The organism is Shewanella sp. 125m-1 (assembly GCF_052977065.1).
The window spans coordinates 57,672-173,014 of sequence record NZ_JBRILT010000002.1 but is presented as its reverse complement, the minus strand read 5'-3'; the positions used below and the strand labels follow the sequence as shown (position 1 = coordinate 173,014).

Below are 115,343 nucleotides of genomic sequence, written 5' to 3'. Positions count from 1 at the left end.
TTTCGACTAAGCGGGTTCGGCCATTATCTGGTAAATTGAACAAAAATGGTCTGGGCATAGCCGCATAAAACGCTTCTCCGCTTCTTGAGGCAGATTCAACAGCGGGATCGCCCGTACCTGCAACCTCTGCAACATCATCTGAGCGCAATAACATCCATGCTGTAATAGCGATAATGGTCATTAGCACCATAGCAATTGCGCCGAATAAAATAAGCTTCTTTTTACTGCGAGGCTCAGCGCTATCTTCTAGCTCTAATGTTGCTTCTTCTGCCATTTTTCTTCCCTAACTGGAGTGCAGAGCGACGTCATCACTCTTATCAATATTTTTAAGCCGCTATAGATTACCTGCTTATGCGTAATAATCTATACCTGATGCCGAACTTGTTGATAGATTTGACCTTGCGAGCAACTCTTCTGCTGAAATTTCATCCGTTTCGGCCATACCACTGTCATTTTTGCGGCCGTTACCTTGTTCACCGTCGGTATTTCCACCGCCCCCTTGAGACACTTGGCCATCGGTTAACTGCATCCCTTGCTCTGCCAGCATCTCACGCAGCCTTGGCATTGCTTGCTCAACCAGATCACGAGTTTGATGCTGACTTACTTGAAATTGAACTTGAGTGGTATCACCTTGGACTTGAATGCGCACCATCATATGGCCAAGCTCTGGTGGATCTAGGCGAATTTCAGCATGTTGTACCCCGTTGCTAACCATGGTGATCAGCTGCTGATTCATCATCGGTGAGAAACGCTGGATCATCTGTTGCATTGGCGGTGTTTGTTCAGCACCTTGTTTCAATGACAATTGCAGCTGCGGTATTTCTTGACGCTGCGATCCTGCTTGCTGCTGTAATGATTGCCCCTGCAAACCCTTTAACGCTTTAAGATCCTGAGCTGCGTCAGCACCGGTTAAACTTGCCTCTTGTCCCGTTTGCGATGACATCATTCGCACCGACAATTCAGCCGTTTTAAGTTGTTCGGTTGCAGCCAACTGATTAGTCATCGTTTGGCTGCTGGCATCGGCATTTTTTAGCTGCTCACCACTGGCTTTCTGTAATTGAGATAACCCGGCAAGCTCTTTACCGAAAATGTCGCGAGGCTCATTTTTCGTATTCGCGTCAGCGCTTTTTAGAGCAGAGTGAAGCGCCTCAGGGTCTGTTGCAATATTGGCAAGACCGGCTTTATCAGTCACTCCCGCTTGACTGGCTAGCCCAACCTCTTGCTGTTTTGGCTGCGAATTAGCCCCCAAGTCGAGATTAACATTAGCCGTAACAGCAAACTCCGCTGTTAATTCGCCATTAGCATCTAAAATTTGGCTTTGCTGCAACAGCTTGTGTAACTCTGCGGCAGAAAGCTGAGTTAGCTCTTGCTCTGACAAGCCTGACTTTTGACTCAACGCCGTTAAGATATCGCCTGCAAGTTCGCTCGCTTCAAGCTCACTTGCTAATGTCTCTTCTGAAGTCGCTTCTGATACCACTTGTAGCGGCAAGCTTTCGCCGTTGGCGGCAAGCTGAGCTTCACTACCAAAATTATTTGCAAGATTGATCTGGGCAAACACCTGGCTGACATCATCAGCAGCACTCTCAGCCTTGGCTTGTGCCTGAATGTTGCTTTCTGCTGTAATTTCTAAACTTGAACTCGCACTTGATGATTGCTTATCAACTGCTGAAGAAGCTGACTCTGCCTTAGTGTCAGTCTGTTTACCCGCTTTTTCCAGCGCAGCCGAAAAGCTACCAACTTCAGAATCACCTTCAGAGTTAGCCCTAGGTTTAAGAGATGGCTCCAAAGATTTATTGTTATTTTCAGTGGCCTTTTTACTATGTTCTGAGCCACTGAGTAAAATGTTGTTCATCTGCTGCATTACGTCTCCGTTAGGGTTAACTCATCAAACCGACCTACGAGGGAATATGTCAAAATATCGGCTGAATTGGGGCAGTCAACACAATAGAAAGCAATAATAGTGCCAAAAGCAAACGCAGCCTTTAATCGCTCGTTATTGCAGGGATAACCTAAAAGAGCCAATATTGCTCTATCAACAGTGAAATGAATGCTGTCAAAAAATAAATACTGAGCTCTCTAATTAGGAGATCTTAATTACGAGCGCTTTAACACGAGCTCTGTATCAGGGATAAATGGGATTATTTAGGTGGGTAACTGCTGAGAATTAACGCTGCCGCTTACGGTAAAACTGCTGCGATGCAAATTCATCTACCATTTTTTGTTCGCTGCGTAATTCAGCAAGCTTGGCTTTTTCTGCTTTATTGGCGAGTAACAACTCCACCGCTTTACGCTTTTGCTGTTTCTCTTGCCAATATGCTTGGCGGTGTTGCCTTTGAGTATCGGCATCTTTCACCGTATTGACCTGCTGCACGATTGCCGCATCAATTTGACGTACGAATTGATGAAATTGGTGATAATGGCTGGCGCTAATGCTTTGCCCCTGTTGCTGCTCCATCTGTTTCATATAGTCGAGACGATAATTTTGCAGCGCTTCAAGCTGACTTTGACGCCTTTGCAGCTCAAGTTGCGCCGAGCGAAGCTGCAGTGAAGCCTGCTCTTCGGCATCTTGCGTCAGCTTAAGCACCATATGCAGTGGATCGGGTTTAGTCATGATAGTCTACTCTGTTATTGCCTGAGCACTGATAAGCTAACGTCTGAGTGGCTAACACCTGAATGGCTAAGGTCTTAATGATTGAGGTCTGCTTAAAAGTTAAGCCTGACATTGCGCCCCCAATTGGCTCAGCATTAAGGTGCTACTATCAAACGTTATCGAGTCTTTCATGGTTTGCCTTAAAAACGCGTTCATCGCGGGTTGTAAGCGAATCGCATTATCGATGCGTGGATCGCTACCTTGGCTATAGGCACCAATGGAGATCAAATCTTTGTTTTGCTGATACAGAGAGTAAACCTGTTTAACTTTTCGCATCGCCTCTAAGTGCTCTGGACTGATAACCATAGGTGCGACACGGCTAATTGATGCTTCGATATCGATAGCCGGATAATGTCCTGAGTCGGCTAGGCTGCGTGACAATACGATATGACCATCGAGAATGGCTCTTGACGCATCGGCAATAGGATCTTGCAAATCATCGCCTTCAGTTAATACGGTATAAAACGCAGTAATTGAGCCTTGTTGACCGCCACCATTACCGGCTCGCTCAACCAATTTAGGCAGTTTGGCAAATACCGATGGCGGATAGCCTTTGGTTGCCGGCGGCTCACCCACAGCAAGGGCGATTTCACGTTGTGCTTGCGCATAGCGAGTTAAGCTATCCATTAGTAACAATACGTTATAGCCCAAATCGCGAAAATACTCGGCGATGCGAGTAGAGGTTTCACAAGCGCGAAGACGCATAAGCGGTGACGTATCGGCAGGTGCTGCCACGACAACAGATCGTGCACGTCCCTCTGGGCCTAAAATCTCTTCAATAAACTCTTTTACTTCGCGGCCACGTTCGCCCACTAACCCCACGATGATAATGTCTGCCGTTGTCCCGCGGGTCATCATTCCAAGCAGCACACTTTTACCGACCCCTGAGCCCGCAAACAAGCCCATACGCTGGCCTTTACCCACGGTCAACATGGCGTTAATGGCTCTTACGCCAACATCGAGTGGCTCACTAATGGCACGCCTTGTAAGTGGGTTAATTGCGGCAACATGGCTAGAGGCTCTTTGATCTGTTTTCAAGTTACCTAAGCCGTCGATGGGCTGACCGCTGCCATCGAGTACCCGCCCGAGAAGAGATAGGCCGACGTTTAATCCCGATTGCTCACCAAGTGGAGTCACTTTGGCTCCCGGCAGCACGCCACGCAACTCTTCGATGGGCATGAGGTACAGTAATTGATCGTCAAAACCTATGACCTCGGCAATGAGGCTACCCGCCATGGTTTCGATAGCGCATAGGCTGCCAACTGCAGCGCGGCACCCAGTGGCTTCTAAGGTTAAACCAACCACTCGCACCAGCTGGCCACTCGCTTCAACCACAAATGGATGGATTTTTTGCTGGTGTTGAGCCAGCTTATTGCGTAATTGGTGCTGACGGGTCGGCATGTTCACCTTAATTGCTTCAGTTACTTTAGTTGCTTCAGTTACTTTAGTGGCTTCCAGCAGGCACTTGCTCGCTGTGTTCTGTTATTTGGCTTTGAAGTTCTGCAGCTTGAGTCTGATTGTCTAGCACCGCGGCCTGATTATCTATCACTGCAGCCTGCTCACCTAAGGCTTGTGCCTGTGACGCATCAAGTACTTGCTCGTGAGTCGCGCGGTTAAGCTCTGACGTCATTGAGGCATGATAGTCGGCGTGTTGCTCAGCTTTATGTTGCCTTGCTTTAAGTAACGCTTCTTCTTGCTGCTCTTTCATCTGTAAAAGATCTTGTTGGTGCTTATCAAGGTCAGCAAAAACATGGCCAATACGGGTTTCTACCGTCATATCAATATGACTTCGAACACTGTCAATAATACAGTCACCAGGGCTTAGACTTGGATCGGCTTCTATTTCCCAGCGGTTTCGTTCTAACTGGGCTTGAGTGTATAACTCGCCAATTAAGGCTTCATCGCTTGGAGTGACACGAATATTGACTCTTTGCTCTTTTATCGGCAAAGAATCAACACCTTGGCGTAGTGCCGATAAAATATGCTCAGGGTAAGTCTTAAGCTCATGGCCTATTACAGCCTTGGCGAGCGTCATCGAGGTGGCGAGCAGTTCTTTTTCAATTTCAGTATCTAATAATGCTAATGGCGCTTCGAACTGACTCAGTAGACTTTCAAAACGTTGCAGTTGTTCGGCTGCCGTTTTTAGCCCTTCTTCGTAGCCTTGTTGCTGGCCTTGAGAATAGCCTTCACCATGGCCCTGCTCTAATCCTTGTAAACGCCCTTTTTCAAGGCCTTCACTAAAGCCTTTATCCATCCCCTCACTAAAGCCTTCTTGCTCTGCATGAGCACGAATATCTTCAATCTCACTTAAGGTTGGCGGCAAAATAACTTCTGACTCAATGGGATCGTCAACCTGTATTTGCAAGCTGTTACGACCAAACATATTCAGCGAGGAGGGATTAATTTCTTGCCTAACTTCAGGCAGTTCCCAATGGGAAAATTCGTCAGTCGTATTCACACTGGCGCCTTGAGGCTCTTTAGGTTCTGTCATTATAGAAACTCTTCACCGCCTCCGCCGCCAAGCATGATCTCTCCGCTATCACTCAAACGACGAGCAATAGATAAGATCTCTTTCTGAGCGACTTCAACTTCACTGATCCTGATTGGGCCCATTGCTTCTAGGTCATCTCTAAGTAGCTCGGCTGCGCGTTTAGACATATTACTGAGTAGCTTATCTTTCAGCTGTTCATCTGCACCTTTAAGTGCCTTCATCAATACGTCTTGCTGTACTTCTCGTAGCAATACTTGAATGCCGATATCATCGACATCGCTTAGGTTTTCAAACACAAACATCAAGTCTTGGATCTGCTGCGCCATCTCTTCATCAGATTCGCGCATTGTTTCCATCAAGTGACTTTCAACCCCAGTATCGAGGTAATTCATGATATTGGCTGCCGCCTTCAAGCCGCCCATCTTAGCGGCTTGCGCCCCGCCTTGACCGGCAAACTGTTTCTCCATGATGTCGTTAAGCTCTTGCAGTGCAGCCGGCTGAACCTCTTCAAGGTTAGCAATACGCATCATCAAATCTAAACGGGTATTTTCTGGGAACTGGGCGAAAATCTCAGCCGCTTGATCAGGCTCAAGATAAGATAAAACAATAGTTTGAATTTGCGGGTGCTCATTTTGGATAATGGTGGCAACTTGACGCGCGTCCATCCACTTAAGTGAATCAAGACCTTTGGCGCCACTGCCCATAATAATCTGTTCGATTAGGTTGCCCGCTTTGTCTTCGCCTAATGCTGCTGTTAGCGCCTTACGCACAAACTCTTCGCTATTAAATCCAATCGATGAATACTTTTGAATATCATCTAAAAACAGCTTGTGAACACCAATGACCTTCTCTTGACCAAAGTCTTGCATCGCTGCCATTGCCATGCCGACCTTTTGCACTTGCTTTGGCTCTAGATGCTTTAAAATCGATGCCGCATCACTTTCACTCAGGCTTAGCAGTAAAATGGCGGTCTTCTCGATACCACTTAAGTCACTGGCCTTAAAGCCAGGCGCGGTTTTCGCTTCTACACTAATATCATTTGTCATCTTCAAGTAACCAGTTTTTCACAACTTGTGTCGATAGTTCAGGCTCATTTGCCACCAGTGCGCGGATCGCTTTGATCATATCATCGTCTTTGTGCAGGTTCGGGATCATAATAGAACCGTCATCGGCATAACTGTATTCCGCTTCAGGGCGCTGCAACATGCCTAAGGTATCTGCAGCGTATTGATCTTCAATTTCTGCTAATTCACCACCTACCGATGGCTCATCCGGCATGTTGACGCTATCTGGGTATACTAATTTTTTCAGCATTGGGCGCACTACAGCAAGGATCAATACCAAAACCACTAATGCTCCCAGTACGAGCTTTATCACACGCCAAAACCAAGGTTGCTCCCACAATTGAGGCGCTGGAGCAGCCTCGATAAGCTGATCCATAAATGGCACGGTAACCACTTCAATCACATCACCGCGCTGGGTATTAAAACCGACAGCACCTTCTAGTAAGCGGCGGATATTGGCAAGTTCTTGCTCAGTCCGCGCCACCCGGTTAACACTGCCATCTTCTGCCATTGGCGCATTTTTAAAATCAACAGCCACGGAAACACTGACACGACGTAGTGTGCCAATTTGCTGACGAGTATGGCTAATAGTGGTATCGAGTTCGAAATTACGTGTCGCCTCTTTATGGCTACTACCCGATGTTTGCTTTACCGATTCTGTTGCATTAACTTCTTGAGGAATATCTGATGCCATTGGAGGTTGATTTGATAAGGCGCCAGGGATCCCGCCACTAATGCCGCCATTAGAATTGTTCTCTACAACCATCTCGCTTCTTAATGCTGGTAAGTCTGGATTATAGCGCTTGGCAGTTTGTTCAACCGCGGTGAAATCCATGCTGACATCAACTTGAGATGTGAAGTTCTCAGGACCTAAGATTGGCATCAGAATCGACTCAACTTTATTGCGATATTCTGATTCTTTCTGCTGAACAATTTCAAGCTCACGTCGAGCAATAGCTGATACGCCGTCTTGACTGCCAGAATTAAGTAAGCGGCCGTTAGCATCGGTCACGGTGACTTTATTGGGCTCAAGGTTATGCACCGCAGAAGCCACGATATCGACAATGGAGTCGACTTCTTCTTGAGCTAAACCACTGCGCCTTGTACTCACTACAACCGTTGCACTAGGTTTTGAACGGTTTCTAGCAAATACGTTTTCTTTCGGTAAGGCTAGAATCACTTTTGCGCGGGTCACGCTTTTTAATTCTTCGATGGTACGGGCAAGATTTTGTTCTTGGCTGTGCTTTAAGCGCGCTTGCTCCATACGCTGACTGACGCCAAAGCCACTATCTTTAGATAAGAAATCATCTTTATTCGCAGCACTATCTAAGCCTTCACGACTTAAGATCATCTTTACATCTTGATACTTATCCTCGGGCACTTTAACCACGTCACCCTGGATCTCATATTTCACCTGATTTTTGTCTAAAACATCAAGTACCTGCACCATTTCAGCGGTACTCATCTGCCCTAGGGGGCGATATTCGGGTTCTTGAGCCCAGATCATCACAAAAACAGCTAAGGCTAGACAGATAGCAAGCGCCAAAATCATCGTCACTTGGCGTAACATATCGACGCCACCTAAGGACCCCATTAAGCCAGGCTTATGTTCTTCTTGAACACCAGATGTTTGCGGGTTGGTTGCTAAACCAGAACCTGTACCTACGACCATTTCTGTACTCACTATTGCACCCTGTTTCTACGTAATAACGGCCTAAACAGGCATACTCATAATTTCTTTATAAGCTTCTACGAGCTTATTGCGCACTTGCACGGTTGCTTCAAAAGCAACGCTTGATTTTTCTCTAGCGATCACGGTATCAGATAAAGTGACTGTGGTATCTCCCATATCGAGCCGAGTGGCGAGATTAGCAGCATTTGATTGAAGTTCGCTTACATTTCCAACAGCTTGCGACAGCAGCTGACCAAAATCACTACCTGAAGTATTTTGAACCTGGCGCGCAATGCCCGTTTGAATGCTTGAAGTACCAATTTGACCATTAAGTGACTGCATCTCTTGCAGTAATGAATTCGCACCAATTTGCATACTTAGCTCCCATGTCGTTTTCTTGACGAAAATGTTGATATAGCGAGATAAAGCAAATAGCTTGCCAGTTTGTAAAAAGAAGGGGAAGTGCCAAGAAGGACGCTACGCTGCGAGGACGTGACTGCGTCACTTCGAGAGCGCCACTTCGTGACTTCTAGGGAACGAGAAAAAGCCAAGACGTTAAAAACAGAGACGGGAAAACAATAGACGAACGGCCTGCGGCCTGACGGCACGTGACTGTTTGATTTAATTGAATGTCACTACGGAACGCTTCGCTTACGGAAAAGCCTTAAAAGATTAAAGCGACGGCATAAATGCCGACCTACTTTTAAAGAAGGTGCTAGGAAAGTCAGGTTCTAGGTTAAAGCTGAGACGGCAAACGCGAAGACGAACGGCCTGCGGCCTGACGGCACGTGACTGTTAGATTTAATTGAATGTCACTACGGAACGCTTCGCTTACGGAAAAGCCGATTAAAGCATAAACGATTTAGAGCCGAATAGAGCTGAGACGATAAAGCCGGAAAAGCTTGTACCGTCTCTTCCTAGCCCTTTATTAACGTAGGTCGGGATTTATCCCGACAAACCTTGTGTGTGCCTCCCTAATTGATGGGCTGAAGCCCAACCTACAAAAAATTATTTTATGTGCTCTCATCTCAGCTTGTACCTTCTCAGCTTGTACCTTCTCAGCTTGTACCGTCAGCGCAGCGTTCTGTGAGAGAGCCTGCGCACGTTCCGTCTTCCGTGAGCGAAGCGTTCGTCTTAGCTTTTAAGCAGGTATTTGAATTCCTGAGTCGCGCATTTTTGCCATCTTATAGCGCAGCGTTCTGGCACTGATGCCAAGTTTTTCAGCAACTAACTTTCGACTGCCATTACATTGAGTCAAGGTTTCTAAAATAATCACATGTTCTTGTGCTTTAAGCTCATCACCTAAACCTTCAAGCTCTGCGGGTTTATTAACAACTAAAGGTGTGCTTTCAGGGTTAAAATCTAATTCTACTGAATCGATAATAATGTCTGCTGCCGTTATTTCTTTTGCAGTGCATAGAATCAAGGCTCTTTGAATTACGTTATCAAGCTCTCGCACATTGCCAGGCCAGCGATGAGTCAATAAACGTCGTGATGCGCATTCGCTTAATTCGGGTAACTCACTGTAATTAGCAATCAATGCATGACGTTGCAGTAGATGCCTTGCCAAGGGCAAAATATCGGCTGGACGTTGATTAAGTGAAGGCCAGGTCAGCGGGAATACGTTGATACGATAATACAGATCTTCTCTAAACTCGCCCGATGTTGCCATGGCTTTTAAATCACGATTAGAAGTAGCAAGCACCCGAACATCAAGCTTTATCGTTTTACGCCCGCCTAAACGTTCAACTTCGCGCTCTTGTAGTACACGCAACAGTTTTGCCTGCAGCCCCACCTCCATCTCAGAGATCTCATCGAGTAATAAGGTGCCACCTTGTGCTTGCTCAAACTTACCTGGACACGCTTGATAGGCGCCAGTAAACGCTCCTTTCTCGTAGCCGAACAGGGTAGCCTCGAGCATATTTTCAGGGATTGCTGCGCAGTTAATCGCCACGAATGGCTGCTCGGCGCGTTGACTATTTTGATGAATATATCGAGCCAACACCTCTTTACCACAGCCACTTGGTCCCATAATCATCACAGATGCATCAGAGGCCGCTACGCGCTGCGCCAGAGCCAATAACGCCAAGCTCTTTTCATCAGCCACAATCGGTGTGCCTTCAGCAGCCTTTGCCGGCATATAGCGAGAAACTTGATTAACTAATACTTCGGCAGAAAACGGCTTTGATAAATAATCCACCGCACCCAACTTCATTGCATTAACAGCATTATCGATAGTTGCATAAGCCGTCATTAACAATACTGGAACTTTAGGATGGTGCTGCTGTAAGTAATTAAGCAGACCTATCCCACCGACGCCTTCCATCTGCACGTCACTAATAACCATATCAAAGCGTTGGCTTTTTAAGGTCAAAATGGCTTCTTCGGCACTGCCAACATCGACGCAATCATAATGAGCTAGCATCAAGGTATCGAGTAACGCTTCGCGCAGTGATGCGTCATCTTCTACCAGTAACAACTTACCTTCAGACATGCTGGCTCTCTCCTAGTACTTGCTCATTTTTGATGGTTGTCAGCAATGGAAACTTCAATGAAGCTGTGCAGCCATTGCCCGGGTGGCAACTAAACTGCATCTTTCCACCATGGTTACTCACTACCGACTGCACCACGGCTAAACCTAAACCTGTACCTTGAGATTTGGTAGTAAAAAAAGGTTCTAATACCTTTTGTTGCATAGCCGCATCCAGCCCCTTGCCATTGTCGATGACATCAAGGTGTAGAGCCGTATTAGTATCAAATGCATGTAACGTGATTTGGTTTGCGCCCGCTTCGATACTGTTCATCACTAGATTATTGATTGCTGAACACAAAGCGGCATCATTGGCTCTAATTTTTTGCTTTGATTCATTATTAAAAACCAACTTACAGGCCTTTTGCTCTGCGATTGGCTGGCAATTACTCAACACGTTATCAACCACTTCTTCAATAACAATAATATTATCAAGTTCTTGCTGACGTCCTTTTGCCATTAACAGCATATCGTTGACCTGATGCTCTAACTCATTAAGTCTATCGACAAGCTTACCTTGAAAGCGCTTTCTAGCATCATCAGATATCTTGGTGCTTGCAAGATTAGAGGCATACAGCAGTGCTGCACTTAACGGCGTTCTGACTTGGTGAGCAAGAGTTGCCACCATTTTACCTAACGCTGATAACCGTTGTAGATGGGACAGGTTTTTTTGCAGCAATCGCGTTTCAGTTAGATCCGTTAACACAATTAACTGCCCAGGCTCTGGTGTTAGCGGAGTAATAGCAAGCTTAACTCTACGACCGTTTCGTAAAGAAACCTCATGGCCATCATCATCTTGGGGTGAAAAAGCGCGATTTATTATTTGTAGCCAACGTAAACCTTCAAGCGGGCTACCGAGCAGTTCTATCGCGACGGGATTTGCATCGGTGACCATACCATCGCCATTTATAATCACCACGCCTGAAGGCATCGCCTGCAGAATATGATCCAAGCGATTTGACATATTCGCGGCCTGCTGCACATCAACCAGCTGTGGACGCTTTACAGCATTGACATCAACAACATGTGCTTTGCCAACGGCATCAGTCGCATTAGCTGTATCGATTTGTGGTTTTGGAATAGCGGACATGGTGGCCCCGTCAAAAAAACTGCATTTGAATGGGGTGAAGCAGGAAGTGTGCCAGTTGTTTAAAGCTAAGAAGGACGCTGCGCTGCGAGGACGTGACTATTGACTTTAATTGAATGCTACTGCGAGAGCGTCACTTCGTGACTTCTAGGTTCTAGGTTAAAGCTGAGACGGGCATGCAGAGACGAACAGCCTCAGGCCTCACGGCACGTGGCAGCTTGATTAAATTGAATGCCACTACGGAACGCTTCGCTTACAGAAAAGATTAAAACGGCGGCAATAATTGATATACAAAACCGAAAAACCGCGATGAGCCATAAAAAAGCCAGAAGACTCATCTTCTGGCTTATTCAAAAAAGTAGGTAAATATCGAAAGTTCACTTTGATTCAAACCATCTTAGCGTGATAAACAGTCTTTGCTTGTGTTTTTCCTAGAAGCGAAGCGCTCTAGCAGGACGAAGTCCGTCCTCGAAGTGAGCCTGCGAACGTTCCGTCTTCCGTGAGCGAAGCGTTCGTCTTAGCTTGAACCGGCTTTTATCAATCTTTACCCATACCGTATTTACGCATTTTCTCAACTAGCGTAGTACGACGAATACCGAGCATTTCTGCTGCGCGGGCAACCACGTTGTCTTGTTGATCTAGCGCTTGCCTGATCATATCAATTTCAAGCTCAGCCAAAAGATCTTTCAGATTAACGCCTTCCGGGGGTAATTCACTTGGAAAACGGGTTTCTGGAATGTCGATTGGCTCTTCATCATTAAAAATTGACGCTAAGGCATCGCGCTCAAGCTGCTCTTCACTGATCTCAACGCAATATTCAGGCACATCAATATGACGATACTTAATCGGTAAGTCATTTACATCGACTAATCCACCCGGATAGAGAATGGTTAACCGCTCAACCAGATTAGAAAGTTCACGTACGTTGCCAGACCATGAGTGCTCTTTCAACGACTCAATAGCTCGTTGAGTAAAACGAACTCGACCACGGCCTTCGTTATAAACGCGACTCACCAACTCTTGCAGTAATAGTGGGATATCTTCTTTGCGCTCACACAAAGCTGGCATTTCAATAGGGAAAACATTCAATCTGTAATACAGATCTTCTCTAAATCCGCCCTCTTCAATCATAGTTTCTAAGTTTCTATGAGTGGCAGCGACAACGCGAACATCAGCAGAGATAGACTTACTGCCACCAACACGTTCAAACATCCGTTCTTGCAAAACGCGTAGCAGTTTTACTTGCATCTGCAGGGGCATATCACCAATCTCGTCTAGAAATAACGTGCCTTTTTCAGCCAGTTCGAAACGGCCTTTACGGGCACTAATCGCGCCTGTAAATGAGCCTTTTTCGTGACCAAAAAGTTCACTTTCTAATAACTCGGCAGGGATAGCACCACAGTTGACCGGAATAAACGGGCCATCACGGCGATCGGAGATATAATGAATATTACGGGCTACAACCTCTTTACCCGTACCCGATTGCCCAAGAACTAGAACTGTAGCTTCAGAGCTTGCAACCTGGTTAATAAGGTGACGGACATTAGCAATGCCTTCACTGCGACCGACCAAACTTCTAAATAATTTAGTCTGATTGGCACTTGTTGGGATCTCTGGACGTTTAACTTGTCCATAGACCTGACAGAAATGAAGTAATTCAGTTAATTGCGGATAGTTTAATGGCTCCTCGATGCTTCCAAGAATATTCGACGCTTTCACGTCGCCTCTTTCACCGAGCAATAAAATAGGCTGCCATGGAAGCGCACTAGCCAAAGACTGAGTCAGTTCTTTCGATTGATTTTCAGACGGTAAAACAATCGCACGAAAACGCGTTTGCTTAGTATGCATTTCAAGTTTATCAAAATCGATCAGCTCGACTTGCTCACCTAAAAACTCAAATACACACGACAAGCGATTAATTCGCTCAGACTGGTTACCGATAAGTAGAATTCGTTGATCTGTTTGCATCATTCCGAAGGCCGTTAGGCTTAAATATTTCAGCGCATTAATTATTAGTGTTCGTTGCTTTTCTCAAGCCAATTTTTACAAGCCATTATCTGGCCGGTAGTTATCTAAAATTCATTCTCAAATATCTACCGAATAGAATAGTGTATTATCAGCCCGTTATTAGCAAGCCCCTGATGGATTTTATGAGGAACAGACTAAGTTTTAGGTTAAAAACTCTACTTTATAATCAGTAGTTAGACATATTATTGACAGGTGACAAAAAGGAGTGACGAATCACTCCTATTTAAGCGACATAATTTAGTTTTGCGAAGAGACTTCATGCAGCTCTGTCGGGATCGTATCCCAAGCTTCTTTAATGACCCTTAAAATATCCGTTGCATCATCAATTGCTTTAACGTCGTTATTGATATTGGCTTCAGAAATTCTACGGATCATAAAATCATATAAAGCGCTTAGGTTGCTAGCAACGTCACCTTCAGCCTCCATATTCAAGCTGCTGTTTAACCCTGCGACAATACTTATCGCTTTGCCTAAACTGACACCTTTTAGTTCTAGGTTATTCTGTTCGATGGCATAACGTCCCTGAGCTAAGCGCTCTAACGCTCCGGCAAACATCATCTGGATGACCTTGTGTGGTGAAGCTACAGCAATACTGCTATCTAATGAGACCTTACGATATGATTGAAGCGAACCTCTCATAAATACCTACCTATTTGAACCTATTGTCTTGTAAAGATTGGTTTGTCGTCTGCCCTTACGGAGCACCCCTAATAGAGCTTCCCGATCGGCAAGAACGTTACGTGCCCTTAACCCAAATTCCTGACTACTCTCAGCGAGCTTTTGTATGTAAGATCTGTCTAGCTGCTGTTCATCGCTGACTAACTGAGTAATCAAAGTTTGACGGCTACCAATAGTATCTTGCAATTTAGATACCAAACTGTCACTTTGCTCATCTTCAAACAGCGTATTTTCCAAACTATCTAACAATTGCGATAACGCATCATCCAGTTTTGCTAACTCGATGGCTCGTGTTTCAGTGCTTAAATGTGAGCTTAAATGTGAGCTTAACTGTGAGCTTATCTGTGAATTTAACATCTAGCGACTCTCGCTTTGGTTAGAATAACTATTTTTGTGGCACCATGCCGGGTAACGAATCAAGCCTTGAAAACAGATCATTAGACTGTTGATTTAAACTCGCTACCACTAAATCCATGGCATTAAACTGAGCGAAGAGTCGCTTTTCATATGCAGCCATTTTCATTGCTAATTGCTCGCGACTATCGGTAATGCGTGATATTTGGTTATCTAGGGTTTCATCACGGCTGTCAATCGTACCGCCAGATTGCACATAGGTTTCGACTAATCCATCGAGCCTTGCCGCAAGTCCTGTGTCTTCAGCACTGAACATCTCTCGAATTTGCGGCATATCATTGTCGAGCGCGTTATCTAATATTTTTTCGTCTATCTCAAGCGTACCTTGCTGAGTGGTCTTCACGCCAATATTGGCCAGCATGGTCGCACCCTCAGCGGTATCGAAACTACTGGACAATACGCCCCGCAGTTGACTCTGAATGCTGCGCACCATGGCATCACCTTGCAAAATCCCGGCTGTTTCAGTTTCTGGATCGTAACCCGATAACTCTGAAACTGTGCCCATTAACGCATTATAAGACTCAACAAAGCCTTCGACGCTTTTCTTCACCGAATCGGTATCAGGAGAGATTGTTAGCGTGGTGCTTTTAGCAACATCATCAGCTTTGAGGGTTAAACTGACGCCGGTAATGACGTTCTCGACATCATTACTGCCTGATGTCACTTTCAAACCATCGACATAAAGCACCGCATCTTTAGCCGCACTGAGCTCGGTCATGGTGAAGGTGTCAGCCAAGCCTGTGCCGCCATCGGTATCGGTCGCAGTAACGGTTATGTTATTGGCTGTGCCGGTTTCATCGGAGGTCATGACTAATTGTGGGCCATTGTCACCATTAATAATGGTGGCTGTCACGCCGACGTTGTCTTCAGCATCGTTGATTTTCTGCATCACAGTTTCGAGTGAATCACCCGCTTCGACCGCAACGATAAAATCTTTGCCATCGACACCAAAAGTCAACGAGCCCTCGCCTAATGCTGCCGTTGCATCAGCTACTGCCGCCGAGCCAATTTTTTGACTTTCGGCTAATTGTTCTACTTCAATTTTATAGCTGCCTGAAACGGCGGTCTCATCGGCAGTTGCACTGATAAAATCACTATTTGATAGTTTAACCTTGCGTGCAATAAAGGTATCGGGGTCAGTTAACTTCTCAAGACTGTCTTGAAACTCAGTAAGTGCACTCTTTAGTGAGCCCATACCCGATATTTGCGCGTTAAGCTTGCCCTCATTGGCATCAAACTTGGCAACTTTTGGATCATTTTCGACACCCACTAACGCCGACACAATGCCATTGATATCCATTCCAGAACCAATACCAACCGATGTTAATCCCATGACAACCTCAACTTAACTAAAACTAAACTATGAATACTGACTTATTTGGACTTAAACGTTAATAGTGCTATTAAACCTGAGTAGACATCAACAAGCCATCCATCTCAGCTATTTTTTCATGCAATTTAATGGCCAACTCTAATGCTTCTTCATTGGGGATCTGTCTGATCAGATCGCCCGTATCGATATCAAGTACACTCACCACTTGTTGCCCTAGCGATTCATCAATTTTAAATGCTAAGCCCTTACGCAGCATAGACATCATATCAGACAGCTCTGTCACGACCGATTCCATCTGTACAATCGACTCACCCTGCGAGGAATCTTTCGATTTGTTGCTTTTTTCGGTAGCATTAACCTCTTCTATAAGCGTATCTATAGTAAGGCCGCCAAGCTTATTTTGACTATCTTTATGGGCGTTAAGCGTGATATCAACAGCCATCGCCCCTAGTGCATTGTTAGTTACATTGACATCCATCACATCACTCCTGTGCTTTCATTTCCTTCGAGTTTCATCTCACAGCTACTTTACTAACTGTTATTCAATTAACGCATTACGATTAAACAATAAAGGGAGAGCCGATTCCGACCCTCCCTTTGATATCAGCGATACTGATTGCTAATCCTATTTAAATCCAGAGGCTTTACCCTAGGATTACAATAGTGACAATGCTGCTTGTGGCAACTGGTTAGCCTGTGCAAGCATCGCAGAAGAGGTTTGCGATAGGATCTGCTGCTTAGTCAGCTCTGCAGTTTCTTTAGCAAAATCAACATCTTGAATACGACTACGTGCATCAGACACGTTAGACTGAACATTACTTAAGTTATTAATGGTAAAGTTCATACGGTTTTGAACCGCACCTAAGTCGGCACGTTGACCATCAATACCTGCGATTGCGGCATCAATTACAGCTAACGCATCTTGTGCGCCACCCGCACTAGTAATATCCACGCCTTCAACGTTCGTCATTGATGAGTTGCCCGTAGCAGTTGAAAATACATCAGCATTCGCACCAGCGATTGAGAAATCCTTTCCTTTACCATTGAGCTCAATACTACCTACCGCAATTTGATTGACTGCATCTGCAAGTGTTGTAGCCTCACCAGCATGGTTACCTAAAGCTGCCGCTGCGTCACCAGCAGTATTAGCGATTGATACTGAGATATCATCATCAGAATTCAATACCAGCGACCCATCATCGCTTATTGATGCTGTAACACCAACACCATCCGTTTGATTAATGGCATCGGCCATCTTTTCAACACTTTGGTTTTCTACTACTACAGCTTTACCATTGACGGTTAATGTCGCACCTGCGTCATTTGAAATGCTTGAAAACGTTAACTCATTATTAACAGATGCTTCAACGCCTAATTTACTAGATTCTGCATTGATTGCAGCAGCAATGTCCTTAGAACTATCATTAGCAGAATACGCTATTACAGATGTACTTCCTTCTGAAGTAGACAAACGTAAATCGGTCTCAGCCGTTGTGCCATTATCTGTAGCATGGGTAACAAACTTACCTGTTGCAGTGCCATCTTTGCTGAAATCTTTATTGTAATCGTTAGAGCCTAATGACGATGAACTTGTATTTTTCAATGAAACAGATATTGTTTCATTGGCGTTAGAACCCACTTGAAAGTCTTGTGTGCCATAACTTCCATCTAATAGCTTCTGACCACCGAAAGAAGTGGTTTCAGAGATACGGGTTAATTCAGCATTTAGTGACGTAATTTCTTTTTGCATGGCACCGCGATCTTCAGCAGAGTTTGAACCGTTGGCTGACTGTAAAGATAAGTCTCGCATACGCTGCAAGATGTTAGTCGACTCTTGCATCGCCCCTTCTGCGGTTTGCGCGATAGAGATACCGTCGTTAGCGTTACGCATAGCGACACCGATACCGTTAATCTGGCTGGTCATACGGTTAGAGATCTGCAGACCTGCAGCGTCATCTTTAGCGCTGTTAATACGCAGACCTGATGATAGACGCTCCATCGAAGTTTGAACGTTAGAGTTAGCACTGTTTAGGTTGCCCTGTGCTCGCATTGAAGTCACGTTAGTATTTACTGAAATAGCCATTATTAATTCCCTCTTACCTTACTTAGACTGCACTAAAAACATTTGTTTAATTACAGTGTTTTAATTAATGCCTGTCTTGGTAAAGTCAGGCGAATCATCTTGGTTACAATATCTATAACGGCCAGTTGTTTTTAAGCTTTAGGCTTTTTTTTGATTTTTTTTGATTTTTTTTGATTTTTTTTGATTTTTTTTGATTTTTTAGCAAAATGGATTTAGCGATACACAAACTCAATAGGAATATACAGTTAAGAAGTCTTCACATGTAGGTACTCAGACGCTAGAGCGCTTCGCTGCTAGGACGCGGCTTCGCCCTGCTATATAAGCAAAAGCCACAGCTATTCACCACAGAGTTCACAGAGCGCTTAGCTACACGGAGAAAGGCAGCGACAAGATTAGTCAGCTAAGGTATGAGGTGTTAAGAGATAAAAGGCAGGGATGGACTGTTGCCATACAAATAAAAAAGCAACAGCAAGTACCACTTGGGTCTTGCTGTTGCTTTTACTGTTACGGGTAAGAAGACAAATCTAGCAGGAGCGGAGCGACGCTCTCGCCGTGACGAAGTCACGTCCTAGAGTCTTCTCAGGCCATTCGTCTTTAAACCGTCCTTGCCTTAACCTGTACTGCCTTAACCAACCCAGTATTAACCTAGCAGTGACAAGGCTGTTTGCGGTAACTGATTCGCTTGAGCAAGCATGGCAGAAGAGGTTTGTGACAGAATCTGCTGCTTAGTAAGTTCCGCAGTTTCTTTAGCAAAATCCACATCTTGAATTCGACTACGGGCATCTGTTACATTTGACTGAACATTGCTTAAGTTATTAATGGTAAAGTTCATACGGTTTTGTACCGCACCTAAGTCGGCACGTTGACCATCAATACCTGCGATTGCAGCATCAATTACAGCTAACGCATCTTGTGCGCCACCCGCACTAGTAATATCCACGCCTGCAACGTTCGTCATTGATGAGTTGCCCGTAGCAGTTGAAAATACATCAGCATTCGCACCAGCGATTGAGAAATCCTTTCCTTTACCATTGAGCTCAATACTACCTACCGCAATTTGATTGACTGCATCTGCAAGTGTTGTAGCCTCACCAGCATGGTTACCTAAAGCTGCCGCTGCGTCACCAGCAGTATTAGCGATTGATACTGAGATATCATCATCAGAATTCAATACCAGCGACCCATCATCGCTTATTGATGCTGTAACACCAACACCATCCGTTTGATTAATGGCATCGGCCATCTTTTCAACACTTTGGTTTTCTACTACTACAGCTTTACCATTGACGGTTAATGTCGCACCTGCGTCATTTGAAATGCTTGAAAACGTTAACTCATTATTAACAGATGCTTCAACGCCTAATTTACTAGATTCTGCATTGATTGCAGCAGCAATGTCCTTAGAACTATCATTAGCAGAATACGCTATTACAGATGTACTTCCTTCTGAAGTAGACAAACGTAAATCGGTCTCAGCCGTTGTGCCATTATCTGTAGCATGGGTAACAAACTTACCCGTTGCTGTGCCATCTTTGCTGAAATCTTTATTGTAATCGTTAGAGCCGATGCTATCTGCACTGGTATTCTTTAATGTTATAGAGATAGTCTCGTTGGCGTTAGCTCCCACTTGGAAGTTCTGCGTACCATAATCACCATTAAGTAACTTCTGGCCACCGAAAGAGGTGGTCTCTGCAATACGGGTTAATTCGGCCTGCAATGATGTCATCTCTTTTTGCATAGCGCCGCGGTCTTCAGCTGAGTTTGAACCGTTAGCCGATTGTAGAGACAAGTCACGCATACGCTGTAAGATGTTAGTTGACTCTTGCATCGCACCTTCAGCCGTTTGCGCGATTGAGATACCGTCGTTGGCATTACGCATGGCGACGCCGATACCATTGATCTGGCTGGTCATACGGTTAGAGATCTGCAGACCTGCAGCATCGTCTTTAGCACTGTTAATACGCAAGCCTGAAGATAAACGCTCCATTGAGGTTTGCGTGCTTGAGTTTGCGCTGTTTAGGTTGCTCTGCGCTCGCATTGATGTAACGTTAGTATTAACGCTAATAGCCATGTTATTACCCTCTTGTTAATTGATCGCCAAGAAATAAACTTGGCTAAAATTGTTAATAGTAAAATTGTATCGGTTACTGCTGTTTAAAATGATTTCGACTGTCTTGTCTTGTCTCATCATTAAGCGCTGTGCATTAAGCACGGTAGTAACCAGAGGACGCCAAAGATTGAATTTAAACTTTGGTGTCAAATAATTTAAAAAGACAAACTCTTTAATCTTTTTAATGCTTTTTTCGTGCCAGTTTTACTTAAATGCCGAAAAATAAGTCGATATAAGATAATTCGATAATTGCTAAGACGGTTTAGGCTGAGACTATACAAACAGGGATGATGCAAGCAGAGACGGGTGCTTTAGCAACATACATAGTGCACAGGACGTCCTTCTAATCCCCCGACTCCCACTCCCTAGTTTCTAGATATAGTCAAACAGCGAAGCTGAGCCCACCTTACTAAACACACTCGAAATGGCATTCAATGCCATCTGCTGTTTCTCAAACTCGGTGATGGCTGCGGCGTAATCTAAATCTTCAAGCATTGATAAAGCCGATTGATTCACCAGCTGATCTTCTTTATGCAAATCGGTATAGCTCTCTAAGCTTTTGAGACTATTGCCCGCAACACTGCGGCTAGTTGCCATCAACTCTTGGCCACTATTGACGTTATTTAATAGCTGCGCCATTTCCGACTGACCTTGAGGGCTATTGAGCTTGCCGCCGTCCTCAAGTAGTGAAATAGCACTGTTTAAGGTATCGAAAATATTAGAATTGGACTCTGGCGACATTGAAAATGAATCACCGGCAACCAGTGTCCCTTTAAACTGCAATTCAATGCCGTCAACGGCAACAGGCTGACTTGGGTCAAAATTAGGGATACTGGTCACTACACCCAACGAGTCGGTGACATTAAGTTCAAGTCCACCAACGCCGTTATCAGCGAAAGCAAAGCTGTAATCACCCGCTACAGGTAAAGTGCTATCTGTCACTTTGGCGCTTTCAACACTGAAACTGCCGGTTTGAGACGTCGAATAATTGACGCTGTAATCCCCCATGGCATTGGCTGCATTCATAAAAACGCTATCGCCGGCAATGTTGCTGCCAACCGTTACGCCAGAGGCCACTATGGTGTCTCTGACTCCTGAGTCGCCGCTGTAAACCACTTTGCCATTGTTATCAAAAGCAAATGGGTCACCATCTGTATTGAAACCACCAAACAAACTATTTCCGGATTCATCTTTACTATTGGCAATCGACAGCAACTCTTCTAGGCTGCTGCGCATCTCGTCGGCAATAGCTTGCCGGTCGGTGTCAGTCAAGGTGCCGTTTACTGAACGCAGCATGCCCTCGTGCATACTTGATACTAGCGTTTCAGCGCTGCCTATTTTGCTTTCGCTCACAGCAAGATTACCTGTAGCGTAATCAATATTTTTGAGGAATTGATTGGTTAACGCGCTCTGCTGGTTTAGGTTATTAATCCCAGCGGCTGCAACAGGATCATCACCGGCAGTATTAACCTTTTTACCCGATGCTAATTGCTCTAAAATCTGGCTAGTTGCTGACTGGCCTTTTAAGACATTACTACTGGTTTGATGAAACATTTGCGCGGTAGAAATTCGCATAATCTTAATCCCTGTTACTAACGTCTTAACCCTAGGCGCTTTAAGCGATAAGCCCTGTAGCTAATCTGATTAACTCTTTAAGCGTGCAGCGCTAGCGCAGTGAGCTAAATAATGTGTTGAATATTTCATTGGCGGTGGTCATGATCCGCGCAGATGCTTGATATGACTGCTGAAAACGCATTAGATTTGCCGCCTCTTCGTCAAGATTCACCCCTGATACACTTTGAACCCGTGTATAGGCTTGGTTGTAAATAGCATCTGCTGAGCCCATCGACATTTCAGCCGACTTAGTCTTACTGCCTATATCTAAGGTTGTGTTTTCAAAGACATCAGTCAGCGTGGTTTTTCCGCCGTTCATCAACTTGGCCTCATTAAGCTTTGCCATGTTCACCAGGTTAGTGTTATCACCTTCGGCAAACGACAAATCGAAGCTGAACTTCTCTGCTGTAGCCGCAGTAGAATCAATCTCAAAGGTAAAACCATGTGCGCTGATAGTTGGCGGCGTGTAAGTCGCTGCTGCGCCCAGTGATGTACCATCAACGTCAAACACTTCAAAGGTTGGCGGTACGGCTGACGGGTCGATTTCAAAGGTAAGTTCGGCGCCCGTTACCGGGAAGTTTGCCGCACTTCTATCGTCAATGCTGACTAAACTCACGTGACTATTGCCTGTATTGGCGGCATCAGCAGTAATTTTAGTTCCCGCCGCGGCAATGCCTTTGCCGTCGGTCATCTCGACCGATAGTGACGCTGCAGCACTAGAAGTTGGGCGTATTTCAAAGGTATCACCCGGGGCCAATGCACTCACATCATCAATATTGATACTAAAGCCATCAGCGCTTTTAAGCTGGTTATCTGTTAGCGTTAAGGTGGTTACATTGCCAGTCGTTGAATCTTTAAGTTCATACTCTCCTGCATCTGTAAACTTAAGCTCGTAACTATTGCCCGTTAAGTCGCCGACATCATCAATATTGACACTTAGATTGGCGGTACCGGTATTGCTTGATAGCGCCCCAACGCGACCGAGTTGCATAGATGGGTCGTTAATGTCGGTAAAGATATTGCCACCCACTTGGCCATTTAAGTCAAACCCTTGAGCCTGGGCTTGGTTAAACGCATCGCTCACTCCTAAAGCAAATTGACCCAGCTCCATTTGCGATGGAATTAATGTTTCATCGCGATAATTAACTAGGGCGCCTAACTGACCACCGAGTTTGCTCGCATCAATAATCATGCTCTTGCTACCCGATTGCGCCGTAATTTGCAGCTCATTTGGGTAAGGGTCGCCTTGGGCGGTTCCCATTTGCATCGACATTTCGCCCGAGACCAACATCATCGAACCGCCGAGCATAATGCTCTTGGCTCCAGACTCTAGTGGTACTACGTTGACAGAGGCATACTCACTGAGCTCAAGGATCAACGCATCTTGCTTGTCTAATAACTGCATATCTTGACCTTGAGACTTCATCAGCTCACGGTTGATACTGCCCAGTTCATTACTGATCTCATTGATCCGGTCGGTCACGGCAGAGATCTGGTCGTTGGTTTGGGTCATTTGCCCATCAAGATGACCTTGCATCTGATTAACACTATTAGCTAGCTGATTCGCACTGGTTAACAACGAACCACGCAGACCCATATCACCTGGGATATCAGCCAACGCGTTCATGCTCGCGAAGAAATCATTTAGCCCTTGCGGTACCGCTTTGCCTATTTGCGAAAACAGTTGGTCAAGCTCACTCATCTTGCTAAAGGTAGTTTGTGATTCACTGACCGCAGTAGAGCCAATGCGAAGCTCGCGCGCCGCATAATCGTTGTAGACACGTTTAACGTCTGACACATAAGTGCCTGCGCCATAAAAATCATTGCCCACACGCTGTGAATCCAGTGTCGACTGTGACACTACCTGACGGTTGTAGCCTGCAGTATTGGCATTGGCGATGTTATTACTGGTAATAGCCAGTTGCGACTGCGAAGCCAGTACACCTGTACGAGCAATATTCATTAAATCTAAAGACATGAGTACTGGCTCCCGACTTCAAGAGATTGAACAAGTCTTTTCTTCATTGCTTAACCCCTTGCAAGACATCGTTAAAGTCTCGAGTAATGGTTTTCATGACCTGAATAACCTTATCGGCGTATTTAGGGTCGGTGGCATAGCCTGCATCTTGCAAGGATCGGATAAATGCTTGTGGATTAGCAGCTTGATTCATGGCGTCTTGATAACGCTCACCGTTAGAAACAAATGACACAAAGTCATTAAAGCTCTGACCGATATCGTCATAAACTCTGAAATTAGCGCGCTGCTTAACCGCAATACCTTGCTCATATTCTAGGGTGCTAACCGAGGCTTTCTCGCCTTGCCAACGGTTGTCGGCCTTAATGTTAAACAGGTTATTACTCTGCTGCCCTTGATGGCCTTTTACCATTTTCTGACCCCAGCCCGTTTCTAGCGCTGACTGAGCAATCAAGACTTCAGGTGTGGTACCGAGTGCCTGCGCCGCTTTTTCTGCATGGGGATATAAACGGGCAACAAATTCATCTTGGCTGGTGAAGTTGGCTTGAGATTTATCGGCATTGCTTGCCGCTGACGGCAACACTTTGCCACTCAATACTGCATCTAATGTCTGCGACTGAGCGCTACTTGTTAATGCTTGTGGAGTCGATGACGCTTGAGTCACCGCACTTTGCTCTAGTGAGGCCGAATTCAGACTAACAGAGCTCTGGCGGGCTTGAGTCTGGGCAATAAGCGGTGAAACGGGGCGCGCCATAGCATCAGAGCCTGAAATACCAGAGGCTGGCATCTGTAACATATCAGGCTTATCCATTGTCAGCGCCGCAGCTTTCGAACCGCCATTAATATCGCCACGTAATACCGATGCGGGTGTGAGTGGACTGTTGGCTGGGTCGAGTTGCTGCACCATCAGATCGGCCAAGCCCAACATGCCTTCACCAGAAAGATTGAGCGACATCTGCTGATCATGCATCTGCTCATAGAACTTGGTGTACTGGCTGTTCATTGGGCTGTCAGACTCAAACACAGCATTAGCGTCACGCATGCTTTGCATCAGCATTTGCACGAAGATCCCCTCAAATTGCTGGGCAACTTCTTTTAATGCACTGGTTTCATCTTTTTGGGCTCTGGATCTTAATGAGTCCAAGCCTCCAAGATCCAGAAATTGCGATGCGTTCGACAGCTTCTCCATGACACCTTTCCAATAAAACTGACAATATTTAGATAATTATCAATTCACCATGCAAAGCGCCTGCCATCTTTAACGCTTCGAGTATCGCAAGCACATCTGACGGAGCCGCACCGACTAAGTTAACCGCCCGAACTAGCTCATCTAGCGTGGTTCCAGGGTTAAACATAAACATACGGCTGTCTTCTTCAGCCACATCAACGGTACTGTCGGTGGTGACAACCGTTTGTCCATTTCCAAAGGGATTTGGCTGTGAAACCTGAGTTGCTTCAGCAATCGTCACTGTTAAACCACCATGAGTCACCGCCGCTGGCAATAATTTGACGTTTTGACCCACGACAATCGTACCGGTGCGAGAGTTAACAATCACCTTGGCTGATTCTGCGGCGGGCTCAACTTCAATATTCTCAAGCGTTGCCAAAAAAGATACCCGCTGTGATACATCTCGTGGTGCACTGACTTGCACTGATGCTGCGTCAAGTGGCCTTGCCATGCCAGGGCCTAACAGATCGTTAATCGCATCGGCTAAACGTTTTGCAGTTGAGAAGTCCGCACGGCGCAAGTTAAAGGTTAAATGATCGCCGGTAGAAAATGGCGTTGCTACAGTACGCTCAATAATCGCGCCATTGGGTATACGTCCAACTGTTGGTGTGTTTTGAACAACTTTAGAGCCATCCATCCCTTCGGCGCTAAAACCACTGACAACCATGCTGCCTTGAGCAATGGCATACACATTACCGTCAACCCCTCTTAAGAAGGTTTGCAGTAACATGCCACCACGTAAACTCTTTGCTTCACCTAAACTTGAAACCGTAACATCTAGGGTTTGACCCGGCTTGATAAACGGCGGCATGTCTGCACTGACGGCAACAACCGCGATGTTTTTAATCTTGGGTCTAAAGTTATCAGGCAAGTTAATGCCAAAATTCTTCAACATGGTTTTAAAGGTTTGCTCGGTATAACGGGTCTTTTCCCCCGTACCCGGTAAACCCACCACTAAACCGTAGCCGATTAACTGGTTACTACGCACACCCTGTACGTTTGCAATGTCTTTGATACGCTGGGCATGAACGGGAGCCGTCAATACCAACATGACACATAGCAATGCTAATTTTAATTTCATCATCCTAAATCCTTAGCAATAGGCGCCAATATAGAGCCTAAAACGGCCACCAGCTGCCCATAAAGAACGAGGCTAACCACCCCACTTTTTGTACTTCGGCGAACGTACCCGTTCCGCTGTACTGAATACGAGCATTAGCCACTCTTTGTGAGTCAATCGTATTGTCAGGTCGAATATCTTGCGCGCGAACAATACCGGTAATGCGAACAAACTCGTCACCGTTATTGATGCTTATCCACTTTTCACCACGAATAACCAGGTTACCGTTATTAAGCACCTGCATCACGTTAGCTGAAATACTGCCAGATAAGCTGTTGCTTTGGTCGGCGTCAGATTCGCGCTTGGTATTCATGCTGTCTTTGTAGCGTAAATCGATGGGATTGCCGCCAATGGTCACATTGCCGCCGCCAGCATAAATGGGGTCAAGCGACAGATCTGTGCCTTTAGAGATCTCGTTATTGGCGCTCTTTTTAGCCTGAGTCTGCTCCATCAATAACACGGTAATGATGTCACCCACTTTTAACGCTTTAATATCAGAGTAAAGGCTCGATGCCTGACTATCTTGATACATAGAGCCGGTTGCAGCGATTTTGGTTGGCGGCGCTTCAGGATAAACTGGCGCGTAATAAGGATCATCAGCAATTGGCTTGCCATTGGTCGAATTACAAGCCGATAAAGCCACCATAAAGAAAACAGCCCACAAACGCTTCATAGTCAAAGCCTCTTAAAATATCTTAAAGATTCTGGTTAACGTAAGACAACATCTGGTCAACCGCAGAGATCACCTTTGAGTTCATCTCATAAATACGCTGACTTTCAATCAGGTTTACCAGCTCTTCGGTCACGTTCACGTTTGAGGTTTCAAGCGCCCCCTGACGGATTGCGCCCATACCATCGAGTGAAGCCGTACCTTGAATAGGTGTGCCACTTGCCCCAGTTTCTACGTACAGGTTTTGTCCCATTGGGTCGAGTCCCGACGGATTAATAAAATCGGATATGGCTAATTGACCTACCACTTGGTTTTCGGCATTACCTGGCGTCTTAACAGAGACTTCACCTTCTGCCGAGACGGTAATGCTAGTGGCGCCTTCTGGAATGGTGATAGCAGGCTGGATCACATAACCTGAACCCGGCGTTACGATTTGGCCTGTTTCATCTAAACTAAACTGACCATTGCGGGTATAAGCTGCGGTGCCATCTGGCATCTGCACTTCAAAAAAACCTGGGCCTTCAATCATCAAGTCGAGCGAGTTATCAGTGGTCAACATGTTGCCCTGAGTAAACATCTCTTGAGTTGCGACCACTTTAGTACCGGCGCCAATACTTAAACCATTGGGCAATTTAGTATTCGATGCGCTAATGCCGCCAGCTTGACTGACGTTTTGGTACAGCAAGTCTTCAAATACAGCACGGCTCTTTTTAAACCCGACGGTACTGGCGTTAGCCACGTTATTAGAAATAACTGAAATATCGGTTTGTTGAGCGTCTAAACCAGTCTTACTTATCCATAAAGCGGGATGCATAGTGTCTCTCCTAGCTTATGCGCATTAAGGAAGAGGACGCGCGATCGTTCTCTTCTGCTGTTTTCATCATTTTCACTTGCATCTCAAACTGACGCTGTAGGTCAATCATAGATACCATCTCATGGACGGCATTAACGTTACTGCCTTCCACTGCGCCGCTTAGCAGACCGACGCTTGGATCGGCCTGCGCATTCTCACCCGACATTAAACGGAACAAGCCGTCTTCACCGCGCATTAAATTTTGATTACCCGGGTTGACCAACTTGATGCGAGCAACCTCTTCAATCACCTCGGCTGTGGCACCTGACGGACGAACAGATACAATGCCATCTTGAGAGATTTCGACCTTTTCAATGGGTAGCGGCAATACAATCGGGCCATTGTCGCCTATCACTGCCGTGCCTCTATCATTACGCAGCACACCAGAGTTATCGAAACGCAAGCTGCCTGAACGGGTATACGCTTCACCGCCATTTTCAGCTTGCACAGCAATCCAGCCATCACCTTTGACGGCAATGTCTAAATCACGCCCAGTGGTTTTTATTGGACCGCTAGAAAAATTAGCTGACGGACTTTCTGTCATCGAGAACACGCGCGTAGGTAGACCTTCGCCAAAAGCCTGCATAGAGCGAGCTTGAGCAAGAGAGGCTTTAAAGCCATCTGTATTTGCGTTTGCTAAATTGTTGGCACTGACCGCCAACGAATTCATATTCTGTTTTGCGCCGCTCATCGCGACATAGAGCAATTTGTCCACTTTACACTCCGTCAAACTTCCGTCTAACGAAATTAATAGCAAACATCGTGCCAAGATATATAAAGAAGGACGCTACGCTGCTAGGACGTGACTATTGACTTTAATTGAATGCCACTACGAGAGCGTCGCTACACTCCTTCTAGGTTAAAGCTAAGATGAGAAAAGCTGAGACGGGCATGCAAAGACGAACGGCCTGCGGCCTGACGGCACGTGACTGTTTGATTGAATTGAAGGTCACTACGGAACGCTTCGCTTACGGAAAAGACTTAACAGATTAAACTGACGGCATAAATGCCGACCTACGAAAAAAGAAGGTTCTAGGTTCTAGGAAAGCATAAAGATCAAAGCAATTGCATAAATAAAACCAATGCAAGCTTTTGACTTTTATTGCGTTTTCTCTAGGACCTAGAAGCGTCCTCGAAGTGAGCCTGCGAACGTTCCGTCTTCCGTGAGCGAAGCGTTCGGCTCTTGTGCTTTTCCTCGGTCCTAAAACCAAGAAGGGACCTCGAAGTGAGCCTGCGAGCGCCCTTCTTAGCTTTTTAAAGCTTAGCGGATTTGCAGAACTGTCTGTTGTAGCGTGTTGTTCACTTCAAGCGTTCTTGAGTTGGCCTGGAAGTTACGCTGAGCAGAGATCAAATCAACGAGTTCGGTCGTCAAGTCTACGTTTGACTGTTCAAGTGCCGATGAACGAACACTACCAAAAGTACCACTGTTTGCCTCTCCGGCAAGTGCCGGGCCTGAGTCTAAACTCGCCTTCCAAGAGGTATTACCCGCTTGCGTTAGCCCTTGCTCGTTAGCAAAGCTCACTAAGGCAACACGTGCAAGTGGTACTGTTGAACCATTGCTGTAACTGGCGTTAATTAGGCCGTCAGCGCCTACTTCAACGTTAGTTAAACGCCCTACCGTAGTACCATCTTGAGTTAACTCTGTCACCTCAAATGGCGATGCATACTGAGTTGGGTTATTAAAGTTTAGCGTTAAGGTCTGGCTACCATCAGCGCCAGCGCCTAATACATCTGCACCACCAACACCTAAGGCTTCTGTTTTAATAACTGCTGGGTTGCTGCCGGTATATGCGCCAGTATCGTTAAATGAAATAGCCGCGCCTTTCCACCCCCCTGCGTTTTCAGCATTAGCAGTGCCATCAGCCGTACCGTCACCGTTGGTATCAGTCTTATACTCACCCGCGGCAGGATCTAAATCGACAGGTTTGCCGTCGACTGCATAAAACGCTACCCAGTTACTCTCACCGGTGTGAGCGGCATTAGGAGGACGTACAAAGTATGAGGTTAAAATGTGTGGCTCACCCAGTGAATCATACATGGTCACTGAGGTTGAGTTATTAAATGTATCTGGGTCATCTGGATCGAACGCTGCTGGATCGAGTGTCGCCTCGCCCGCATTTAGGTTCATCTGAATGCCGACGTTATCAGTCTTAACCGGACTACCTGCGGTATCAGGGATCTGTACCGGTTTAGTGGTGGTTAAACTCACCGACGTCGAGTTACCATCTTTATCTACAGGGAAGGTCTGTAAGAAGTTACCTGCTGAGTCAACGATATAGTTATTAGAGTCAAACTTGAAAGCGCCTGCACGAGTAAATGAATGATCTTGTGATCCCGCTTCAGATGAGGTCACAAAGAAGCCACCGCCGTTAATTGCCATATCGAGCGAGTTATTAGTGAATGCCATACTGCCCTGATGGAATTGCTGAGCAACTTGACTCGTTGTGACACCACCACCCACTGCAGTTTTACTGTTGGAAAAAATAGAGTTCGCGTAAACATCGGCAAATTCTGCGCGAGATTCCTTAAAGCCAGTGGTGTTAACGTTTGCAATATTGTTTGCCGTTGTATTTAGATCTTTTTGGGCTGACGAAATACCGCTCAGTGCAATGTTAAATGACATGATTCACCTCAATCCTTGTTTAATTCGGTTTCGAGACATTGGCGCTTTATCTTAAGCCGCAACATCTCGCAAAATGAGTTTCTAGCTATTAGGTTTCAGATACAGCTAACACATCACTGATCTTAATTCCGCCAACGCCACGTAAGTTTAAGATAGCGCCTGTCGCTGCTGTGCCAAGTGAAACGCTAGTAACATGTGCGTAAGTCGATACCGGTAGCTCTTCGCTTGTGCCGTTAACTTTACCGCTGGCTTTGAAGGTATAGTTACCATCAGCTACGGGCTGGCCGTTCTTATCTAAACCATCCCAACTGACATCGATATTGCCACCCGCACTGCCATCGACATTGTAGGTAGTGATTAGCTGACCTTTTTCATCTTCGATACGGACGATGATTGATTCGACAGGTTCCGGCGTACTGATGATGCCTTTCATGTTCGGATCTTCAGCAGAGATATGCGCTGTATCCGACGGGATAAGTACCTTTTGGCCAACAAGGCCTGAGGCCTGTAACGCCTGACTTGAGCTGGTTAACGCATTTAGATTAACAATCTCTTCGTTCAGTTTGCTGATCCCGTCTACCGTTGAGAAAGACGCCATCTGCTGGATCATCTGATCATTTTCAACAGGCTTAAAGGGATCTTGCATCGACAGCTGTTGACTCAATAGCGAGAAGAAATCCTCTTGGGTTAACTCCTGGCTATTGGGTTCAGGAATAGCGCTTTCTTCAGGCAAACGTAAGCCATCAAGAAACGGGTTACCCGTTGATGTCTGCTCAGTGTTAGTCGCCGATGCAGCCGTACTCTGAGTCGCAGCCTGCGCTGTTTGTGGCGAAATAGCATTAGCCTGTTGTGGCTGGCTAGCAGCCGGCTGTGTTGCGGTGAGCGGATTAATAAGGCTCAAAATTTACCTCCAGCTTTCACTGAGTTTATTTGCCCATTTTTAATGTCTGCTGAAGCATCGATTTTGCTGCTTCAGTGACTTGTACGTTCATTTGATAAGAGCGAGAGGCTGAAATCATGTTAGCCATCTCCTCCATTACATTTACATTAGGCTTGTAGATGAAGCCATCGGTGTCCGCCATAGGGTGACCTGGCGAAAACTCTTTATTCAGTGGCATATCACTTTCAACAATCCCTTTAACGGCAACTGACTGCGCTGCACTTTGATGCTGCTGCGCCTTACTCATTTCAGCTTCAAAGATAGGATGACGCGCACGGTAGGTTTCACCCACACTGCTTGATACAGAATCAGCATTGGCAATATTACTCGCCGTGGTGTTAAGTCTGACCGATTGGGCCGACATACCAGAACCTGCAACGTTAAAAATATTAAATAAGCTCATGATTAACTGCCTCTAAGTGCTTTTTTCATACCGGCGAACTTACTGTCAAGAAAACCCAGTGACATTTGATATTCCAGTGCGTTTTGCATAAAAGAAGACTGCTCTTGCTGAATATCAACCGTGTTACCGTCACCTGTATCAGGCTGATTTGGCACTCGGTAGCCCACATGTTGCTGAGTTAATGCCGCCATATCGAAGTGTTTAGTATCGCTTTTAGCCATAGCTAAACCCGATTGCTGAGATTGAGCCGCCCCCATCGCTTTAGAAAAATCGATATCACGGGCTTTATAATTTGGCGTATCAGCATTTGCAATATTTGAAGACAGGATCTCTGCACGCTGGGAGCGAACGCCCAAAGTGTATTGATGAACCCCTAATGCTTTGTCAAAACTAATCGCCATAAAATTGCCTCCTCAGCTCGATAGCTAGAACAAAGCAATAGTTGTGCCAAATTAGAGAGATACTAGAAAGATTAGCTAGGAGACACATTCAACATCGAATGCTAGAGATAAAAAACGCGTCACAAAGACGCGTTAGTAGAAGCAGAATCGAGCAAACAAAGCATTAGCCTCGTTTTTGATAGTAGATCCCAGGGTTACAACGCACCATATCAAATTCATCAGACAGACCCGCTATAGACTCGGACGCGCCTAGAAACAGTATGCCGTTAGGATTTAACGCGGCAGCAAATTGCCGTAGGATTTTCCGCTTTGCCTCTGGTGAAAAATAGATCAACACATTACGGCAAAAAATAATATCGAACTTGCCTAGTAAGGTATAACTTTCTAGCAGGTTATGAGCGCGAAAATTGACTAAGCGCTTAACGTTGTCTTTAACAACCATGTTGCCTGAGGGCAAAGCATCAAAAAACTGACGTTTGCGTTCATCAGACAAACCACGACCTAAGGCAAGATTATCGTATTGCGCATTTTTACAGCGCTCAAGCATAGAGGGTGACAAATCTGTTGCCAGAATACTTGCACTGGCGGGTAAGCTGCCAGGCTTGCGCTGTTGATGCTCTAATATTGTCATGGCTAACGAATACGGCTCTTGACCTGAAGAACAGGCTGCAGACCAGATTTTTACCGGTCGGCCTAAACGACTAAATGTGGGTAAAATCGTACTCGACAATAACTCGAAAGGATAACGGTCGCGAAACCATAAGGTTTCATTTGTCGTCATAGCATCGATAACTTCAGTGCGCAATTGGCGCTCAGTCGGTTTCATCGAATGCTTAACCACGTCTGATAAGGATGGCAAATTATATTTGCCCATAAGAGGTGCTAGTCGGCTACGCACCAGATACTGCTTATTTTCTCCCAACACAATACCGCTGTGCTGTTCTAAGAATAATCTAAATTGATTGTACTCATTCTCAGCAAGAGATTTATTCGCCACTCTAATATCCTAATTCAGTAAAACAAACCACAGTGGTCAATCAACATCGACCACGGGTGAAAACGAACGCAGGTTTATACCTTAGCATCAACACAAACACAAGCAAGCTATGGTTTATGCTGATACTAAATAACGGCAACTAACGGCAACTACAGGCTTAAATGCTTGTTTACCGCTGCGGCTAACTCATCAGGGTTAAACTTAGCGATAAAATCGTTAGCCCCCACCTTTTGCACCATCGCCTGATTAAACACACCGCTTAATGAAGTGTGTAATACCACTTTAATGTTTCTTAGCTTAGGATCATCACGAATTTCTGCGGTTAAGGTATAACCATCCATCTCTGGCATTTCAATGTCAGAAATAATCAATGGGATCTCAGTTGATACGTCATCAAGCTCTGCCGATATCGCCCGCAGTTTATTCAACGCTTCTCTACCGTCTTTGGCTGTATCTATTTGTAAATCGAGCGAAGTGAGCGCGCGAATAATTTGCTTACGAGCGACCGATGAGTCATCAATCACCATAATGTGGTAATGCTTATCACGGTCAATCGTTAAGGCATCATCCAGCTCTTTACTGGTGTTTGTGTTAACGGGTGAAATTTCATCAAGAATTCTCTCAACATCTAAAATCTCAACTAATTCGTTTTCAATTTCAGTCACCGCGGTCAGATAAGAGGATTTGCCCGCCCCTTGTGGTGGCGGCATAATGGCTTCCCAGTTCATATTAATAATTCGCTCAACTGAACTGACCAAGAAGCCCTGCACACTGCGGTTATATTCTGAGATAATAATGAAGCTGTTTTCAATATTCTCGATTGGACGACCACCGGTTGCCGCACTCAAGTCAATCACCGAAATCATCATACCGCGAACATGAGCAACGCCGCGCACCTTGGAGTTCAATTTTGGTAAGTTTGTTAAAGGTGGACACTGCAACACCTCTTTGACTTTAAAAACATTAATACCAAATCGTTGACGTCCATTTAGCTTAAATAACAATAATTCCAGGCGGTTTTGTCCAACCAATTGAGTCCGTTTATTGACTGATTCGAGAATATTCGACATACATTTTTTGCCTTGTACCTACTCATGTAGGCGATATCTATTTCAATTTAATTAGTGTGTGTAAATAGTCGTTATAATTTGGCTACACTCGGTGTATTTCACACAAGGTTTCACGCCATATTTCACACAACCATCACTTTTAGGCACATTAATTGCTTACTTGGAGCTATCCAAGCGAGTACGGCCTTTTCAGTCAAACTAATGACGCCAACCAATCCAAAAGGATAAAGATGACTGCAGTTCAGCACATAACACAATATTGTCGCATATTAGCGAATCAAGCCACTGCATTCATTATGAAAATCTACTTTTGCATCATTTTAGTTGTACTTTTGCCCCCAATGGCGGCAACTGCCACTACAGCTGCCAGTATTCCATCTGTATCGACCATTTCTCAATTAGCTATAGCGGCTATTGAAGAAAAAATTGAAGCGCCTGATAAGGCAAAGATTAATATCAGCCCTCAGAGCCTAGATACGCGTGTCAACTTACCCAACTGCTACTTACCCATCACCGCCGAAATCGCCAGCGATCGTGCTATCCGCCGTAACAATACAGTTAAAATTAGCTGCAACAGTCCAGATTTAAGTTATCCATGGCAGATGTTCTTATCGGTAAGAGTGGAGATCCTGTACCCTGTTGTAGTCGCAAAATCGACCATGGGGCCGGGTGTTCTGTTATCTAGAGACGATATTGCACTCGAATATATTGAGCAAACCACTTTGCGGGGCCAACAGTTTGAAAGTATCTCCGAAGTGATAGGGGCGAGATTAAAACGACGTGTCGCACCGGGGCACCCCATTTTTGCCAACCAACTCTGTATTGTGTGTAAAGGCGATAGCGTGTCGATATATGCGCGCTCTGACAATTTTGAAATTAAAACCGTTGGTGAAGCACTGCATGATGGCAACGTGGGTGATAAAGTTCGCATAAAAAATAGCCACTCCCATAAAAAACTCGATGCTCGCGTCACTGGCGTTGGCCAAGTCGAAGTAAGAATGTAAGAATGTACGAATAGAAGAATGTAAAAAGTCCTAAAGTAACCAGTGATGCTGCCGATAGCATGGGTAAGAAACTCTTTTTTAACTGTTGGATTTCAAAATGGCTATTGATATTAAACAAGTAAACCCTCACGCCAATACGCGAATTAGTACGGGTGCGAGTACCAAAGCAACATCAGCACAAACTGCGCCAACAACACCCACTCCCGCCGCACAGAAAGGCGACTCGGTGTCGATTACCGCACAGGCTCAACAGATCCAAAATGTACAAACTAAGATGGCTGACATGCCAGAAATAGACCAAAAGAAAGTAGACGAAATTAAAGCCGCAATTGCCGAAGGGCGTTACAAAATCGATCCAGATAAGCTTGCAAGTAACATCGCAAACTTTGAAAATGATCTTAAAGATTTAAAGTAAGCGCTATGTGCTAGCTTATGTGCAAAGTAGGACATAACGGGTCAAAGCAGCGAACTCAATAGAGCGAAAATTAACAAGGCCATTATGACAAATTTATCTCAACTCCTTAGCTCACAACACCAAGTGTTGACTGAGCTAAACGCGGTTATTAGCCAAGAAAAACAAGCCTTGCATGCTCAGCAAGCCGATGTTTTGTTGTCGTTAGCCAGCACTAAGGCAAACCTATTGGCTAGCCTTAAACAAAATGATGAGATGATTGCCGTTCAGCCTGATCTAGCCTTATTAAAAACCGATCCTACATTATCTACACAAGTGACCGACACCAAAGTCTTATTAGCCGAGTGCCAACAACTCAATGCTGAAAATGAGTCACTGATTGAATTAAGTTTAGCCAGCTTAAATCGATTCTCACAAGCGCTACAGGTAAGCCGAAATGCGTCGAGCCTAACTTACGATGGCAAAGGAAAAACCTCTAGTATTTCAACGCTTGGAAATAATTTAAAAGCTTAACGGTTTTAAATAAAGGACGCTTCGCTGCGAGGACGTGACTTTGTCTCAATTGAATGTCACTTCGAGAGCGTCGCGTTGCGACTTCTAGATCCTAGGTTAAAGCTAAGACAGGAAACGCGAAGACGAACGGCCTTCGGCCTTACGGCACATGACTGTTTAATTTAATTGAAGGTCACTACAGAACGCTTCGCTTATACAAAAGCAAAGAGCCTAGACATTACAGAGCCCACCGTAACAACTAACATAACGTATCATCGCAATTGTAGCTTGAGCTGTAGCTTGGGCTTTAGCCCATCAAAGCTTACGTATCACTTCAAAACTGACGGCATAAAGGCCGACCTACTTTATAAAGAAGGTACGAGGAAAGGCAGGTACTAGGTTAAAGCTAAGACGGGAAACGCGAAGACGAACGGCCTTCGGCCTTACGGCACGTGACTGTTTAATTTAATTGAAGGTCACTACGGAGCGCTTCGCTTAAGGAAAAGAAAAACGACGGCATTAATGCCGACCTACGAAAAAAGAAGGTTCTAGGTTCTAGGTTCTAGGTTCTAGGTTCTAGGTTCTAGGTTCTAGGTTCTAGGTTCTAGGTTCTAGGTTCTAGCAAAGCATAAAGATCAAAGCAATTGCATAAATAAAACCAATGCAAGCTTTTGACTTTTCTTGCGTTTTTCCTAGGACCTAGAAGCGAAGCGTCCTCGAAGTGAGCCTGCGAACGCCCTGCCCCTTAAAAATACGTAATTTCTTTCACTCGTTGCGAGCGGTGTTGCTGCTGATATAGTGCCCATACTTGCTCAAAATCTAACTCTAGTTCCGTCACATAATGCTCACCAGCAGGATAACTTTTTACTATTTTAGCACCACGAATAACGCCCGATACAGACGCTTGAATTTCATCACTAGATAACATCCAGTCACTCATCTGGCTACTTGCACTCAATTGTTGACCATAAACCTGCTCTGCAAGTTCGCGATACGCCGCAATTTTCGAGGCTTGCATTGCCATTAATACACGCTGAGAATGTTCAGCTGCAGGTTGAGTGTCCAGCGGTGCATAACCGATTGCGCTCAACTTGGGAAAAGAGCGTGGTGCCTCTGTTTCATACTGCACATAGCGGTCTTGTGCCGAGCATGCACAAAGGGTTAACGCGGCACATAAAATAACGGCTTTCATCTATTTATCCCCTACTATTTTCACCGATTGCAGCCCGCCTTGGTTATTGCGATAAAGTAACCCATTTTCTGACACTACCTTTTCTGAAACGCGAATATAACCAGGCATCGCAGCGGCATTAACAAAACCTTGCGCCGCCGATACCACACGGTTATTAGTCACATTGACGATTCGGCTATTAATTGCCACCCCTTGGGTCGATAAACTCATCGTCGAAACCACCACATTCTCAACCGGTAAGTCTGAGGACAATTGCTGCCAATCACGACTCATAATAAACTCACCATCAGCAGTGACCTTAAGGGCATCACTGACATTAATATCAACTAAATTGAACTGATGATCATGTAACGCCGCAATCAAACCTTGTTGATATTGCAAAGCAAGCGCATTGGTCAATGTCATATCTGATACCAATACCGGGGTTGCCACCAGCAATGGCTGATTTGGGCGCAAGCTGTCGTTTTGCCGAACCAGTTCATTGGCCATCTGTTGAGACAAATGATTTATCGCAGCGGTATGCGGCAAACCATAACCGTTAGCCATCTGCTGCTCAGCGGGATTATCGCCCTCGGTGCTTGCACAGCCGAAAGTCAGCAGTAAAGATAGAAAAATAATGGGCTTATACATGTTTAAACTTCCTATCAGACGTTAATCACTACAGCGAGTTGCAGCAATCGTTCCGACCTTATCCGTACGCATAAATGCTATTAAATTCATATCGGCAAAGCAGCCCAAAACTTTATCTATTTTGGCCCTAAACTTCTCAGACCTAGCTCAGTGTCCTCTTCTACACAGCTGTTAATAAAAAATCATCGAGTACTCCTGCTAAAGGATAGCCACAAATCTGCCGATACAGGCACGTTAATTGCTTAACTCATTGCTAAAAGGCAGGTTTGTCAGTTATCCGGCACAAAGCTATGCAAAAAGCTATGTCAAACAAATATGCAGAGTAACTATGCACAATAACCATGCCATCAATTTCTCGAAAACTGGACAGGTAAGATGAAACCAGCGCTATATTCAATCACAGCACTCGTGTGCTTAATGTCATCCGTTGTCACGTTGCCAGCACAAGCCAAGTGGATCACTGCCAGTGGCCAAGCAAAAATTACCGATAACAACGTCACTCAAGCAAGAGAAAACGCCATTCACCAAGCCGTAAGTTATGCCACGTTACAGTCGGGTGCACGCTTTAGTAGCCAACAAACCGTCAGTAACGGCCAATTAATCAATGACACTTTTGCCATGGCACATCAGGCGCAAAGCCAAAATGTTGAACTTATCAGTGAGCGTATTGAAAACAATGAAATCACCGTCAATGTTCGTATCGATATCATTGAACCGCTCAACGACACTTGCCAAAGTAGCCAGCTTAAAGCGGCCATTTTAATCCCCCAGGCATTAATCAAAGACAGAACCCAGCTTAGAGTCGGCAATATTGGTCTGTTCGAGCAAAACCTGTCAGAGCGTTTAGCCTTCACGCTAGAGCAACACTCTAACAGTAGCTTTCCACTGACCCATGCCAATGAGCGTTTAGACATAGACCAAGCTTTAATTGATGTGCGTGGCTATCGCTTACCTAGCTGGTTGAGTGAGATAACAGACAGCCAATATATTCTGCTGCCAGAGATCATCGATATATCAACTGAAGATTTCACCAGTACCCTTGGGCTGTGGGACAACGACCCCATGCGTAATTTTCAAATTCGAGTATCGCTCTTTCATGGTATTAGCGGCGAGAAAGTCTGGAGTCAACAATACAGCCAAGCGGCAGAATGGGAGTTTCAGCGCCAGCAAACGGTTAACTCTAATAGCACCAGTTTCTGGAGTTCTGACTACGGCCAGGTAATTGATCAAATTTTGGCTCAAGTTAGCAATGATTTAGATAACAGCTTAAATTGCCGCCCACTACTCGGTCAGGTGGTATCTAAACAGGCCGATAGGATTATCCTCAACCTAGGCAGACGCCACGGCATTCGAGTCGGTGACACGCTTCAACTAGTATTGCAGCAAAATATGCCCGATAGACTCGATAACATGCGCGCGGTGGCAGGAAAAAGTAAAGCGACCATCACCATAGATCAAGTGACAGAAGAAAGTGCTACAGCGGTATTAGATGGCATCGCCGCATCGCTCAATATTCAAATTAATGACTTGGCGATAAAGCTATAACTGGAGCAGGCTTAAGCCTGCACTAAAATGACTGGCTAACATTACTGGCGTAAATTGCAGGTTAATCACTAAATAAATGGGATTAGCCTGCAAAATGCTCAGCCGCAGAACATTTATTAAGCAACTAAATTTAAAGACTTTTCATCAGCTCTTTTCATCTAGTGTAAAACCAGTATAATCAGCATCGTCTCCCTATAGCTCAACAGGATAGAGCAGTCGCCTCCTAAGCGATCGATCGGGGTTCGAGTCCCTGTGGGGAGACCAGATAAGCCTTTTTACCTAAACTTATCAGCCACTTAAAAATTTAATCAGTTTCTGTGCCGCCTATGTGCCGCCATAGGAACACGGTTTTTTCGAAATTTATTTTTAACCGTTTTTTATAACCTTTTAGAATAACCTCCATTTTACTGCGTTAACCTCTGTTGTAGACTTTTCACGTCATTTCTAATAGTTTTCTTTATACGAGATAACATGGAAGTCGTATTACATGAGCAGTCAAGAATCGGTCAACACCCCGCTCGGCAATTTTAAACCAGAACCAAAACACGATCTCGACACCAAGTTGGAGCAACTCGCTCCTAACATGCCTGAAGCTGAACGGAAACAATTAGCCTCACTGCTCAACTCTCCCGATATTCCAAACCCTGAATCGAAGCAAAAGTTCATAGATAGCTTACAAAAGCTTGAAGCACTTACTCAAACAGACTCACAAGTAAAGGCTCACTTACCCGAGGGAACCAGTGAAGCCACGTTAGCAAAAGAGGTCGCAAAAATTGAGCAAGGCCAATCGATACTCGAAGCTGAACAACAAGAAGCAGCCGATGTATTTAATATCATGTTTGACTCGATGCTTGATTCAGAACCTTGTGACGATATAGAAGAGATTAGAAAATTTGCCAACGCCCCTACACTAGAAGAGGCTTTCCCCCAAGAAGAGCGGTTAGCCTTTTCAACACTAGCGGAAGATATACCGAAAGAAAGCGCCGAACTTATCCATGCTGCAATAGCTTGTCAGTTAGCTGGAATGACTAAACCTGCCAAATTACTATTTAAGTTATTTACTCAACGTCAATTCATTGATAGCAATCAAGGCTACCAAGCCCTTAGAACTGATATAACAAAACATAGAGGTCATATTGAAGCCTCTTCAAAAGCTGGAAAATCTGGTCGAGATAAACGGTTCGAAAAATCAGATAAAGTAAAAGCTTTTGCGATAAAGCGTTATCTCGAAGGAGATTACAAAAACCCACATCAAGCATCACAACTAATCGTCTCTCAAGTAGCAAAATATGGTGAATCAATTGGATACCGCTTTACCAGCGATTATCAAGCACCAAGAACAATCGAAACGTGGTTAAGGAAATATATAAATGATAGAAAAACTCCTAAAAAATGAAGCCATTGTTTTGAAGTGGTTAGTTTTAATAGGTCCTGTCTGTGCATTTAGTTTTGCAGCTTATCAATACTTCGTAGGTCATGAATTAAAATGGCGAGAAATACGTTACCAAGAAGCTAAGCCTGTTTACCAAGAATTATTAGAGCGAACTTCATACCTTTCAAACTCAGTCTACAAGGAAAAAATAGACATCATTGACTTCGAGGAAAAACTGGATGAACTAAACCTGTTTCTTGACAGTGATTTTATGCTTTATAAAGGAGACTATATTCATTTGAGAGCTTCTTTCCTAAATATGAATTATCGCGCCTGTCTAAACGGTTTAAAAGAAAGTTCTGATTTTGTCTGTGATAAAAGTAAGCTAAATGGATTTCAATACAGACTATCTATCTGTGCAAGACTTTCGCTAGACCAAATAAGAAAACACCCTAATTTTGATAGCATGTCTATTCCTTTAAGTTTTGAAGAATTTATAAAAAGTCTTAACGATGCCAAAAATGTCGAAAATACAAAAATGGGCTGTAGGTCTTAAGATCACCTTCACACCCTGTGAAGGTACTTTCACACCCTGTAACGTGAATACACACTAATCATCTGATCATATTGTTGACTCCGACGAATACAAACTAATCGGAGTTAACATGAATACACTTCTTACCCCCTCTCAGGTTTCTGACTTCTTAGGAGTCACTATCGGAACCCTTTCAGTCTGGCGCTGTACTGGCCGCTATCCCCTTAGCTTTATCAAAGTCGGTCGCCGTGTGATGTACCGCCAAAGTGATGTTGAAAGCTTTATCGAAGGGAGGGTTTATGAACACACTCTTTAAGCTCTTATGTTATAGAGTTCTCCCTATGACCTTCATTGTGCAACTTGCATTTATTTCAGGGTCAGTTGAAACCATTAACGTCATATCAAAACCAGCAGTAATAAAACCGTTAACGGGTACAGCAACCAAATTAGAACCAATGTACCCGTTAATGGGTACTGAACTCGTTAACGAAGCTGGTACCGTTAACAAGACTCAGCCCGTTAACGTAACGCAAACTTCGACTAAAAAAGAAGGAGGCAAATAATGGCCGCCTTCACTAAAGAGCAAGTTGAGTTAATAAACTGGTTAGCCCAAGGCCACAGTATTGATGTTTGTATTGAGGTCTGTGCCGATCTTGGAAAAATGACAGGCTATGAAAACTATAACGAGAGCTGTAACGGGCACTTTCAAAAACGAACCCTGTTTAAATTAAAGGCGCGAGGCTTTATTGCTGAATAATCCCATTATGTAATGGGGATACATTGGCAACGAGTAACGCTCAATCAAAAGGGACACACATGGCTTGCCAATAATGGAGGTCGTGTCGATGCCTGAAATTCATGAGCACGACAAAGAGTGGTTAAAAGGGAGGCTTTATGGGCTTCCCTCCCCTCACAAAAAAGCGATACTCCAACAATACAAAAAATGGCCGACAAGACGAGAGGCAAACTTGTCGGTGTTATCGCTTACAAAATCAATCGCGAAGATTCTTGGCAAAGATAGCCGCTTCTATAGCGTCAATGTTGAAGACAAGGATCATAAAGCCAATGCAAAACGCCATGCTCGTAGCTGCGTTAAGATTTCAGCCAACGAGCGCACACAAGGTCTAAAAAGAACCTACCTCGCGATTGTGCATTATATGCAGTGTTATCAAATCTCGCCGCCAAAACTCACAGCGACAATACTCAACAATCTTGAAAATGATACCTTAACGGAGATTGAACACGCCAAAGTGCGTGGCGTGCTGTTACGGGCAAATGATGAGTCTTGGTGGAAACCAAAGCTACGCAAACTACATAACAGACAGATAGAGACTATTTCTCGCTTGCTGAATCAAGTGAATAAACATAAGGGCATTTATGCCAGCAACATAACGGTAGAGGCATTTAAGAAGCAGTGGCAAAGTAATCAGGAATTATTAGAGCGCACTATTGCCACCAATGAAGATGAGTTCAGCATGAGCCTTGCTGAACTTTCAAAGCTCAATGTTTCAAACCCAGCCATACGCAAAGCCGAACTTATGGTTCGTATACGTGGCTTTGAAGACTACGCCAAAGATAAGGGCTATTCAGCCCTCTTTCTTACCATGACAACACCATCTAAGTATCACAGGAGCTATTCAAAATCAGGCGATGCTAATCCCAACTGGAACGGCGCTACGCCACTCGATGCACAAGATTATCTAAATCGTACCTTTCAACGTATACGCGCTTCACTCAATCGAGACAAGATCACTCCGTTTGGTTTCCGCATTGCCGAACCACACCATGACGGGACTCCGCATTGGCATCTATTGCTGTTCATCCCAACTGAGCAGCAACAAACCTTAGTCGATACCTTTGCGCAATATTGCCTAGAGGAAGACGGAGACGAACACGGCGCTAAAGAGCGCCGTTTTAAGGTTGAGTATATTGACCCCAATAAAGGCTCGGCAACGGGCTATGTGGTTAAGTACGTTTCAAAGAACATTGACGGTGAAGGCATAGATCACGACTCATACGGCAAAGAAGCCGTAACCTCAGCAGTTCGCATTAAAGTGTGGGCTTCTTGCTGGGGTATACGTCAGTTTCAGCAAATTGGCGGCGTTGGCGTCACTCAATGGCGAGAGCTTAGAAGATTAACTGCAATCAAAGACAAATCCATGCACTGGGTCGAAGAGATCAGGCAAGCCGCTGACGAGTCCAACTGGAACAAATATACCGAACTTATGGGCGGCGTTTTCTGTAAACGCACAGAGCAATTAATCAGGCCACTCTATGTGCAAAAAAAGAATGATAAAAGTACTCAAGCAGTAAACAGCAACGTTCAGCAAATCAAGCAGCAAACCTACCATACAAATTCCCGCAATCCCCAGAGCGAATCTAAGGTTGATCAACATAGTATTCCCGAAAGTATCCAGCAAACAAACTTAGCCATTTCCGCAATCAATGCCGAAAATAATGCCGAAATTCTTGAAAGCGTTAAATCAAGCAAACCTGCGCCAATTGTAGGCATTGCCGAAACTCATCCCGCAATAAAGACAAGTAACCAGCCTGAAAGCACATGTAAACCTAAGCTAGCAAGCTCATGTATAGAGCGTGAGAGTGACTGTAATATGAAGCGAGCAAGCGCATATACAAAGCTAGAAAGCGATAATAATTTAAAGCTAGAAAGCGCACATAGAGAGTACAAGACAAACCGTTATGGGGATGAGCTTATCACCCAACTCAAAGGCATTGTGTGCCTAGGAGTGGAGATCATTACCCGAGTTCACGAATGGACTTTATTTCAGTCTCCTGCTCCTAAGCTTTTGCCTAACGCTGTTAACTTGGAGTCCTGTCAATAAGTGTACGTAGCAAGTTGAACTCTCAATAGAAAACCTTAGATAAACAGTATATTATTGAATAATGTGAATTTAAGGTAGGTTAGTATGTATTCCAAATTAGCTGAAAAGATCTGTGAAATATTTGCTACAGATCAAGGATACTTTGTAGAGCAGATGGATGATGGTTCGTATCGAAAAAGGTCAGGACTAGTTAATAGTGAGCTTATCGAAACACAATTAAAAAATAGTGCTTCTATCGCTATCTACCAAAGAAATCTAAACCTTACAATAAAATGGATCTGTTTTGACTTCGATATACTTAAATCTAATTTAGAAAATGACTTAAGAAGTAAAGCATCAGATGAGTTAGTAAGAGCAGTAACGGCATTCTGTAATCAACTCGATGAAATAGAACTGCCATACTTATTAGAATTCTCTGGAAACAGAGGATACCATGTATGGATCACATTTAATGAACCGACTAATTACAGGACTGGATATGATATTCAGCAGGAAATATTAGGCAAAACAGCACTAGAGTATGATGAAAATTTAATCGGAATTGATTTATTTCCTCATTCAGCAACCCCATCAGGCGGTGTTGGTTCAGGCGTAAAAATGCCACTATCGAAGCATAAAAAGTCTGGTGTTTATTCTTATTTAATATCTTCCACTGTTGAAATAAAAAATCCAGTAAATCACAAAGAATTATCAATAGAACTAATTAATGATAGTTTAAAAATTCTTAATAGGCATAAACCAACGAACAAATCAAATATAGAAAAAAATTTAGGAGTTTTTTTTGAAGATTATTTCATTGAAAATGATAATCACAATAGAATAAAAAACATTCAAGTACAAAAGAGTGGATTTAGCTTAGATGAATTATTGTCACATTGGAGTGAAAGTGAGATTCTATCAAAGCTTTCATCTAAGATAATTAAAAAAACACCAATAAGCCACAAAGAAAGGATGTTAATAGTAGGAATATTATGCAACGTATACAGCAAGAATAACAAAGAGCTAAGTAACACTCTATTACATGAAATATTCAAAACCACAGAAAACTACAATAAAGAAATAACTACAAAAGCAATTAACTCATTAAGAAACTTTAACTTCCCATCTCAAGATTTAATTGAAAGAATTTTAAAAGTAAAATTTGAAAAAAAACTTTCGATTGAGGATATTATAAAGCTATGCATTCCAAAATATTTAACATATACAGATGCTAGGTTTGATATCTCAACTCAGGATGTTGAAATAACAAGAATAGCAGAAGTTAACTACCTGTTTATGAATGATGAAGTCCAATCAAAAACAATAATTGAAGAGCTAGATAATAAAAACAGCAAAGAGTTATTGAACTATATAATAAACTTTATTTCAGGCTCTAAAGAATATAAATATTATAAACACATTAGAAATGAAAATAAAAAAACAAGAGAACTAATCAGTTTAGGCTCAAATTTAAGAGTAGCCACATCCTGTATCTTGAAGCAAATATCGTATTTCTTAGACATAAAAATAAATAACAACTCTCACGGATACCAAATAAACAAGGGTTTTTCAGGCGGTTACATCTATAAGCCTTGGTTGTACCTGTGGTTGAAATTCATATCAAATATCAATAGTTCCCTAGAAAACCCTTTAGAGCGAAATTATTACATAGTAAAAACAGACATAAAGAGTTTTTATAACAACATTCCTCATGATAATCTTAAGAGATTATTACTTGGCGATGGTAACGAAGACATATCAGCAAAATATGTATCACTAAAAGAAGAAGCAAAAGATAGTTATAAGAAATGCCTAGATGCATTGTTTTTTTTAACAGAAGATATTGTTGGTTCTAAAGTTGGCTTACCTCAAGGACCTGCTTACGCTCGATATTTTGCTGAAATTTACTTAAATGACATAGACAATGAATTCCAAAAAAAGTTAGCAGCAGGAGAAATATCATTATACCAACGATATGTCGATGATATATTCTTTATAACTAAAACAGAAGAGAATGCTAATGCTTTATTAAAAGAACTAGAAGAAAAGTTATCTTTGATGAAACTAGAAATAAATATAGAGAAAACTACAATTTCTAGTATATCGAGATTTCATGATGATTTTGAATCATATAGATCTCAATCAAAATATTCTGTAGATCAAGTATCAAAAAGATTTGTTACATCTAGTGACAAACAAAAAGAAATGGCTGTTGAAGAGTTTGTAAACTTGATACAGTCTGACTCTTGCCAAGATGACTTATCATTTATATTTTCTCATTTAAGTGGAGTAAAGGAACTCACACCATTAAAAAATGAACAGGTTAAACCAGCGATAAAATCAGAAATAGGTAGAGGTAGCTTATTCAAGAATATATTTAACTTCATATTAGAAATGAATGATGGCTGGGAACTAATCTTCGAGATAGATTCTTTCACTCCTCTTCAATCTGAAGTATTAACGAGCTCTATAATTTCAGCTATAGAGATAAATAGAACAAATGGTTCATTGTTAAAAGGCATTATTGAAAAAATTGAAAACAAGTTATCTACTTCTGATATTGTTTTTGAACACTTGGCCTACATGAAAACATTTTTCAACTGTAAAATAACTACAAAAAACATACCACCTAAATACTACATATCTGTTCTTGAGTCCTGTTCTAATACACGAGAAGCCTTTATAGATGATGAATTACTGTCCCACTTAAACACTTCTATAAACGAAATAAAGTCTTTAACAACTTTCATAAAGGTGATTTTCACTATCACCTTCAATGAGCATGTATCTGAAAAACAGATAAATGACATATCGAATCTATTTTATGCAAAATTATCTACAGAAAAAGATGAGGGTCGTCTAGATATTCACAAGGCAAGTGAAATAGAATTTATAGATCCATCGACTGCATACAAGTTTTATTTTTTAATCTGTTTATTCACGATTTCTGATAAAAATAACTCTACTGATTTAGTTGAGTCTATGTGGGAGTTTTGCGTTAACATTTTTAACTCTAACTCAGATGTTAACATTAAGGCACCTTCAGCCAACTGGTTGAACAAATTAGATTTATTGAGTATTGACAACGGAAAAGCAAATTGGGTTATATCATCAATAGTTGATGGTAATTTATTTCGAGGGATAAGCGATGATAATGGTATTTTTGAAAAATATCATAACACTCTATTAGTTTATCTAACACTAGATAACCCCAACAAAGACAACATTGATATTGATGAAAAATTACAAGAGTTAAAAGGACGGTCAGAATTTTATAATTGGTTAATTGATAATCAGCAAGTATCCATATTCCCTCACTCAAATAAAAAGTGGTTTGAAAGAAATATAATTGAAAACGGTGTTATTTGCCTTAAAAAAGAGAATACAGTTTTATTAAGAAAACCTAGTAACTTGTTCATAAACAAAAACGCGTCACCTTTAATTATTGATGATTATTATGAAAACTTAGTTGAACATTCAAATGAAACTCTGATTTCACTTAAAAATAAATTATCAAGAAAAATATTTTCAGAAAAGATAAAATTCCTACTTGAAATAATTAATGAACATAAAAACGTCAGTGTATACCCAAGTATATACTGTGCGGAAAGAGTATTTAATGTAGATAAATCATCAGTTTTTTCAATTGACTTTTGTTATCATTCGAAAATAATATTCGAAGACGAATTTAACAATGTCACCTCATTTGAAAATACAAACGCCAACTTTATAGATTGTTATTTTAAACACATATCTTCTTATGATAAAAATGCCAAGCTAGTTTATGAAAAATACTTAAATAATTTATTAAAGACAATTAACAAAGACACTTTCATAATCAAACTTTACTCACAAATCTGCGACGCCAACTTTGATGAAACAGAGTTTAGTTACGATATAGCATTAGCCGCATCGCTTTACCTTTGCCTCTCAACCATCGAGCCAGCTAAAAGAATTGATATTTTTTCAGAGCAATACGCGAAATTCAATAAAGACTTTTGTGATAAACACATCTTTGCTGTGAATACCTCAATGCATTTAAGCAAAGCAACTCCATGCTCGCTAATTAAAACAATAGTTGAGTCTTTACAGCTTATAATTAATGAGTCATCTGAATCTTTAGCGTTCTTTCTGTATAAAGACTTTATTCACTATCAAAATACGCTGGAGGATATTTTATTTAACAGTGAGCTTGGAAATGCAAACATCACGATCTCTGATTTCGAACTAAACGAAATAAACGGCTCACCTCTATCTAAACGGGTGAAATTAAAATCTATTGATTTCGACTTTGATAACACCAGAATAATTAATCCTACATCACAAGAAATAACACAGTTTGAATTAAAGCACATAAATTTACTTCGTTCTACTGATCACACCTACACTTATGTACATAATAAAACTCTCTATATTTTATCAGTGAACAGTTCAATAAGTTCAATTTTCATTGATATAGAGAAAAGGTATGAAAAAATAATAAATTTGGATGGTTGCATCTCTAGTTACCCTGTATCTTTAAAAGATGAATCAAAGATATCATCATTAAGTAACTTTGATTTAGCCGCTGAGGTAATACAGCATCACAGAGGAATTGAAATATTTGAAGCCGAAAAAATACTAACCGACTGGCTAATAAGGTTACCGCATAAATTTCATCAACCTTTGACTACATTAATTAGTGCACACGAAGTGATGAAATCGTCTGAAATATCAAGCTTCATAGAGAAAATAAAGCAGATGGATGCTAGCGGCAGTAATTTATTCCTTATCAAGAAAGTAGATGATTTTAATGGTACTCATAGAATTCTATTTAAAGACAATGAACTAGGCAGAAACGTGTCCTCTTTCAGTCCTTTATCCATTGATAGCTCTAAAAACGAAGTAACTTTAATTACAGATGTAATTATTTCAGGAAGCCAGATAATAACAGCTTTAAAACACTATTTATCAGGAATAAAACCAGCTAAAAATTCAAATTATTTCGAATGCAGTGATAGTGACCACAAAGCATTACTAGAAACCTTTAAAAAAATAAGGAAAATAAATATTTGCACAGTCCTTTATTCAGAAAAAGCAATTACCAGAATAAAGTCTGAGTTAGTCAAAATCATTAATACCGAAATAAAACTGGAAGTTATACATGGAAGGGATATGTCTCAGAATACCTTTTTTGGAACTACAAGAAAACTATCAGATAAAGATAAAACATTATTAAGAACCATGTTAAAGGATAAAATTTCAATTGAGGCCTTATATGAACACTTATCATACAAAGGTAAGTTGCAAAGTTTTGACGATATAGATTTAGAAGGCATGAACCTTATAACTAGATATTGTTCACTTCCAAAAAAATATTTTAGATTTTTAAATTGTGGATTAAAAACTAATAAGAATTGCAAGCCTTTTAATAGGGTTCTAGAGCTCTCAGACAGATAGTGCATTGTTCTTCAATTTATCAAACAGCTCTCTCCTTTCCTCCTCTGAGAGCTGTTGTATCTCCTTCACTAACCTGTCCACTTTCGACTCCATCACATTCAACCCCATCAGTTCTGCCGTGGTAATGCCAAGTTCCGCCCTCACCTGTTCAATATCCAAGTGGGCATAAGTGCTGGCGGTGATACTAGCTTTTGTTTAAATCCCTATCTATGTCAGGTGTTTATTCCATAAAAGCTTACTTGTCATCTGAATATTGCCACAACGCAAGACACTCCATTTGGGCTATGGTTTGCCGTAATTCATGAATGAACACGGTAGCTTGTTTTATTTACAAACAATATGGCTAAATTTCCGTACTCATAGTAACGTAATGCCATATATTTACAGCAATTATTACTTTCAAAAATTGATCATAAAGGAGTAAATTTTGGAGTATTCAAAAGAGATAGGAGCGATTGTTACAATTATCGCTGGTTTAGCTGGAGTCGTAATGGCATTGCATACCTACTTCTCAAATAAACTAAGCAACAGCATAAAAGAATATGAGATCTATAAAGACGTGAGAGAGTTACTCAGCCAAGGGACTTGTAGTCAAAACATAGCATCAATGCATGTAGCTTTAAGCTGTATAATATCAAGAGAATTGACGCTTGACGAAATCCAGTGGTTTGTTCAAACCCCCACTGCGTTTAGGCATATTAAGGACTATAGCGCACAAGCTAATTACTTAGAGATATCAGACGATAGCTCAGGTTTTTCTTTCAAAGAAAAATATACACACAAAAGGGCTAGGAGGCTTGAAAGAGTTTCCTTATTCGGGCTATACATTGCTTTCGGTGTAATTGCAGCTGTCATTTTTGTATATGGACATTTATCCCCATTGCAAACACCATTATTAATATTTCTCTACGGGTTTGGGGCAATATCAGCTTTTCTAGCATTAGTATTCTTAAAGCTTTTAATCGCATTTTCCGACACTAAGCGCATGATAAATAAAACAATAATTAACAAAGAGATAACGCATAATTTGGAACTCATCAGTTCCCCTAAAAATACAAGCGCTTAAAGCCTACTAAGCAGCTCTCTCTTTTCCTCCTCAGAGAGCTGTTCTATCTCTTTCACCAGCTTATCCACTTTAGACTCAGTCACATTCAATCCCATCAGTTCTGCCGTAGTAATCCCAAGCTCAGCCCTTACCTGCTCAATATCTAAGTGAGCATAAGTACTAGCAGTAATACTGATATCACTGTGACCTAGCAGCTTACTGGTCATTTGAATGTTGCCGCCACGCATGACGCTCCAACTGGCAATGGTTCGCCGCAGATCATGAATAGTGACGTTTTGCTCTTTACTCTCTTTTGTTGAATCATCACTACGCAAACCTGCCCGTGTCGTTATGCGCCACCAAAAGCTGCCCTTACCTGACTTTTCGGTGATGTGCCCTGTAAGACTACGATTAGCAGGGAAAACGTATTTTTCGCCTCGCTCGGCTTGTGCACTTCGGCGTTTAAGAATATCCATCACCTCAACCGTTAATGGCACTGCATGAGGTCTTTTGGCCTTCATTTTACTGGTTGGAATTATCCATACACCGCGCTCATGATCCACTTCGCGCCACTCCATAGCAAATACACAGCTTTTACGTTGACCAGTCAGCAGTAGAAACTTAATCACATCTTGATAGATTTGCTCTTCATGGTTGAGGGCTTCAAGCAGGTTTTTAACTTCAAGCTTGCTCAGCACACGTTCGCGTTTTACATCTGCGAGTTTTTTGATCTTGGCAAAGGGATTCGGTTCTTGCTCGTTAAACATCGACTTCATTAACGACAGGCATTTATTGCGGATTGGTACCGATTTACTAATGAGGATTTTTTTAAGTAGATTATTAGCATCGAGTGGGCTTATATCGCCAACTTGCAGATCGGCTACTCTAGGTTGAAGATGGGCTTTCCAGAGTGATTGAATATCTCGTAGGGATTTTGGTCGCCGTTCATTGGTCTTAACTTTTAGCTTAAACTCGACCTCAAACACATCGAAAAGCTCTTGAACCGTCATAGACAGCTCGCGTTCTAATTCGGCTTCTCGCTTTTGTTCACGCTTAGCCTCGTTAGGGTTAACTCCCTCTGAAAGCTCTACCGCAGTTTGTTTTGCCAGTTTTCTGGCGTTCTCAATAGTGAGGTTAGGAAACTCACCAAAAGTAACTGAAACGTCCCGCCCTAATCGCTTGCGGCGAAAGCGAAAAAACTTGCTGCCTGAGGGCATTATCTCAAGAATGAGCCCTTTTACAGAGTCTCTGTGGTTAGAATCTTGAATTCTATACCTTTTTTCAAGAGGCTCTAACTGCTCGAAAAAACGTTTTGTGAAACTAATTTCTTTATCCATAAAGACTTAACCTCGAATCCTGTGCCGCCTATGTGCCGCCATAGGAGATAACTTTTATCAATTTACAGTAATTTTGATTAAAGTCAAAACTCAAGATAACACCGTAAGATATTGATAAATAAAGATTCGTTAACTTTCATCTATTTTAATTAATGTCGTCAAAGCTTTCCTGTGGGGAGACCATATACACTCATTTGTATATGCAATTCAATAAGCACTACCGTCTTAAACGTTTCAGTATCTAAAATAAAATTTCGCTAGATTAAACAAGCTTAAGCTAAGTCGGTTGTTTACGATGGGGCTTTGAGCATGCACTTTATCTATTCACGTTCTGCTTTACGCGCAGGATCATTTTTCATTTAAGTTTGCTCAAATAATACTGCGCGGCGAATATTATCGCGATGACTAGATTTTCACACAGGCAAAAATAGCGTTGCCTGAAATGCCATCCCAAGGCGTCAGCCTGTCGTAGTCATGTTCAAGGATATGCACTTCAAAGTAAGGCTGCAGTAACTGCTGCAATTGTGCAAATCCGACCGCGACCATAGGGTGTTCATCTTGCCAAGACTGGGTGATATCACCGGTTGTTTTTTGAATGCTGAGTTTAAGCGCCTGTTTTTCACCGTCACCCGAGTAATACCAACCTGAGCTAAACACAAACTGACTGTCTTCATGAGCTGCGCTATGGCTAACCACTGAGCTGTTGTCTATTCGGGTCTTTTTTACGGCGTTAAAACAAAACATACCGCCCGTTGCTAACGCACGATGTACGCTGCTAATGCACTCTTTCAGTTTTTCAATACCATCGCTGTAGTGGATGGAATACAGAAAACAGGTGATCAAGTCTAATGGCTCATCGACCGTGAAATTGGCCATGTCATGACACACAAAATCGGCTTCAGGGCAACGTAGCTTAGCAATATCGAGCATCGGCTGATTGATATCTAGGCCGCTACTTTGAAATCCATTTTCAATAAAATATTGAACATGGGGACCTGTACCACAGGCTAAGTCGAGATGGCGGACGCCTCTATTGCCGAATAATTGATGCAGACGGCGAATGCAGTCACTTTGTGCTTGATAGTTAATATCGGCACACATCAAATCATAATAACCAGACAGGTCGGTGTATAGAGCGTTAGTTTGCGTTGTCAGCAAGGAGGTTTACCGTGAATTTTTTGGGTGGCGCATACTATACTAATTGTCGATATTTGCGAAGCAGATATAAAGGCACATTGTCGACTTGGCTTACAAAATAGTTAATTTTAGCCGAAAGCTTCAGTAATATTGAGGCTTACGTATAGCCTACAACTCACTCACTTCCCCTTTCTACTTAAATATTCATAAGCTGTAATAAAAAAACATTCATGCCGCTGCTATTGCTGTCTCTTGCAAGGTATAATGCCGCCGTTCTCACCTAAAATACCGTTTCAAGAGAGGCTCTGTGGCACATACTTATATTCCATTTGAACAATACAAACGTAAATGGATTTTTAATCATAAAGACCTTCCTGTTACCGATGAAGACAAGGCGCTTATTTTGCCGCTTGATCAGAAGTCATCAATGGAAGTTTGGAATAAGTGGATAAGCAACAAAAGTAGCCGCACAGAACAGTTCACTAAAGGTGACTGGGCAGCTAAAGACACTGCTTGGGTGTTAACCGAACACTGGCAAAGTGCTTGGGATAGTGAAGATCCTGCTTTACCTGAAGGTTTTAGCGAGCATTTTGATTGGGCTGACGACGCCCCCGTATATTTCTGTTACGACAAGTACCAAGTGATTGAAACTCGCTGGGATGTATTTGTGCGTAACTGGAAGTCTTTCCTGTTCTTTGATGATGGTCCACTGCTGATCTCTGCAAAGCAAAAGCAGACAGCACTATTTCACCAAAATGGTCAGTTCCAGTTAGGTTCTCGTGGCTAATTGCCGGCCGTTACCTACCATTTCGAGGTTATTATGAAGTTCATTTCGACCCTATTATTAGCAACCAGTGTGTTGGTTTCATCGTCATTGCAGGCTAAAGAGGTTTCTGGCGTTCAGTTAGATGACTCAATCAATATCGCCAGCCAAACATTGGTGCTCAATGGCGCAGGTGTGCGCAGTAAGTTCTTTATCGACTTGTATGTTGGCAGCTTATATGTGCCAACAGCCCTCGACTCTGCCCAAGCGGTACTTGATGCGCCAAGCGCTGCCGTTCGTCTTAATATCACTTCGGGTATGATCACCGCCGATAAGATGAAAGATGCCATCACCGAAGGTTTTTCTGATGCAACTGACGGCAATACCACGCCAATAGCCGCTCAAATCGAGCAATTTATGGGGCTATTTAGCGCTGAAATTGTTGAAGATGACCAATTTACCTTATTAGCCGATAAAGCTACCGGCGTCACCGCGTACAAAAATGGTCAAGCTCAAGCAACCATTGCGGGTGAAGACTTTCGTCAGGCATTGCTAAAGATCTGGTTAGGTAAAGAGCCTGCCCAGAACAGCTTGAAAGAAGCCATGCTGGGCCAATAGCAGCCACTTGTAGACGATAAATAGTTAAAACTTAAATGTGACATCCAGGGCGGCTGCGCCTTGGTTGTCGATATCCTCAACACTGTTTTGCGGATTGAGCTCTAACTCACCATTAAAGAAATACCCCGCATAGGCATTAACGCTTACAGAGCGCGAGATATCCCAGCCGACTCTTGCAAAGCTTACCCACTCGTCAATTTCTGCAGTATTTTGTTTATCGGCAATTAAGAAACGATTAGTGCGTTTAGATGCCCCAAGGCCGACGTTCCAATCAGATGCCAGCTGATAGCTAAGCTCTAAGCCTGCCGGTCCACTAAAACCTGCTGAGAATGGATTTCCGAGTTTCAAGTTTTCAGTGATCTGCCAGTTAACTGCAATAAACGGTACGGTTCTAACTTCATCAATATCATTCAGATACGCGACCCCAATACCTAATACATTTCCCGAGTCAAAACGATACATACCGGATAACACGGCACCATAACTTTGTGCATTACTCGATGATGCGCTGTCGGCATATGCATACTGCAACTTTGGCGCAAGCATGAACATCCAGTTTTTGTTGGGACGATAAGAGAGAGATAAACTCGCTTTGTAACGTTCAATCTTATCCCAGGTTTGAGTGCTATCTTTTAGACGTGCCGAGCGCCAATCATAATCTAAATTATCATAACCAACACCCGCACCTATCGACCACTGCTTACTGAGGCGCATATTAGCTTTAAAATCAAACATCCACTGGTCACGCTGTAACTCATTACCGTCATCACCAACAGATGCTGTGCCCGTTGTTATCCTTGAAGCACTTAATGTAAAAGGGCTCGGTCGATAAGATGATGGTTTCCCGTTCTCTTTAGCTAATACTGTTGGGGACACAATCAATGTTGATAAGGCAAGTACGCTCACTGCCAGAGGCTTTTTCATATTGCTAACTCCATTAGCTAATCATTATTCAGGCAACATGTAATAACACTAGTTCATTGCAACTCTACCTTACGATAAAGCTTAGCTACAGGATCATTTTGTATCTAATTAATCGTTTATAGCATTCGTTCATAGCATTAGTTCATCACGAGCACTCATCGCAATGGCTCGGTTATTACTAAAGCGGAACGACCCTAATAACAAAGAGCTAAAGCGCCTTGTTATTTATCCTTAACTGACTTTATAAGCCCTTAAGAACATCTCTACCGTCTCGTTAATGTACTGCTCACGTTCGGCAAGTAAATCACTCACGTCTAAGCCAAGATCAAGTCTCATACGTACCTCACCAAAAATCATCAAACAAAGGCGCACCGCGCAATGCTGAGGATGATTGAACTCATACACACCAAGTGTAGAAACCCGTGTTAAATAGTCTCGCAATAAACCTAAAATATGCTTAGGCCCCGCGCTATAGAATAACTGTGAGATCTCTGGGTGCGAGTCAGCTTGTGACACGCAAGCTTTAAAAACGGTGACAGCTTCGGGGCTGGTTATCACCTCGCCAAAGTGTTTGGCAAACAAAGATAAGCTGGCCTCTGGCGTTGATGGATCTGACAACAACTCTTGATTGACCCCATGTACTAGGCACTTAGACTCAATCGATGCAACGAAGAGATCGTCTTTACAGCCAAAATGAGAGTACACCGTTTGTTTCGACACCCCCGCTAACTTAGCCACTTCATCCATGCTGGTATTGGGAAAACCCTGCTCGCAAAAGAGATCTTTTGCAGCCTGCAAGATCTGCTCACGCTTTTGCTCACTTCGACTCAATACTGGTGAATTCATAAAGGGCTTCACTCCTGCGGTAGGCCTTGTTGGTAAATCACTCGTGCTATTTAAGCATAAGATGGACTACCCAGTCCATTTAGCACGCAAATGGACTGGACAGTCTAGTTTTGAATCACTAGACTAGGCAGTCTAGTTTAACCAATTTTTAACCTAATGCACTAAATTGCGTTACCAATACAGGCTGAAAGTAATGAATATCAAAAGAGTTATAACTCGTCGTAAGCTGCTACTTAGCTTAGTTGTAGTCACTCTATTGCCAGCATGCCAGGACTCATCGGTCGAGCAAGCTGCTACGCCAAGTTATCAGTCTGTTAATGCAGAGGTGTTAAATCTCAGTGAGGGCTATGAATTTGTTCAAGAATTTTCAGGTACCATTCGTGCTGGTAACACCACTGGTATAGGTTTTGAACTGGCGGGGAAAATTAATACCTTAGCCGTTGATAGTGGTGACAGAGTCAAACAAGGCCAGCTACTGGCAAAACTCGATACTCGCCTGTTAATGGCTGAAAAAAATGAGTTAGATGCAAGTCTCTCGCAAAACAAAGCTGACGTAGACTTAGCTAAGGCCACATTAGACAGAAGCCTAGGGTTGCAACAACAAGGCTATGTATCAGAGCAGCAGCTTGATGAACTCAAAGGCCAACTGAGCAGTTTACTGGCAGCCAAAAATCGCTTACATGCGTCATTACTTGCTAACCAATTAAAAATTGAAAAGTCAGACTTACTCGCCCCCTTTGATGGCGTTATTAGCAAGCGAAGCCATAACTTAGGTGAGGTCATCGGTGTCGGCAGCCCAGTTTTCACCATCATAGAGCAAAATAATGTTCAGGCGTATGTAGGGGTGCCAGTCGAAATAGCCAATAACTTGGTGGCAGGTCAAGGTGTCGACTTAAGAGTCAGGCAGCAACACTACCCTGCAAGCATTGCTGGTATTGGTGCCGAGCTAAACCCAGTGACTCGCACAGTTGAAGTGAGGCTGACTCTGCCCGCTGACGCTAATGTTATTAACGGTGAGCTAAGTTACTTAAACTACGATAAAACCATCATCAATCAAGGCTATTGGGTGCCGATAAGTGCATTAACCGATGGTGTGCGCGGATTATGGAATATTTATGTCCTGACTCAAACTGATGAACCACTGTTTAGCATCGAACGTCGGGATGTTGAGATCATCTATACCGCTAAAGATAAAGCCTTTATCAATGGCGCGGTTAGCCCTAATGAACAATACGTCTCACAAGGGTTACATAAACTGGTCGCGGGTCAATTGGTCACTCGCCAAACTCAGCTCGTGACGAGGTAACGCAGATGGTTAAGTCATTAGTTGAAAATGGACGCCTAATCAGTCTGATCATAGCCCTGCTGATTGTCGCAGGCTTTGGCGCAATATCTAGCCTGCCACGTATGGAAGATCCTGAGATCACCAACCGCTTTGCATCGGTGATCACTCATTATCCTGGCGCCTCTGCCGAGCGAGTTGAAGCATTAGTTACCGAGGAACTTGAAAGTGAGCTGAGACGGCTTGAAGAGTTAAAGCTGGTGCAGTCCACATCAAGACCCGGGATTTCTGTCATCCAACTTGAATTAAAAGACAGTGTGATTGAAACCGCGCCCGTATGGTCTAGAGCACGAGATTTAATCGCCGATGCCAAAGGCCTGCTGCCCGTTACAGCGCAAAACACCACCTTAGATGACCAACTCGGTTACGCTAATACCGCTATACTCGGTATCGTTTGGCGCGGTGGCGGCGAAGTGCGTACCGATATGCTTAACCGCTACGCTAAAGAATTGCAAAGTCAGCTACGGCTACTCAGTGGCACCGATTTTGTTAACATCTATGGCCAACCAACTGAAGAGATCTTGGTCCAGCTGGACGGTAATAAAGTTAACCAGTTAGCCCTATCAGCGCAGTCTATCGCACAAATTTTACAAAATGCCGATGCCAAGGTGTCAGCTGGTGAAATCAATAACGACAACTTTCGCGCGCTCATCGAAGTCTCCGGTGAACTTGACTCGATTGCACGCATCGGCCAAGTGCCGTTAAAAGTTACCGAGAATGGGCAGATAATCCGTTTAGGTGACATTGCACACATTAGTCGTCAACCCAAAGAACCCGCCAACAGCATTGCGCTAATAGAGCAACAACAAGGCGTGATGGTCGCCGCAAGAATGCTCAGTAACACCCGTGTCGACCTTTGGCTTGAACAAGTTAGGCTGTCAGTTAATGAGTTACAAAGCAGTATTCCTGCCAATATCGAGATTGAGTGGCTATTTGACCAAGAAGGTTACACCACAGATAGACTAAGCGATTTAGTGGGCAGCTTATTATTAGGCTTTGTGATTATCTTAGTGGTGTTGATGCTGACACTCGGACTGAGAAATGCCCTTATAGTCGCATTGTCATTGCCTCTCACCGCGCTTTTCACCTTAGCCTGTATGAAATATATTGGCCTACCAATCCACCAAATGTCGGTCACAGGTCTTGTGGTCGCGCTGGGTATTATGGTCGATAACGCCATTGTGATTGTTGATGCCATCTCTCAGCGCCGCCAAAAAGGCATGGATAGTCTCAGTGCAGTGAAAGAAACCTTGCAGCACCTATGGTTACCTTTAGCTGGCTCAACCATTACCACCATGCTCGCCTTTGCGCCAATTGTGTTAATGCCTGGCGCTGCCGGTGAGTTTGTTGGCGGCATTGCTATCTCGGTCATGTTTGCCTTACTCGGCTCTTTTATTATCTCGCATACGATTATTGCAGGTCTTGCCGGCCGCTTTGGCGCTGATGGCAAAGGCACTCACTGGTATCACCACGGTATTAACTTACCCTTTATGAGCAATGCCTTTAGGCAAACATTGACGCTTGCGTTATCACGCCCTTTGCTAGCAGCTGTGGTCATCGGCGTATTACCCGTGATGGGCTTTATCGCCGCAGGCAAGATGACCGAGCAATTTTTTCCGCCATCTGACAGAGATATGTTTCAAATTGAAGTCTATCTCGCTCCGCAAGCCAGTATTAGCAATACCCGAGCGCAAGTGGCAAAAATCGATGCTAACTTACGCCAAACGGATGGCATAACTCGAATTGATTGGGTCGTCGGCGGCAATGTGCCCTCTTTCTATTACAACCTATTACAGCGCCAGCAAGGGGCGAGTAATTATGCCCAGGCTATGGTAAAAGCCCGAGATTTTGCTACCGCAAATCAGTTGATCCCTCAGCTGCAAATTTCACTCGATAAACAGTATCCAGGCGCACAAATTATTGTGCGTAAGCTCGAGCAAGGTCCACCATTTAATGCCCCTGTAGAGGTGCGTATTTTTGGCCCCAATCTTGACCAGCTTAAGCTACTTGGCGAGCAAGTTCGCAAAGCGTTATCGGATACTCAAGATGTTATCCATACCCGTGCCACCCTAAGTGCTGGGGCGCCCAAAGTCTGGTTCCAGATCAATGAAGACGCCAGCTTAATCAGCGGTCTGTCATTAACCGATATCGCTAAACAGATAGAAATGGCCACCACTGGTATTAAAGGCGGCAGTATTTTGGAGCAAACTGAATCCCTGCCGGTGCGCGTTAGATTGGGTGACAGCACCCGCGAGCAACAAACCAAACTGTCGGCTATCACGCTAGTGTCGGGTCAAGGTACTGGTATCCCGTTATCGGCGATTTCAAGCAGTCAAATTGAGGTGAGCCGCGGCGCGATCCCTAGACGTGATGGCCAGCGAGTCAACGTGATTGAAGCTTACATTACAGCTGGCGTATTACCACAAACTGTAGTGGATAATGTGAATGCTAAACTCGACGCAATTGAGCTGCCTAGTGGCTACCGCCTAGAGCTCGGTGGTGAAAGTGCTAAACGTAATGAGGCGGTAGGCAACTTAATGTCTAATCTGGTCCTTGTGATCACTCTGCTGTTGGCCACGGTAGTATTGTCGTTCAACTCGTTTAGACTCACTGGGATCATTTTATTTAGCGCCATTCAGTCTGCAGGCTTAGGCCTACTCGCGGTATATACATTTGGTTATCCGTTTGGCTTTACAGTGATTATCGGTTTATTAGGTTTAATGGGGCTTGCGATTAATGCGGCTATCGTCATTTTAGCCGAGCTTGAAGAGGTGCCAGCCACGCGAAATGGCGATACCCACTTGATTGTCGAACTTGTCTCCAGCTGTGGCCGCCATATCGGTTCAACGACCATTACAACCATTGGTGGATTCCTGCCGTTAATCATTGCAGGAGGCGGTTTTTGGCCGCCCTTTGCCATTGCGATAGCTGGCGGAACCTTACTGACGACCTTACTTTCATTAGTATGGGTGCCAACAATGTATTACTTGATTATGCGGCCTAAGAAAGTTAAACAGCTAAGCCCAAATGCCCCGCTAGCAAGTGGCGAAGTCAGTCGTTAACGGTTTGTTCCTCGGTATTGAGCATCACTCCCTTACTCACATAAGTAATGGGAGTGGTTATATTAAGAAGAGTACTGCAAGAACGACTCATTCAAGGGCATTCAGACTGATGCGATGAGTATTCAAGTGAGATTAAAAAGAGATTTCAACACTATTCAAACACGATTTAACGGCTATAACATATAGCCGTGTATAAGAAGTCGCTGTGGAAGCATAGCAGTTGAACATCAAAGCTAAGTTAATCTAATACACATCAAAGCTAATCATCAAAGCTAATCATCAAAGCTAATCATCAAAGCTAATCATTAGAGCTAAGTGCACAATTAAGCTAATTTGGAGTGTGCGACTAATATCTGATAGATTTGATCCTTAAGTGCCACCCGCTCCGCCTTTAACGCCATAAAGTGCGCATCACTGGTCGGCACTTCATTTTCTTCAAAACCACGAATTTGATGATCGAGTTGATGATATCGTTTCGCTAACACGCAAAATGCTTTATTGCGGCTCTTAAGCTCAATAATCGCTGACAAGTATTCTGGAAACTCGTGGGTCAGCAAGTGGTTTTCACCCAACATATTTCTCTCCTTATTATGTATTCATTATTATGCAACCAGTAGACATTATCGTCGTTAGCTTAACGCTTAGCTAGCGATCGCAGTTATTTCACATCCTGCTTACTGTAAAGATATCTTTAGCCAATTTGTTATCAATGGTTAACTTATAGACCTGCATCAATTCTTTTTAAAAAGAATTCAATTACATTGACTTAACCCTCAGCAAAAATTGAAACTGTATGAACTATAAGAATTGGCCGATTGCTAAGCAAATTGGCATGCTTGCTTTATTACTCACCGTACTCATTTTTGGCTTTCTTGGCTGCGTTTCCTATTTAACCGCATCAGATGTGTTAAGAGATAAGGGCATTAGCGCGATGCAGGCTCAAACCAAAGGCACTGCAGATTTAATCGAGCTGCAATACGAGAGTCTATTATCGCTCGCCAAGCGTAATGCTGACGTGTTTCGCGCCATGTATCCTGGTAACTTCCATAAACCAGATAAAACGGTCCGAGTCATGGGAGTTGAAACGCCAGCGCTCAGGCATGAAAGGGAGCAAATTAACGCCTCTAAGAGTAAAGTCGACCGCTACTCTAACTTAACTGGCGGCAACGCAACCGTATTTGTTCGCGAAGCTGAGAACTTTATCCGCATCTCGACTTCGTTAAAAAAGTCTGATGGTAAACGGGCATTAGCGACCTACCTTGATAAACAGCATCCTGCTTACAATGCCATGCTAAAGGGCAATGACTATGAAGGTTATGCTCAGCTGTTTGGTAAAGACTACATGACTATCTACCGCCCAATTAAAGATAGTAGTGGCAGCGTAATCGGCATTTTATACATAGGCTTCGATATCAGTGGTTCATTAGCACAATTACGCGGTGCGATTAATAAGCTCCAGTTAGAAGAGTCTGGCCACTATTTGTTAGTACGTAAATTAGACCACACCATAGTCGCTCATCCAAAGCACTCTGCTGGTAGCAAAGTCAACACTGACATCCTTGATGGGATAACCCTAGAGCAAGCTCTAACTCACCTTGGCTCGTGGGAATATACCAATAGTAAGGGAGAAACCGCTTATGCCTATACCATCGATATCCCAGGCTGGAACTGGTCGCTGATTGGGCAAGTGGATGGCGCAGAGCTTAACGAAGAAAGTGTTACCTTACTCAACATTAATATGGGCGTGTCGTTAATCGGCATGATGGTCATTACCTTGCTGTTGTCTTTGGTTCTGGTTCGAGCTCTCAAACCACTTGGAACATTACAAAATCAGCTTGAAAAGCTGGGTTCGGGCGATCTGTCCCAACACTTTGCTGCTAGCGAGGCTAACAGCAAAAATGAGGTAGATTTAATCACTAACAGTACCGCTAAGATGGCGACGAATCTCAGGGAACTTATATTAGCTTTGCAGCAGTCGGTCACCGCACTGCAAACACATTCTAACCACACTCAAGAGACCGCTCGTTTAAATGGTGAAGAAGCACAATCCTTAATGGCACAAACAGACCAAATCGCCACAGCCATCGAAGAGATGTCAGCCTCTGTACGCGATGTTGCTAACCATGCAAATGAAGGTGCGAGCATGAGCCAGCGAGTCGATGATGCAGCCAAAGGTGGGCAAGCCCTTCTTAATGACTTAGTTAATGGCCTACAAAGCCTAAGTAATCAACTGACTGATAGCCACAATAGTGTCGAAGTGGTCAATAAAGAGAGTCAAGCAATCAGCCAAGTTACCGAAGTCATTAACAGCATTGCCGAGCAGACCAACCTGCTTGCACTAAATGCAGCCATTGAAGCGGCGAGAGCGGGTGAGCAAGGTCGAGGTTTTGCCGTCGTCGCCGATGAAGTGCGCACCCTAGCGCAGCGAACTCAAACGTCTATAGCCGAGATAGGAAAAACCATTACTCAGCTGCAGTCTCAAGTGAAACTGACTGCTGGGCAGATGAACCAAAGTAATGAGCTTGGTGATGCCTCTGCCGCTCAAGGTAATGAAGCGATTGTACAGCTTATAGAGATCAACAGCAGCATTGCAGAACTCGCCACAACAGCCAGTAGTATTGCCAGTGCGACAGAGCAACAAAGTGCTGTAGCCGAAGAGATCACTCGCAATCTACATCAAATTACCGAACTTGCTAGAGACGGCGAACAACGCGCTGGAGACAGTGTCGATTCAGCTGAAAGCTTAGCTTCTATTGCCAATGAGATTAATACTAAGATCAGCGTGTTTAAGGCGTAATGTTTCAGCCAAGAGCACAATGACTCATCAATGAAGTCACAAAGGCAGCCGAGAGAGCTGCCTTTTTCTTTGTTCAAACAAGCCAAAGACACATGCTATAGCTCTGATTTTAAATATATTTAACTGATTAACTGCTAGATTTTTTAACTAACAGCGTTCTATAATCCGGCCACATTCATGTATAACAGTGTTGTTTCACAATACTGTTATACAACACAACGACCATTCATATTGAGTACCTATATGTTACGCAACTTTTTCATCGTTTGTTTCATCTTGATTATGGCCGGCTGTGCCAGTCCGCAAATTAATTCGGTCCAGGGTAAGAAATTACTGATCATTGCCGGTGAAGGACTCAATACCACCTATGAAGATAGCCCCGCCGCAAATGGTTTTCTTTTTGAAGTAGGTAAAACCTTTGCCACAGATCTTGGTCATAAACTGGAAGAGTTTGGCTTTGAGTCTTATCTGTTTGTCAGCAAAGACTCGGCGACCTATAAGCAAGAGTATCAACGCGCAGTAAACCGCTTGATGACCGACGAAACCATTGATGGTGTCGCTGAAATAAAAGTGCTGCATACTAAAAATGATAAGGTTAATGAAATTGCAGTTTACGCAACGTATTTCACTACTGATCTGATGGTCAAAGGCTGCGATCTACGCACCTCTAAAAATTGTTATAGCGTCAAAGAGCTAGACAAAATAGGCGATAAAATCTATCAAATTGTCGACCAAAAAACTGAGCAGTTTAATGACACACCCGTATCAGAAATGGTAATGGACACCTCGCTGTTTATCTATCGCGCCGAGCTATAATAATTGACTCATTGACATGTTCTGCCACTAGGCTTCGGCTGAAGCCTAGTAATCCTTTACTTTCCCTTAGCCTGTACCAGCCTTTCTTAGCACCTTCTTTTACCATCTCAGCTTACCCTTAAAAGATTGATGGGCTGAGGCTCAACCTACAATAAACAAGAGTTAGGCTTTACTCCTTACCTACCCAGCTTATACCGTTTTAGCTTGCATCATCTTAGCTAGTATTATCTTAGCTCGTATCATCTTAGCTTTCCGTAAGTGAGCCAGCGAACGTTCCGTCAAGCGTAAGGCCGTAGGCCGCTCCGCTTTCATCGTCTTTGCTTTCACCGTCTCAGCTTTTCCTAGCTCCTAGAACCTGCTTTCCCTAGCACCTGTTTTTACCTTCTTTAAAAACAAAAAGCCCCGCATTAGCGGGGCTCTTACTTAACCATTCAACTGTTTAAAGATTAATCTTCTTTTTCAGCGTCACGGTCCATATTCTCAGTCGTTTCAAGCCATAGAGCATTGATAATACCGAAAGAACAGGCTAACAATACGCCTAAAATCCAAGCAAAATACCACATAATCTAGGCTCCTATTAGTAAAGTGAGGTCTTGTTCTTTTCGATGAAGTCGCGAGATAAACGACCAAACATCTTCAAGTAAGTCCAAACAGTGTAGCTAAGTACAATCGGTACAAAGATGATTGCAGCCCATGTCATCACGGTTAGTGACATCTCACTCGCTGTCGAATCCCACATAGTCAAACTGACGTTTGGCTCTAGTGAAGATGGCATAACGAATGGGAACATTGCTGCGCCACACGTTAGAATAACCGCTGCAATACCTACTGAGCTAAAGAAGAACGCAAAACCTGAACGGTTAATGCGGCTACATAGCAATACTAAAATAGGCATAAGTAGGCCAATCACTGGGAACGCCATAGTCAGTGGATACTTATCGTAGTTCACTAACCAAGCGCCTGCTTCAACAGCAACTGTTTTAAGGGTTGGGTCAGAAACGCCATACGTGTCGATAGCTGAAGTAATCACGTAACCGTCAATACCATTCACTAACCACACACCCGCAGCGCCGAAGAATACGAATAGTGCTACAGATAGCAACTGCGACATCTTAGCAGCGCGTTCGCGTAGCTCGCCTTCTGTCTTCATTTGTAGCCAGGTTGAGCCCTGTAGCATAAACATGCTCACGCTCACTAGGCCAGCTAGAATACCAAAGCCATTTAGTAAACCGAAGAAACCGCCGTGGTATGTCGCACGCAAGTATTCGTCAAAGTTAAACGGAACACCTTGTAGCAAGTTACCAAACGCAACACCGATGATTAGTGGCGGAACAAAACCACCCACAAACAGTGCCCAGTCCCAAGACTTACGCCATCTTGGATCTTCAATCTTTGAACGGTAGTCAAAACCTACAGGGCGTAGGAATAATGCAAACAGTGTTAACATCATTGCCACGTAGAAACCTGAGAAAGACACGCCGTAGACCATAGGCCAAGCTGCGAACAATGCACCACCCGCGGTGATCAACCAAACTTGGTTACCATCCCAATGCGGTGCAATAGAGTTAATCATGATACGGCGATCAGTGTCGTCTTTACCGATAATCGGTAATAAGGCACCCACACCCATATCGAAGCCATCTGTGACAGCGAATCCGATGAAAAGCACACCAATCAGTGCCCACCAGATAAATCTTAACATTTCATAATCAAACATAATCAGATCTCCAGTTTAGGCATCAAGCTTTTCAAAGTGATAGCGACCCGTCTTCAAACAGCTTGGGCCAATACGCGCGAACTTAATCATTAGATAAAGCTCAATCACTAGTAAGATTGAATAAAATAGCGTGATAGAAATAATACTGAACATTAAATCGCCTACAGACAAGCTAGAGGCTGACATAAATGTCGGCAGTACTTCAGAAATCGTCCAAGGTTGACGGCCGTATTCAGCCACAAACCAACCACACTCAATCGCAATCCACGGTAGTGGTAAGCTGTAAAGTGCCGCTTTAAGAACCCATTTCTTCTCTTCGATTTGATGACGCGTGCTCTGCCAAAATGCAGCAGCAAACACTAATAACATCACCATACCGGCACCAACCATGACACGGAAAGACCAGAACATAGGTGCTACGTTTGGAATCGAGTCATTAGCCGCGGCTTTGATTTGCTCTTCTGTTGCGTCAGTCACTTTGTCAGTGTAACGCTTCAGTAGTAAGCCATAACCTAAGTCAACTTTAGCGTCTTCAAATGCCGCTCTAACTTCAGGCGTTTCATTACCGTTACGCAATTGCTCAAGCAGACCGTATGCAACCATACCGTTACGAATACGCACTTCATGCTCTGCAATTAAGTCCTTGATACCCGTTACTTGCTCATCAAGTGAACGAGTGGCAATGATACCCATAGCATAAGGAATTTTGATTGCGTAATCAGTGTGCTGGGTTTCCTGATTAGGGAAACCTACTGCAGTAAAGGCTGCTGGAGCAGGCTCAGTGTGCCACTCAGCTTCAATTGCTGCTAACTTAACACGTTGTACTTCACCCACCTTGTAGCCTGACTCGTCACCAAGAACGATTACAGACAAGATAGATGCCATACCGAAACTTGCAGCAATCGCAAACGAGCGACGTGCAAATGGTAAGTCACGCTTCTTCAAGATGTAGTAAGCACTGATTGCTAGAACGAACATCGCACCGGCTACATAACCTGACGCTACAGTGTGAACAAACTTCACCTGCGCAACTGGGTTAAAGAGTACTTCGCCCCAGCTGGTCATTTCCATACGCATGGTTTCGTAGTTGAATGTGCTACCCACTGGGTTTTGCATCCAGCCGTTAGCCACTAAGATCCACAATGCTGACATGTTAGAACCTAGCGCAACTAACCAGGTTACCGCCAAATGTTGGCGTTTACTGAAACGATCCCAACCGAAGAAGAACATACCGACTAAGGTAGACTCTAGGAAGAACGCCATTAGGCCTTCGATAGCAAGTGGAGCACCAAAGATGTCACCGACGTAGTGCGAATAGTATGACCAGTTAGTTCCGAACTGGAACTCCATCGCCAAACCAGTTGCAACGCCAAGTGCAAAGTTGATACCGAATAACTTACCCCAGAACTTGGTCATATCTTTATAGATTTGCTTATTGGTCATCACATAAAGTGATTCCATAATGGCTAGCAAGAATGCTAACCCCAAGGTCAAGGGAACAAATAGGAAGTGATACATGGCTGTCATCGCAAACTGAAAACGCGACAGCTCAACAACCTCTTCTAAAATCATTTGTGACTCCTTAGGTGGTGCGTCAAATCACTTTCGTTAGATCCCCATCAACGAGAGTGACTGCCTATATAGGAATATTAATGCAGTAAAATAGTTAGGTTTTATAACAAAACCCCAACTTCAACCGCGCTTCGTTGTTTAATTCATAAATTTTGTATTTTAAAGCCAAAAACACTAGCAAGCCCACGCTTGCGATCACATTTTTAATGGCCGTTGTGACTTCCTTCTCGAAAACGCAAATAAAGAATAAACAAATTAGTTAATATCAGTCACTTGCAATACGAAATAAGGTTATCCGCAGTGTTTTTATACCATTCAAAATTGATTCAAATCAATCAAAGCATTCGGTTTCAACGGGTTTTGAGGTGAAGCACACAGTTCCACCATGAAGACCGTTGACAGCATAAAACACTCATGATAGGAGCGATTCAAAAGTGAACAAAGTAGACAGTTTTAGCTAATAAGCAGTTATTTCACACCTAACCTTGCAAAACACCATTCTTTAACAAACCCAGCAACAGTAATCATAGTGCAAATAGGTAATGCAAAAATTGAATTTCTACAGTAAAGCCATTTAAAACAACGCTTTACAAAAAAGCCTGCGGAAATTGATTTCAAGACCTACATTTTCGGATAAGTTTTAATAATGTCAAAGTGTAATTTTTCTCGTTTGATCAAAAATTAGACCTCGCCTAAAATGAGCACCAAGTTAAGGAGACAGTCTGATTAACCCGGTGATGTAGCCCGGTAAAGACTTACTCCGCTTATTATTATCAATCTTGGTGGAGATACCATTATGACAAAATTATTCGAGCGTCTAGTTGTTAGCTATCAGCGTGTTTTCGTTGAACTTTATACTTCTAGAGAGCTATAAACACTGCTTTCTAATGCAAGATTTATCTTGAAGTTTTGTTAGCGCAAAGCGGCCCTCCTTAGTAATAAGGGGGGCTTTTTTATGCTTCACTCATTATTCTCGTACCTCATCGAAAAAAGCCCACTACTTTCAAAGACTACTAATAACCTCTGCTTATCGATAAAGCTGCTCTGACTAGGCCAAAACACATTAAATTAGTATTCCATGATTGACTAAACAACCACTAATCTCTTGTTTAGTCAATCTTGTTTACTAAAACACTTACCCATCAAAAATTTCATATAAAAAAAAGCCCCTAAATATTAGAGGCTTTCTTAGTATCAAATCAGTATTACATCAGCATTGATGCATATTACCCGACTGATTTTCTCACGTTGCGGAACATTCTCATCCAAGGGCTATCTTCGCCCCAAGACTCAGGATGCCATGAGTTAGCAACGGTTCTAAATACGCGCTCGGGATGCGGCATCATAATCGTTACTCGACCGTCAGTTGAGCTCAATGCAGTAATCGCATTTGGTGAGCCATTCGGGTTCTGTGGATACTGAGTTGCAATTTGCCCATTACCATCAACATAACGTAGTGCAATCGTACCCGACGCTTCTGCAGCCGCTAACGCTTCAGGCGATGCAAACTCAGCGCGCCCCTCACCATGTGACACAGCGATAGGCATGCGAGAGCCTTCCATACCTTGGAAGAACAAAGATGGACTCTTTTGCACTTCAACTAGGCTAAAGCGGGCTTCAAAACGCTCAGAGCGGTTACGCACAAAGTGTGGCCACAATTCAGTACCAGGAATGATGTCCTTTAAGTTAGACAGCATCTGACAACCGTTACATACACCGAGTGAGAAACTGTCATTACGTTCAAAGAACTGGCTAAACTGCTCACGAGCACGCTCGTTAAACAGAATTGACTTCGCCCAGCCTTCCCCCGCGCCCAGTACGTCACCGTAAGAGAAACCGCCACACGCCACTAAGCCCTGGAACTCCTCTAAGCTAATGCGGCCGCTTAAGATGTCACTCATGTGAACGTCTGTCGCCTCGAAACCTGCGCGATCAAATGCCGCTGCCATTTCAATATGCGAGTTAACGCCCTGCTCACGCAAAATAGCCATCTTAGGCGCTGCGCCTTTTAGGATAAATGGCGCGGCAACGTCTTCACTTGGGTCAAAACTTAAATCAACAGTTAGACCTAAATCGCTAGCGTCTTGCTTAAGCTCGAACTCTTCTTTAGCACACTCTGGGTTGTCACGTAACGCCTGCATGCGATAAGTGGTTTCAGCCCAAATAGTGCGTAGTGAAGTACGGGTTTCAGTTAGTACTTCACGCATCCCATCAAAGATTGCAATGCTGTCGCTATCGTTAAGCTCTGCAACTTTGTGGCAAGGTACGCCAGCCGCAGCAAACTTTTCAGTGATAATCGCAGCGTCTTGACGACGAACTTGAATAACTGCACCTAGCTCTTCGTTAAACAGACGTTCAACGTCAGTACCTGTTAGTGCACTCAAGTCAACATTTAGACCGGTGTGGCCGGCAAATGCCATCTCAACTAAGGTCGTGTAAAGACCGCCATCACTTCTGTCGTGGTACGCAATAATTGATTTATCGGCAATCATTGGCTGAATGGTTTCGAAGAAGCCTTTTAGGGTGGCAGAGTTATCAAGATCTGGCGCGATATCGCCCAGTTCACTGTAAACCTGAGCTAAACAAGAGCCACCTAAGCGATTCTGGCCAAGACCAAGGTCAAGCAGTAACAGGTCTGTTTCGCCTTTATCGGTGCGAAGCTCTGGCGTGACAGTGTTACGCACATCTTGCACCACTCCAAATGCGGTGATAACCAACGACATAGGAGAGGTCACGGTCTTTTGAACGCCGTTATCTTCCCATGCCGTTTTCATCGACATTGAGTCTTTACCCACTGGGATAGTCAAAGACAAATCAGGGCAAAGCTCTTCACCAATGGCTTTTACTGCTTGGTAAAGACCCGCGTCTTCACCTGGATGACCCGCTGGTGACATCCAGTTTGCAGACAGTTTAATGTGCTTAAACGAGCCAATATCAGTACCAGCAATGTTTAAGATTGATTCAGCAACTGCCATACGCGCTGATGCGCCAAAGTCCAGTAGTGCAAGCGGCGTGCGCTCACCCATAGACATCGCTTCACCTGTGTATGAGTCATAGCTTGATGCAGTAACCGCACAATCAGCCACTGGTACCTGCCAAGGGCCAACCATTTGGTCACGATTAACAAGGCCTGTTACCGTTCTATCACCGATAGTGATAAGGAAGGTTTTCTCGGCAATAGTAGGTAAACGCAGTAAACGGTGCGCCGCTTCTTGAACTTCAATCGCGCTTTGGTCAAGCGCGGCAGAGTTAGCTTTAGCACTCACCACATCGCGGCTCATTTTAGGCGCTTTGCCTAATAGCACTTCTAGTGGCAAATCGATTGGGTGGTTTTCAAAGTGCTCATCGCTAAGGACAAGTTCTTTTTCTTCCGTCGCTACGCCAACAACTGCAAATGGAGCGCGCTCACGCTGACAAATTGCGCTGAACAGCTCAATGTTTTCAGGCGCAATTGACATCACGTAACGCTCTTGTGACTCGTTACACCAAATTTCTAATGGGCTCATGCCTGGCTCATCAGAGGGCACTTTACGTAGCTCAAACTTACCGCCACGTTCACCATCATTCACAAGCTCTGGGAATGCATTTGATAGGCCGCCCGCGCCCACATCGTGGATAAACTGAATTGGATTGTCATCACCCATCTGCCAGCAGCGGTCGATAACCTCTTGGCAACGGCGTTCCATCTCTGGGTTTTCACGCTGCACAGAAGCAAAGTCTAAGTCTTCACTCGACTGACCTGAAGTCATTGATGACGCCGCGCCGCCGCCCAAACCGATGTTCATCGCAGGGCCGCCAAGCACTACTAGCTTAGCGCCAACGGTGATCTCACCTTTTTGTACATGCTCTTCACGGATATTACCTAAACCACCCGCCAGCATAATGGGCTTGTGGTAACCACGAACTTCAACACCGTTGTGGCTGTTAACTTCCTGCTCGTAAGTGCGGAAGTAACCCACTAGGGCTGGGCGACCAAATTCGTTATTAAACGCTGCGCCACCAAGTGGGCCCTCGGTCATAATATCAAGTGCGGTTACGATACGATCTGGCTTACCGTAATCAGCTTCCCATGGCTGAACAAAACCTGGGATCTTAAGGTTTGAAACACTAAAGCCTGTTAAACCGGCCTTTGGCTTAGAGCCTCGACCTGTCGCGCCTTCATCACGAATTTCACCGCCGCTGCCCGTTGCTGCACCAGGGTATGGGCTAATAGCTGTCGGGTGGTTGTGAGTTTCAACTTTCATTAAGATGTGCATCGGCTCTGTGTGGTAGCCATAAACACCATCTTGTTTCGGGAAGAAGCGACCGGCTGTTGAGCCTGTCATTACCGCAGCGTTATCTTTATAAGCCGATAATACGTTTTCTGGGGTCTTCTCGAAGGTATTCTTAATCATCTTGAACAAAGACTTTGGCTGCACTTCACCATCGATTGTCCAATCTGCGTTAAAGATTTTATGACGACAATGCTCTGAGTTTGCTTGAGCAAACATCATTAGCTCGATGTCATTTGGGTTACGACCTAGGCGAGTAAAGTTCTCTACTAGATAGTCAATTTCATCATCGGCTAATGCCAAGCCTAGCTTAGTGTTAGCTTGCTCAAGTGCAACTCGACCTTCGCCAAGCACATCAACGCTGGTGAACTTTGCCGGCTCAGTGCGAGCAAACAATACGCTAGCGCTATCAAAATTTGGCAACATTACTTCAACCATACGGTCGTGTAATAGCGCCGTTAACGCTTTAGTTTGTTCGGTAGATAACTCGTCGGCCACAACATAATAGGCAATACCACGCTCTAGGCGCTTAACCTTATTCAGACCACAATTGTGGGCGATATCTGTTGCTTTTGATGACCAAGGAGAGATGGTACCGGGACGGGGGGTGACAAAGTGGAGATAGCCTTCTGGCGTGTGCGCTTCGATAGCGGGGCCGTAGGTTAAGATTTTTTCAAGCTGTTGACTTTCATTTTCATTTAACTGCTCGTTCAAATCAGCTAAATGGATAAACTCGGCATAGATTTGGCGCACTGGCAGTGCTGCCGATTCACAAGCTTGCATCAGCTTCTGTACTCTAAACGCCGAAAGTGCAGGGGCTCCGCGGATGATCTCCATCACGTCTTTTCACCTTATATATTATAATTGCAGGGTCAGATCTGGCGCTATTATAGGGAAATGTTTGTCACAAATCATCAGCAGTCGCTATAGAAAACAGTGTTTCCTGTACAGGAAAAAGCGCCTCGATTTTATTTGCTATTGAATGCGCTGATTTCCAGCAAAAAAACAATTTAGGTTCATACTGGATCTAACAGCAACAGCAAATATGCCATTTTTTTACGGCAACCAAGAATGTGTTATAATCGACGGCTATTTCTTTATATTCCTTATAATTTAAGTTAAGCGCTAACAAAAATAACCCATGAAAAGACTGTTACTTATTCTATGCTGTATCACCTTACTGGCTGCCTGCCAGAAGGTTGTCGTGGAACAAGAAAAGCCAGTCTTTGTCCCTGAACCGACTGAGTTAAATGTGGGTACCATATATGGTCCACAGATCTTCTTTACCTCTGGTCAAGGCGATTCTGGCTACGATTATGAGATGGCAGAGCGCTTTGCTAAGTATCTTAATCTCGAATTAAAGATGCAGCCCTACGCCACGATTAGTGAGCTATACGCTGCGATGCGAAGTGGTGAAATTGATATCATCGCCGCAGGTCTTGGAGATACGCCAGCAAGGCGAGAACAATTTAGAGTTGGACCACCGCTTTATCGTGTTAATCAGGTCTTGGTCTATCGCCAAGGTACGCCTGTGCCAAAAAACATTAATCATCTTGATGGCAAAATCACAGTGACGACTGACTCGTCTTTTGTCGACACCTTAACAGAGCTGCAAAAATCCAATCCCGATTTAGTCTGGAATCAAGAAAAGGACAAAGATTCTGAAGAGCTACTCATGATGATTGCCGCGGGTGATATTCCCTATACGATTGCCGACTCTACCAGTTTCGATATCAACAGACGTTTTATGCCAGAACTGCGTGAAGGATTAATTCTTAAGCGTAAGCAACCTGTGGTTTGGCTATTACCTGCGAACAATAGTGACAAGCTGATGAGCGAACTCCTTGCGTTTTGGCATAAAGAGAAGCGTGACGGTACCTTAGCTCACCTTGACGAAAAATACTTTGCCCATGTTGAGCGCTTTGATTATGTTGATACTCGTGCTTTTATTCGCGCGATTGATAATAAGTTACCCAAATATCAGGCGACCTTTGAAAAACATGCTGGCGATATAGACTGGCGTAAATTGGCCGCGACTGCCTATCAAGAATCTCACTGGAACCCTAATGCTCGCTCACCCACTGGTGTACGTGGTTTAATGATGCTGACCTTGCCGACAGCAAAACAGGTTGGAATTAAAAACCGACTCGACCCATACCAAAGTATTAAAGGGGGGGCGAAATACCTGACTAGCATGCTCGAGCGCCTGCCAGATTCGATTCCTGAAAGCCAAAGGATGTGGTTTGCTCTCGCCTCTTATAATATTGGCCTTGGCCATGTTGAGGATGCCAGAAAGCTTGCTCAGGCTCAGGGGTTAAACCCGAGCGCATGGAGTGATGTAAAAACCATATTGCCACTGCTACAAAAACGTCAGTACTACAAGCAAACCCGCTACGGTTATGCCCGTGGTAATGAAGCGGTGCATTATGTTGATAGCATTCGTCGTTATTACGACACCTTAGTGTGGATTGATAATCAAAATAGCTTACTTGAGCTCAAGAAAAAGCCCCTCCAAACAGCCGAAACTCAAGAGCCTAAGCTTGACGTTTCACAGCCGCAGCAGCCTTGAGCCAATAGACAGCCTTGAGCCAATAAACAGCCTTTTACAAATTAACAGCCCTGCTCAGTAAAACTCGTCAGCAAAAGTCAGATATCGGCTTAAACTCAATCAAACACTTCATTTAATCAAAGATTAATAACACTCACGTAGACTTTTACACTACAACTTGATAAACCTAAATTAAGATAAGCTACATTGCTTAATCTCTCTCATTTAGGGAGATTAATAATACAATTAAACAGTGAATAAAAGATTAGCCAGCATCAACAACACCCATTTAAGAAATGTCTACCGCATCAATGTAAGTGAGGCAAATATGAGAAAAAGAACAATTAACAATGTTGCAGCGCGTCGTCGTAGTCAATTGAAAACACGCCACCAAAAAGTACTGAATAGACAAAAGCAGTTTTTTGTTTTTATTAAACCCGCAGAAGATGCGTTTTTTAACCCTTAGCATCAGACTGTAAAGCCTGCTGTTTGGCTAGCGCCTTGGCCACTTTGATCTCTTTTCTACGGCGCCTAAAAAAAGCACTGAGCTGCTCGCTACACTCAGTTTCAAGCACGCCTGATGTAACATCAACCTGATGATTAAACGCGCTATGACGCACAATATCGATAACCGTACCAGCAGCGCCGGTTTTTTCATCTTTAGCACCAAAGACCAATCGACCCACTCTTGAATGCACAATAGCCCCAGCGCACATGGCACAGGGTTCTAAAGTTACGTACAGGGTGGTATCGAGTAAACGGTAGTTCTGCATTATCTGCCCGGCTTGGCGCAAACACTGCATTTCGGCATGGGCGCTAGGATCATGCAAACCGATACTAAAGTTAAAACCAGCACTGACAACGTCACCGTCTTTAACCAGTACCGCGCCGACTGGTACTTCGCCTCTCTCTTCCGCCTTTATTGCCATATCCATCGCCATCTTCATGAAATGAATATCTTGCTGCTCTTGTGACAATTTACGCCCCTAACCTTTATCTAAAACCTATAAATACTGCTAACCGTACTATTTAAAATCTTAGCTTGATTGCATGAGGCGCGATTATATCAAGCTTTAAACCCTTCGAGTTATCTATCGGTAATTTTCATCACACTCTGGTGCTAGAGACTAGGCTCTAATACTAGGATTTAAATACTAGCTCTAGATACTAGCCTCAAAATATCAGCCTCAAAATATTATGGGTGACATCAATCGCACAAATAAGCCACTAGATACTGCCTAGCCACTTTACCTCATCAACTCGCTCGCCAAAAAACATCGCCCCCGCCACAGTATGATGGCCATAGTCATAGAAGTACTTCTGGTAGTCATCATCAATAGCGTAGCAAGTTTGCTTATGTTTATTACAAACATAATCCATTCGGTCTAACAGAGTCACGCGAGGGTATTTGTCTGCAAGCGTAGTAAGAGTGTGGTTGGCTTCTTGAGTAAACAACTTAACCTCTCGGTGCGAGAACTGCTCAAAGTGCTTTTGATTAATCTTTGAGATATCTAAGCTTGAAATATTATTAGCCCCACGATCTTTTACTAAAAGATGGAACAGAAAGTCGGCATAAGTACGCTGACCAAACTCTTCAAATTCATAGATATTTTTTACTAAAATGGGTTTTTTATTATCTTTTATCAAACGCGTCACTAACGTTTCTATCTGCGGCAAATCCTGCGGTTTATACTGTGAGGCCAACATAATCGTATCGGCTAAGCGATAGTTAGGCGAACTAAAAAATGACTCATCGATATGACCGATTTCAGTGCCAAAGCGAGCTAATTGAAACTGCGCTAAACTCGCTTCACTGCTCGACAGCACGTTAAATAGATCTTTAGAGTGAGAGTTACCAACAATTAATAATCGTTGCCTGTCGTCATCAGCGTCAAACCACTGAGTTCTGTCATAGAGGTTCTTATCCACGCCGTAATCTTGGTTACCACTCAATGCGCGTAAATAGTCCCAACTATTTGCCCCCAACTCTCGGTTATCAGGCTGATAAGATTTAACCATTAGATCCAAATAAGCCTCGTTTGACCTATAGAGATGCTTACTATCCGCAATACCTGCCGCAACCACAAACAACGCAGTCAGTACGCCACCGCTGACAAAAATGAATTTGCGGCTAAAGGCCTGCTTATTTCTAAAAGGGATCTCGACAAAACGCCAGCTCAGATACGACAACACAACAACACCCAGACACAGCGATAGCATCAATTCATGAGAGGGTTCGGTAAAGCTGCGGTACTTTACCAATGCAAACACTGGTTGATGCCATAAATAAGCGCTATAGCTTATCAGGCCGACACCAACAAAAAGCTTGTAGCTTAAAAATCGCTGAACCCAAGTCCCTTGTTGAGCAAATACGATAATTAACACTGTACCAACGGTGGGAACTAAAGCATAAACGCTGGGAAAAGGGAGCCTTGAATCAAAGGTCAATACGGAAAGTAAAATCAGCAGTAACCCAAATAGACTCACAAAATTATTAAGCTTTGGCGACATCCACTGGGGGAGCTCCTGCTGCTGATTTAAGAAAAAAGCCGCGAAAACGCCAATTAATAACTCCCAACCTCGGGTCGGTAACAAGTAAAAATTCGCTGTTGGTGCATTGTAAGCAGCCCACTGGGCTAACGATAAACTCAGCAGGAAAATAATCGCCAAAGCCCCAAGAATAACCCGTTTTCCTCTCCCCCATAGGAACATTAGCAGCAGCGGGAAAAAGATATAGTACTGCTCCTCAACCGCCAAACTCCATGTGTGCAGCAAAGGCTTGAGCTCAGCAGCTGTGTCAAAGTAATCACTTTCTAGCCAAAAAAGGATATTAGATGAAAACGTTGCAACGGCAATAATGCTTTGAAAGAAGTCCTTAAGATCCAGCGGCATTAACCAAAGCCAGGCAAAAGGAATACACACTAAGATCACGAAGAAGAGTACCGGTAAGATCCTTCTCGCCCGGCGTTCATAGAAATTAATAATACTAAATTGATTAGATTCAAGTTCAGTTAAAATAATGCTGGTGATCAAGTAACCACTGATCACAAAAAACACGTCTACCCCAACAAAGCCACCACTCAACGCGCTAAAGCCTGCATGAAACAAAATAACGGGGATCACCGCTAACGCTCTTAATCCATCTACTTCAGATCTATAGCGCATAGGCAAACTCCTTTTAATACATATAAGTCCCTTTATTATTTATATTAGAAGCGTGACTAACTTTAGACAAATAATGCCCAATAAAAAAGCGCGCTCATATTGCTATGTGCGCGCCTTTCTCATCGGTATTAGTCTGAACGTTTTAGGGTTAGGCCTTAGCCTTTATTCCCATTCAATCGTTGCAGGTGGCTTACCAGAAATATCGTAAACCACACGTGAAATACCGTCGACTTCGTTAATGATGCGGTTAGATACACGACCTAGGAAATCATAAGGTAGATGTGCCCAATGCGCCGTCATAAAGTCGATAGTTTCTACCGCACGAAGCGATACAACCCAATCATACTTACGGCCATCGCCCATTACGCCAACTGAACGCACTGGTAAGAACACAGTAAATGCTTGGCTAACTTTGTTATACAGGTCAGCTTTGTGTAGCTCTTCGATGAAAATCGCATCGGCTAAACGTAGCAAGTCACAGTATTCTTTCTTCACTTCGCCTAGTACGCGCACACCAAGACCAGGTCCTGGGAACGGGTGACGATAAAGCATATTGTATGGCAGGCCTAATTCTAGACCAATCTTACGTACTTCATCTTTAAACAGTTCACGCAGTGGCTCAACCAGACCCATTTCCATATCATCTGGCAAACCGCCAACGTTATGGTGAGACTTAATGCAATGCGCTTTACCCGTTGCGCTACCAGCAGACTCAATCACGTCTGGGTAGATAGTGCCTTGAGCAAGCCATTTAGCATTAACGCATTTCTTAGATTCTTCGTCGAAGATCTCAACAAATACACGGCCAATGATCTTACGCTTAGCTTCAGGTTCCGCTTCGCCAGCCATCGCATCTAAGAAGCGGTTTTCAGCGTCAACGTGAATGATGTTTAAACCAAAGTGGTCACCAAACATCTCCATCACTTGCTCAGCTTCGTTAAGACGTAGTAAGCCGTTATCAACAAACACACACGTTAACTTGTCACCAATCGCGCGGTGTAGCAGCATTGCCACCACAGATGAATCAACACCACCTGATAGACCTAGAATAACTTCGTCATCACCGATCTGTGCTTTTAAGCGCTCAATCGCATCTTCAATGATTGAAGCTGGTTTCCAGTTTGCAGCACAAGCACAAATTTCTAGCGCAAAATGTTCAAGCATGCGCTTACCTTGGCGAGTGTGAGTCACTTCAGGGTGGAACTGAACGCCGTAGAACTGCTTGTCTTCATTGGCCATAGCGGCAAACGGACACGTTTCAGTTTTAGCAACAGCAACAAAACCTTCTGGGATAGCAGACACTTTGTCGCCATGGCTCATCCACACGTCAAGTAGTGGCTTGCCCGTTTCGCTTACTGCGTCTTCAATGGCTTTGAAAAGTAAAGACTCAGTTTGCACTTCTACTTGTGCATAACCAAATTCACCTTCGCCAACGCCTTGAATTACTTTACCACCAAGCTGCTCAGACATGGTTTGCATGCCGTAACAGATCCCTAGAACAGGAACGCCAGCGTTAAACACATATTCTGGAGCGCGTGGTGAGTTCTCAGCGGTAACACTTTCTGGGCCACCGGCTAAGATAATGCCGTTTGGAGCAAATTCACGAATTTGCTCTTCAGAAACATCCCAAGCCCAAAGTTCACAATACACACCGATTTCACGAATACGACGGGCGATTAGCTGAGTGTATTGCGATCCAAAATCTAAAATGAGGATCTTATGCTCATGAATGTTGCTCATGGGGTACCTTATCTCTATTTTTTCATTGTTAACTAACCAAGCAGTGAGTGCTCTGCGGACCTTCTACTTGGCTTAATTTAAAGGCGACATCAACTGTCGCCTTTAATATCTAAAATACGAATTAAGAACGAGTGCTATAGTTAGGCGCTTCTTTGCTGATCGTTACATCGTGAACATGAGACTCGCCCATGCCAGCTGCAGTGATCTTCACAAATTCCGCTTTTTCATTTAGTTCTTTAATTGTTGCACAACCCGTTAGGCCCATACATGAACGTAAACCGCCCATGTGCTGGTGAATGATCTCTTTTAACTTACCTTTGTAAGCTACGCGACCTTCAATACCTTCAGGTACCAGCTTGTCTGCTGCGTTATCACTTTGGAAATAACGGTCAGACGAACCTTGAGTTTGTGTCATGGCGCCTAGTGAGCCCATACCGCGGTATGACTTATAAGCACGGCCGTTATATAACTCAGTTTCGCCCGGTGCTTCATCAGTACCAGCGAACATAGAGCCTGCCATGATGCACGATGCGCCCGCTGCTAATGCTTTCGCTAAGTCACCAGAGAAGCGAATACCGCCATCGGCGATAACCGGAATATCAAGGTGCTTAACAGCAGCTGCGGCGTCAGATACTGCAGTAATTTGCGGTACGCCTACACCAGTTACGATACGTGTCGTACAAATTGACCCTGGACCAATACCCACTTTAACCGCGTTAACACCGGCTTCAACCAGTGCAAGTGCACCTTCAGCTGTCGCTACGTTGCCACCAACGATTTGTAAATCTGGATATTTAGCGCGAGTATCACGAATACGTTGTAAAACGCCTTCAGAATGCCCGTGCGATGAGTCAATAAGCAACACATCAACACCTGCTAGTACAAGTGCATCAACACGCTCTTCGTTACCAGGGCCTGCGCCAACAGCAGCACCAACACGCAGGCGACCTAACTCGTCTTTACATGCATTTGGCTTACGCTCTGCTTTTTGGAAGTCTTTTACAGTGATAAGACCTTTAAGCTTGAAGTTGTCGTCAACAACCAACACTTTCTCAACGCGGTGAGAATGCATTAGCTTTTGAACTTCATCAAGTTTAGTCCCTTCTAGTACGGTGACTAGACGATCTTTAGGTGTCATCACTTGATCAACCGTACGTGACCAGTCAGTGATAAAACGTACGTCACGGCCAGTAATAATACCCACTAATTCGTGTGCATCGTTGACGACTGGGTAGCCAGCGAAACCATTTTTCTCAGTTAGCGCCTTAAGCTCGGCTAACGTCGTTGCAGGGGTCACGGTTACAGGCTGCTGAACGATGCCCGCTTCGTAAATTTTTACTTTGCGAACTTCTTCAGCTTGTTGCTCAATCGTCATGTTTTTATGAATAAAACCTAAGCCACCTTCTTGCGCAATCGCAATCGCTAAACGAGCTTCGGTAACGGTATCCATAGCAGCAGACACGATTGGAGTATTCAACTCAATCTTATTCGTCAGGCGTGTTTTTAACACAGCAGTATTTGGGAGGACGGTAGAGTGCGCTGGAACCAGCAACACATCATCAAAAGTTAACGCTTCTTTTTTCAATCTTAACATGCAACATCTCCCCAAGAGAGTAGGAATTAGAGGTGAAATATTGCGGCGAGATTATACCTTGCATATATGGGTTGGTAAATGGAAAATAGACACTAATTCGCATTTGTGTGTAAAAAAATTATGAAAAGCCCAAAAAACGATGTTTATACCGTCTCTCGCCTCAACGGCGAAGTTAGACAACTTTTAGAGGGGCAGCTTGGCCGAATTTGGCTAAATGCTGAAATTTCAAACTTTGCAGCGCCGGGCTCTGGCCACTGGTATTTAACCCTCAAAGATAATTTTTCACAAATTCGCTGCGCCATGTTTAAAGGCCGTAACCAGGCCGTGACCTTTCGCCCAGCGAACGGCCAACAGGTTTTAGTAAAAGGCAATATCAGTGTGTATGAGCCTCGCGGTGACTACCAACTGCTAATTGAATCTATGCTGCCTGCAGGTGATGGCCTGCTCGCCCAGCAATATGAAGCGTTAAAGATGAAGCTTGCCGCCGAGGGCTTATTTGCCAGCGACACCAAACGCCCACTGCCTGAAAACATTCAAAAAATCGGAGTAATCACCTCGCCTACTGGCGCTGCGATTCGCGATATTTTGCATGTTTTAGCGCGCCGAGACTCATCAATTGAAGTCATCATCTACCCCACTCCTGTACAAGGCACTGACGCCGCAAAAAGTATTTGCGATGCCATTAATCTGGCTAATGCCCGCAGCGAGGTAGACGTTTTACTGGTGACTCGCGGTGGTGGCTCACTCGAGGATTTATGGAGCTTTAATGACGAAGGTTTAGCCCATACTATTTATAACAGTGGTCTTCCGGTGGTATCAGCTGTTGGCCATGAAGTGGATATGACCATCAGTGATTATGTGGCCGATCTGCGCGCGCCAACGCCTTCTGCTGGCGCCGAGCTATTATCAAAAGATGCCGACAACAAAGCGCAAAAACTGTTATCACAGCTTTCACGCCTAAAGCAGGCTTGGCAGCATTACCAGTTAAAAAAGCAAAGCCAGCTACAGTCAACCGAGCACCGCCTGCAAAAGCAAGATCCGCAGCGCCGCCTACAGATGTATGAGCAAAGCTTCGATGAAATGCAGTTACGCTTACAGCAAGCGATGCAAACCAAGTTACATGCTTATACCTTAAAGCAGCAGAACTTAAGTAATCGCTTAGCGAATCAGTCACCACAACATCGACTTGACCTTGAAACCCAGCGTTTAAGTTATCTGAGCGCTAAGTTAAATAACGCCATGATTGATAAGTTAAAGATGAGTGAGCAGCGCCTCGCCCATCGGGCCCAGCAGCTAGACACAGTGAGCCCGTTAGCCACATTAAGCCGTGGTTACAGTATTACCCTTACAGGTGAAGGCAAAGTGGTGCAATCAACGAGTGATACTTGTGTGGGGGATACGCTAACTACGCGTCTGCGAGATGGTAGTGTGACTTCAACTGTGGTTGAGGTAGGTTAATAACCCAGGGGTTAAGCTCCGCTTGAAGGATAGCGATTCAAACTTCGTTTGAAAATTAACGTGGTGGCGCTTCGCCCACATCCGAGTAAGGAGGACTGTTCGTCCTTATCAAGAACATCATTGTTCAACGGCCAGCTCGCCGTCCTTGGCTCTCGTTCAAAGAGTCAATATTCATGGACTTCGCCCTTGCATCCACCATGACGCCCCGACGGAGTTACATGCATTAGATACGGGCACTCATCTTCGAAAATCGCTATCGCTTCAGAATCGCCATCTGTGGCTCTACTAAAGCTACCTCAGCATCCCTGCCTCGCTCACGCGATTTTCTCTATGAGTTCTGCAACTCCGATGGGGAATTGGTGTTTTCTATATTTGATGCCTAATTTGGTACAACCAGAAGTATGTCCAAAGATAAAACTAGATAATAATTACTGGGTAGAGTTAATTACTTCTTTTTATACCAAGTGAATTAGTCACTAAAGACATTGCGCTAGACGACTGCAAGATTTAGGGTAACCTAGCAACAATGGTAATAAAGTAGCTAAAAAGGAATAGGCAAACATGGATGAAATACTGACAAGAATTGCTGCAATACACCAGCAGCACGCACTGAAATGCTACCTCGCAATAAAATCATTGAAGGCTCAATATGATTGGCCAGCTAATGACTGGTTAAAAATAGAAAAGTTAATAGAGCTAGAAGAACCCGCTTTTAATTTAGCCATTATCCAATCCGATTCCATGCCCTTCAAGCCTATAGAGCAAAGACGTCACTGGGTTTTAGCTCATGCTATCTATCCCTACGCCTACTTCACCATGCAAGACTGGTTTAATCAAAGCGATGCTAGTGAAATTTTTACCTATTATTTCGAACAATGTGCACAGCAAAATGAGTATCTCAGCCACAATATTTCAGTACTGATAGCTTTTAAGCAAGCTTGGAGGTTAATCAACACTGAACAACAAAAGCTTCGATTCATTGAGCGCTTCTGTGAGTTCGTTACAGCCACATTTTACGGCAATAACCACCAATCCTATCCAGTAGCAACTGATTACACTAAACCGAAGAATATTGATGTGCAAACAGTACTAACAAGCGCACTAAAACAACCTGGTTTCTGGGGGCATAACCTTATTGCTTTAGCTTCAATACTACGTATTAAGCAAGAAATACCAAACGCTGTTTTAATACGACTGTTAGCCAATCTAGATGAGCAGTGCCACTGGATATTCGAAGACAGTGCAGACAGGCCATTAATCTATAAGAATAATGATAAACAAGCACTTCACCATACTTTTGAAGCTGCCAGCTTTAAGTTATTAACAGGATCACAAAGTAACTTACACCAAATAACGCTGGCAGAATCAAGCTGCTACTTATTTTATCTAGATGGTGTATCTTTAGAACAGAAGTCGCATCTGATAGATATCATCAACCACTTTACTGCTATGTAAAGATAATCGATATCAATCTGCACTGCGCATGTCATCTTCATCTAGTAACTCCATTAGGCCAACTAAGGCGATAAACAGCACGGCGCCTACAGGCCAAATAATCCAAGTCTCGCCCCAGTTCATCGTCCATAAGCTCCACCCTAAGTAGATGGTAATCAATAATGGCCAGTAGAATGCTGCCAGCTTTTCAGCCTTTTGGGTGCGTTTACTTTTCTCCGTTCTTATACCACTGTCTTTCAAAATATTATTGTAGGCTGTATATCTCGCGCTAACAGCTGACAGTAGGTATATGCCTGTTGTGATCATTAACATCATGACAATGAGCATCATTAGCACTATATCGGTGCCATTAAAGAACAAGCTTACCGTCATCAAAGGCACAAAGCTGAATATAAACAGGAATATGGCTACAGATAATCGTCGATTGTATTTGGGTCTGAATTGTTGCAGCTTTTCATTTATCACGCTGTGAACGCCATAGGCTAATTCAAATGGCTCCTTATCAATAACAGCAAAATCAGACTCATATTGATTGGTCTTTATAAAAAAGCTAACCGCTATCGATACCATAATTAAAATACCGATCACGCCCATCGCCGCTGCACCATCTCCCGTCATTCCCAATCGATTGGTTTCCGCCATGGCTAAAACGAAAAATAGCGGCACAACTGAGCACACACAAAGTGCGACACCTTTAGTCACGACCTCTGACTCCTCAACCTTTCTATCCACATACGCAACTGCTTGCTCAAGGGGAATTTGAGTCAGATGATGTGTCTTATCTTGAGTCTCAATAACCTCATTACCATCCTTTAATAGATAGTCAGTTGAGACCTCAAAGATCTCCGCCAGTTTTATAATACGATTTAAGTCTGGGATGCTATTGGCGCTTTCCCACTTAGACACTGACTGCCTTGAGATATTCATCTTTTCGGCTAACTCTTCCTGTGACCAGCCAAACTGCTTCCTTAATCTGATTATTTTATCTGCTAATATCATTGTTCCGTTCCTTCGTCTGTTGTTTAGCCGTAAGCCTATAAAATCAGATAGTTGCACACTACCAAGTTCAGCTAGCATTTTGTCAACCAGCGGTTGCATCTCAGCAATGATCGAGTTGCGTTTGGTTTTTTAGCATCCAAGCTAGCGATTTTAGTGCTAAGTCGCAAGTTATAGGTAGTCTCACATTTTTGGATGTTAATAGCTTATACACCAGTATCAACTCCATTTAATTTAGCTCAACAGATCCTTATTCACCCGTAACCTTGGCCCGAATCCAGTCTCAGTTTGATTGATCCTAGCTGCAAATACCCGATCCCTCCTATAAAGCAACTCCGTAAAACACCAACCTAAAACACCAAATCCTAGATAACAAAAAAGGAACCCTAGGGTTCCTTTTAAAAGTCTTTCGACTATTTCAAACAAGAAAAAGCGTTAATCTTTATTCTTATCGCGAATATGACCCACCATACGCTTACGGCGACGCTCTTGGCTCACGGTTAGCTTCTTGGTGTTCATGCCCTCAAATGGGTTGCCACCTTCCTGGAAACGTAACTGGATTGGCGTACCAACCACTTTTAATGAACGACGGAAGTAGTTCATCATGTAACGCTTGTAAGAGTCTGGAAGCTTCTTAACCTGGTTACCGTGTACAACCACGATTGGTGGGTTGTAACCACCGGCGTGAGCGTATTTGAGCTTAACGCGGCGACCATTCACCAATGGTGGCTGGTGATCGTCTTGTGACATCTGCATGATGCGAGTCAGCATTGACGTACTGACGCGGCGCGTAGCACTGTCATAAGCTTCTTCGATTGATTCAAACAAGTGACCCACACCTGTACCGTGAAGTGCAGAGATAAAGTGAATACGAGCAAAATCGATAAAACCTAAACGGCGATCAAGTTCTTTCTTCACGTGGTCTTTAACATTCTGATCGATTCCGTCCCACTTGTTGACGGCAATCACTAATGCACGACCTGCGTTTAGAATGAAACCTAATAGACCTAAGTCTTGCTCAGCAATACCTTCACGGGCGTCAATAACCAATAACACGACGTTACTGTCTTCAACCGCTTTTAGGGTTTTAATAACTGAGAATTTCTCAACCGTTTCATGTACTTTTGCACGGCGGCGAACACCTGCAGTGTCAATCAATACGTATTCACGACCTTGACGCTCCATAGGAATGTAAATACTGTCACGCGTGGTGCCAGGCTCGTCATAAACAACAACGCGCTCTTCACCCAAGATACGGTTTGTTAGCGTTGATTTACCCACGTTAGGCTTACCGATAATCGCAAGCTTGATTGGCAGGTCTTGCAGACGTTTCTGCTCTGCTTCAGCTTCTTCTTCGGTGTACTCACGCTCTTCTTCGTCATCATCACCGTCTTCTTGCTTAACGATACCCATCGCTTCAGCATAGGGTGCTAACGAGTACTCAATCATGTTGGTTACGCCACGGCCCTGAGCCGCTGCCATCTGGTAAACTTCACCCAGACCCAATGACCAAAACTCAGCACAAGCAGAATCAGCATCGATACCATCTACTTTGTTGGCAACAACAAAGGTGGTTTTTTCACGGCTACGTAAATGTTGAGCAATCGCTAGATCGGCAGCAGTTAAGCCAGCGCGCGCATCGGTCAAAAACAACACCACATCTGCTTCTTCAATCGCAGCAAGAGATTGCTCGGCCATGCGAGTTTCAATCCCTTCTTCAGTGCCATCAATACCGCCAGTATCGACCACGATGAACTCATAACCTGCAAGATGTGCTCGGCCGTATTTACGATCCCGAGTTAGCCCAGGAAAGTCAGCGACAAGCGCATCTCTGGTACGGGTAAGTCGGTTAAAAAGGGTCGACTTACCAACGTTTGGTCGCCCTACAAGGGCCACAACAGGAATCATTTTATTGCCTCTATTACTCTATTTCTAATAACTAAAAAGCCCCCAGATACACATCCAGGGGCCTTATCATCTCTAACGACTTGGCTTACGGAAGTGTTACTCGAACCACTTTTCCACCACGAGTCTGCACATATAGGTTGTCATTAACCACCAATGGCTGACTGTATAAACCAGAGCTATCAACTTCTACACGTCCAACAATTTGACCGTCAGACCTGTTTAAAAAATGAAGATAACCTTCAAAATCACCGACTACCACATAATCTTTAAACACGACTGGCGCGGTTAAACTACGGTTAGCAAGTTCTGCATTATTCCATAACTCTAGACCATTTCGTCTATCAACAGAATAAATACGGCTGTGATCGTCGACCACAAATAGGCTTGCGCCCGAGTAAGCGAGTTCATGGAAGCTTGAATAGCTACGTGACCAAACCACGCGACCCGTTCGCATTTCCATTGAAACCAAGTTGCCATTATAACTAACCGCATAAAGGTTTTCGCCCACTAATAACGGTTTCATATCTATATCGGCCATACGCGAGAATTCATTGCCTCCCGCTGGCGTATAGATAGCTTGTTCCCAAGCCGCTTGACCATTATTTTTAATGACGACGGCAATTTTACCGTCAGCGGTGCCAACAAAGAATCCACCTGCGTCATATGAAGCAGAGCCTGTACCACGTAGGGTCAAGGTCGGAAGTTGATTCTCATACACCCACTTTTGCGTACCATCATCCACGTCAAACGCTTCTAATGTGCCTGCGCCAGTGTTAACCACAACAACATCTTCGCCAACTGTCGGCGCTGATAATAGTTCGCCACCGGCGATTACATGCCAAACGGCCTCACCAGTCGCTTCATCAAATGCCGCTAGCAGGCCACTTTCTCCGCCCACAAATATCTTGTTACGTGCTGCTGTTACACCACCGGCTAGACGTGCGCCTTTGTTTTTAGCCAAGGCATTATCTCTGAACGCAGAGCTAAAGTCATTTTGCCAAATACGCTCACCGGTAACTTCGTCAAATGCTTCGACTTTACCGTAACGGTCTGCAACAAACAGTTTGTCATAACGAGCCGCCGGACGTAGACGTGAATAATAATCGCCTACCCCAGTACCCACATTCGCACTCCAGCTAACTTCTGGAAACACGCTAGCTTCAATCTCGCTAAGTGGTGAGATCGGCTCTTCTTCTACATCACTAGATGAACAGGCAGACAACATACCTATGCTCATGCCACATGCGAGCAGTGTTTTGCACCAAGACTTCATGGGCAGATTCCTTATGCCTTGTTCAGATTATCAAGCTTCATTTGTAATGTTGGACTTGTCATTGTGCCACCATTCTCTACCGCAGTTTGATAGGCAATCTTTGCCTTTTCTGTATCACCTTGGCGTACTAAGAAATCACCTTTTAGCTCATCTCTTTGAGCCTTTGATGCTGGATCGGTAATTTGATCAAGCGTAGCAATTGCTGTCGCGTATTGACCTTGTTCAGCTTGTACACGCGCTAAACGCAGGGTTGCAATAAGCACAATGCTGTTATCAACATTGGTTGCAATCACAGTCTTTAGCGTCGTTTCTGCTTTTTCTAAATCACCAGCTTCAACGGCAGACTTGGCCACCAATAGCTCAAGCAGAGATTGATAACCTTTTTGACCGTGCGCTTTAGCAAAGTTTTCTGCAGCGACTAACATAGCAGCATCTTCGCTATTTTGAATACTTAACGCTTGGAATGACTCAGACGCTGCTTCAGCTTGAGCCAACTGGTAGTCAGAATAATAGTTCCAACCGAATAGTCCACCTAAACCGACAACGGCGCCTACAACTACTGATGTGCCGTAATCTTTCCAGAACTGTTTGATAGCATCTACTTGTTGCTCTTCTGTGCTATAGATTTCCACTTAGTCTTCCCCTTTTAAATCAGTTCTGCAATATAAGTCGCCAATGCATCACGGGCAACCAATTCTTGTGCTTTATCTTCACGAAGGTGCTTCACTGCAACTTGGTTATTGGCAAGCTCATCTTCACCAATCACTAGCGCTACTGTTGCACCGCTCTTATCGGCTCGCTTCATTTGCTTCTTAAAGTTACCGCCACCACAGTGGCTCATCACTTTAGCATTTGGCAAGCCAGCTCTTAGCTCTTGAGCGATCTTAATCGCTTCAACGCGGCAGTTGTCACCCATTGCTGTCACGTAAACGTCGACGCTTGGACCAATGTCCTTGTCTAGTTCAAGTGTCTCTAGCAGTAAGACGATGCGCTCTAGGCCCATTGCAAAACCAACGGCTGGTGTTGGTTTACCGCCAAGCTGACCCACAAGCCCGTCGTAACGTCCACCGGCTAATACTGTGCCTTGTGAACCTAAGCTTGATGTGACCCACTCAAAAACTGTGCGATTATAATAATCTAAACCGCGCACTAGGCGAGGATTGATTGTGTATTGGATGCCGACAGCCTCTAAGAGTTCACATAAATGTGAAAAATGTGAACGAGTGTCTTCACCAAAGTAATCCATTAACACTGGTGCATCGGCTAAAAGCGCCTGTACATCAGCATTTTTAGAGTCAAGTACACGTAATGGGTTGCTGTACATGCGGCGCTGGCTATCTTCATCCAACACCTCTTTGTGTTGCTCTAAGAAAGCAATCAAAGCATCACGGTAAGCGGCGCGCTCTTCAACATCACCTAAAGTGTTTAGCTCTAAGGTCACATGTTCGGTAATACCGAGTTTTTCCCATAGCTTGGCAGATAGCATCAATACTTCAGCATCAATGTCTGCCGTTGGGATCCCGTATACTTCTACACCAAACTGGTGGAATTGACGGTAACGGCCTTTTTGTGGGCGTTCGTGGCGGAACATTGGGCCCATGTACCAAAGACGCTGCTCTTGGTTGTATAGCAAACCGTGCTCATTACCTGCGCGAACGGTTGAGGCTGTGCCTTCTGGACGCAGCGTTAAGCTGTCACCGTTTCTATCTTCAAAGGTATACATCTCTTTTTCAACGATATCAGTCACTTCACCGATAGAGCGCTTAAAGAGATCTGTACTTTCAACGATAGGAGTACGAATTTCGCTGTAACCGTATGAACCCACTGTTTCACGTAATACGGTTTCAAGTTTTTGCCATAAAGGACTTTGAGTAGGCAGAATGTCATTCATTCCGCGAATCGCTTGGATCTGTTTTGCCACTATTCGACTCGTCAAATTTGCTATATAAAATTAAAAAACGCCTCGCATTATAGGCGTTTCGAGACTAAACGTACAACAGGTGCATTCACCCATAAAAAATCACAAGCCATGATAGCGGGCTTGTGATTAATCTGTACTTACTTATTTAAATCTTGTGCTGGGATACGACCTGCAATTATTGCCGCTTTGGCGCGGATTTTTGCTTCTAGCGAATCAACAATATTATTGTTGTCAAAACGCTCTTTTTGGCGCACACCATCATCAAAATAACCACTCATGCGGTTACCACCAGTTAGACCAATATCTGACACTAGCGCTTCACCCGGTCCATTGACCACACAGCCAATAATCGATACATCCATTGGCGTGACGATGTCTTCAAGTCGTTGCTCAAGCTCATTAACCGTTGAAATCACATCAAACTCTTGGCGAGAGCATGACGGACAAGCAATAAAGTTAATCCCGCGTGAGCGAATACGCAGTGACTTTAGAATATCGAAACCGACTTTGATCTCTTCTACCGGATCGGCTGCCAGTGAAATACGTAGCGTGTCACCGATACCGTCAGCAAGCAACATACCAAGACCAACCGCAGACTTGACTGAACCCGCACGAGCACCACCCGCTTCGGTGATACCAAGGTGCAGTGGCTGAATGATTTGTTTAGCCAACAAACGGTAAGACTCAACCGCTAAAAATACGTCTGAGGCTTTTACACTGACCTTAAACTGATCGAAGTTTAAACGGTCTAGAATATCCACATGGCGCATTGCTGATTCGAGCAGGGCTTCTGGTGTTGGCTCTTTATACTTATCCATTAGATCTTTCTCTAATGAACCACCATTGACACCAATTCGAATCGGAATATTTTTATCACGTGCGCATTCAACGACACTGCGAATACGCTCTTCGTTACCGATATTGCCAGGATTGATCCGCAGGCAATCTACACCGTACTCTGCCACTTTAAGCGCGATACGGTAGTCAAAATGGATATCGGCAACCAGAGGAACTGTGGTTTGCTGTTTGATCAGCTTAAACGCTTCAGCTGCGTCCATTGTTGGTACGGAAACGCGAACAATGTCAGCACCGACATTCTCTAACGCTCGAATTTGTGCAACGGTCGCAGCAACATCAGTTGTGCGCGTATTGGTCATTGACTGCACCGCAATAGGCGCGCCATCACCAATAGGAACGTTACCAACATAGATGCGGCTTGATTTGCGTCTGATAATAGGAGATTCGTTATACATCGTCTGTGTGCTCTGTGATCTGTTATTGTCCAGCGTGTGGCAATGTCATTCTCGCCACCTTACCGCCAGGATACTGCTCCAAACTAATCGCTTTGCCATTAAGTTGGATATTGACTACTTGCGGAGCGCCTAACGTTACCGAAAATGGCTCAGCCCCTTTAAGAATAAGTTCGCTGCCCGATTTTTTAAGATCGCTAACCAAAACGTTACCATTGGCATCGGCGACTTTTATCCAGCAGTCACCGGTTAACGTTAGCGTAAGTGTCGAACTTAAGGCGTTATTCTCACTTTCTGTTGACGCTTGAGCGATTGGCTCTGCCAGAGCCGACTCCGTTTCCTGCGTAGCAGATAGTGGAGCGGTTTGTATCTGAGTGTTTGGTATCGATGCTGCTTCTGGCTGGGCACTAGAGTCCGCTGTAGACGCATTTTGTTCAGCGCTTACCGATGAATCTGCGTCCGAGAGTGCTATTTGCTCAATTCCAGTGTCGCTGTCATCGACTAACACGACATCAATAGGGCTAACAAGGTCGACTTCAGCTGAAGCGGCAACCTCTTCAGCAGTTGGCTGAGAATAATCTACTGCAGCATCCATAGAGGACTTTTGAAACCACCACAGTACCATCAGCCCAAGTAACACAAATACAATAATATAGGTGAGTGCCATCAAGCGGCCATCACGAGCCTGGCGTGTCGTCTTGCGAGAAAAGCTCTGCATAGACGGCTTTTCATCACTTTCAAGCTGCTTATCTAAGCATTGCTGTACGATAAAGGGATCGGCTTGCACGGCACGAGCGTAGTTTTTAACATAACCACGGACGTAGGTTGCTGCACCCACCTCTTGTAAATTATCAGCCTCAATCTGTTTCACGATAATAGGCCGCAAATGCAATTGTGATGCGATAGCCTCTATCGACAGCCCCTTATTTTCTCGGGCTGTTTTTAGCAAAACGCCCAGTGTGAGCGTCGGCTCATCCACTAGGCTTTCATTGTCTACATTGGGCTCTTGATTCTGTTCATTTTTCATTAATGCATACTAGCCCGATATTCTTTGGCCTGAATAGACTGCGGAAACTTTGCCAGTAATAAAATACCGAACCGTCTTACCGCACCTTCGTCATTCAAACCTTGTTCAATTTCAATCCCTAGCGCCAGACTGGTTGCAGACTCTGCCGCTACCCTATGGTAACGAGACAACTGCTCTCGAGCCTCAATTAACTGACCCTCTCCTAAATCGATCTCGGTGAGCTCGATAAGGGAAGTGCGCCGTCTAGGATCATACTTAAGTGCCATGGCAAAATATTTTTTCGCTTGGCTAATTTGACCCGCCTTGCGGCTGCAAATACCTAAATTTTCATAGGTCGATGCAGAGCGAGTATACAGAGGTTGGGCAACCGCTTCTAAGAACATTTTCTCTGACTCAGCATATTTACCCTGCTGACACAAAAATGCACCGAAGTTATTGAAAGCGTCGCCTGTTGCATCACTCGTGCGAATCGCTAGCCTGTATGCTTGCTCTGTTTTTTCGAGTTCGCCTACTGACTGATAGTAATAGGCGAAGGCAATATGAACTTCTTCTAAGTCAGGTGCAAAAGCCAACGCACGATCGAGGTTGGCTTTGGCTTGCTCACTATTGCCTTTTTGTAGATAGGTTAAGCCAAGTTGTATACGCTGACGAGCAGCGGAAACCTTATCGACTTTTCGTTCAGAGACAGGGATATCAGTCCCTGCATAGGTATCTTGGGTAATACACCCTGTTGTCATCATAGATGACAATATTAATACCAGTGGTAACACCACCTTACTCTGATTCATTGTTACGCCCATCTACCAGTAGATACAAAGAGTTAGTTCATTGTGACTGAAATCTGGCTCTCTTGCATGCGTTTTTTTGCTAAACGCTTTGTTCTATCACGAATATCACCTGCTAGCTGACCGCATGCGGCATCGATATCATCACCACGGGTCTTGCGCACAATTACTGTCAGCCCGTACTCCATCAACACTTTAGAGAATCTGTCGATGCGAGAGTTAGATGAACGACCATAGGGTGAACCTGGATATGGGTTAAACGGAATTAAGTTAACCTTACAAGGCGTGTCCTTCATCAACTTAGCTAATTCATGCGCTTGATCTGTGCTGTCATTGATATGATCTAGCATCACATACTCAACGGTCACGCGGCCGCGGTTAGCATTTGATTTAGCAATATAACGGCGAATTCCCGCTAAGAACTCTTCCAGTGGATATTTTTTGTTTACAGGAACTAACACATCACGAAGCTCATCATTCGGTGCGTGGATACTCACTGCCAATGCGACGTCTAACGCATCACCCAGTTTATCCAGTGCAGGAACAACCCCTGACGTTGATAACGTTACACGGCGCTTAGATAGGCTGAAACCAAAATCATCAAGCATGATATCCATTGCTGGGATCACGTTCTTAAGATTAAGTAATGGCTCACCCATTCCCATCATTACGACGTTAGTAATAGGACGTTCACCGGTATCTTTAACAAAACCGATAAAGTCGGCCACACGCCAAATTTGGCCAACGATTTCTGACACGGTCAGGTTACGGTTAAAGCCTTGCTGCGCGGTTGAGCAGAAAGTACATTCAAGTGCACAACCAACTTGTGACGATACGCACAAAGTTGCACGATCATCTTCAGGGATATAAACCGTTTCAACTTCTTGGCCATCACCAACATTAATTGCAAACTTAATCGTACCGTCTGCTGATTTTTGATAGCTTGAAATCTCTGGTGCCACAATCTCACACTTGGCGGCAAGCTTTGCTCGCAACACCTTGTTAATGTTTGTCATTTCTTCGAAGTCACTGACGCCAAAATGATAAATCCATTTCATCAATTGATCAGCACGGAATGGCTTTTCACCCATTTCGGTAAATAGCGCTCTTAATGCTTTACGATCAAGATCCAATAAATTGATCTTCTTTTCACTCATTTTGTCTAACCTCAAAAAACCTAAAACCTGCTTGCGGGCGGCGAATTATACAGATCTTAACAAATATTAGCCAGCAGGCTATCACCAAAGTTAAAAACCTATGCTAGAATCCGCCCAGACTACTTTTGGTCTGCCATTTGGAGGTGTAATTTCACCTTTATGATAACCCTTATCATTATAATATTTGTCGCGATTACCGTCTCTTTTCTTTGTAGTGTGTTTGAAGCTGTATTGCTTTCTGTCACGCCGAGTTACATAGCCACACTAACTAAAACCAACCCTGGTGCAGCTAGTCGGTTACGTAAACAAAAAGAGAACGTTGAATCTCCTCTTGTTTCCATCCTTACGCTAAACACTATCGCACACACCGTTGGTGCTGCTGTTGCTGGTGCGCAAGCTGCTAAGGTATTTGGCGATGAGATGCTTGGCGTATTTTCTGGTGTTCTTACCTTCTTAATTCTCTTCTTCTCAGAGATCATCCCTAAAACCTTAGGTGCAAACTACTGGCGCTCATTAGCTCCTACTGTATCTATAGCATTAGTTTGGATGGAGCGTAGTACTTTGCCTCTAATCTGGATGTCTAATCAGGTAACTAAGCTGATGGGCAAAGGCGACGAAGGTCAATATATTCGTCAAGAGATGAGTGCAATGGCTGAAATTGGTCGTGCATCAGGAGAACTTGATGAGCAAGAGTCTAAAATTTTGACTCAAATGCTATCGGTTAAAGAGATGCCAGTAACCGCGATCATGACGCCAAGAACGGTAATGTTTAGACTACCGACCGACTTGAGCCAAGATGAGTTTGCCAAGCGATTTATGGCAAAGCCTTTTACTCGAATTCCTGTGTATGAACATGAACCTGATAATATTATCGGCTATGTTAATCGAAACGACATCTTGCTGGCTGAGCGCTCAACTCCAAAAGAGTCTATCGCTGTGCTTAAGAAGAACTTATTAGTGATCCCCGAGACGGCTAAAATTCTGCCTCTTTTTGAGCTAATGATTAAGCGCAATACCAAGATTGCAATGGTTGTTGATGAATACGGTTCTAACGAAGGTATTGTAACCTTAGAAGATATCGTTGAATCGCTACTTGGGCTTGAGATTGTTGATTCGAATGACCCTGTGGCAGACATGCAGCAATTTGCTCGTAAATTGTGGAGCCGTCGCATGAAAGATAAGGGTATCGTTTTATCCGATGATGGCGATTTCGAACAAGAACAAAAAAAATAGCTAAACTTAGCTAATTGAATGATAAAAAGGGAGTTTAGCTCCCTTTTTTAATGTCTCAATTTCGGCAGGGGATCATAAGCGTCCTCACCCAACTCCAATATCAATTTCTGACTTCTTCGCTTGCTACGCGGCGAAAGAATCTCCTTGTCATTATTTATACTCATCATGCTATAATCCTCGTTTGGTCCAGAGGAATAAGATGACAACGTCCCTATCTATATCAGTAGCTACAGCGACTACACCAAAGCTGTACCAATTAAAGCTTGCTCACATCAATGATACACACTCTCATTTCGATGCAAACCGTATTCAATTTACGATTTATGAGCAACAAAAAGAGCTGACGCTTTATAGCCATACTGGTGGCTACGCCCGTATCGCCCATCAGCTCAAGCAAGCCAAGTTAGCCGCTAAAGACAATCAACAGAGCTTTCTATTTTTACACGGTGGCGACAGCTTTCAAGGCACACTTTATTTCAATGAGTTTAAGGGTAAAGCTAACTCAGATTTATTGAATATGCTGCAACCTGACGCCATGGTGCTTGGCAATCATGAAATCGATGCGGGTAATGAACCCGTACTCGACTTTCTCAATGATATCGACTTCCCGCTATTGGCTGGCAATATGGACCTTAGCCAAGAGTGTCAGCAAAAAACTGCGTGTCTTGCAAACCACCCAAACCTACTCGACTTAGATCCGCTCACTCAAGCGGCTAAAGTGCTACTAAAGCCATTGCAAGATAAGCAAGTCGCGATTATTGGTATCACCTTAGATCAGATGACCGAAATTGCGCGTCCCGATGATGATACCCACTTTGTAAGCGCTATCGAAACGACTCGTCGCAGCGTGGCTCAACTAAAAGCCAGTGGTATTGACCACATTATCGTTTTAAGCCATTTAGGGCTCGACCAAGATAGAGTGTTAGCCGCAGAGATCGACGGCATTAGCATTATTGTTGGTGGCCACTCACATACGCTGCAAGGCGACTTTACTGCTGTTGGCTTATCTAATATGCCTTATGGCGAACGCGTCAATGATACCGCGATAGTGCATGCAGGTAAGTATGCTGAAACCATTGGCATTGCCGACATAACCTTCGATGCCAATGGTAAAGTTGTCAGTCTACTTGGCGGTAATTACTTCATGCTAGATCGGCAGTTTATTCTGCAAGCATCTACTGATGTCAGCCCACAAGATTACTTGAACGTACGACAAACATTAGCATCACACCCTCTGATATTATGGGACGATGAATGTAGCCAGGTTCAAGCTCGAATTTTGAAAAAGTATCGTCCTAGCCTTGATGCATTGAGTAATAAAATTCTGGGTTTTGTTCCTAGAAACTTAATCCATACTCGCTTACCCAGTAAGGCCCTGCCACATGGCAGTGAAATCGCGCCTTGGGTCAGTCGTAGCATGTATCAAGAAACCCGAGAGCTGAATATTAATGTCGACTTTGCACTGCACAATGCTGGCGGAGTCCGTCAATCGCTTGATAAGGGGGATGTGAGTCTAGCCGAAGTCGTTGGCCGGATCCTTCCATTTGATATCCCGCTGGTCACTTACGAGATCCAAGGCCGATACGTATTTGAAATGCTAGAGTCCGCGATTAATGCTGCAACCAATAACAGTGTGATAGGCACTGGTGCAGGCAGTTTTCCTTACACCTATGGCCTAAAATACTTTTATGATGGCAGACAGCGATTAGGGCAACGCATTATTAAGCTTGAAGTGTTGAAAATGAAAGATGCCCAGCCATTATGGCTACCTCTTGATCCTGAATCTTATTACACTGGCGTTTCATCTTCCTATACTGCATCGGGTAAAGAGGGCTACCATCCAATATTAAAAGCTAATTGGCAAAAGGATATCGAAGGGTTAAGTCTACCAGAGGCGTTTATTCGCTTTATTAGTAAAGCGCAGTGTTTAAATGAAGCGCTTGAACCTCAGGTTCACTACACGAGCCATAATCTCGTACCGGTGTAACCGACCATTACTAGACTGCGGTATGAATTGAGTGGGCAAGGGCTGAACTTTCGGCTTTGCCCAACAAAAACTGATTAATTAGAAAGTTAACTTCATAGCCTAAGTCAATTTTTTAAGCATGTAATAACCCATAATGACCACGCCACGTTTTTCTTGATAGCTGCGGTGTCTCACTTTAAAACCCATTGACTCAAATAGCGGCCTCGACAGTTTAGAAGCATCAACCGATAACTCATCAAACTCACGTTGACTTGCCCATTGCGCTAACTCTGTATATAGCTGCCTCGCGATACCGCGCCCTTGATAGTCTGGATGCACATAAAGGCTATCGATGTAACCACGGCTGTTAAAGTGAGTTTCTAGGTTGATAAAACCACAACACAGAGCATGCCCCGACGCTTGGTTTTGCTCATCAACCATTAGCCAGGTCTTAGATCGCGACAGGCGCTTGTGCCAATGATAACTCGAACGCGGCGCAAACGACCAAGCCATCCTTTCTTGTGCGGTGTAAACAGCATCGCTTATCTGATTGATAACGGTATGCACCAGCATAGACACATCGGCAGCATAGTCTTTTTGATAAGGGATAAGTTTTAGCATTAGGTCTTTTCTGAGAGTTTCGCGAGTAATTCGTGAGGGCTATTGTGCGGTAGTTTGATACAAAATAAAATGGCGTAGACTCAGTCTACGCCATTGGAATTTAAAACGGCAAAATAATCTATCTCAATCCGAGCCTTATTAGCTCAAAGGATAAAAGAGTAATCATTATTTTTTATCGATACGGCCAACAAACAACAGCTCATCGAAAGTACGGTTTAGCGTTTTACTGCTAAAATCGTTCATCCACATTTGCTCTTGAACAACAACGGTGTCGCCCTTTTTAACTTCAATCTGTGGACCCGCAGCCCAAAAAGTTTTGTCAGCTTCTTTAATCTGTACGTAGGTATAACCGCCGCCATTCATGGTGTCCACGACAGTTCCCTCATGCATAACACCTTGTGCCCATGCGCTTGAGATACCGAGTGCTAACGTTGCTGCCGCTGCCAATTTAACTAGTTTAGCTATCATCGGAAATTTCCTTTAAATAAGTTATCAATTCATCATTATTAAAGCATGCAATAGGTTATAAATCTCTAATTAGTCACAACTATAGAGATTGAATACTCAACTATTAGATCCAACTCTCATTACAAAGTATTTTATCCCTACCACGGAACTTTTTTAATTACAGTATATTTATCACTCAACGAGAACCCTTGCGTTTAGCTTCATCTAATATGGGTTGCAGCATACCTTCAAGCCCATTTAGTTTTACTTCATACATTAGCGCGAGTTGCTGGCCTAACTTCCCTTCAGGAAAGCCCTTAGAGTGAAGCTATAACAGAACTATTTACCTCGAGGGGAATAGCTGATTTAATACAGGCAAGTTTAGCTCTCAAGTGTGAGAGCTAAGATTGCATAGTGATAGTAAGAAAAATATGAACGTACCGAAAATCTACAGCTACTCCCGAGTATCCACTTTAGAGCAGAAGAAAGGTTCTGGGGTTGAAATGCAAATCAGTGAAGAGGTACTTAACAAGCTCTCAACTAAGTATGCCTTGCCCATTGCGACTGAAAGCTTCCAAGACTTAGGTAGATCAGCATTTAAAGGCGATCATCTTAAGCATGAATTAGGGATATTCTTAGAAGCGGTAAAACAAGGCACTGTGGCAAAAGGTAGTATTCTTGTAGTGTACTCACTAGATAGATTGAGCCGTTTAAAAATTGGTTATGCTAAGCAGATCTACTATGACCTGACAAATAATGGCGTTGGTATTTACGCAATGATCGATAATTGCCTTTATGAAGCACATAATGCTTCTCACGATATTATTGCAACAATTACGTTTGAACGTGCTCACAATGAGTCTATGCATAAATCAAATCGCACAATTCAGTCAGCAAAGGAAGGTTTGAAGAAGTGGAGAGAGACTAGTGAACCGCAAAAATCATTAGGTCGATGTCCTTTTTGGATAAATCAGCAAACCAATTCGTTTAATATAAATGCTGAAGGTGTAAAAAAAGCAATAGAACTATCTCTTGAAGGGTGGGGAGATCTACGCATCAAGAAATATCTTGACGAGCATTTCGAGCACAAAAGAACTAGAAAATCTACTTTAAAAACAGGTGCATCTTGGAGTTTGTCAACGATTAATCAAATCTGGAATAAACGTTCACTCATTGGTGAAAAAAGATTTACTATTGAAAAACAGGAGCATACATTTAAAGATTATTACCCCGCATTAATAGATGTTAAAACTTTCTATCGTCTACAACTTTTAAAAGAAAAAAAGTCTGGAAGGAAAACAACAAGTAATAAAATTAATTTTTTAAAAGGCTTGGTGCGTTGTAATAAATGTGGTGGTGCAATGATTTTTTCTGATAAATCGGCTAAAAGAAAGAGCTATATTTGTAACATGGCTGCAAAAGGAGATCATCAACAAGAAATATTTAATGCCGAAATGTTGGAAATAATAACTTTAGAAGTTTGCAAGGATTTCTATTTTGAATCAAAAGTTATTAACGATAACAGTTCAGAATCAGAGATAATATTAAATGAACATATAAAAGAAGCCAAAAACCAGCTTGATGATCTAACATCTAGATACAAAAAAAAACCTAGAACATCTATTGCTGACCTAATTGAATCCCAAGAAGATAAAATTGAAGAATTAGAAAAAAAACTAGAACATTATTCATTTAATTCCTTTGACATGATTACTAGAAAGTTAAGTCAAGATTTATACACAAATGAAGTTCGTTTAGACCTTAACCACCCTACAAGGCAGGAAATTCATGAGATTTTAAATAGAATTATTCGAGAAATAAAAGTAGACAGGAAAGAATACCCTTCCACCTTCTCAAAAATCAAAATAGTTCAATGCATAGAAATCACATGGATTTTTAAAAATGGGCAAACTCGAAAACTAAAAACAAAACCATTCGAATACATTGACAATATTGAAACCAAATCTTTATTTATTCCTTTCGAGTATCAATTTGATATTCCAACTGAAGAATATAGAAGAAGTAAGAGCATAATTACAAACGTTCTTGAAAAATTACATTCGTGGGGTCTATTAGACAAGTTATATCCATCCAAAGGCCGCTATAACTGGGGAAGTAGACAACTAAATTTGGGGCATGTATCTTCAGTAACAAGCTTTAATTTAATGGAAATTTTAAAAGAACAGCACGAACAAAAAGGTTCATTGTATTTAGGGGTTGAAACTAACTCTTTAGAACCAAAGCCTGATGTATTTTGCTAGCAATTTCAAATGACAATTGTGATATATAAGCATTCAAAACTCACTTCGACAAAATGATAATTAGAGTTTAATTTTAAAAGCCCCTACCTTTCATCTTAGCGGGGGCTATAAATTAAAACAAACCAACACAAGCATATACAACCCCATAACAAGCTACACATACATACGAAACATAAGGTATATACACAGATTTTAAATTGATTAATTATTATTAATATTTTACACGCCCAAGAAAAAAAGAATCAATATAGAAAAACGACAAATCAAAAATGGATATTGATTATGAAAATATCCGAGGCGAAAGTGCGGTTCGATGCAGGCGGGTCAAGTGTAGCGACAGTGATAAAGGCGTCAGAGTTGATGAACAAAGAGCGAGAGCGTGATTGTAGAGAGTCAGAGAAGTACCGATCCGAGGTTGTTCAAGACGATATACAGCTGTCAGCACTGCAAGCCAAATCGGCTTTAGAGAAATAACAGTAAATTTAAAATAGAGTGAATATGAATATATATATGACTTTAAGTCAAATAATTGATCTGACAGTTGAAGATATTGAAGCGATGGACTCTGATGCGTTGGCAGTGTTCGCCATTGAGGTTCAACAGTTATATGATAGTTTTGAGGGTGAACGTATTTATCTCACTATCCTGATTGATATAATTGATTTTGTTGCGGCACGCGACTGTTTGCAGTGGTACCCACAGTTAACATACAAGATGTATCAGTCTCATAGAGATGAGATAATCGAATGCCTTGAACGCGGGCGTGAGATAGCGCGGGCGTACTGTTAATGTCAAAACAGTAAAAATGGTGTAACCACATTAATAGAAAGGGGCTATCACAGCCCCTTTTTGATACGTCAAAATCGGCTTTTGATTTAGCCCGTATGGGGGGATCCCCATGCTAAGCGCTCTTGTTTTTTCGTCCTGCTGAGCGCCTTTGATTTTTCTTTTCAGGCTCCGCCAGACTCGCACAATTTGCAAAATTGTATAGTGAGTATACAAACGTAGTTTGTTCGTATATGAACTTTGAAAATGCATATACTTTTTGTATGCTTTAAATAAAGCATCATGAGTACAACTATATTACGGTTTCAGAAACACAAACATTTTGCAAACATACGCAATGCTGGCGCTCATCAATATCGCCATCATGCATTAACACCAAATGCAGAAAAATCGCGTGTACAGTTAAACCGGACACTAATTGGATCATCAAATTTAGTGAATGATGTTAAAAAAAGGCTCGGAATATTAACCAAACAACCACGGAAGAATGCCGTGCTGGCAATGGATGGAGTGTTAACATTAAGTCCTGATTTATTTAATACGGGTACAAAAGAAGACCAACTCCAGACGCTAAAAAATTTTGCTATAGCTTCGAAACGTTGGCTTATTAGCACATTTGGTGACAACTTAGTTAACGCTGTATTGCATAGGGATGAAACGTCTCCGCATATTCATTTCACGATAGTACCAATTCAATATTCGATCTCAGGTGAATCTAAACTCAATGCTCGGGACATGTTTAACAAAAAAACACTGCACGATTTCCAGCGTAATTACTTTGAAACAATGCACCATCACTTCGCAAACTTATTACCGCCAAACTACAAAGCAAAAGCGACTCACACAACACTGAAAGAATTTTATGCATGCATAAATCAACTTGATGGCAAAATGGAGCTTTTTTTCGACTCTGAACTCGCTCGTCAAAAATATCAGCTGCAAGATAAGTTACATGAATCTATTCAACAACACATTGAACAATGGCTAACACAAATCTTTATCGCTGCACCAGATAGCGAAAGAGAAGAGTGGATCGAATCAATAAAGCAGGAGTTAGAGAGAAAGCTAGATGAATTAATCACTATGCCGAAACTTTCTATGCAATTAAAAACAAAAGCAAAGCAAAAGTTCACCTTAAACGAATGTTAAACATGGATAAATCAATACATAAAAAATGGGACCATATAGTCCAAAGCACAGAGGATAAAAGTATTGCCGATGCACTATATTTAGACAGCCTTTATGTTAAGCAAGCAGTTATCAAGCAGGTAATTGAAAATGCTAAATACGCAGGGTTAATACCAACCGATACAATTATCGAAAGTAAAGATTATCGGTGGGTTATTAGAGTGACCGAACATCAATTGTTAATTTTAAAATTACAAGAGACTGCAAAAGAGAAACCGTATTCTCCATCAAGTATCAAATGTCTTAATAAACATATTCAAGAGTTAGCACGTAAAACCAGCAAAACCCTCGCAGATTTGCTGATAAACAACTATCCCCCTAAACCTTGAGGATAAACCTGTAGTGGCAAACTAAAACTGACCGCTACATTAGATCTTGCCTAGCTTATTTTTGGACAAAAATTGGTTAGTGTTTAGGATCTAAATTTTACTGTTCACATTATTACTAACCTAGTGGCACACAAAAGTTGGCCACTAGATTAGTCTTTAAAACTATAAGTTCGGGATAACTAAGAACACAGGCTAAATGGCAATCCGAGACTGTAACTAAGTTTATGGCCTGCCATGAGTGTTCAAAATCCCCCCGATTAGACATTTATCTACAACTCACAAAATTCAAAGCAAGCGTTCAATAATATGATCTACACATTCTTGGTTAAATTCTTCAAAATCTACAGCTTTACCCATGTCAATAAGTTGTTCTCTGGTTGGGTAACGTAATGTTCTCAAATCTGTAGCGTTTACTTGGGTATGACCGTTCATTTGACGGAAATACTTATCTACTAGCGAGCTATTCAAAAATACCCAAAGACCTTTAGCAAGACCATCATGCAATGGTTGGCCTAGTGCGTGAAAGTAGTTAGTTTTGTTTTCAAAACCTACGACTTCAACGTCTGCTACATCAGCCGTATAGATTGAAGCTACTATTCTGCGTTTCTCTTCTTTTGCTGTTAATCTGCGTGTGAGAACATAAGTACCATTCTGAACCATCAGGTTAGCTGTGCTTTCATTGTTCAGTAATGCATTCGGCTTTTTAGCATTTTCAACTGGCCATTTAATCGCGCATTTTTGTAGGTTTTGAGGATAAATCAAAGGAACTGAACCACCAATAAAGTCAGTGCTTAAATTTTCTCTAGTTCGGAAGTCTACAACTTTACCTGTACTCGCCTGAATACCAAGATCTTCAAGTGAACACGGTAAACCGCCTGCTCTAGTCGCTACATTCTGTTCTTCTTCATCTGTGATAATGTGAATAAATCTTTCAGGATTGTTTTCACTTACTACTTTGTCAAAAGGCACTTCATAAGCAAATGGATTAGGATCTTCTGCACAAGAGCTAGAACTGATAATTACAGTGTCTCGTTGTGGTTCGCCTTTCGTTAAGTGATACACAACATTCTCTTGAAGAACTTTATCTGCTTTAAATGCTGATTTTCGACTATTAAAAACATGTATTTTGTTTATCGAGCAAGCATCTAGTAGCAACTTTCGGAAGTCATTGAAGTAAGGGCCGTTACAGAATGATCGTGGTGTGATCGCGACAAGCTCGCCACCATCTTCGAGTAACTTAATCGCTAGTCCTACAAATGCTGAGTATAAATTACCTGTTTCAAAATTGACTTGCCTTAGAGCTTTACGCTCTTCGCCTTTAGCCGCGATTTTTAAATAAGGTGGGTTTAAAATCGCTTTGTTGTAGCTCGGAGTGAACCCCTCACTAAGAAGCGTTTGAACAGAATGCTGAATAAAATCTTCTTCAACTACAGTTTGACTCCATTGAACGTTATTCACTTCACAAGTATTTGAACATTGCCCTAAAGTATCAGCCAAGTAATGATTCATTACGCTTGATAGCTCAAAACAAGTAGACTCAATACTTGTAGCGTTACCTTTAACTCGTTCTACAAAAGCAGCCGTTAACGAGCCAATACCTGCACCTGCATCTAATAGACGATGTTCACCTTCAACACTTTCAAACATATCAGCAAGAAGCATAGATACGGAAGAAGAAGACATAAACTGTCCTAACTTACCTCTCATTTTTTCATCGAGTTTTCCATTTGCTTCAACTCGATTTACATCTGCAATGTCGTTCAGATTAAGGGGAATGTTTTGAGCCAATTTTGTCATACTTGATCATTTATACAGTAATTTATTGGTTGAGAAGTATTGCAAAAAACCTGCACAAAAGGAAGAAAAAAACCTGCACATAAGTTACATTGTGGGACCTGTTAGTTTTATGGCTGATAAATCAAGAAAATGAGAGACAAAAAACTAGAACAAGCTAAAGAGATTCTAAAAGCTTTAGGTTTACCACAGCAGCAATACAATGATAGATCGGCTTGGGTCTTTCTGGCTCTTGCGAACGTGAGACCAAATGACGATTGGAGTGTAGCAACTGCCCCACTTCTACCGACCGTTAATATTATGGATTTTATTCGCTCAGAGTATGATAAAGATTACAAACCAAATTCTCGTGAAACGATTAGAAGACAAACGTTACACCAATTTGACCAAGCTCAGATCCTTGATAGAAACCGAGATAACCCAGCTAGAGCTACAAATAGCAAGGACAACAATTACTCATTGAATAAGTCTATCATTGATATTCTACACGCTTACCCTAATGGAAATTGGAAAGAGTTGGTTCAAAAATTCCTTGATGAAGTCCCTAGTCTACAAGCTATGTATGAACGAACTATCAATAAAGAAAAGATTCCAGTTCTTTTACCTGATGGTAGTGGGATAAAACTATCTCCTGGTGCTCACAACCAACTTCACGCAGATATTGTTCATGAGTTTTGCCCTAGATTTGTTGGTGAAGGTGGTAAAGTTCTTTATATCGGTGATACAGCAAGTAGCCGTGACGAAGGTGGTAAACATATGGTGCTAGAAACTGAGTACCTAGAGTCGCTTAATGTCCCCCCTATGTCTCACGATAAACTACCAGACGTTGTTGTTTATGATGAAAAACGTCAATGGCTGTTTTTAATTGAAGCAGTAACAAGTCACGGACCGGTAAGCCCCAAACGATGGATTGAATTAGAAGAAGCTCTTAAGGGGTGTACTGTTGGGCGTGTTTATGTCACCGCTTTTCCTCATAGAGCTGAGTTTAGGAAAAACGCTGCTGATATTGCGTGGGAGACTGAAGTTTGGATTGCTGATAATCCAGACCATATGGTTCATTTCAATGGTGATCGATTTCTTGGTCCGCACAATAACAAGCCCGAGATGAGCTAATTATGACTAGCCCTGAATTTTCAGGGCTTATATCTACTAAAACCGGATAACTTTTAGTAGGAGAAATCTAAATGAATAGATTGTTAATGATTATTTACTCTGCCTAATAATAAAGAGGTATAAGCGGTTTAGAGTGATCGCCCTAAACCATTGTTGAAAAAAGTTTGTTACGACCCATGGTGATTTAGAGAGCATGGATAACCACTGCTGCTAAGGGAAGTTATTCAAATCACCCATAAACTAGTGGCTAGTTCTACTCATCCACTACAAGGCTTATCATTCTATCTCAAATTTTATCCAAAAAGAGGTCGCAGTAGTGGCACCTTTTTTACGCTTAGAAGCACATCTAACTGATTTTATCTTATGCTTTTTTACAGCAATAATAGACGCACTTTCAAAGTTTTCTTCGCTGAGATTAATTGAGCAATATGCAACGACCTCTTTAATCGCTTTTTGAAGCACATTTTGATTTAGCTTTTTGAATTCTTGATATTGACCTTCACGCTGCTCAATTAAAATTGAATATACTCTGCTAGTTGATGTTCTATTCATGCAACCAATTTTCTTATCAATAAGAACAATGCTATCAGCCATAATCTGCTTCTGTGTAATGCTCATATTTTCACAAAGCAAGCCAAAGACTTTGAAGTCATTAATAATCTTATCACCATCAAGAAGTGACAATGCCCAGCTAGTTCTTTTTCCGATTTGAGGCTGAACTTTATCTGTTGTTACTGTAGCCTGCACTGTATCAGCGACCCCTAAGAACCCCCTCCACCAATTTACCCCATGGTTAATTGTCACACTTTTATCTCTTATTTTGGCTTTACGCTCTACTAAGCACTGATACAAACGCAGCCCTGCAAGCGACTTAAAGCTCGATAAATGCATCAAATCGAGTTTGGTATACCTACCTATAGAAAATAGCGCTTGCAGAAAACCGATTGAAAACTCAACGGTGACATATGGTTTATCTTTAATAACTTCTACTGAATCAAAAATATAACCGACAAAGTGAGAGTCACGCTCATGGTGCCATTGAAACCAATCTGTTAGAGGAGAATCAAAAATACAATGCTTGTCAGACAAAGTTTTGCTTCTATATGTTGCCCATTCATCAAGACTGTTTAACGCTGTATTTGTTGTTATGTGAAGACCAGCAGCTATTCGGCATGTAGCTTCTAAATCAGAGCGCTTATATTTTTTTGAACTTATCTTGCTATTATCTAACTCTTTCTTCTTCATACAAGAGCTTACATTAGCAATATCCTGCATCCGCAGTGTTACCTGACGAAATCTTGCGGTTTCAAAATCGTGCTTTACTCCAGCTATCACATCATTATTGTTTGTGAACTCGAATTGATTCCAGATATCAGACATAAATTGTCTGCAATGCTCTGTTTTTTGAAATGCTGCAATAGAGCAAAAAACAAACTTCCATGCGTTAGCTGAAATGGAGTCCGGAGATAAATGGGTAAAAAGAGACTCAATAATTTTGTTACTAATTTGGATCTTATCGTTTGATGATAACTTTGATATATTTTTTTGCATGATAAATACGTTCTTTTTTCAAAGAATATCCAAAAGCCGTATACTTGTCACCTCGAAAAGAAAAGTTAGCCGTAAAACTGTCACCTAACCAATACAAAAAACCCGTAAATCTATCACCTAGAACATGCATGACAACACTCTAAACACTTGAAGCGATTGAATTTTAAATCGGCAACCCCTTTACTAGTAAAATCTTTTCTTTTTTTATTAGAATTTATTTCATTTATATATAAGTCATACTTAGCAGTATGACCGACCGTTTGATATCTCATGTACTATCCAAATTACTGAAGGGGTCGATTACGTTAAGTAGTAAAAGATTTTATATTTTGAAGTATGCACCAAAGGTGCACTCTCTTGTTTTACCGGAAGGGGTTTCAACCATTTTCACCTCAAAAACTAGAGGAATGTTGTTATTTTATAGTAAACCACACTAAGTAAGGCTCTGGCAGTTCGAGTAAGCGTCTGCCAGCATATTTACCAAAAGGCATGTTTTGAGTAATGGCTTCAAGCAGAAGTTTTTCATCCATCACCGTTCTCCTCAACTCAAAGTATTATTAAATCAAAGTATTATTAAATCAAAACTTGTTATAACGCCACATTCTATCAAAATTTATGGCAAATACAGCCCTAATAAAGACGACAACTGGAACCCTGGGTAAATTTACCACAAAACAGATCGACACTTTGTTATATCCTTTCGCGATACAAAGGATTACCCATATAACCAACCGGAATAACAAAACCGTTTAATGAGCCGTTTACACTGAAAAATAGCTCAATACTTATGCGCCAAAACTGACTAGATATCACCCCGAACGAGCTAAGCAACTAATTAAATTAACAAATAACCACTTACGGCAACACTTTTAACCCTGCGCCAAAAAACCAACAAAACCAACAATAACGTCAAAAAAACATCGGCGGACAATTTCTATAAAAAACGTCAAAAATCATGCTGTTGACGAAGCAAATAGATCAACCTAGATTAAGCTTACGGTGACAGAAAGATGAGATGGATTACAGTCATTAACAAATCCGCCTCACCAGTACGCAAACTGTTACTGACCTTCATTCTCAAAATAATAACAACACATTAACCGCGTACAAGAGGAAAACAATATGATCATACTCGTCGGTGGCGAAAAAGGTGGTAGTGGTAAAAGTTGCCTAGCCCAGAATGTCGCTGTATTTCTAACAGCAGAATGCCAAGCCTCAGTAATTATGGTTGATTGCGACCCTCAGCGTACGACATCAGATTGGATCCATGCTCGCAATAACAACCCCGACTTACCCAGCATCAACTGTGTGCAGCTTTACGGAAAAATTCGTAATGATCTTCTTAGCTTAGAGCAACATTATGATTATGTAATAGTCGATTGTGGTGGTCAGGACAATTTAGCATTGCGTGCAACAATGTCGGTTGCTTCGCACGTACTGATGCCCCTTCGCCCTAAACGCCGAGATCTGAAAACGGTCAGCCACATGGATGATATTGTCGCAACGTGTATGATGATAAACCCCAAGATGCGCGCCACATTTGTTATCACTCAATGCCCAAGCTTGCCTAACCAAGCCAATCGAATCTTTGAAGCTAAAGAAGTATGTAAGACATATGACATTAATGTGTTAGATGCGATTACCTATAGCCGAAATATCTATGACGACAGCGAAGAGTCAGGTCTATCCGTGCTCGAAATTGAACCTAAAGGCAAAGCCGCAGGTGAAATTAGAGGTATTGCCTGTGAAATGCTGCAAGTCAATAATGCAACAGAAATTCGCAACCGCCTTGCTGAAAAACACATGATCAAGATGAGAGGTAATTATGGGTCTGGCAGATCTCAAGAAAAACTCTACGCCGTCTAGTTCAACCCATAGGCAGATCCAAACGAGGCAGCTAGCACTCGATGATCTAATTGATGACTTTATTAACGATGCGAGTCGTTACGCTTCTGGCCAAGAAGTACTTGCCACCAACTCAAGTAAAGTCATAGAGTTAGAACGAAAGAAGCTACGATTTCAGCCTGAGTTCAGAACCAATTTAGTCACTAGTCAGCAAGCCGAAGCCGTTTTAACTGTAAAGAAGGGAAATAGCCCCGTAAGAAAGGCAACCTTCACTTTAACTGAGTCAGCCATTGCTCACTTAGCGACGCTGGCCGATGATTGCGATGTAGCAAAGTCAAAGTTAATTCGCTTCTTAATTGAACATCATTTTAACTTAAGCCCAGAGCAAAGAAAGCAAAAGGAAAAAAGCATTATCGTTGAATAATGCCAATCAGTATAACTCCCTTCCCTTAGCTGGCAGTAGACCGACAATTCTGAAGTATTGCGCTGCCAGCATTTTTCAATCCAAAAAATTCTTACTTTCAATCTCAAGTCTAAAATCATCGAATAAAACGAATCAGTAACACTGCTTGGTTGAATCTTACTCGTTATGGCCATATATCATCAGTAAGCAAACAAACCTCAATAGAAAGGAATTCTATGTTAGCGATTTTTCTTATCTTACTTATCAGTGGTAGTGCAATTGTATGGATTGCTAGTGCGCCATGGCGCGCTCGTCAAAGACGCAAGCGGATTAACCAACAGCCCTTTCCCCATGAGTGGCGTGAGATCTTAAAACGGCGTACTCCGTTCTTCAGAGTCTTACCCACGGATCTGCAACTACAGCTTAAAAAACACATTCAGGTCTTTATCGCTGAAAAGCATTTTGTCGGATGCGACGGTCTGAAAATCAACGATGACATTCGCGTCACTGTAGCCGCACAAGCTTGCTTACTATTACTCAATAGAAAAACTGACTTTTATCCGAGGTTAAAAGAGATCCTGATTTATCCTTCGGCGTTTATTGTCGAAAACCAGCAACAACACGGTGCAGGAGTCGTTTCTGCCCAGAAACGCGTCTTAGCGGGTGAATCATGGCAACATGGTCGAGTGGTATTATCTTGGCAAACAACTAAGCACGACGCTGCGGTGCCTGATGATGGCAGTAATGTGGTGTTCCATGAGTTTGCCCATCAGTTAGATCAAGAAGATGGCCGCGCAAATGGCGCTCCTGTGTTAAAAAATATTGCAGACTACGCTTCTTGGTCTAAAGTGCTAATGCAAGAGTATCAAACCTTAGTCGATGCCTCTGTACACGGTGAACTTTCATTATTTAGCTACTATGGCGCAACGAATCCTGCAGAGTTTTTTGCCGTTGTAACGGAAGTGTTTTTCGAACAACCCCATGAGTTTATCAATCAGCATCCTGCACTGTATCAAGAGTTGAGTTCCTTTTATCAACTTGATCCCGTCAATTGGAATTAAAACCGTTATAGAGTGAAGGTCAGTAACACTCTACATAATCACAAGGATAGATATGTTCAATCTCAGTGCCTCGAAAACAATAGGTATTTTATTGTTACTCTCAAGTTCCATTTCAAGCAATGCACTCGCCATTGACACAGCACAAAGCGATAAGCAACAAGCAACCATGGTTTTAGATGCCTTAAACCAATACTCTGCGACCGCCGATTGGGATAATTACTTTGCCCTTTATGATGATAAAGGCATTTTTATCGGTACAGATGTCAATGAACATTGGGATAAGGCCGAGTTTGAACAATATGCCAGGCCAACAAAAGGCTGGCGTTACGATTTAACCAGTAGAAAGATGACCCAGCACGGTGATGTCATCTGGTTTGACGAAATATTATCTAACCCCTCTTACGGCGTGAGTCGTGGAACCGGAACCTTAATCAAGACAACCAAAGGTTGGAAAATAGCTCAGTATCACTTAAGTTTCCCTATCCCTAACGCCATAGCAAAATCGATTACTCAACAGATAAAGACCGCAAAAAAATAGCAACAGATGACAAACCGAACACCAGCTAAAACAGAAAAAGCGCTGCAAAGCAGCGCTTTTATCAACTTGAAACCCTAATCCATAATTTGGATTATAAGCCTTTCATATCAATGACTTAAAAACATGCGTTCCCTGTAAGAGCTCCCATATGAGTTATTTCATCTCTATTACTTAATCCCCGTTATTTAATCGAGGCAGAGAAACAGACATTCGCCATATCAACCAAATGGCTAAAACTTGTAAAATCATCTTGGGATAAACGCCGACCAGAACTGTCTCTGTCTGCATAGACCAGACCTATCGCTGTATGGTCCATTATAAGAGGAGCGAGCATAAATCCCGTTGCTGCCGTTATCGCTGAAATGTCACCATCCATAAATAAACGCCATTTAGGCGATCTTGGATTATCAATATACAGTGCCTTCTTTAAAGAAATACAATCTTGAAATACGCTTTTTGTACTGTTCAAAGCAATCGTAAATGAGGCTTTCATTTGTTCACTGCCTTCACCATAAACCATTCTAGGCACTAAATTTTTTCGGTTAGGTGTTAACAACAACACACAGCAGCGATCAACACCCACTCCGGTTAAGATCCCTTTTAATGCGATGGAAAGTACTTGATTGAAATCTTGTTTATTTAACGCGCACTGAGTCAATTCACGCAAACACTGCAACTGTCTGTTTGCATCAGCCGCATAAATAACAACTGTTGGCTCAGTATGTTCTAATTCTCCAGATAAGTAAGTTGGATCAGGTAAGTGCTCAACCAAAATCCGCGCGCCATAAGCATCAGCCATGCTTTTGGTCGCCTTATGACAGCGTATGATCCGCCCTTTAAGCTCATCAAGCTCTAGACCTAACATATCAGCAGTTTGCTTTAATCGATTCGATAGCTCAGCCATCGATGGCTGACTCTGACACAATATTTCGCTTAGCTTATTAGCAAGAAAAATACTGCGGATTTCTGGAGTTCGCTCATCGGGCTGACTCAGTGATTTTATCAGTAAACGACCTAAGCCCCAGCTCCGTGCAAGCCCTAAAGATAATTGCTCAAAAGTAGCGCCGAGCACTTCACGCGTGGCTTTATTCATCTCTTGCATAGAATCACAATGGTTAAGCTTATTATCAAGCACTAAGGTTTCTGCGCAGCCCGTACTCCAAAAAGCACTTTCTCCTAAGTGATAAAGCAAAGAGGCAATAAAAACCTCCTCTTGCAGCTCTTCATCATAGTCTTTGAGTAACATTTTGGTTAACATTGCAGCTTGAAATGCTTGTGCCATTAGCTTCAGCATTCTGTTGTAAACGCCCTCAGTAAGCCCTTCAGCCTCTAACAAACTACTGAGTAATTTAGCAGTAATACAGATGTTCTTTATCGTATCAAAACCCAGTACCACAGCGGCACGACTAACAGTGGTAACCTGGCTAATCCCTTTACTGTAGGTCACGCTATTTGCTACTCGCAAAATTCTGGAGGTCAATGCATTATCATGCATAACACTTTTACCCAGAATCGACAAAGAAGACACATCGTCTTTTGCTAGTTTTTCGAGAGTTTTCACCGTAGAGCAAAGCGCAGGCATCTCTTGGTCACTAATACGATTAGTCCAATATTCAACGCCATTAAATCGACTATTTTCTCTATGAGTTGCTTTCAAGTTACTCTCATCTTATGACGACTAGCCATCAACCATGCAAGTGATGCATTGTTCTGATTTCGTCCCTGAAACTCTACATTATCCACTGCGACTATGCGCAATATCTAATGCACAATCACTACGCTTAACACAACAGCTATAAAGCTATTGCTACATTCTATACGTTAATCACTAACAATAAACCTTTACAGTTCATTAACCAACAACACTATTACAAAACGATACTGATTTTAAATAAAAAAAAACGACTCCGAAGAGTCGCCAATCACAAGCAGAACACCAGCGAAAAGTGTGGTGTTAATAATTTAAAAACCCGCACTGCACGTAGGAATACAGTGCGGGGGACACAAGCTACAAAATGTAGCCAAACCTTTAGCGCATAAAATTTAAGCCGTCAGTAATTGGTAACCCGGTTCGGTAAGAAAATCGACAAGTTCATCTGAAGTCGTGATGGTTTCGAGCAATACAGCGGCTTGAGTATAACTTCCCTGAGTAAAGCGCTCTGGGCCAACCTCTTCTTTGACATGAGCTAACTCCTCTACCAACATTGTTTGGAATAAACCTTTGGTAACAATAACGCCAGAGCTAAGCGGCTGCTGATGCTTTATCCATTGCCAAATGGAGGTACGAGAAACCTCTGCCGTGGCAGCGTCCTCCATTAACCCATAGATAGGAACGCAGCCATTACCGTTAATCCAGGATTCTATGTATTGTAGTGCGATACGGATGTTAAGACGCATACCCGCTTCAGTCCGCTCCCCCGTTGCAGGCATAAGTAATTCACGGGCATGGATTGGCGCATCGACATCGCGTGTAATATGGAGCTGATTGACGTGATCTTCGCCTATATATTCATTAAAAATAGCCATTGCAGTATCTGCAAGTCCTGGATGTGCAACCCAAGTACCGTCATGACCATTACGTGCCTCAAGTTGCTTATCTTGCTTCACTTTTGCTAATACTTGTTGATTTAATTCAGTATCCTTGGCAGGAATATAGGCCGCCATACCGCCCATAGCTAACGCTCCACGTTTATGACAGGTCTTTATCAACAAACGCGAATAAGCACTTAGGAATGGCTTGTCCATGGTGACCGACTGTCTATCTGGTAGTATACGATCACTATGATTATTTAAGGTTTTAATGTAGCTAAAGATATAATCCCAACGACCACAATTTAATGCGACGATATTTGAACGAAGTTCATATAGGATCTCATCCATTTCAAATACAGCAGGCAAGGTTTCAATTAAACAGGTGCACTTAATCGTGCCTGGCTGAAGGCAAAAGCGCTCTTCAACAAATGTAAACACGTTAGCCCACCATCTAGCCTCCAGATGACTTTCAAGTTTAGGAATATAAAAGTAAGGCCCACTGCCCTTTCTTAATAAAGCACGATAGTTATTGTAAAAATAGATACAAAAATCGAACAGCGCAGCAGGAATGGCGCTCCCCGCAAACTGCACGTGCTTTTCTTGCATATGTAAACCGCGTACTCGACAAATAAGCACGGCGGGATCTTCATTTAATGAGTAATGTTTACCCGTCTCAGCTGCGGTATAACTAATATCCCCGTTAACCGCATCACGCAGGTTTATTTGTCCTTGCACCACTTTTTCCCAGCTTGGAGCAAGTGAGTCTTCAAAGTCAGCCATGAATACTTTAGCGTTTGCATTAAGTGCATTAATGACCAATTTTCTTTCAACAGGGCCGGTGATCTCAACCCGCCGATCTTGTAAGTCGGCAGGAATGCCTCTGATCTGCCAATGTCCTTGACGGATCGCTCGAGTCTGCTCTAAAAAATCTGGCAGCTCGCCTAGATCGATATGCTTTTGCTTGTGCTTTCTGCGAGCAAGCAGTTCAGGGACCTCTGGTGCAAATTGCTTACATAAGGCTTTAAGTAAACACAGCGAGCCCTCTGTTAACACTGTTTCTTGCCCTGCGACAGTTCTACCGTTAATCAACAACTCCTGAGTCGACGATGTCGTTTCTGATTTCGTTTGCGCTGCTGTAAGTTGCTCTGTCATCTTTCATCTCCTAAAACTGTACTCATATTTCTGTAGCAACATCTAAACGCATTTTTAATCGCATTTTGCTTCCCGCCTCGCAGTTTCTGCTAAAGCCTGTCAGTCCAGAGCATTCAGTTCGAGGCTGTCACTCCATGGCAGTTCAGAGCAGTCAGTTCAGAGCAGTCAGTCCAGTCCGGCCCTGTCAGTCAAACTAAGCAGCATGCAATGCTTTAAATGCTTAAGCATATGTTGATTTACCACAAAACCTACTGACTAAGCGTACAAGTTGCAAGCTGACACCCGGTCACACAAGTCCTTTACTCAAGCCTACAGCCCATAATTAAAAGACTCAAAGACGCACACCGCAAACCGATTAAATCCTTTTAAGGCAATTAGTTATGAATATTTTAAAATCAATTCCATGATAAACTGAACAAGTTGTAAGACAAATTGACCAAGGCAACAAACTAAAAGTAAATCCGTTACAAAGTTTCACTACGTAACACTTTTTTTACACTCAAACATCAATACCTGCAGACT

94 protein-coding genes, 1 tRNA gene and 2 pseudogenes (1 of these 97 only partly in view) are annotated in these 115,343 nt (G+C 43.1%); 35 read left to right on the top strand and 62 right to left on the bottom strand.

Features of this window, described 5'->3' with window-relative positions; all coding sequences use genetic code 11:
* From fliL to ACVBIK_RS01725, 30 genes are all read right to left on the bottom strand, one after another.
* On the bottom strand, window positions 1-274 hold the 5' portion of the coding sequence (gene fliL, locus ACVBIK_RS01870) for a flagellar basal body-associated protein FliL (protein ID WP_447168940.1). The gene continues 242 nt to the left of window position 1, outside the view; 274 of the gene's 516 nt are visible here — the first part of the coding sequence; it begins with the start codon at window positions 272-274; the stop codon falls past the left edge of the window.
* 75 nt (window positions 275-349) lie between these two features.
* Window positions 350-1,861, bottom strand: coding sequence for a flagellar hook-length control protein FliK (locus ACVBIK_RS01865; protein ID WP_447168939.1), 1,512 nt, complete (start codon window positions 1,859-1,861; stop codon window positions 350-352).
* A 303-nt stretch (window positions 1,862-2,164) separates the two neighbouring features.
* Window positions 2,165-2,611 (bottom strand): flagellar export protein FliJ, encoded by a 447-nt coding sequence (gene fliJ / locus ACVBIK_RS01860; RefSeq protein ID WP_447163926.1) that lies wholly within the window; start codon window positions 2,609-2,611, stop codon window positions 2,165-2,167.
* 99 nt (window positions 2,612-2,710) lie between these two features.
* Window positions 2,711-4,051: a flagellar protein export ATPase FliI gene (gene fliI / locus ACVBIK_RS01855; protein ID WP_447168938.1), complete on the bottom strand. Its 1,341-nt coding sequence runs from the start codon at window positions 4,049-4,051 to the stop codon at window positions 2,711-2,713.
* A 43-nt stretch (window positions 4,052-4,094) separates the two neighbouring features.
* On the bottom strand, window positions 4,095-5,141 hold the full coding sequence (gene fliH / locus ACVBIK_RS01850) for a flagellar assembly protein FliH (RefSeq protein ID WP_447161412.1): 1,047 nt from the start codon (window positions 5,139-5,141) through the stop codon (window positions 4,095-4,097).
* A complete protein-coding gene (gene fliG / locus ACVBIK_RS01845) occupies window positions 5,141-6,187 on the bottom strand; it encodes a flagellar motor switch protein FliG (RefSeq protein WP_447168937.1) in 1,047 nt (348 codons plus the stop codon). Before fliG ends, fliH begins: the two co-directional genes overlap by 1 nt.
* A complete protein-coding gene (gene fliF / locus ACVBIK_RS01840; protein WP_447168974.1) occupies window positions 6,177-7,877 on the bottom strand; it encodes a flagellar basal-body MS-ring/collar protein FliF in 1,701 nt (566 codons plus the stop codon). Before fliF ends, fliG begins: the two co-directional genes overlap by 11 nt.
* A 42-nt stretch (window positions 7,878-7,919) precedes the next feature.
* A complete protein-coding gene (gene fliE, locus ACVBIK_RS01835; protein WP_439267775.1) occupies window positions 7,920-8,252 on the bottom strand; it encodes a flagellar hook-basal body complex protein FliE in 333 nt (110 codons plus the stop codon).
* A gap of 766 nt (window positions 8,253-9,018) precedes the next feature.
* Complete coding sequence (locus tag ACVBIK_RS01830; protein ID WP_447161414.1) at window positions 9,019-10,371, bottom strand: sigma-54-dependent transcriptional regulator; 1,353 nt, start codon at window positions 10,369-10,371, stop codon at window positions 9,019-9,021.
* Window positions 10,364-11,497 carry a sensor histidine kinase gene (locus ACVBIK_RS01825; protein ID WP_447161415.1) on the bottom strand — a complete coding sequence of 378 codons (1,134 nt, stop codon included), beginning with the start codon at window positions 11,495-11,497 and terminating at the stop codon, window positions 10,364-10,366. Before ACVBIK_RS01825 ends, ACVBIK_RS01830 begins: the two co-directional genes overlap by 8 nt.
* Before the next feature lie 534 nt (window positions 11,498-12,031).
* On the bottom strand, window positions 12,032-13,465 hold the full coding sequence (locus tag ACVBIK_RS01820; protein ID WP_447161416.1) for a sigma-54 dependent transcriptional regulator: 1,434 nt from the start codon (window positions 13,463-13,465) through the stop codon (window positions 12,032-12,034).
* A 294-nt stretch (window positions 13,466-13,759) separates the two neighbouring features.
* On the bottom strand, window positions 13,760-14,161 hold the full coding sequence (gene fliS, locus ACVBIK_RS01815) for a flagellar export chaperone FliS (protein ID WP_447168220.1): 402 nt from the start codon (window positions 14,159-14,161) through the stop codon (window positions 13,760-13,762).
* 6 nt (window positions 14,162-14,167) lie between these two features.
* Window positions 14,168-14,557 carry a flagella biosynthesis chaperone for FliD, FliT gene (locus ACVBIK_RS01810; RefSeq protein WP_447168936.1) on the bottom strand — a complete coding sequence of 130 codons (390 nt, stop codon included), beginning with the start codon at window positions 14,555-14,557 and terminating at the stop codon, window positions 14,168-14,170.
* Between the two features lie 28 nt (window positions 14,558-14,585).
* Window positions 14,586-15,947 (bottom strand): flagellar filament capping protein FliD, encoded by a 1,362-nt coding sequence (gene fliD / locus ACVBIK_RS01805; protein WP_447168935.1) that lies wholly within the window; start codon window positions 15,945-15,947, stop codon window positions 14,586-14,588.
* Window positions 15,948-16,017: 70 nt separating this feature from the next.
* The gene (locus ACVBIK_RS01800) at window positions 16,018-16,425 is read right to left on the bottom strand and encodes a flagellar protein FlaG (protein ID WP_447168934.1); all 408 of its coding nucleotides are present in this window, start codon (window positions 16,423-16,425) and stop codon (window positions 16,018-16,020) included.
* Window positions 16,426-16,602: 177 nt separating this feature from the next.
* The gene (locus ACVBIK_RS01795; protein ID WP_447168933.1) at window positions 16,603-18,030 is read right to left on the bottom strand and encodes a flagellin; all 1,428 of its coding nucleotides are present in this window, start codon (window positions 18,028-18,030) and stop codon (window positions 16,603-16,605) included.
* Between the two features lie 640 nt (window positions 18,031-18,670).
* Entirely contained in the window at window positions 18,671-20,101 is a 1,431-nt protein-coding gene (locus tag ACVBIK_RS01790; RefSeq protein WP_447168932.1) for a flagellin, read from the bottom strand.
* Window positions 20,102-20,512: 411 nt separating this feature from the next.
* A complete protein-coding gene (gene flgL, locus ACVBIK_RS01785; RefSeq protein ID WP_447168931.1) occupies window positions 20,513-21,715 on the bottom strand; it encodes a flagellar hook-associated protein FlgL in 1,203 nt (400 codons plus the stop codon).
* Between the two features lie 91 nt (window positions 21,716-21,806).
* Window positions 21,807-23,732 carry a flagellar hook-associated protein FlgK gene (gene flgK / locus ACVBIK_RS01780; protein WP_447168930.1) on the bottom strand — a complete coding sequence of 642 codons (1,926 nt, stop codon included), beginning with the start codon at window positions 23,730-23,732 and terminating at the stop codon, window positions 21,807-21,809.
* A 43-nt stretch (window positions 23,733-23,775) separates the two neighbouring features.
* Window positions 23,776-24,918 (bottom strand): flagellar assembly peptidoglycan hydrolase FlgJ, encoded by a 1,143-nt coding sequence (gene flgJ, locus ACVBIK_RS01775; protein WP_447168929.1) that lies wholly within the window; start codon window positions 24,916-24,918, stop codon window positions 23,776-23,778.
* 28 nt (window positions 24,919-24,946) lie between these two features.
* Window positions 24,947-26,038, bottom strand: coding sequence for a flagellar basal body P-ring protein FlgI (locus ACVBIK_RS01770; protein WP_447161466.1), 1,092 nt, complete (start codon window positions 26,036-26,038; stop codon window positions 24,947-24,949).
* Between the two features lie 37 nt (window positions 26,039-26,075).
* Window positions 26,076-26,750: a flagellar basal body L-ring protein FlgH gene (gene flgH, locus ACVBIK_RS01765; RefSeq protein ID WP_447161425.1), complete on the bottom strand. Its 675-nt coding sequence runs from the start codon at window positions 26,748-26,750 to the stop codon at window positions 26,076-26,078.
* A gap of 22 nt (window positions 26,751-26,772) precedes the next feature.
* Window positions 26,773-27,561 (bottom strand): flagellar basal-body rod protein FlgG, encoded by a 789-nt coding sequence (flgG, locus tag ACVBIK_RS01760; protein ID WP_447161426.1) that lies wholly within the window; start codon window positions 27,559-27,561, stop codon window positions 26,773-26,775.
* 10 nt (window positions 27,562-27,571) lie between these two features.
* Window positions 27,572-28,315 carry a flagellar basal-body rod protein FlgF gene (gene flgF / locus ACVBIK_RS01755; RefSeq protein ID WP_447168928.1) on the bottom strand — a complete coding sequence of 248 codons (744 nt, stop codon included), beginning with the start codon at window positions 28,313-28,315 and terminating at the stop codon, window positions 27,572-27,574.
* A gap of 546 nt (window positions 28,316-28,861) precedes the next feature.
* Window positions 28,862-30,223, bottom strand: a complete 1,362-nt coding sequence (flgE, locus tag ACVBIK_RS01750; RefSeq protein WP_447161428.1) for a flagellar hook protein FlgE — start codon at window positions 30,221-30,223, stop codon at window positions 28,862-28,864.
* Window positions 30,224-30,311: 88 nt separating this feature from the next.
* Window positions 30,312-31,124, bottom strand: coding sequence for a flagellar hook assembly protein FlgD (flgD, locus tag ACVBIK_RS01745; protein ID WP_447168927.1), 813 nt, complete (start codon window positions 31,122-31,124; stop codon window positions 30,312-30,314).
* A 25-nt stretch (window positions 31,125-31,149) separates the two neighbouring features.
* A complete protein-coding gene (gene flgC / locus ACVBIK_RS01740; RefSeq protein WP_447161430.1) occupies window positions 31,150-31,566 on the bottom strand; it encodes a flagellar basal body rod protein FlgC in 417 nt (138 codons plus the stop codon).
* 2 nt (window positions 31,567-31,568) lie between these two features.
* A complete protein-coding gene (gene flgB, locus ACVBIK_RS01735; protein ID WP_447161431.1) occupies window positions 31,569-31,967 on the bottom strand; it encodes a flagellar basal body rod protein FlgB in 399 nt (132 codons plus the stop codon).
* A gap of 163 nt (window positions 31,968-32,130) precedes the next feature.
* Window positions 32,131-32,970, bottom strand: coding sequence for a CheR family methyltransferase (locus ACVBIK_RS01730; RefSeq protein WP_447161467.1), 840 nt, complete (start codon window positions 32,968-32,970; stop codon window positions 32,131-32,133).
* 143 nt (window positions 32,971-33,113) lie between these two features.
* Window positions 33,114-34,034, bottom strand: a complete 921-nt coding sequence (locus ACVBIK_RS01725; RefSeq protein ID WP_447161432.1) for a chemotaxis protein CheV — start codon at window positions 34,032-34,034, stop codon at window positions 33,114-33,116.
* Window positions 34,035-34,330: 296 nt separating this feature from the next.
* On the opposite strand from ACVBIK_RS01725, the gene flgA reads away from it, so the two are divergent.
* From flgA to ACVBIK_RS01710, 3 genes are all read left to right on the top strand, one after another.
* Window positions 34,331-35,038: a flagellar basal body P-ring formation chaperone FlgA gene (flgA, locus tag ACVBIK_RS01720; protein ID WP_447168973.1), complete on the top strand. Its 708-nt coding sequence runs from the start codon at window positions 34,331-34,333 to the stop codon at window positions 35,036-35,038.
* 97 nt (window positions 35,039-35,135) lie between these two features.
* Window positions 35,136-35,453, top strand: coding sequence for a flagellar biosynthesis anti-sigma factor FlgM (gene flgM, locus ACVBIK_RS01715; RefSeq protein WP_447161434.1), 318 nt, complete (start codon window positions 35,136-35,138; stop codon window positions 35,451-35,453).
* Between the two features lie 84 nt (window positions 35,454-35,537).
* The gene (locus tag ACVBIK_RS01710; RefSeq protein ID WP_447161435.1) at window positions 35,538-35,963 is read left to right on the top strand and encodes a flagella synthesis protein FlgN; all 426 of its coding nucleotides are present in this window, start codon (window positions 35,538-35,540) and stop codon (window positions 35,961-35,963) included.
* Window positions 35,964-36,687: 724 nt separating this feature from the next.
* On the opposite strand, the gene ACVBIK_RS01705 is transcribed toward ACVBIK_RS01710, so the two are convergent.
* Both ACVBIK_RS01705 and ACVBIK_RS01700 read right to left on the bottom strand, forming a co-directional pair.
* Window positions 36,688-37,134, bottom strand: a complete 447-nt coding sequence (locus ACVBIK_RS01705) for an LPP20 family lipoprotein (protein WP_447161436.1) — start codon at window positions 37,132-37,134, stop codon at window positions 36,688-36,690.
* Window positions 37,135-37,764 (bottom strand): FlgO family outer membrane protein, encoded by a 630-nt coding sequence (locus ACVBIK_RS01700; RefSeq protein ID WP_447168926.1) that lies wholly within the window; start codon window positions 37,762-37,764, stop codon window positions 37,135-37,137.
* Between the two features lie 375 nt (window positions 37,765-38,139).
* Here ACVBIK_RS01700 and ACVBIK_RS01695 point away from each other — a divergent pair, with 375 nt between their 5' ends.
* The 10 genes from ACVBIK_RS01695 (at window position 38,140) to ACVBIK_RS01650 (ending at window position 50,543) form a co-directional block, all read left to right on the top strand.
* A complete protein-coding gene (locus ACVBIK_RS01695; protein ID WP_447161438.1) occupies window positions 38,140-39,309 on the top strand; it encodes a flagellar assembly protein FlgT in 1,170 nt (389 codons plus the stop codon).
* A 188-nt stretch (window positions 39,310-39,497) separates the two neighbouring features.
* Window positions 39,498-39,573 (top strand) — tRNA-Arg (locus ACVBIK_RS01690).
* A gap of 319 nt (window positions 39,574-39,892) precedes the next feature.
* Window positions 39,893-40,705, top strand: coding sequence for a hypothetical protein (locus ACVBIK_RS01685; RefSeq protein WP_447168925.1), 813 nt, complete (start codon window positions 39,893-39,895; stop codon window positions 40,703-40,705).
* Complete coding sequence (locus ACVBIK_RS01680; protein ID WP_447168924.1) at window positions 40,680-41,237, top strand: hypothetical protein; 558 nt, start codon at window positions 40,680-40,682, stop codon at window positions 41,235-41,237. Before ACVBIK_RS01685 ends, ACVBIK_RS01680 begins: the two co-directional genes overlap by 26 nt.
* Before the next feature lie 109 nt (window positions 41,238-41,346).
* Entirely contained in the window at window positions 41,347-41,532 is a 186-nt protein-coding gene (locus ACVBIK_RS01675; protein WP_220768767.1) for a helix-turn-helix domain-containing protein, read from the top strand.
* A gap of 25 nt (window positions 41,533-41,557) precedes the next feature.
* Entirely contained in the window at window positions 41,558-41,779 is a 222-nt protein-coding gene (locus ACVBIK_RS01670) for a hypothetical protein (RefSeq protein ID WP_447168923.1), read from the top strand.
* Window positions 41,779-41,973 carry a hypothetical protein gene (locus ACVBIK_RS01665; RefSeq protein ID WP_447168922.1) on the top strand — a complete coding sequence of 65 codons (195 nt, stop codon included), beginning with the start codon at window positions 41,779-41,781 and terminating at the stop codon, window positions 41,971-41,973. The genes ACVBIK_RS01670 and ACVBIK_RS01665 overlap by 1 nt, the downstream gene beginning before the upstream one ends.
* 88 nt (window positions 41,974-42,061) lie before the next feature.
* The gene (locus ACVBIK_RS01660) at window positions 42,062-44,059 is read left to right on the top strand and encodes a replication endonuclease (RefSeq protein WP_447168921.1); all 1,998 of its coding nucleotides are present in this window, start codon (window positions 42,062-42,064) and stop codon (window positions 44,057-44,059) included.
* 84 nt (window positions 44,060-44,143) lie between these two features.
* Window positions 44,144-49,477, top strand: coding sequence for a reverse transcriptase domain-containing protein (locus ACVBIK_RS01655; protein WP_447168920.1), 5,334 nt, complete (start codon window positions 44,144-44,146; stop codon window positions 49,475-49,477).
* 427 nt (window positions 49,478-49,904) lie between these two features.
* Complete coding sequence (locus tag ACVBIK_RS01650) at window positions 49,905-50,543, top strand: hypothetical protein (RefSeq protein ID WP_447168919.1); 639 nt, start codon at window positions 49,905-49,907, stop codon at window positions 50,541-50,543.
* On the opposite strand, the gene ACVBIK_RS01645 is transcribed toward ACVBIK_RS01650, so the two are convergent.
* A complete protein-coding gene (locus ACVBIK_RS01645; RefSeq protein WP_447168918.1) occupies window positions 50,540-51,859 on the bottom strand; it encodes a tyrosine-type recombinase/integrase in 1,320 nt (439 codons plus the stop codon). The genes ACVBIK_RS01650 and ACVBIK_RS01645 overlap by 4 nt on opposite strands.
* A 405-nt stretch (window positions 51,860-52,264) precedes the next feature.
* The gene (locus tag ACVBIK_RS01640; RefSeq protein WP_447168917.1) at window positions 52,265-53,017 is read right to left on the bottom strand and encodes a class I SAM-dependent DNA methyltransferase; all 753 of its coding nucleotides are present in this window, start codon (window positions 53,015-53,017) and stop codon (window positions 52,265-52,267) included.
* Window positions 53,018-53,303: 286 nt separating this feature from the next.
* Here ACVBIK_RS01640 and ACVBIK_RS01635 point away from each other — a divergent pair, with 286 nt between their 5' ends.
* On the top strand, window positions 53,304-53,783 hold the full coding sequence (locus tag ACVBIK_RS01635; protein WP_447163907.1) for a DUF2947 domain-containing protein: 480 nt from the start codon (window positions 53,304-53,306) through the stop codon (window positions 53,781-53,783).
* A gap of 33 nt (window positions 53,784-53,816) precedes the next feature.
* Window positions 53,817-54,377: a chalcone isomerase family protein gene (locus ACVBIK_RS01630; RefSeq protein WP_447168916.1), complete on the top strand. Its 561-nt coding sequence runs from the start codon at window positions 53,817-53,819 to the stop codon at window positions 54,375-54,377.
* A gap of 24 nt (window positions 54,378-54,401) precedes the next feature.
* Here ACVBIK_RS01630 and ACVBIK_RS01625 read toward each other — a convergent pair whose 3' ends face one another.
* Both ACVBIK_RS01625 and ACVBIK_RS01620 read right to left on the bottom strand, forming a co-directional pair.
* Window positions 54,402-55,301: an autotransporter outer membrane beta-barrel domain-containing protein gene (locus ACVBIK_RS01625; RefSeq protein ID WP_447161453.1), complete on the bottom strand. Its 900-nt coding sequence runs from the start codon at window positions 55,299-55,301 to the stop codon at window positions 54,402-54,404.
* A gap of 231 nt (window positions 55,302-55,532) precedes the next feature.
* Window positions 55,533-56,147, bottom strand: a complete 615-nt coding sequence (locus tag ACVBIK_RS01620; protein ID WP_447161454.1) for a TetR/AcrR family transcriptional regulator — start codon at window positions 56,145-56,147, stop codon at window positions 55,533-55,535.
* Between the two features lie 193 nt (window positions 56,148-56,340).
* Here ACVBIK_RS01620 and ACVBIK_RS01615 point away from each other — a divergent pair, with 193 nt between their 5' ends.
* The gene (locus ACVBIK_RS01615) at window positions 56,341-57,453 is read left to right on the top strand and encodes an efflux RND transporter periplasmic adaptor subunit (RefSeq protein ID WP_447161455.1); all 1,113 of its coding nucleotides are present in this window, start codon (window positions 56,341-56,343) and stop codon (window positions 57,451-57,453) included.
* 5 nt (window positions 57,454-57,458) lie between these two features.
* Window positions 57,459-60,551: an efflux RND transporter permease subunit gene (locus ACVBIK_RS01610; RefSeq protein ID WP_447168915.1), complete on the top strand. Its 3,093-nt coding sequence runs from the start codon at window positions 57,459-57,461 to the stop codon at window positions 60,549-60,551.
* A 323-nt stretch (window positions 60,552-60,874) separates the two neighbouring features.
* Here ACVBIK_RS01610 and ACVBIK_RS01605 read toward each other — a convergent pair whose 3' ends face one another.
* A complete protein-coding gene (locus ACVBIK_RS01605) occupies window positions 60,875-61,126 on the bottom strand; it encodes a YdcH family protein (RefSeq protein WP_447161457.1) in 252 nt (83 codons plus the stop codon).
* 218 nt (window positions 61,127-61,344) lie between these two features.
* On the opposite strand from ACVBIK_RS01605, the gene ACVBIK_RS01600 reads away from it, so the two are divergent.
* Together ACVBIK_RS01600 and ACVBIK_RS01595 are read left to right on the top strand one after the other, a co-directional pair.
* Window positions 61,345-63,348, top strand: a complete 2,004-nt coding sequence (locus ACVBIK_RS01600) for a methyl-accepting chemotaxis protein (protein ID WP_447168914.1) — start codon at window positions 61,345-61,347, stop codon at window positions 63,346-63,348.
* 243 nt (window positions 63,349-63,591) lie between these two features.
* Window positions 63,592-64,164 (top strand): hypothetical protein, encoded by a 573-nt coding sequence (locus ACVBIK_RS01595; RefSeq protein WP_447161459.1) that lies wholly within the window; start codon window positions 63,592-63,594, stop codon window positions 64,162-64,164.
* A 446-nt stretch (window positions 64,165-64,610) separates the two neighbouring features.
* Here the strand turns inward: ACVBIK_RS01595 and cydX are convergent, their stop codons facing one another.
* The 4 genes from cydX to purL form a co-directional block, all read right to left on the bottom strand.
* The gene (cydX, locus tag ACVBIK_RS01590; protein ID WP_447161460.1) at window positions 64,611-64,727 is read right to left on the bottom strand and encodes a cytochrome bd-I oxidase subunit CydX; all 117 of its coding nucleotides are present in this window, start codon (window positions 64,725-64,727) and stop codon (window positions 64,611-64,613) included.
* 14 nt (window positions 64,728-64,741) lie between these two features.
* The gene (cydB, locus tag ACVBIK_RS01585; RefSeq protein ID WP_447161461.1) at window positions 64,742-65,881 is read right to left on the bottom strand and encodes a cytochrome d ubiquinol oxidase subunit II; all 1,140 of its coding nucleotides are present in this window, start codon (window positions 65,879-65,881) and stop codon (window positions 64,742-64,744) included.
* Window positions 65,882-65,896: 15 nt separating this feature from the next.
* On the bottom strand, window positions 65,897-67,453 hold the full coding sequence (locus ACVBIK_RS01580; protein ID WP_447161462.1) for a cytochrome ubiquinol oxidase subunit I: 1,557 nt from the start codon (window positions 67,451-67,453) through the stop codon (window positions 65,897-65,899).
* Between the two features lie 1,226 nt (window positions 67,454-68,679).
* The gene (purL, locus tag ACVBIK_RS01575) at window positions 68,680-72,561 is read right to left on the bottom strand and encodes a phosphoribosylformylglycinamidine synthase (RefSeq protein ID WP_447163937.1); all 3,882 of its coding nucleotides are present in this window, start codon (window positions 72,559-72,561) and stop codon (window positions 68,680-68,682) included.
* Window positions 72,562-72,865: 304 nt separating this feature from the next.
* Here purL and mltF point away from each other — a divergent pair, with 304 nt between their 5' ends.
* Together mltF and ACVBIK_RS01565 are read left to right on the top strand one after the other, a co-directional pair.
* The gene (gene mltF / locus ACVBIK_RS01570; RefSeq protein WP_447161201.1) at window positions 72,866-74,293 is read left to right on the top strand and encodes a membrane-bound lytic murein transglycosylase MltF; all 1,428 of its coding nucleotides are present in this window, start codon (window positions 72,866-72,868) and stop codon (window positions 74,291-74,293) included.
* Between the two features lie 307 nt (window positions 74,294-74,600).
* On the top strand, window positions 74,601-74,738 hold the full coding sequence (locus tag ACVBIK_RS01565; RefSeq protein ID WP_447161200.1) for a hypothetical protein: 138 nt from the start codon (window positions 74,601-74,603) through the stop codon (window positions 74,736-74,738).
* Here ACVBIK_RS01565 and tadA read toward each other — a convergent pair.
* From tadA to guaB, 4 genes are all read right to left on the bottom strand, one after another.
* Window positions 74,728-75,249 (bottom strand): tRNA adenosine(34) deaminase TadA, encoded by a 522-nt coding sequence (tadA, locus tag ACVBIK_RS01560; RefSeq protein WP_447163903.1) that lies wholly within the window; start codon window positions 75,247-75,249, stop codon window positions 74,728-74,730. The two genes, ACVBIK_RS01565 and tadA, sit on opposite strands and share 11 nt — an antisense overlap.
* Window positions 75,250-75,499: 250 nt before the next feature.
* Complete coding sequence (locus ACVBIK_RS01555; protein WP_447168913.1) at window positions 75,500-77,437, bottom strand: acyltransferase family protein; 1,938 nt, start codon at window positions 77,435-77,437, stop codon at window positions 75,500-75,502.
* A 162-nt stretch (window positions 77,438-77,599) separates the two neighbouring features.
* Window positions 77,600-79,177: a glutamine-hydrolyzing GMP synthase gene (gene guaA, locus ACVBIK_RS01550; RefSeq protein ID WP_447161197.1), complete on the bottom strand. Its 1,578-nt coding sequence runs from the start codon at window positions 79,175-79,177 to the stop codon at window positions 77,600-77,602.
* Between the two features lie 121 nt (window positions 79,178-79,298).
* Entirely contained in the window at window positions 79,299-80,771 is a 1,473-nt protein-coding gene (gene guaB / locus ACVBIK_RS01545) for an IMP dehydrogenase (RefSeq protein ID WP_447161196.1), read from the bottom strand.
* Between the two features lie 120 nt (window positions 80,772-80,891).
* Between guaB and xseA the strand changes: the two genes are divergently transcribed.
* Together xseA and ACVBIK_RS01535 are read left to right on the top strand one after the other, a co-directional pair.
* Window positions 80,892-82,229 (top strand): exodeoxyribonuclease VII large subunit, encoded by a 1,338-nt coding sequence (xseA, locus tag ACVBIK_RS01540; protein ID WP_447168912.1) that lies wholly within the window; start codon window positions 80,892-80,894, stop codon window positions 82,227-82,229.
* A 561-nt stretch (window positions 82,230-82,790) separates the two neighbouring features.
* Entirely contained in the window at window positions 82,791-83,684 is an 894-nt protein-coding gene (locus tag ACVBIK_RS01535) for a hypothetical protein (RefSeq protein WP_447161194.1), read from the top strand.
* 12 nt (window positions 83,685-83,696) lie between these two features.
* On the opposite strand, the gene ACVBIK_RS01530 is transcribed toward ACVBIK_RS01535, so the two are convergent.
* From ACVBIK_RS01530 to ACVBIK_RS01490, 9 genes are all read right to left on the bottom strand, one after another.
* Window positions 83,697-84,683: a helix-turn-helix domain-containing protein gene (locus ACVBIK_RS01530; RefSeq protein ID WP_447161193.1), complete on the bottom strand. Its 987-nt coding sequence runs from the start codon at window positions 84,681-84,683 to the stop codon at window positions 83,697-83,699.
* A 432-nt stretch (window positions 84,684-85,115) separates the two neighbouring features.
* Window positions 85,116-86,588, bottom strand: coding sequence for a ribosome biogenesis GTPase Der (gene der / locus ACVBIK_RS01525; RefSeq protein WP_447161192.1), 1,473 nt, complete (start codon window positions 86,586-86,588; stop codon window positions 85,116-85,118).
* 85 nt (window positions 86,589-86,673) lie between these two features.
* Window positions 86,674-87,861 (bottom strand): outer membrane protein assembly factor BamB, encoded by a 1,188-nt coding sequence (gene bamB / locus ACVBIK_RS01520; RefSeq protein ID WP_447168911.1) that lies wholly within the window; start codon window positions 87,859-87,861, stop codon window positions 86,674-86,676.
* An 11-nt stretch (window positions 87,862-87,872) separates the two neighbouring features.
* Window positions 87,873-88,493 (bottom strand): YfgM family protein, encoded by a 621-nt coding sequence (locus tag ACVBIK_RS01515; RefSeq protein ID WP_447161190.1) that lies wholly within the window; start codon window positions 88,491-88,493, stop codon window positions 87,873-87,875.
* 14 nt (window positions 88,494-88,507) lie between these two features.
* Window positions 88,508-89,782, bottom strand: a complete 1,275-nt coding sequence (gene hisS / locus ACVBIK_RS01510; RefSeq protein WP_447161189.1) for a histidine--tRNA ligase — start codon at window positions 89,780-89,782, stop codon at window positions 88,508-88,510.
* 137 nt (window positions 89,783-89,919) lie between these two features.
* A complete protein-coding gene (gene ispG, locus ACVBIK_RS01505; protein ID WP_447163832.1) occupies window positions 89,920-91,035 on the bottom strand; it encodes a flavodoxin-dependent (E)-4-hydroxy-3-methylbut-2-enyl-diphosphate synthase in 1,116 nt (371 codons plus the stop codon).
* Between the two features lie 22 nt (window positions 91,036-91,057).
* Window positions 91,058-92,059, bottom strand: coding sequence for a RodZ domain-containing protein (locus ACVBIK_RS01500; RefSeq protein WP_447161187.1), 1,002 nt, complete (start codon window positions 92,057-92,059; stop codon window positions 91,058-91,060).
* Window positions 92,059-92,847: a type IV pilus biogenesis/stability protein PilW gene (gene pilW / locus ACVBIK_RS01495; protein ID WP_447163831.1), complete on the bottom strand. Its 789-nt coding sequence runs from the start codon at window positions 92,845-92,847 to the stop codon at window positions 92,059-92,061. Before pilW ends, ACVBIK_RS01500 begins: the two co-directional genes overlap by 1 nt.
* A 32-nt stretch (window positions 92,848-92,879) precedes the next feature.
* Window positions 92,880-94,001 carry a bifunctional tRNA (adenosine(37)-C2)-methyltransferase TrmG/ribosomal RNA large subunit methyltransferase RlmN gene (locus ACVBIK_RS01490; RefSeq protein ID WP_447161185.1) on the bottom strand — a complete coding sequence of 374 codons (1,122 nt, stop codon included), beginning with the start codon at window positions 93,999-94,001 and terminating at the stop codon, window positions 92,880-92,882.
* Between the two features lie 159 nt (window positions 94,002-94,160).
* Here ACVBIK_RS01490 and ACVBIK_RS01485 point away from each other — a divergent pair, with 159 nt between their 5' ends.
* Entirely contained in the window at window positions 94,161-95,234 is a 1,074-nt protein-coding gene (locus ACVBIK_RS01485; RefSeq protein WP_447163830.1) for a CNNM domain-containing protein, read from the top strand.
* 199 nt (window positions 95,235-95,433) lie between these two features.
* Complete coding sequence (locus ACVBIK_RS01480) at window positions 95,434-97,221, top strand: bifunctional metallophosphatase/5'-nucleotidase (protein WP_447168910.1); 1,788 nt, start codon at window positions 95,434-95,436, stop codon at window positions 97,219-97,221.
* A gap of 99 nt (window positions 97,222-97,320) precedes the next feature.
* Here ACVBIK_RS01480 and ACVBIK_RS01475 read toward each other — a convergent pair whose 3' ends face one another.
* From ACVBIK_RS01475 to ACVBIK_RS01465, 3 genes and pseudogenes are all read right to left on the bottom strand, one after another.
* Entirely contained in the window at window positions 97,321-97,821 is a 501-nt protein-coding gene (locus ACVBIK_RS01475) for a GNAT family N-acetyltransferase (protein WP_447161182.1), read from the bottom strand.
* Between the two features lie 165 nt (window positions 97,822-97,986).
* Window positions 97,987-98,289, bottom strand: coding sequence for an NrfJ (locus ACVBIK_RS01470; protein ID WP_447161181.1), 303 nt, complete (start codon window positions 98,287-98,289; stop codon window positions 97,987-97,989).
* Window positions 98,290-98,464: 175 nt separating this feature from the next.
* Window positions 98,465-98,593 (bottom strand): annotated as a pseudogene (locus tag ACVBIK_RS01465) (putative quorum-sensing-regulated virulence factor); the annotation flags it as partial.
* 106 nt (window positions 98,594-98,699) lie between these two features.
* Here ACVBIK_RS01465 and ACVBIK_RS01460 point away from each other — a divergent pair.
* The 5 genes from ACVBIK_RS01460 (at window position 98,700) to ACVBIK_RS01440 (ending at window position 102,832) form a co-directional block, all read left to right on the top strand.
* Entirely contained in the window at window positions 98,700-100,529 is a 1,830-nt protein-coding gene (locus ACVBIK_RS01460) for a recombinase family protein (protein WP_447168909.1), read from the top strand.
* Window positions 100,530-100,811: 282 nt separating this feature from the next.
* Complete coding sequence (locus tag ACVBIK_RS01455) at window positions 100,812-101,003, top strand: hypothetical protein (RefSeq protein ID WP_447168908.1); 192 nt, start codon at window positions 100,812-100,814, stop codon at window positions 101,001-101,003.
* 24 nt (window positions 101,004-101,027) lie between these two features.
* Window positions 101,028-101,318 carry a hypothetical protein gene (locus tag ACVBIK_RS01450; RefSeq protein ID WP_447168907.1) on the top strand — a complete coding sequence of 97 codons (291 nt, stop codon included), beginning with the start codon at window positions 101,028-101,030 and terminating at the stop codon, window positions 101,316-101,318.
* Window positions 101,319-101,597: 279 nt separating this feature from the next.
* A complete protein-coding gene (mobV, locus tag ACVBIK_RS01445; RefSeq protein WP_447168906.1) occupies window positions 101,598-102,464 on the top strand; it encodes a MobV family relaxase in 867 nt (288 codons plus the stop codon).
* Between the two features lie 2 nt (window positions 102,465-102,466).
* The gene (locus tag ACVBIK_RS01440; protein ID WP_447168905.1) at window positions 102,467-102,832 is read left to right on the top strand and encodes a hypothetical protein; all 366 of its coding nucleotides are present in this window, start codon (window positions 102,467-102,469) and stop codon (window positions 102,830-102,832) included.
* Between the two features lie 285 nt (window positions 102,833-103,117).
* Here ACVBIK_RS01440 and ACVBIK_RS01435 read toward each other — a convergent pair whose 3' ends face one another.
* On the bottom strand, window positions 103,118-104,629 hold the full coding sequence (locus tag ACVBIK_RS01435) for an Eco57I restriction-modification methylase domain-containing protein (RefSeq protein ID WP_447168904.1): 1,512 nt from the start codon (window positions 104,627-104,629) through the stop codon (window positions 103,118-103,120).
* Between the two features lie 129 nt (window positions 104,630-104,758).
* Here ACVBIK_RS01435 and ACVBIK_RS01430 point away from each other — a divergent pair, with 129 nt between their 5' ends.
* Window positions 104,759-105,739, top strand: coding sequence for a BsuBI/PstI family type II restriction endonuclease (locus ACVBIK_RS01430; protein ID WP_447168903.1), 981 nt, complete (start codon window positions 104,759-104,761; stop codon window positions 105,737-105,739).
* Window positions 105,740-106,015: 276 nt separating this feature from the next.
* Here ACVBIK_RS01430 and ACVBIK_RS01425 read toward each other — a convergent pair whose 3' ends face one another.
* Together ACVBIK_RS01425 and ACVBIK_RS01420 are read right to left on the bottom strand one after the other, a co-directional pair.
* On the bottom strand, window positions 106,016-107,290 hold the full coding sequence (locus ACVBIK_RS01425) for a RepB family plasmid replication initiator protein (RefSeq protein WP_447168902.1): 1,275 nt from the start codon (window positions 107,288-107,290) through the stop codon (window positions 106,016-106,018).
* Window positions 107,291-107,715: 425 nt separating this feature from the next.
* Window positions 107,716-107,820: pseudogene (locus ACVBIK_RS01420) on the bottom strand (putative quorum-sensing-regulated virulence factor); the annotation flags it as partial.
* 592 nt (window positions 107,821-108,412) lie between these two features.
* On the opposite strand from ACVBIK_RS01420, the gene ACVBIK_RS01415 reads away from it, so the two are divergent.
* The 4 genes from ACVBIK_RS01415 (at window position 108,413) to ACVBIK_RS01400 (ending at window position 111,137) form a co-directional block, all read left to right on the top strand.
* Window positions 108,413-109,156 carry an AAA family ATPase gene (locus tag ACVBIK_RS01415; protein ID WP_447161179.1) on the top strand — a complete coding sequence of 248 codons (744 nt, stop codon included), beginning with the start codon at window positions 108,413-108,415 and terminating at the stop codon, window positions 109,154-109,156.
* Complete coding sequence (locus tag ACVBIK_RS01410; RefSeq protein WP_447168901.1) at window positions 109,116-109,559, top strand: CopG family transcriptional regulator; 444 nt, start codon at window positions 109,116-109,118, stop codon at window positions 109,557-109,559. The genes ACVBIK_RS01415 and ACVBIK_RS01410 overlap by 41 nt, the downstream gene beginning before the upstream one ends.
* A 215-nt stretch (window positions 109,560-109,774) precedes the next feature.
* Window positions 109,775-110,599 (top strand): M90 family metallopeptidase, encoded by an 825-nt coding sequence (locus ACVBIK_RS01405; RefSeq protein WP_447161177.1) that lies wholly within the window; start codon window positions 109,775-109,777, stop codon window positions 110,597-110,599.
* 52 nt (window positions 110,600-110,651) lie between these two features.
* The gene (locus tag ACVBIK_RS01400; protein WP_447161176.1) at window positions 110,652-111,137 is read left to right on the top strand and encodes a nuclear transport factor 2 family protein; all 486 of its coding nucleotides are present in this window, start codon (window positions 110,652-110,654) and stop codon (window positions 111,135-111,137) included.
* Between the two features lie 181 nt (window positions 111,138-111,318).
* On the opposite strand, the gene ACVBIK_RS01395 is transcribed toward ACVBIK_RS01400, so the two are convergent.
* The gene (locus ACVBIK_RS01395; RefSeq protein WP_447168900.1) at window positions 111,319-112,794 is read right to left on the bottom strand and encodes an HDOD domain-containing protein; all 1,476 of its coding nucleotides are present in this window, start codon (window positions 112,792-112,794) and stop codon (window positions 111,319-111,321) included.
* A 386-nt stretch (window positions 112,795-113,180) separates the two neighbouring features.
* Window positions 113,181-114,821 carry a malate synthase A gene (aceB, locus tag ACVBIK_RS01390; protein WP_447161175.1) on the bottom strand — a complete coding sequence of 547 codons (1,641 nt, stop codon included), beginning with the start codon at window positions 114,819-114,821 and terminating at the stop codon, window positions 113,181-113,183.
* Between the last annotated feature and the right edge of the window lie 522 nt (window positions 114,822-115,343).

Bases quoted from the DNA above. Each gene is read 5' to 3' on its own strand.
- ACVBIK_RS01865 (WP_447168939.1), bottom strand. From the start codon at position 1,861: ATGCAGCAGATGAACAACATTTTACTCAGTGGCTCAGAACATAGTAAA.
- fliJ (WP_447163926.1), bottom strand. From the start codon at position 2,611: ATGACTAAACCCGATCCACTGCATATGGTGCTTAAGCTGACGCAAGAT.
- fliI (WP_447168938.1), bottom strand. From the start codon at position 4,051: ATGCCGACCCGTCAGCACCAATTACGCAATAAGCTGGCTCAACACCAG.
- fliH (WP_447161412.1), bottom strand. From the start codon at position 5,141: ATGACAGAACCTAAAGAGCCTCAAGGCGCCAGTGTGAATACGACTGAC.
- fliG (WP_447168937.1), bottom strand. From the start codon at position 6,187: ATGACAAATGATATTAGTGTAGAAGCGAAAACCGCGCCTGGCTTTAAG.
- fliF (WP_447168974.1), bottom strand. From the start codon at position 7,877: ATGGTCGTAGGTACAGGTTCTGGTTTAGCAACCAACCCGCAAACATCT.
- fliE (WP_439267775.1), bottom strand. From the start codon at position 8,252: ATGCAAATTGGTGCGAATTCATTACTGCAAGAGATGCAGTCACTTAAT.
- ACVBIK_RS01830 (WP_447161414.1), bottom strand. From the start codon at position 10,371: ATGTCTGAAGGTAAGTTGTTACTGGTAGAAGATGACGCATCACTGCGC.
- ACVBIK_RS01825 (WP_447161415.1), bottom strand. From the start codon at position 11,497: ATGTCCGCTATTCCAAAACCACAAATCGATACAGCTAATGCGACTGAT.
- ACVBIK_RS01820 (WP_447161416.1), bottom strand. From the start codon at position 13,465: ATGATGCAAACAGATCAACGAATTCTACTTATCGGTAACCAGTCTGAG.
- fliS (WP_447168220.1), bottom strand. From the start codon at position 14,161: ATGAGAGGTTCGCTTCAATCATATCGTAAGGTCTCATTAGATAGCAGT.
- ACVBIK_RS01810 (WP_447168936.1), bottom strand. From the start codon at position 14,557: ATGTTAAATTCACAGATAAGCTCACAGTTAAGCTCACATTTAAGCTCA.
- fliD (WP_447168935.1), bottom strand. From the start codon at position 15,947: ATGGGATTAACATCGGTTGGTATTGGTTCTGGAATGGATATCAATGGC.
- ACVBIK_RS01800 (WP_447168934.1), bottom strand. From the start codon at position 16,425: ATGGATGTCAATGTAACTAACAATGCACTAGGGGCGATGGCTGTTGAT.
- ACVBIK_RS01795 (WP_447168933.1), bottom strand. From the start codon at position 18,030: ATGGCTATTTCAGTAAATACTAACGTGACTTCAATGCGAGCACAGGGC.
- ACVBIK_RS01790 (WP_447168932.1), bottom strand. From the start codon at position 20,101: ATGGCTATTAGCGTTAATACTAACGTTACATCAATGCGAGCGCAGAGC.
- flgL (WP_447168931.1), bottom strand. From the start codon at position 21,715: ATGCGAATTTCTACCGCGCAAATGTTTCATCAAACCAGTAGTAATGTC.
- flgK (WP_447168930.1), bottom strand. From the start codon at position 23,732: ATGTCTTTAGATTTAATGAATATTGCTCGTACAGGTGTACTGGCTTCG.
- flgJ (WP_447168929.1), bottom strand. From the start codon at position 24,918: ATGGAGAAGCTGTCGAACGCATCGCAATTTCTGGATCTTGGAGGCTTG.
- ACVBIK_RS01770 (WP_447161466.1), bottom strand. From the start codon at position 26,038: ATGAAATTAAAATTAGCATTGCTATGTGTCATGTTGGTATTGACGGCT.
- flgH (WP_447161425.1), bottom strand. From the start codon at position 26,750: ATGAAGCGTTTGTGGGCTGTTTTCTTTATGGTGGCTTTATCGGCTTGT.
- flgG (WP_447161426.1), bottom strand. From the start codon at position 27,561: ATGCATCCCGCTTTATGGATAAGTAAGACTGGTTTAGACGCTCAACAA.
- flgE (WP_447161428.1), bottom strand. From the start codon at position 30,223: ATGTCATTTAACATTGCACTGAGCGGTATTTCGTCAGCCCAAAAAGAT.
- flgC (WP_447161430.1), bottom strand. From the start codon at position 31,566: ATGAGCTTATTTAATATTTTTAACGTTGCAGGTTCTGGTATGTCGGCC.
- flgB (WP_447161431.1), bottom strand. From the start codon at position 31,967: ATGGCGATTAGTTTTGACAAAGCATTAGGGGTTCATCAATACACTTTG.
- ACVBIK_RS01725 (WP_447161432.1), bottom strand. From the start codon at position 34,034: ATGTCGAATATTCTCGAATCAGTCAATAAACGGACTCAATTGGTTGGA.
- flgA (WP_447168973.1), top strand. From the start codon at position 34,331: ATGAAAATCTACTTTTGCATCATTTTAGTTGTACTTTTGCCCCCAATG.
- flgM (WP_447161434.1), top strand. From the start codon at position 35,136: ATGGCTATTGATATTAAACAAGTAAACCCTCACGCCAATACGCGAATT.
- ACVBIK_RS01710 (WP_447161435.1), top strand. From the start codon at position 35,538: ATGACAAATTTATCTCAACTCCTTAGCTCACAACACCAAGTGTTGACT.
- ACVBIK_RS01705 (WP_447161436.1), bottom strand. From the start codon at position 37,134: ATGAAAGCCGTTATTTTATGTGCCGCGTTAACCCTTTGTGCATGCTCG.
- ACVBIK_RS01700 (WP_447168926.1), bottom strand. From the start codon at position 37,764: ATGTATAAGCCCATTATTTTTCTATCTTTACTGCTGACTTTCGGCTGT.
- ACVBIK_RS01695 (WP_447161438.1), top strand. From the start codon at position 38,140: ATGAAACCAGCGCTATATTCAATCACAGCACTCGTGTGCTTAATGTCA.
- ACVBIK_RS01685 (WP_447168925.1), top strand. From the start codon at position 39,893: ATGCCTGAAGCTGAACGGAAACAATTAGCCTCACTGCTCAACTCTCCC.
- ACVBIK_RS01680 (WP_447168924.1), top strand. From the start codon at position 40,680: ATGATAGAAAAACTCCTAAAAAATGAAGCCATTGTTTTGAAGTGGTTA.
- ACVBIK_RS01675 (WP_220768767.1), top strand. From the start codon at position 41,347: ATGAATACACTTCTTACCCCCTCTCAGGTTTCTGACTTCTTAGGAGTC.
- ACVBIK_RS01670 (WP_447168923.1), top strand. From the start codon at position 41,558: ATGACCTTCATTGTGCAACTTGCATTTATTTCAGGGTCAGTTGAAACC.
- ACVBIK_RS01665 (WP_447168922.1), top strand. From the start codon at position 41,779: ATGGCCGCCTTCACTAAAGAGCAAGTTGAGTTAATAAACTGGTTAGCC.
- ACVBIK_RS01660 (WP_447168921.1), top strand. From the start codon at position 42,062: ATGCCTGAAATTCATGAGCACGACAAAGAGTGGTTAAAAGGGAGGCTT.
- ACVBIK_RS01655 (WP_447168920.1), top strand. From the start codon at position 44,144: ATGTATTCCAAATTAGCTGAAAAGATCTGTGAAATATTTGCTACAGAT.
- ACVBIK_RS01645 (WP_447168918.1), bottom strand. From the start codon at position 51,859: ATGGATAAAGAAATTAGTTTCACAAAACGTTTTTTCGAGCAGTTAGAG.
- ACVBIK_RS01630 (WP_447168916.1), top strand. From the start codon at position 53,817: ATGAAGTTCATTTCGACCCTATTATTAGCAACCAGTGTGTTGGTTTCA.
- ACVBIK_RS01625 (WP_447161453.1), bottom strand. From the start codon at position 55,301: ATGAAAAAGCCTCTGGCAGTGAGCGTACTTGCCTTATCAACATTGATT.
- ACVBIK_RS01620 (WP_447161454.1), bottom strand. From the start codon at position 56,147: ATGAATTCACCAGTATTGAGTCGAAGTGAGCAAAAGCGTGAGCAGATC.
- ACVBIK_RS01615 (WP_447161455.1), top strand. From the start codon at position 56,341: ATGAATATCAAAAGAGTTATAACTCGTCGTAAGCTGCTACTTAGCTTA.
- ACVBIK_RS01610 (WP_447168915.1), top strand. From the start codon at position 57,459: ATGGTTAAGTCATTAGTTGAAAATGGACGCCTAATCAGTCTGATCATA.
- ACVBIK_RS01605 (WP_447161457.1), bottom strand. From the start codon at position 61,126: ATGTTGGGTGAAAACCACTTGCTGACCCACGAGTTTCCAGAATACTTG.
- ACVBIK_RS01600 (WP_447168914.1), top strand. From the start codon at position 61,345: ATGAACTATAAGAATTGGCCGATTGCTAAGCAAATTGGCATGCTTGCT.
- ACVBIK_RS01595 (WP_447161459.1), top strand. From the start codon at position 63,592: ATGTTACGCAACTTTTTCATCGTTTGTTTCATCTTGATTATGGCCGGC.
- cydX (WP_447161460.1), bottom strand. From the start codon at position 64,727: ATGTGGTATTTTGCTTGGATTTTAGGCGTATTGTTAGCCTGTTCTTTC.
- cydB (WP_447161461.1), bottom strand. From the start codon at position 65,881: ATGTTTGATTATGAAATGTTAAGATTTATCTGGTGGGCACTGATTGGT.
- ACVBIK_RS01580 (WP_447161462.1), bottom strand. From the start codon at position 67,453: ATGATTTTAGAAGAGGTTGTTGAGCTGTCGCGTTTTCAGTTTGCGATG.
- purL (WP_447163937.1), bottom strand. From the start codon at position 72,561: ATGGAGATCATCCGCGGAGCCCCTGCACTTTCGGCGTTTAGAGTACAG.
- mltF (WP_447161201.1), top strand. From the start codon at position 72,866: ATGAAAAGACTGTTACTTATTCTATGCTGTATCACCTTACTGGCTGCC.
- ACVBIK_RS01565 (WP_447161200.1), top strand. From the start codon at position 74,601: ATGAGAAAAAGAACAATTAACAATGTTGCAGCGCGTCGTCGTAGTCAA.
- ACVBIK_RS01555 (WP_447168913.1), bottom strand. From the start codon at position 77,437: ATGCGCTATAGATCTGAAGTAGATGGATTAAGAGCGTTAGCGGTGATC.
- guaA (WP_447161197.1), bottom strand. From the start codon at position 79,177: ATGAGCAACATTCATGAGCATAAGATCCTCATTTTAGATTTTGGATCG.
- guaB (WP_447161196.1), bottom strand. From the start codon at position 80,771: ATGTTAAGATTGAAAAAAGAAGCGTTAACTTTTGATGATGTGTTGCTG.
- xseA (WP_447168912.1), top strand. From the start codon at position 80,892: ATGAAAAGCCCAAAAAACGATGTTTATACCGTCTCTCGCCTCAACGGC.
- ACVBIK_RS01535 (WP_447161194.1), top strand. From the start codon at position 82,791: ATGGATGAAATACTGACAAGAATTGCTGCAATACACCAGCAGCACGCA.
- ACVBIK_RS01530 (WP_447161193.1), bottom strand. From the start codon at position 84,683: ATGATATTAGCAGATAAAATAATCAGATTAAGGAAGCAGTTTGGCTGG.
- der (WP_447161192.1), bottom strand. From the start codon at position 86,588: ATGATTCCTGTTGTGGCCCTTGTAGGGCGACCAAACGTTGGTAAGTCG.
- bamB (WP_447168911.1), bottom strand. From the start codon at position 87,861: ATGAAGTCTTGGTGCAAAACACTGCTCGCATGTGGCATGAGCATAGGT.
- ispG (WP_447163832.1), bottom strand. From the start codon at position 91,035: ATGTATAACGAATCTCCTATTATCAGACGCAAATCAAGCCGCATCTAT.
- ACVBIK_RS01500 (WP_447161187.1), bottom strand. From the start codon at position 92,059: ATGAAAAATGAACAGAATCAAGAGCCCAATGTAGACAATGAAAGCCTA.
- pilW (WP_447163831.1), bottom strand. From the start codon at position 92,847: ATGAATCAGAGTAAGGTGGTGTTACCACTGGTATTAATATTGTCATCT.
- ACVBIK_RS01490 (WP_447161185.1), bottom strand. From the start codon at position 94,001: ATGAGTGAAAAGAAGATCAATTTATTGGATCTTGATCGTAAAGCATTA.
- ACVBIK_RS01485 (WP_447163830.1), top strand. From the start codon at position 94,161: ATGATAACCCTTATCATTATAATATTTGTCGCGATTACCGTCTCTTTT.
- ACVBIK_RS01480 (WP_447168910.1), top strand. From the start codon at position 95,434: ATGACAACGTCCCTATCTATATCAGTAGCTACAGCGACTACACCAAAG.
- ACVBIK_RS01475 (WP_447161182.1), bottom strand. From the start codon at position 97,821: ATGCTAAAACTTATCCCTTATCAAAAAGACTATGCTGCCGATGTGTCT.
- ACVBIK_RS01470 (WP_447161181.1), bottom strand. From the start codon at position 98,289: ATGATAGCTAAACTAGTTAAATTGGCAGCGGCAGCAACGTTAGCACTC.
- ACVBIK_RS01460 (WP_447168909.1), top strand. From the start codon at position 98,700: ATGAACGTACCGAAAATCTACAGCTACTCCCGAGTATCCACTTTAGAG.
- ACVBIK_RS01455 (WP_447168908.1), top strand. From the start codon at position 100,812: ATGAAAATATCCGAGGCGAAAGTGCGGTTCGATGCAGGCGGGTCAAGT.
- ACVBIK_RS01450 (WP_447168907.1), top strand. From the start codon at position 101,028: ATGAATATATATATGACTTTAAGTCAAATAATTGATCTGACAGTTGAA.
- mobV (WP_447168906.1), top strand. From the start codon at position 101,598: ATGAGTACAACTATATTACGGTTTCAGAAACACAAACATTTTGCAAAC.
- ACVBIK_RS01440 (WP_447168905.1), top strand. From the start codon at position 102,467: ATGGATAAATCAATACATAAAAAATGGGACCATATAGTCCAAAGCACA.
- ACVBIK_RS01435 (WP_447168904.1), bottom strand. From the start codon at position 104,629: ATGACAAAATTGGCTCAAAACATTCCCCTTAATCTGAACGACATTGCA.
- ACVBIK_RS01430 (WP_447168903.1), top strand. From the start codon at position 104,759: ATGAGAGACAAAAAACTAGAACAAGCTAAAGAGATTCTAAAAGCTTTA.
- ACVBIK_RS01425 (WP_447168902.1), bottom strand. From the start codon at position 107,290: ATGCAAAAAAATATATCAAAGTTATCATCAAACGATAAGATCCAAATT.
- ACVBIK_RS01415 (WP_447161179.1), top strand. From the start codon at position 108,413: ATGATCATACTCGTCGGTGGCGAAAAAGGTGGTAGTGGTAAAAGTTGC.
- ACVBIK_RS01410 (WP_447168901.1), top strand. From the start codon at position 109,116: ATGGGTCTGGCAGATCTCAAGAAAAACTCTACGCCGTCTAGTTCAACC.
- ACVBIK_RS01405 (WP_447161177.1), top strand. From the start codon at position 109,775: ATGTTAGCGATTTTTCTTATCTTACTTATCAGTGGTAGTGCAATTGTA.
- ACVBIK_RS01400 (WP_447161176.1), top strand. From the start codon at position 110,652: ATGTTCAATCTCAGTGCCTCGAAAACAATAGGTATTTTATTGTTACTC.
- aceB (WP_447161175.1), bottom strand. From the start codon at position 114,821: ATGACAGAGCAACTTACAGCAGCGCAAACGAAATCAGAAACGACATCG.